103 protein-coding genes and 4 pseudogenes (1 of these 107 only partly in view) are annotated in these 114,293 nt (G+C 60.0%); 50 read left to right on the top strand and 57 right to left on the bottom strand.

What is annotated here, in order from left to right; all coding sequences use genetic code 11:
• Positions 1-39: 39 nt before the first annotated feature.
• Genes IMW75_RS02495 through IMW75_RS02460 form a run of 8 tightly spaced genes read right to left on the bottom strand, consistent with a single transcriptional unit; the run spans position 40 to position 9,051 of the window.
• Entirely contained in the window at positions 40-1,170 is a 1,131-nt protein-coding gene (locus IMW75_RS02495; RefSeq protein ID WP_205891777.1) for a glycosyltransferase family 4 protein, read from the bottom strand.
• Position 1,171: 1 nt separating this feature from the next.
• Entirely contained in the window at positions 1,172-2,302 is a 1,131-nt protein-coding gene (locus tag IMW75_RS02490; RefSeq protein ID WP_205891775.1) for a glycosyltransferase family 4 protein, read from the bottom strand.
• Positions 2,286-3,662, bottom strand: coding sequence for a glycosyltransferase family 4 protein (locus IMW75_RS02485; RefSeq protein WP_205891774.1), 1,377 nt, complete (start codon positions 3,660-3,662; stop codon positions 2,286-2,288). Before IMW75_RS02485 ends, IMW75_RS02490 begins: the two co-directional genes overlap by 17 nt.
• Positions 3,659-4,924: an ABC transporter ATP-binding protein gene (locus tag IMW75_RS02480; RefSeq protein WP_205891773.1), complete on the bottom strand. Its 1,266-nt coding sequence runs from the start codon at positions 4,922-4,924 to the stop codon at positions 3,659-3,661. Before IMW75_RS02480 ends, IMW75_RS02485 begins: the two co-directional genes overlap by 4 nt.
• Positions 4,924-5,721 (bottom strand): ABC transporter permease, encoded by a 798-nt coding sequence (locus IMW75_RS02475; RefSeq protein WP_045060863.1) that lies wholly within the window; start codon positions 5,719-5,721, stop codon positions 4,924-4,926. Before IMW75_RS02475 ends, IMW75_RS02480 begins: the two co-directional genes overlap by 1 nt.
• The gene (locus IMW75_RS02470) at positions 5,722-7,164 is read right to left on the bottom strand and encodes a mannose-1-phosphate guanylyltransferase/mannose-6-phosphate isomerase (RefSeq protein WP_205891772.1); all 1,443 of its coding nucleotides are present in this window, start codon (positions 7,162-7,164) and stop codon (positions 5,722-5,724) included.
• Positions 7,165-7,168: 4 nt separating this feature from the next.
• Positions 7,169-8,140 carry a GDP-mannose 4,6-dehydratase gene (gene gmd / locus IMW75_RS02465; RefSeq protein WP_205891771.1) on the bottom strand — a complete coding sequence of 324 codons (972 nt, stop codon included), beginning with the start codon at positions 8,138-8,140 and terminating at the stop codon, positions 7,169-7,171.
• Complete coding sequence (locus tag IMW75_RS02460) at positions 8,137-9,051, bottom strand: GDP-mannose 4,6-dehydratase (RefSeq protein WP_205891770.1); 915 nt, start codon at positions 9,049-9,051, stop codon at positions 8,137-8,139. Before IMW75_RS02460 ends, gmd begins: the two co-directional genes overlap by 4 nt.
• 406 nt (positions 9,052-9,457) lie before the next feature.
• On the opposite strand from IMW75_RS02460, the gene IMW75_RS02455 reads away from it, so the two are divergent.
• From IMW75_RS02455 to IMW75_RS02425, 7 genes are read left to right on the top strand one after another with little or no spacing between them, the layout of a single operon-like run.
• A complete protein-coding gene (locus IMW75_RS02455) occupies positions 9,458-11,071 on the top strand; it encodes a glycosyltransferase (protein ID WP_237142227.1) in 1,614 nt (537 codons plus the stop codon).
• Complete coding sequence (locus IMW75_RS02450) at positions 11,065-12,369, top strand: glycosyltransferase (RefSeq protein ID WP_205891769.1); 1,305 nt, start codon at positions 11,065-11,067, stop codon at positions 12,367-12,369. Before IMW75_RS02455 ends, IMW75_RS02450 begins: the two co-directional genes overlap by 7 nt.
• A complete protein-coding gene (locus IMW75_RS02445) occupies positions 12,366-13,253 on the top strand; it encodes a class I SAM-dependent methyltransferase (protein WP_205891768.1) in 888 nt (295 codons plus the stop codon). Before IMW75_RS02450 ends, IMW75_RS02445 begins: the two co-directional genes overlap by 4 nt.
• The gene (locus IMW75_RS02440; protein ID WP_205891767.1) at positions 13,246-14,403 is read left to right on the top strand and encodes an acyltransferase family protein; all 1,158 of its coding nucleotides are present in this window, start codon (positions 13,246-13,248) and stop codon (positions 14,401-14,403) included. The genes IMW75_RS02445 and IMW75_RS02440 overlap by 8 nt, the downstream gene beginning before the upstream one ends.
• Positions 14,397-15,233: a class I SAM-dependent methyltransferase gene (locus IMW75_RS02435; protein ID WP_205891766.1), complete on the top strand. Its 837-nt coding sequence runs from the start codon at positions 14,397-14,399 to the stop codon at positions 15,231-15,233. Before IMW75_RS02440 ends, IMW75_RS02435 begins: the two co-directional genes overlap by 7 nt.
• Before the next feature lie 53 nt (positions 15,234-15,286).
• On the top strand, positions 15,287-16,483 hold the full coding sequence (locus tag IMW75_RS02430; protein ID WP_205891836.1) for a DUF3142 domain-containing protein: 1,197 nt from the start codon (positions 15,287-15,289) through the stop codon (positions 16,481-16,483).
• Entirely contained in the window at positions 16,470-18,644 is a 2,175-nt protein-coding gene (locus IMW75_RS02425) for a hypothetical protein (RefSeq protein ID WP_205891765.1), read from the top strand. Before IMW75_RS02430 ends, IMW75_RS02425 begins: the two co-directional genes overlap by 14 nt.
• Here the strand turns inward: IMW75_RS02425 and IMW75_RS02420 are convergent.
• Positions 18,645-18,776 (bottom strand): annotated as a pseudogene (locus IMW75_RS02420) (LysE family translocator); the annotation flags it as partial.
• Between the two features lie 63 nt (positions 18,777-18,839).
• Here IMW75_RS02420 and IMW75_RS02415 point away from each other — a divergent pair.
• Positions 18,840-19,313, top strand: a complete 474-nt coding sequence (locus tag IMW75_RS02415; RefSeq protein WP_045060854.1) for an Lrp/AsnC family transcriptional regulator — start codon at positions 18,840-18,842, stop codon at positions 19,311-19,313.
• A gap of 6 nt (positions 19,314-19,319) precedes the next feature.
• Here the strand turns inward: IMW75_RS02415 and lpdA are convergent, their stop codons facing one another.
• A complete protein-coding gene (gene lpdA, locus IMW75_RS02410) occupies positions 19,320-20,720 on the bottom strand; it encodes a dihydrolipoyl dehydrogenase (protein WP_205891764.1) in 1,401 nt (466 codons plus the stop codon).
• Between the two features lie 264 nt (positions 20,721-20,984).
• Here lpdA and cfaB point away from each other — a divergent pair, with 264 nt between their 5' ends.
• A complete protein-coding gene (gene cfaB / locus IMW75_RS02405) occupies positions 20,985-22,172 on the top strand; it encodes a C17 cyclopropane fatty acid synthase CfaB (RefSeq protein WP_045060852.1) in 1,188 nt (395 codons plus the stop codon).
• On the opposite strand, the gene cls is transcribed toward cfaB, so the two are convergent.
• The gene (cls, locus tag IMW75_RS02400; protein ID WP_205891763.1) at positions 22,169-23,608 is read right to left on the bottom strand and encodes a cardiolipin synthase; all 1,440 of its coding nucleotides are present in this window, start codon (positions 23,606-23,608) and stop codon (positions 22,169-22,171) included. The genes cfaB and cls overlap by 4 nt on opposite strands.
• Positions 23,609-23,739: 131 nt before the next feature.
• On the opposite strand from cls, the gene IMW75_RS02395 reads away from it, so the two are divergent.
• Positions 23,740-24,261: a DUF3617 domain-containing protein gene (locus tag IMW75_RS02395; RefSeq protein ID WP_205891762.1), complete on the top strand. Its 522-nt coding sequence runs from the start codon at positions 23,740-23,742 to the stop codon at positions 24,259-24,261.
• Here the strand turns inward: IMW75_RS02395 and folE2 are convergent.
• Positions 24,228-25,148: a GTP cyclohydrolase FolE2 gene (gene folE2, locus IMW75_RS02390; RefSeq protein ID WP_205891761.1), complete on the bottom strand. Its 921-nt coding sequence runs from the start codon at positions 25,146-25,148 to the stop codon at positions 24,228-24,230. The two genes, IMW75_RS02395 and folE2, sit on opposite strands and share 34 nt — an antisense overlap.
• Before the next feature lie 105 nt (positions 25,149-25,253).
• Here folE2 and zigA point away from each other — a divergent pair, with 105 nt between their 5' ends.
• Entirely contained in the window at positions 25,254-26,459 is a 1,206-nt protein-coding gene (gene zigA, locus IMW75_RS02385) for a zinc metallochaperone GTPase ZigA (protein ID WP_045060848.1), read from the top strand.
• Positions 26,460-26,462: 3 nt separating this feature from the next.
• Here the strand turns inward: zigA and IMW75_RS02380 are convergent, their stop codons facing one another.
• A complete protein-coding gene (locus tag IMW75_RS02380; protein WP_205891760.1) occupies positions 26,463-26,819 on the bottom strand; it encodes an NADH:ubiquinone oxidoreductase in 357 nt (118 codons plus the stop codon).
• Between the two features lie 27 nt (positions 26,820-26,846).
• On the opposite strand from IMW75_RS02380, the gene IMW75_RS02375 reads away from it, so the two are divergent.
• Positions 26,847-27,809 (top strand): CobW family GTP-binding protein, encoded by a 963-nt coding sequence (locus IMW75_RS02375; protein ID WP_205891759.1) that lies wholly within the window; start codon positions 26,847-26,849, stop codon positions 27,807-27,809.
• On the opposite strand, the gene IMW75_RS02370 is transcribed toward IMW75_RS02375, so the two are convergent.
• Positions 27,806-28,219, bottom strand: a complete 414-nt coding sequence (locus IMW75_RS02370; RefSeq protein WP_045060845.1) for a DUF3301 domain-containing protein — start codon at positions 28,217-28,219, stop codon at positions 27,806-27,808. The two genes, IMW75_RS02375 and IMW75_RS02370, sit on opposite strands and share 4 nt — an antisense overlap.
• 115 nt (positions 28,220-28,334) lie before the next feature.
• Here IMW75_RS02370 and pdxY point away from each other — a divergent pair, with 115 nt between their 5' ends.
• Positions 28,335-29,207, top strand: a complete 873-nt coding sequence (gene pdxY, locus IMW75_RS02365; protein WP_045060844.1) for a pyridoxal kinase PdxY — start codon at positions 28,335-28,337, stop codon at positions 29,205-29,207.
• A gap of 133 nt (positions 29,208-29,340) precedes the next feature.
• Here the strand turns inward: pdxY and IMW75_RS02360 are convergent, their stop codons facing one another.
• Positions 29,341-29,823 carry an acyl-CoA thioesterase gene (locus IMW75_RS02360; protein ID WP_045060843.1) on the bottom strand — a complete coding sequence of 161 codons (483 nt, stop codon included), beginning with the start codon at positions 29,821-29,823 and terminating at the stop codon, positions 29,341-29,343.
• A gap of 202 nt (positions 29,824-30,025) precedes the next feature.
• Here IMW75_RS02360 and IMW75_RS02355 point away from each other — a divergent pair.
• Positions 30,026-31,788, top strand: a pseudogene (locus IMW75_RS02355) (cation:proton antiporter).
• A gap of 58 nt (positions 31,789-31,846) precedes the next feature.
• On the opposite strand, the gene IMW75_RS02350 reads toward IMW75_RS02355, so the two are convergent.
• The 3 genes from IMW75_RS02350 to uvrD all read right to left on the bottom strand — a co-directional run bounded on the left by IMW75_RS02350 (position 31,847) and on the right by uvrD (position 35,746).
• On the bottom strand, positions 31,847-32,254 hold the full coding sequence (locus IMW75_RS02350) for an SMI1/KNR4 family protein (protein WP_034149364.1): 408 nt from the start codon (positions 32,252-32,254) through the stop codon (positions 31,847-31,849).
• 136 nt (positions 32,255-32,390) lie between these two features.
• A complete protein-coding gene (locus tag IMW75_RS02345) occupies positions 32,391-33,263 on the bottom strand; it encodes a Tim44 domain-containing protein (RefSeq protein ID WP_205891758.1) in 873 nt (290 codons plus the stop codon).
• A gap of 299 nt (positions 33,264-33,562) precedes the next feature.
• Complete coding sequence (gene uvrD / locus IMW75_RS02340; RefSeq protein ID WP_122840952.1) at positions 33,563-35,746, bottom strand: DNA helicase II; 2,184 nt, start codon at positions 35,744-35,746, stop codon at positions 33,563-33,565.
• 258 nt (positions 35,747-36,004) lie between these two features.
• Here uvrD and IMW75_RS02335 point away from each other — a divergent pair, with 258 nt between their 5' ends.
• The 3 genes from IMW75_RS02335 to IMW75_RS02325 all read left to right on the top strand — a co-directional run bounded on the left by IMW75_RS02335 (position 36,005) and on the right by IMW75_RS02325 (position 40,278).
• Positions 36,005-38,872, top strand: coding sequence for an EAL domain-containing protein (locus IMW75_RS02335; RefSeq protein ID WP_205891757.1), 2,868 nt, complete (start codon positions 36,005-36,007; stop codon positions 38,870-38,872).
• A 153-nt stretch (positions 38,873-39,025) separates the two neighbouring features.
• Positions 39,026-39,892, top strand: coding sequence for a transcriptional regulator HexR (gene hexR, locus IMW75_RS02330; RefSeq protein WP_045060837.1), 867 nt, complete (start codon positions 39,026-39,028; stop codon positions 39,890-39,892).
• A 173-nt stretch (positions 39,893-40,065) separates the two neighbouring features.
• Positions 40,066-40,278, top strand: a complete 213-nt coding sequence (locus tag IMW75_RS02325; protein WP_045060836.1) for a PA3496 family putative envelope integrity protein — start codon at positions 40,066-40,068, stop codon at positions 40,276-40,278.
• Here the strand turns inward: IMW75_RS02325 and IMW75_RS02320 are convergent.
• Positions 40,220-41,182: a LysR family transcriptional regulator gene (locus tag IMW75_RS02320; RefSeq protein WP_045060868.1), complete on the bottom strand. Its 963-nt coding sequence runs from the start codon at positions 41,180-41,182 to the stop codon at positions 40,220-40,222. The two genes, IMW75_RS02325 and IMW75_RS02320, sit on opposite strands and share 59 nt — an antisense overlap.
• A gap of 188 nt (positions 41,183-41,370) precedes the next feature.
• Here IMW75_RS02320 and IMW75_RS02315 point away from each other — a divergent pair, with 188 nt between their 5' ends.
• From IMW75_RS02315 to IMW75_RS02300, 4 genes and pseudogenes are all read left to right on the top strand, one after another.
• Entirely contained in the window at positions 41,371-42,786 is a 1,416-nt protein-coding gene (locus IMW75_RS02315) for an acetyl-CoA carboxylase biotin carboxylase subunit (RefSeq protein WP_045060835.1), read from the top strand.
• Positions 42,787-42,797: 11 nt separating this feature from the next.
• Positions 42,798-44,606: a sodium-extruding oxaloacetate decarboxylase subunit alpha gene (gene oadA, locus IMW75_RS02310; RefSeq protein WP_045060834.1), complete on the top strand. Its 1,809-nt coding sequence runs from the start codon at positions 42,798-42,800 to the stop codon at positions 44,604-44,606.
• Positions 44,607-44,854: 248 nt separating this feature from the next.
• Positions 44,855-45,602 (top strand): annotated as a pseudogene (locus tag IMW75_RS02305) (HipA domain-containing protein).
• Positions 45,599-45,880, top strand: a complete 282-nt coding sequence (locus IMW75_RS02300; RefSeq protein ID WP_205891756.1) for a helix-turn-helix domain-containing protein — start codon at positions 45,599-45,601, stop codon at positions 45,878-45,880. The pseudogene IMW75_RS02305 and the gene IMW75_RS02300 overlap by 4 nt, the downstream one beginning before the upstream one ends.
• An 85-nt stretch (positions 45,881-45,965) precedes the next feature.
• On the opposite strand, the gene IMW75_RS02295 is transcribed toward IMW75_RS02300, so the two are convergent.
• Genes IMW75_RS02295 through IMW75_RS02285 form a run of 3 tightly spaced genes read right to left on the bottom strand, consistent with a single transcriptional unit; the run spans position 45,966 to position 47,734 of the window.
• Positions 45,966-46,637, bottom strand: a complete 672-nt coding sequence (locus IMW75_RS02295) for a GNAT family N-acetyltransferase (protein ID WP_205891755.1) — start codon at positions 46,635-46,637, stop codon at positions 45,966-45,968.
• A gap of 17 nt (positions 46,638-46,654) precedes the next feature.
• A complete protein-coding gene (locus tag IMW75_RS02290; protein WP_205891754.1) occupies positions 46,655-47,101 on the bottom strand; it encodes a GNAT family N-acetyltransferase in 447 nt (148 codons plus the stop codon).
• 9 nt (positions 47,102-47,110) lie between these two features.
• Positions 47,111-47,734, bottom strand: coding sequence for an FMN-binding negative transcriptional regulator (locus IMW75_RS02285; protein WP_205891753.1), 624 nt, complete (start codon positions 47,732-47,734; stop codon positions 47,111-47,113).
• A gap of 90 nt (positions 47,735-47,824) precedes the next feature.
• On the opposite strand from IMW75_RS02285, the gene pdxR reads away from it, so the two are divergent.
• On the top strand, positions 47,825-49,375 hold the full coding sequence (pdxR, locus tag IMW75_RS02280; RefSeq protein WP_205891752.1) for a MocR-like pyridoxine biosynthesis transcription factor PdxR: 1,551 nt from the start codon (positions 47,825-47,827) through the stop codon (positions 49,373-49,375).
• 110 nt (positions 49,376-49,485) lie between these two features.
• On the opposite strand, the gene IMW75_RS02275 is transcribed toward pdxR, so the two are convergent.
• From IMW75_RS02275 to aspA, 6 genes are all read right to left on the bottom strand, one after another.
• The gene (locus tag IMW75_RS02275; RefSeq protein WP_045057790.1) at positions 49,486-50,586 is read right to left on the bottom strand and encodes a polyamine ABC transporter substrate-binding protein; all 1,101 of its coding nucleotides are present in this window, start codon (positions 50,584-50,586) and stop codon (positions 49,486-49,488) included.
• A gap of 13 nt (positions 50,587-50,599) precedes the next feature.
• Positions 50,600-51,631 carry a histone deacetylase family protein gene (locus tag IMW75_RS02270; protein ID WP_045057791.1) on the bottom strand — a complete coding sequence of 344 codons (1,032 nt, stop codon included), beginning with the start codon at positions 51,629-51,631 and terminating at the stop codon, positions 50,600-50,602.
• Between the two features lie 134 nt (positions 51,632-51,765).
• Positions 51,766-52,758, bottom strand: coding sequence for an AraC family transcriptional regulator (locus tag IMW75_RS02265; protein WP_045057792.1), 993 nt, complete (start codon positions 52,756-52,758; stop codon positions 51,766-51,768).
• 154 nt (positions 52,759-52,912) lie between these two features.
• Positions 52,913-53,917, bottom strand: coding sequence for an asparaginase (locus tag IMW75_RS02260; RefSeq protein ID WP_205891751.1), 1,005 nt, complete (start codon positions 53,915-53,917; stop codon positions 52,913-52,915).
• Between the two features lie 165 nt (positions 53,918-54,082).
• Entirely contained in the window at positions 54,083-55,534 is a 1,452-nt protein-coding gene (locus IMW75_RS02255; RefSeq protein ID WP_045057794.1) for an alanine/glycine:cation symporter family protein, read from the bottom strand.
• A 412-nt stretch (positions 55,535-55,946) separates the two neighbouring features.
• Positions 55,947-57,371, bottom strand: coding sequence for an aspartate ammonia-lyase (gene aspA / locus IMW75_RS02250; RefSeq protein ID WP_045057795.1), 1,425 nt, complete (start codon positions 57,369-57,371; stop codon positions 55,947-55,949).
• 180 nt (positions 57,372-57,551) lie between these two features.
• Here aspA and IMW75_RS02245 point away from each other — a divergent pair, with 180 nt between their 5' ends.
• From IMW75_RS02245 to IMW75_RS02225, 5 genes are all read left to right on the top strand, one after another.
• Complete coding sequence (locus tag IMW75_RS02245) at positions 57,552-58,460, top strand: LysR substrate-binding domain-containing protein (protein WP_045057796.1); 909 nt, start codon at positions 57,552-57,554, stop codon at positions 58,458-58,460.
• 307 nt (positions 58,461-58,767) lie between these two features.
• Positions 58,768-59,259 carry a 5-(carboxyamino)imidazole ribonucleotide mutase gene (gene purE, locus IMW75_RS02240; RefSeq protein ID WP_017341565.1) on the top strand — a complete coding sequence of 164 codons (492 nt, stop codon included), beginning with the start codon at positions 58,768-58,770 and terminating at the stop codon, positions 59,257-59,259.
• An 11-nt stretch (positions 59,260-59,270) separates the two neighbouring features.
• Positions 59,271-60,353 (top strand): 5-(carboxyamino)imidazole ribonucleotide synthase, encoded by a 1,083-nt coding sequence (locus IMW75_RS02235; RefSeq protein ID WP_205891750.1) that lies wholly within the window; start codon positions 59,271-59,273, stop codon positions 60,351-60,353.
• Positions 60,354-60,459: 106 nt separating this feature from the next.
• Positions 60,460-60,705 (top strand): GlsB/YeaQ/YmgE family stress response membrane protein, encoded by a 246-nt coding sequence (locus IMW75_RS02230; protein ID WP_045057799.1) that lies wholly within the window; start codon positions 60,460-60,462, stop codon positions 60,703-60,705.
• 87 nt (positions 60,706-60,792) lie between these two features.
• Positions 60,793-61,329: a DUF3299 domain-containing protein gene (locus IMW75_RS02225; protein WP_205891749.1), complete on the top strand. Its 537-nt coding sequence runs from the start codon at positions 60,793-60,795 to the stop codon at positions 61,327-61,329.
• Positions 61,330-61,351: 22 nt separating this feature from the next.
• Here IMW75_RS02225 and IMW75_RS02220 read toward each other — a convergent pair whose 3' ends face one another.
• Positions 61,352-62,251 carry a D-hexose-6-phosphate mutarotase gene (locus IMW75_RS02220; RefSeq protein ID WP_205891748.1) on the bottom strand — a complete coding sequence of 300 codons (900 nt, stop codon included), beginning with the start codon at positions 62,249-62,251 and terminating at the stop codon, positions 61,352-61,354.
• Positions 62,252-62,321: 70 nt separating this feature from the next.
• Complete coding sequence (locus tag IMW75_RS02215; protein WP_003176975.1) at positions 62,322-62,726, bottom strand: acyl-CoA thioesterase; 405 nt, start codon at positions 62,724-62,726, stop codon at positions 62,322-62,324.
• 364 nt (positions 62,727-63,090) lie between these two features.
• Between IMW75_RS02215 and IMW75_RS02210 the strand changes: the two genes are divergently transcribed.
• The 8 genes from IMW75_RS02210 to IMW75_RS02175 all read left to right on the top strand — a co-directional run bounded on the left by IMW75_RS02210 (position 63,091) and on the right by IMW75_RS02175 (position 73,834).
• Positions 63,091-64,389 carry an MFS transporter gene (locus IMW75_RS02210; RefSeq protein ID WP_205891747.1) on the top strand — a complete coding sequence of 433 codons (1,299 nt, stop codon included), beginning with the start codon at positions 63,091-63,093 and terminating at the stop codon, positions 64,387-64,389.
• Between the two features lie 241 nt (positions 64,390-64,630).
• Positions 64,631-65,629 carry a phosphate ABC transporter substrate-binding protein PstS gene (locus IMW75_RS02205; RefSeq protein ID WP_205891746.1) on the top strand — a complete coding sequence of 333 codons (999 nt, stop codon included), beginning with the start codon at positions 64,631-64,633 and terminating at the stop codon, positions 65,627-65,629.
• 257 nt (positions 65,630-65,886) lie between these two features.
• Complete coding sequence (locus IMW75_RS02200; protein WP_205891745.1) at positions 65,887-68,169, top strand: ABC transporter permease subunit; 2,283 nt, start codon at positions 65,887-65,889, stop codon at positions 68,167-68,169.
• A gap of 15 nt (positions 68,170-68,184) precedes the next feature.
• Positions 68,185-69,855 (top strand): phosphate ABC transporter permease PstA, encoded by a 1,671-nt coding sequence (gene pstA, locus IMW75_RS02195; protein ID WP_045057805.1) that lies wholly within the window; start codon positions 68,185-68,187, stop codon positions 69,853-69,855.
• A 185-nt stretch (positions 69,856-70,040) separates the two neighbouring features.
• Positions 70,041-70,874, top strand: a complete 834-nt coding sequence (gene pstB, locus IMW75_RS02190; protein ID WP_045057806.1) for a phosphate ABC transporter ATP-binding protein PstB — start codon at positions 70,041-70,043, stop codon at positions 70,872-70,874.
• Positions 70,875-70,944: 70 nt separating this feature from the next.
• Positions 70,945-71,706: a phosphate signaling complex protein PhoU gene (phoU, locus tag IMW75_RS02185; RefSeq protein ID WP_045057807.1), complete on the top strand. Its 762-nt coding sequence runs from the start codon at positions 70,945-70,947 to the stop codon at positions 71,704-71,706.
• Positions 71,707-71,872: 166 nt separating this feature from the next.
• Positions 71,873-72,772: a response regulator gene (locus IMW75_RS02180; protein ID WP_045057808.1), complete on the top strand. Its 900-nt coding sequence runs from the start codon at positions 71,873-71,875 to the stop codon at positions 72,770-72,772.
• Positions 72,773-72,937: 165 nt separating this feature from the next.
• Positions 72,938-73,834: a peptidoglycan DD-metalloendopeptidase family protein gene (locus IMW75_RS02175; protein WP_045057809.1), complete on the top strand. Its 897-nt coding sequence runs from the start codon at positions 72,938-72,940 to the stop codon at positions 73,832-73,834.
• A 115-nt stretch (positions 73,835-73,949) separates the two neighbouring features.
• Here the strand turns inward: IMW75_RS02175 and IMW75_RS02170 are convergent, their stop codons facing one another.
• The 3 genes from IMW75_RS02170 to phoB form a co-directional block, all read right to left on the bottom strand.
• Entirely contained in the window at positions 73,950-75,290 is a 1,341-nt protein-coding gene (locus IMW75_RS02170; protein WP_045057810.1) for a hemolysin family protein, read from the bottom strand.
• A 123-nt stretch (positions 75,291-75,413) separates the two neighbouring features.
• Complete coding sequence (phoR, locus tag IMW75_RS02165; protein WP_045057811.1) at positions 75,414-76,736, bottom strand: phosphate regulon sensor histidine kinase PhoR; 1,323 nt, start codon at positions 76,734-76,736, stop codon at positions 75,414-75,416.
• A gap of 101 nt (positions 76,737-76,837) precedes the next feature.
• On the bottom strand, positions 76,838-77,527 hold the full coding sequence (gene phoB / locus IMW75_RS02160) for a phosphate regulon transcriptional regulator PhoB (protein ID WP_008150066.1): 690 nt from the start codon (positions 77,525-77,527) through the stop codon (positions 76,838-76,840).
• Positions 77,528-77,679: 152 nt separating this feature from the next.
• Here phoB and IMW75_RS02155 point away from each other — a divergent pair, with 152 nt between their 5' ends.
• On the top strand, positions 77,680-78,066 hold the full coding sequence (locus IMW75_RS02155) for a COG4315 family predicted lipoprotein (protein WP_045057812.1): 387 nt from the start codon (positions 77,680-77,682) through the stop codon (positions 78,064-78,066).
• 126 nt (positions 78,067-78,192) lie between these two features.
• Here the strand turns inward: IMW75_RS02155 and ubiA are convergent, their stop codons facing one another.
• A complete protein-coding gene (gene ubiA, locus IMW75_RS02150; protein ID WP_205891744.1) occupies positions 78,193-79,083 on the bottom strand; it encodes a 4-hydroxybenzoate octaprenyltransferase in 891 nt (296 codons plus the stop codon).
• The gene (locus tag IMW75_RS02145; protein ID WP_205891743.1) at positions 79,083-79,646 is read right to left on the bottom strand and encodes a chorismate lyase; all 564 of its coding nucleotides are present in this window, start codon (positions 79,644-79,646) and stop codon (positions 79,083-79,085) included. Before IMW75_RS02145 ends, ubiA begins: the two co-directional genes overlap by 1 nt.
• 200 nt (positions 79,647-79,846) lie before the next feature.
• Between IMW75_RS02145 and IMW75_RS02140 the strand changes: the two genes are divergently transcribed.
• From IMW75_RS02140 to IMW75_RS02125, 4 genes are all read left to right on the top strand, one after another.
• Positions 79,847-80,014 (top strand): rubredoxin, encoded by a 168-nt coding sequence (locus IMW75_RS02140; protein ID WP_007954349.1) that lies wholly within the window; start codon positions 79,847-79,849, stop codon positions 80,012-80,014.
• Between the two features lie 19 nt (positions 80,015-80,033).
• A complete protein-coding gene (locus IMW75_RS02135) occupies positions 80,034-81,182 on the top strand; it encodes an NAD(P)/FAD-dependent oxidoreductase (protein WP_205891742.1) in 1,149 nt (382 codons plus the stop codon).
• Between the two features lie 192 nt (positions 81,183-81,374).
• Positions 81,375-81,650 carry an HU family DNA-binding protein gene (locus tag IMW75_RS02130; RefSeq protein ID WP_003195589.1) on the top strand — a complete coding sequence of 92 codons (276 nt, stop codon included), beginning with the start codon at positions 81,375-81,377 and terminating at the stop codon, positions 81,648-81,650.
• A 329-nt stretch (positions 81,651-81,979) separates the two neighbouring features.
• Positions 81,980-82,363: a hypothetical protein gene (locus IMW75_RS02125; RefSeq protein WP_045057817.1), complete on the top strand. Its 384-nt coding sequence runs from the start codon at positions 81,980-81,982 to the stop codon at positions 82,361-82,363.
• Positions 82,364-82,518: 155 nt separating this feature from the next.
• Here the strand turns inward: IMW75_RS02125 and IMW75_RS02120 are convergent, their stop codons facing one another.
• From IMW75_RS02120 to exbB, 6 genes are all read right to left on the bottom strand, one after another.
• Positions 82,519-83,919 carry an aminoacyl-tRNA deacylase and HDOD domain-containing protein gene (locus IMW75_RS02120; RefSeq protein ID WP_205891741.1) on the bottom strand — a complete coding sequence of 467 codons (1,401 nt, stop codon included), beginning with the start codon at positions 83,917-83,919 and terminating at the stop codon, positions 82,519-82,521.
• A gap of 78 nt (positions 83,920-83,997) precedes the next feature.
• Positions 83,998-86,073: an ATP-dependent DNA helicase RecG gene (gene recG / locus IMW75_RS02115; protein WP_045057819.1), complete on the bottom strand. Its 2,076-nt coding sequence runs from the start codon at positions 86,071-86,073 to the stop codon at positions 83,998-84,000.
• 9 nt (positions 86,074-86,082) lie between these two features.
• Positions 86,083-87,012 carry a hydrogen peroxide-inducible genes activator gene (locus tag IMW75_RS02110; protein WP_045057820.1) on the bottom strand — a complete coding sequence of 310 codons (930 nt, stop codon included), beginning with the start codon at positions 87,010-87,012 and terminating at the stop codon, positions 86,083-86,085.
• A gap of 175 nt (positions 87,013-87,187) precedes the next feature.
• A complete protein-coding gene (locus tag IMW75_RS02105) occupies positions 87,188-87,937 on the bottom strand; it encodes an energy transducer TonB family protein (protein ID WP_045057821.1) in 750 nt (249 codons plus the stop codon).
• Entirely contained in the window at positions 87,934-88,362 is a 429-nt protein-coding gene (gene exbD, locus IMW75_RS02100) for a TonB system transport protein ExbD (RefSeq protein WP_045057822.1), read from the bottom strand. The genes IMW75_RS02105 and exbD overlap by 4 nt, the downstream gene beginning before the upstream one ends.
• A 6-nt stretch (positions 88,363-88,368) precedes the next feature.
• Positions 88,369-89,346 carry a tonB-system energizer ExbB gene (gene exbB / locus IMW75_RS02095; RefSeq protein WP_205891740.1) on the bottom strand — a complete coding sequence of 326 codons (978 nt, stop codon included), beginning with the start codon at positions 89,344-89,346 and terminating at the stop codon, positions 88,369-88,371.
• Positions 89,347-89,535: 189 nt separating this feature from the next.
• On the opposite strand from exbB, the gene IMW75_RS02090 reads away from it, so the two are divergent.
• Positions 89,536-90,393, top strand: coding sequence for an SDR family oxidoreductase (locus tag IMW75_RS02090; RefSeq protein WP_045059198.1), 858 nt, complete (start codon positions 89,536-89,538; stop codon positions 90,391-90,393).
• A gap of 106 nt (positions 90,394-90,499) precedes the next feature.
• Here IMW75_RS02090 and IMW75_RS02085 read toward each other — a convergent pair whose 3' ends face one another.
• From IMW75_RS02085 to IMW75_RS02060, 6 genes are all read right to left on the bottom strand, one after another.
• Positions 90,500-91,240, bottom strand: a complete 741-nt coding sequence (locus IMW75_RS02085) for a putative periplasmic lipoprotein (RefSeq protein ID WP_045059197.1) — start codon at positions 91,238-91,240, stop codon at positions 90,500-90,502.
• A 70-nt stretch (positions 91,241-91,310) separates the two neighbouring features.
• Positions 91,311-91,691 (bottom strand): RidA family protein, encoded by a 381-nt coding sequence (locus tag IMW75_RS02080; protein WP_205891739.1) that lies wholly within the window; start codon positions 91,689-91,691, stop codon positions 91,311-91,313.
• A 25-nt stretch (positions 91,692-91,716) separates the two neighbouring features.
• Positions 91,717-93,822: a bifunctional GTP diphosphokinase/guanosine-3',5'-bis pyrophosphate 3'-pyrophosphohydrolase gene (spoT, locus tag IMW75_RS02075; protein ID WP_045059196.1), complete on the bottom strand. Its 2,106-nt coding sequence runs from the start codon at positions 93,820-93,822 to the stop codon at positions 91,717-91,719.
• Between the two features lie 57 nt (positions 93,823-93,879).
• On the bottom strand, positions 93,880-94,143 hold the full coding sequence (gene rpoZ / locus IMW75_RS02070) for a DNA-directed RNA polymerase subunit omega (RefSeq protein ID WP_007894670.1): 264 nt from the start codon (positions 94,141-94,143) through the stop codon (positions 93,880-93,882).
• 167 nt (positions 94,144-94,310) lie between these two features.
• Positions 94,311-94,931 carry a guanylate kinase gene (gene gmk / locus IMW75_RS02065; RefSeq protein ID WP_045059195.1) on the bottom strand — a complete coding sequence of 207 codons (621 nt, stop codon included), beginning with the start codon at positions 94,929-94,931 and terminating at the stop codon, positions 94,311-94,313.
• A 13-nt stretch (positions 94,932-94,944) separates the two neighbouring features.
• A complete protein-coding gene (locus IMW75_RS02060) occupies positions 94,945-95,808 on the bottom strand; it encodes a YicC/YloC family endoribonuclease (RefSeq protein WP_045059194.1) in 864 nt (287 codons plus the stop codon).
• A 271-nt stretch (positions 95,809-96,079) separates the two neighbouring features.
• Between IMW75_RS02060 and rph the strand changes: the two genes are divergently transcribed.
• Positions 96,080-96,802, top strand: a complete 723-nt coding sequence (gene rph / locus IMW75_RS02055; protein WP_010465211.1) for a ribonuclease PH — start codon at positions 96,080-96,082, stop codon at positions 96,800-96,802.
• Positions 96,803-96,831: 29 nt separating this feature from the next.
• Positions 96,832-97,200, top strand: coding sequence for a DUF4870 domain-containing protein (locus tag IMW75_RS02050; protein ID WP_045059193.1), 369 nt, complete (start codon positions 96,832-96,834; stop codon positions 97,198-97,200).
• 86 nt (positions 97,201-97,286) lie between these two features.
• Here IMW75_RS02050 and IMW75_RS02045 read toward each other — a convergent pair whose 3' ends face one another.
• Complete coding sequence (locus IMW75_RS02045; RefSeq protein WP_007934608.1) at positions 97,287-98,066, bottom strand: exodeoxyribonuclease III; 780 nt, start codon at positions 98,064-98,066, stop codon at positions 97,287-97,289.
• A gap of 82 nt (positions 98,067-98,148) precedes the next feature.
• Between IMW75_RS02045 and pyrE the strand changes: the two genes are divergently transcribed.
• A complete protein-coding gene (pyrE, locus tag IMW75_RS02040) occupies positions 98,149-98,793 on the top strand; it encodes an orotate phosphoribosyltransferase (RefSeq protein ID WP_045059192.1) in 645 nt (214 codons plus the stop codon).
• 102 nt (positions 98,794-98,895) lie between these two features.
• Here pyrE and argB read toward each other — a convergent pair whose 3' ends face one another.
• The 4 genes and pseudogenes from argB to coaBC all read right to left on the bottom strand — a co-directional run bounded on the left by argB (position 98,896) and on the right by coaBC (position 103,201).
• Entirely contained in the window at positions 98,896-99,801 is a 906-nt protein-coding gene (argB, locus tag IMW75_RS02035; RefSeq protein ID WP_045059191.1) for an acetylglutamate kinase, read from the bottom strand.
• Between the two features lie 39 nt (positions 99,802-99,840).
• Positions 99,841-101,217: pseudogene (locus IMW75_RS02030) on the bottom strand (phosphomannomutase/phosphoglucomutase); the annotation flags it as partial.
• Between the two features lie 314 nt (positions 101,218-101,531).
• Positions 101,532-101,987: a dUTP diphosphatase gene (gene dut, locus IMW75_RS02025; protein WP_205891737.1), complete on the bottom strand. Its 456-nt coding sequence runs from the start codon at positions 101,985-101,987 to the stop codon at positions 101,532-101,534.
• A 5-nt stretch (positions 101,988-101,992) separates the two neighbouring features.
• Positions 101,993-103,201 carry a bifunctional phosphopantothenoylcysteine decarboxylase/phosphopantothenate--cysteine ligase CoaBC gene (coaBC, locus tag IMW75_RS02020; protein ID WP_205891736.1) on the bottom strand — a complete coding sequence of 403 codons (1,209 nt, stop codon included), beginning with the start codon at positions 103,199-103,201 and terminating at the stop codon, positions 101,993-101,995.
• 135 nt (positions 103,202-103,336) lie between these two features.
• Between coaBC and radC the strand changes: the two genes are divergently transcribed.
• Positions 103,337-104,011, top strand: a complete 675-nt coding sequence (radC, locus tag IMW75_RS02015; protein WP_045059187.1) for a RadC family protein — start codon at positions 103,337-103,339, stop codon at positions 104,009-104,011.
• A 120-nt stretch (positions 104,012-104,131) separates the two neighbouring features.
• On the opposite strand, the gene IMW75_RS02010 is transcribed toward radC, so the two are convergent.
• Positions 104,132-105,718 carry an ABC transporter substrate-binding protein gene (locus IMW75_RS02010; protein WP_205891735.1) on the bottom strand — a complete coding sequence of 529 codons (1,587 nt, stop codon included), beginning with the start codon at positions 105,716-105,718 and terminating at the stop codon, positions 104,132-104,134.
• Between the two features lie 445 nt (positions 105,719-106,163).
• Between IMW75_RS02010 and rpmB the strand changes: the two genes are divergently transcribed.
• Positions 106,164-106,397, top strand: a complete 234-nt coding sequence (rpmB, locus tag IMW75_RS02005) for a 50S ribosomal protein L28 (RefSeq protein WP_007894701.1) — start codon at positions 106,164-106,166, stop codon at positions 106,395-106,397.
• Positions 106,398-106,408: 11 nt separating this feature from the next.
• The gene (rpmG, locus tag IMW75_RS02000) at positions 106,409-106,564 is read left to right on the top strand and encodes a 50S ribosomal protein L33 (protein ID WP_045059185.1); all 156 of its coding nucleotides are present in this window, start codon (positions 106,409-106,411) and stop codon (positions 106,562-106,564) included.
• Between the two features lie 210 nt (positions 106,565-106,774).
• Here the strand turns inward: rpmG and IMW75_RS01995 are convergent, their stop codons facing one another.
• The gene (locus IMW75_RS01995) at positions 106,775-107,137 is read right to left on the bottom strand and encodes a cupin domain-containing protein (RefSeq protein WP_045059184.1); all 363 of its coding nucleotides are present in this window, start codon (positions 107,135-107,137) and stop codon (positions 106,775-106,777) included.
• 228 nt (positions 107,138-107,365) lie between these two features.
• Between IMW75_RS01995 and IMW75_RS01990 the strand changes: the two genes are divergently transcribed.
• Positions 107,366-108,859, top strand: coding sequence for an aldehyde dehydrogenase (locus IMW75_RS01990; protein WP_045059183.1), 1,494 nt, complete (start codon positions 107,366-107,368; stop codon positions 108,857-108,859).
• Positions 108,860-109,045: 186 nt separating this feature from the next.
• A complete protein-coding gene (locus IMW75_RS01985) occupies positions 109,046-110,188 on the top strand; it encodes an MFS transporter (RefSeq protein WP_205891734.1) in 1,143 nt (380 codons plus the stop codon).
• Positions 110,189-110,299: 111 nt separating this feature from the next.
• Here IMW75_RS01985 and IMW75_RS01980 read toward each other — a convergent pair whose 3' ends face one another.
• The gene (locus IMW75_RS01980; protein WP_205891733.1) at positions 110,300-111,868 is read right to left on the bottom strand and encodes a phospholipase D-like domain-containing protein; all 1,569 of its coding nucleotides are present in this window, start codon (positions 111,866-111,868) and stop codon (positions 110,300-110,302) included.
• A 60-nt stretch (positions 111,869-111,928) separates the two neighbouring features.
• Entirely contained in the window at positions 111,929-113,362 is a 1,434-nt protein-coding gene (locus tag IMW75_RS01975) for an aminotransferase-like domain-containing protein (protein ID WP_205891732.1), read from the bottom strand.
• 178 nt (positions 113,363-113,540) lie between these two features.
• Between IMW75_RS01975 and IMW75_RS01970 the strand changes: the two genes are divergently transcribed.
• Complete coding sequence (locus IMW75_RS01970; protein ID WP_205891731.1) at positions 113,541-113,786, top strand: DUF1127 domain-containing protein; 246 nt, start codon at positions 113,541-113,543, stop codon at positions 113,784-113,786.
• 136 nt (positions 113,787-113,922) lie between these two features.
• Here IMW75_RS01970 and IMW75_RS01965 read toward each other — a convergent pair whose 3' ends face one another.
• Positions 113,923-114,293, bottom strand: the 3' portion of a protein-coding gene (locus IMW75_RS01965) for an NAD(P)/FAD-dependent oxidoreductase (protein WP_205891730.1). 943 nt of this gene lie beyond the right edge of the window; the window shows 371 of its 1,314 coding nt (coding positions 944-1,314); its start codon lies off the right edge, out of view — the gene reads right to left on this strand; it ends in the stop codon at positions 113,923-113,925.

Genomic DNA, 114,293 nt, shown 5'->3' with positions numbered 1-114,293 from the left:
GCGGCCACAGGGCCATGAACAACACGACAATCAGCCAGGTCATGCGTAAGCCAACGATTTCTCGGCCAACAGCTCTTCATACAGAGCCGCCCACTTGCGCCCCATCTCGTCAGCGGTAAACAACTGCCGATACCGCGCCTGCGCGTTTGCCCCCATTTGCGCCGCCAGCGCCGGGTTTTCCCAAAGGGTGCGCATCGCCTCACGAAACGCCTGTGGATTACTGGGCGGCACGACCAGCCCGGTCTCATTGTGAATATTGATGTAGCTGGTGCCTGTGCCGATCTCGCTGGAGATCATCGGCTTGCCGTACATCGCGCCTTCAAGCAGCGAAATACCGAACGCTTCAGAGCGCAGGTGAGACGGGAAGACCACCGCGTAACTGAGCTCCAGCAGGGTGACCTTGTCCTCGTCGCCGAGGAAGCCGAGGAAGTGCAGGTTGCGCAGACCCAAGGCCTGCGCCTGGGCATGCAGCTCTTTTTCCAGAGGGCCGGCGCCCACGATCACCACCGGATAATTGAGCCCCTGCATGGCGTCCAGCAGGATATGCAGGCCCTTGTAATAACGCATTACTCCAACAAACAGGAAAAACTTGTCGCCCAGCTGCTGGCGCCAGCGTTCGGTACGCGCTGCGTCATGTTGTGGATAACCTGACTTGTCGAGCCCGTAGGTAATGACCCTGGTCTTCTCGCGGTAGTCCTTCAGCACATCGCTGGTGTGAAAATAGTTAGGCGAAGCCGCAACGATGCGGTCGGCACTGTCCAGGAATCGACGCATCAAGGGCCGATACAGCCTGAGCAGATGGCGCTGGCGAATGATGTCCGAGTGATAGCTGACCACGCAGGGTTTCTTGGTGGCCGTGCAGAAATGCACCAGATCCATGAAGGGCCAGGGGAAGTGATAATTGACCACGTCCGCTTCGGCTGCCAGCTCGCGAAACTGCTTGAAGACGCTGTAGGAAAAGCCCGTAGAGGCCAGCTGAAAATCCATCCTGGCCTGATGAACCTGATGTTCGCGGATCTGCAACACGCCTGGCGCCGGATTGTTGCTCAGCGTCAGCACCGTGCTCTCGACACCGTGACGGGCGCCGCTTTCGCTCATCTGGAAGATGACTTGTTCGATGCCACCCATGGAGTCGGGCAAGTAGGTTTTATAAAAGTGCAGAACTCGCATATCAATCTCCCATAGCCTGGCGGTAGGCGCGGGCCGTGACCTTCGCGCAACGCTCCCACGAAAAAAGCTTGGCTCGATGCAACCCCGCCGCACGGCAGGCCTGCCAATGCGTCGGGTCTTCGATCAGCCGGGCCATCGCATCACGCAAGGAGTCGGGATCGTCCGGCTGAATGTAATTGCCGGCGTCGGCGGCAACTTCGGGCATGGCCGATGCACTGGTGAGTATCACCGGGGTACCACTGGCCATGGCTTCCAGTACCGGCAGGCCAAACCCTTCGTACAGGGAAGGGAAGACCAGCGCCCGGGCGCCGGCCAGCAGTTGGGCCAGGTCCTCATCAGGCAGATACCCCAGCAGACACACATGACCGGCGGCAAGGGCTGAGCGCAACTCGTCGTTGAACTGTTCGCGCTGCCAGCCTGCCATGCCGGCGATCAGCAGCGGAAAACGCTGGCGCATGGCTTCGGGCAGTCGCGCATGGGCGCGCAGTGCCAGGGTCAGATTCTTGCGCGGTTCGAGGGTGCCGACGCACAGGAAATACTCCCGGGCGTCGACCCCGTGAGTTTTGAGCACTTTATCGATGGACTCGTCCGACCTGGGATGGAATCGCGCGGCCACACCGAGTGGCGCAACGACAAAACGCTCGGCTGGCAGTGCGAAATAGTCCTGTGCCTCGTCGGCAATGCATTGTGAGTCCGTCAGAATCAGGCGTGCCTGCTGTACGCCATCGGCCAGGCGCCGCTCGATCTCCCGCAAGCGTGCAGCCGGCTGGGTTTCGGGATAGTGCAGATGTGTCAGGTCGTGCAGGGTGATAACCGTCGGGCCATCGAACGACAACGGCCACAAGCTCGGCTCGTGATACAGATCGATACTCTTGGAATGCCGCTGGTCGAACCTCTTCTGCTCCAGCCAGCGCCTTGCCTGATAGGCCCCGGGGATTTGTCGCAACAATGGCGTCAGTCGCGAGTAACCGGGCATCGCGGCTTCGGGAAGTGCCGAACTCCAGCCCCAGCCGTGGAACAATGCCAAATCCACGTCCGGCTCCTGGGCGAGGGCGTTGACCAGTTCGGCGACGTAATGCCCGATACCGGTTCTCGGCGCCTGGAGAATGCGTGCGTTAAGGGCAATTCGCATGTTGGCTCTCAGGCACTTTTGCCACGTTGTGCAGGTTGCGCTCTATGCGCTCCACCAGTTGCGCGCTCGCTTCACGCCAGGACAGCCAGCGCCAGCCGTCAAGGTTCAGCGCTGCCGGGAACACGCCAGTGGTTTCCATGCCGATCACCAGGTCGGCCAGGCTCTGCGGCTTGGCAAGGTCGAAATAGGCCATGTAATCACCGCCAATTTCGCGAAACACCGGTATGTCGCTGGCCATAGCCGGCAGCCCGCGCTGCATGGCTTCCACCAGCGGCAAGCCAAACCCTTCGACGTAAGACGGGAAGACCAGCGAAGTGGCGTGGGAGTAAGCATGCTCCAGGCTTCTGTCCGACAGGTCGTTGAACATGAACAACCGTTTGTTCAATTCGGGATGGCGGCGGATACGCTCGACCAGGGCATCGCACTTCCAGCCAATCTTGCCGACGATGCACAACCGGGCCAGCGACCCAGCCGCCCAGGCGCGCTCGAACGCATCCAGCAGGTAGGCGTGGTTCTTGCGCGGTTCGATGGTGCTGACCATCAGAAACACCGGCTGCGGCTTTTTGAACATGTCCAGCAGGCCTTGATCGACGGATGAGCGGGCGTCGCTCAAGTCCAGTTCCGAGCCCAGGTGGAAATAGTCGAACCAGCGTTGTGCCACCTGTTCAGTGCCAACCCGGCGCACCATCTCCTGGCGGACCTGATCGCGAATAGTCGTAGAAATCGCCACGTAGCCATCGGCGGTGCGGGCGATCCAGTCGAACCACTCATTGAACACTTTCACCAGGCCCGCGTCGCAGAACTGCGGATGAGTCAGGGGAATCAGGTCATAGATCACCGACACAATGCCGACACCGTCACGCTTTAGCTGCTCGGCCAGGGGAAAGAAATTGGCGTGCCAGGACGAGTCCAGCAACACCAGTTGGTCTCCGGCCCGATGCTGCAACGGCACACAACGCTCAGGCACCTTCTGACCTTTGAGCACCCGGTCGAGCACGCGCATTGGCAGGCTCAGGCAGGCGAACGCGGCGAGGCGGCACCCCACGTAAAGTACGCGGCGGGCGAACTTCGACTCACTGAAAGGGCGACGTCGTTCCAGGGTGCGGTGGCGCAGCCAGAACAGGTTGGCCATCTGTTCGAGCTTCACCCGCAGGCTCATCAGGTCGAGTTTTGGCGTCTCCAGCGGCGCCAGGCTCTTCACCTCGAACAACGCGCCATTGACCATCACCACGGGAATGCATTCACGGGTGGAATTTGCCGCCGGTAGCTGCTGGATGACGTTGCGCACCACCCGCTGAATGCCTGAGTTGGCGTGAGGATGTTCAAAAACGTAGGTGCACTCCACCAGCAGTCGGGTCATCGCAATTCCTCTGGGGCGGCCGCTTCGATAGTGCTCTCGCTGGAGCGGGTAATGCTGGTTTGGGCCTCGAGCCACGAACAGCCGACGAAGTCTTCCCGACGGTTGTTGATCACGTGAAAGACCAGCCCATAGTCGCGCCACTCGAAGTTGCGGTCCAGGTGCGAGTCCAGGCGCGAGAGGCTCAGGGCCACCGAGTAATTACCCTTGCCCAGGCGCATGTCGAAAGCGAATCGGTAAGTGACCCGCTCGCCGGCGCTCAGGTCGGTGAGGGCCTTGTCGATGCGGTGGGTATTGATGCCGTACATGGGTTGGCCGAGGCGATCCTTGATCATGAACCCAAGGATCAGCCGCTCGATGTCCTGGCGAACTTCGACTTGCACTTCCAGCACCATCGCCTGCCCGACCTCGGCCACTTCCACCGAGCGGCCCTTTGGATCGAGCAGGCGCACGCTGAGAATGCCGGCCTCGCCCGTGCCGGAAATAGTCTGCACCTGGCCGTTGGCAAGCATCTCCTGGCGGACCGTCTGGCCTTCGCGCTGGGCGAGCATCGCGTTGTAGTAGTCCATCACCTCTTCAGGCTTGCCGCGCATGGCCATGCGCCCGTTTTCCAGGAGGATGGCGGTATCGCAGATCGACTGGATCGCCGATCGGTCGTGGGACACGATCAGCAGCGTGGTGCCGGCTTTGCGGAAGTTACGGATGCGGTCGAAGCTCTTGTGCTGGAAGTAGGCGTCACCCACGGACAATGCTTCATCGACGATCAGGATATCCGGACGGCGCGCCGTAGCAACGCTGAACGCCAGGCGCATCTGCATGCCGCTTGAATAGGTGCGGACCGGCTGGTCGATGGCCTCGCCAATTTCGGCAAAACTTTCGATTTCCGGCATCAGCGCCTCAATTTCCTCGACCTGCATGCCGAGCAGCTGGCCCGCCATGAAGGTGTTCTGGCGCCCGGTGAAGTCCGGGTGGAAACCCATGCCCAGCTCCAGCAGCGCGGCGACTCGACCTTGCAGCTTGATCTCGCCACAGGTGGCCTGGGTGGTGCCGGTGATCATCTTCAACAGGGTACTTTTGCCAGCGCCGTTGACCCCGACAATGCCAACGGCTTCGCCGGGCTGGATCTCGAAGTCGACACCCTGCAGCACCCAGTGCAAGTGATGGCGGGTAGGGGAGAACGGCACCAGCCATTCGAACAGCCGGCTCCAGCGATTCGGGTATTGCTTGTAGGCCTTGCCCAGGCCACTGACGTGTATATGTCCCATCAGAGCTCATCCACCATTTCACCAACACGCTGGCGGAAAAGCCGCAGCCCCATCACGCAGAACAACAGCCCGATCACCAGCAGCGGGAGCAGCGAGCTCCAGTTCGGCCATTGGTTATAGAGGAACAGGTTCTGGTAACTGTTCATCAACGCCGTCATCGGGTTCAGCTCGATAACGCGCTGGATGCCCGGCGGCAGGATCGACAGCGGGTACACGATCGGTGTCAGCCAGAACCAGAATTGCAGGCAGATGCCGAAAAATTGCCCGACGTCGCGGAAGAACACATTGAGCACCCCGAGGATCATCCCCAGTCCGGCGGCGAACATCACCTGCAGCATCAGCAGCGGTATCAGGGCCAGCAACGCCATGCCCGGAAGCCGTCCGCTGATCAGCAGGAAGCCGAGGAACAACCCCAGGATGATCGCGAAATTGATCCCGGCATTGAGCAGCACGATCACCGGCAGGCAGATGCGCGGGAAGCTGATTTTCTTCAGCAGGTTGGCGTTTTCCAGAAACATGCTCTGGCTGCGGGTGGTGATCTCGGCGAACAGGCCCCAGGTCAGCAGGCCGGCGCACAGGTATACGCTGTAGGCCAGGCCATCATCCACCCCCGGCAGGCGGGCGCGCATGATGGTGGAGAAGATGACCGTGTAGACCACGATCATCGACAGCGGGTTGAGCACGGTCCACAAGGCACCAAACAGCGAATTGCGATAACGCGCCTGAAACTCTCTTTTGACGCTGCCGAGGATAAAACCCCGGTAACTCCACAACGATTGGTAAAGATTACGCAGCATTCAAACCGTCCGGCCGTATTGATCTTCGAAGCGGACGATATCGTCCTCTCCCAGGTATTCGCCGCTCTGCACTTCGATAATCACCAGGTCGATCACCCCGGGATTTTCCAGGCGATGCTTGTGGCCGGCGGCAATGAAAGTCGATTCGTTCTTGGCCACCAGGTGAGTGCCGGTGCCATTATTGGTGACCTTGGCCATGCCTTCGACCACCACCCAGTGTTCATTGCGGTGGTGGTGCATCTGCAGGGACAACTTGGCACCAGGCTTGACCACGATGCGTTTGATCTTGAAGCGTGGACCTTCCTCGAGCACCGTGTACGTGCCCCATGGCCGGCTGACCGTGCGGTGCAGGCGATAGGCTTCGTGCTTCTTGTCCTTGAGTTGCCTGGCCACCTGGCGCACATCCTGGGCACGGTCGGCATGAGCCACCAGGACCGCGTCGGCGGTGTCGATGATGATCAGGTTTTCCACGCCAACGGTGGCCACCAGGCGATCTTCGCTCTGCACGAAGTTATGGTGACTGTCGATGAAGATGGCTTCGCCTGCCGCACGGTTGTGCTGCGCATCCGCGGGCACCAGGGCGGCGATTGCACCCCAGGAGCCGATGTCGCTCCAGTCGAAACGGGCGGGCACCACCACCACCTTGTCGGAGCGCTCCATCAACGCGTAGTCGATGGAAATGTCCATGATCTCGCCAAACAGCGCAGGCGATAGCTCCTGCTGCAGGCCGCCGGCGGTTTCCACTGCCGCACTGGCTGCCATGCAGGTCCTGGCCTGCTCCAGCAGTGTCGGGGCGTGGGTTTCCAGTTCCGCCAGGACAGTGGCTACCGAGAAGCAGAACATCCCGGAATTCCACAGGAAGTTGCCACTTTCAAGGTAATGAGTTGCGGTCTGCAGGTCGGGTTTTTCAACGAAACGCTGCACACGGGCGGCGCCATTTTCGTCCAGCGCTGCGCCGGTCTCGATGTAGCCAAACCCGGTTTCCGGAGCGGTCGGCACCACCCCGAAGGTCACCAGCTGGCCGGACCGGGCCAGGGTCACCGCATGTTCGACAGCCTGCTTCAGGGCCTCTTCGTTGACGATCAGGTGATCGGCGGGCATGACCAGCATGATCGCTTCGTCACCATGCAGTGCCTGCAGCGAGAGGGCGGCCGCCGCGATTGCCGGAGCGGTATTGCGCCCCGTCGGCTCCAGCAGAAAGTGCCCGCGATGCCTGCCCAGTTGTGCGTCCTGATAGTGATCCTTACTCTGGAAGTAGTAGTCGCGATTGGTCACCGTCACGATGTCGCCCCAGCCTTCCAGCAACGCGGCAGCACGCCGATAGGTCTTGCCCAGTAACGACTGGCCGTCCGGCAACATCATGAAGGGTTTCGGCTGGCCTTCTCGCGATACCGGCCACAACCGCGTACCAGCACCACCGGAAAGAATCACGGGAATCAGCATGGGCCTACTCCTTGGCGACGCGTTTCATGTCCGCATCCATCATCATGCGGATCAAGTTATCCAGGTCGGTTTTTGGTTTCCAGCCCAGCACTCGCTGAGCCTTCGCCGGGTTGCCGAGCAGCACCTCAACTTCGGCCGGGCGGAAGAACGCCGGGTCGATCTTCACGAAGTCACGGTAGTTCAGGTCGACGTGCTCGAAGGCGATCCGGCACATTTCGCGCACCGTGGTGGTTACCCCCGTGGCGACCACGAAGTCATCGGGTTTGTCCTGTTGCAACATCAGCCACATGGCTTCGACGTAGTCGCCGGCAAAACCCCAGTCGCGCTTGGCATCGATGTTGCCCAGGCGTAGTTCCTGCTGTTTGCCCTGCTTGATGCGAGCGGCTGCGTCGGTGACCTTGCGCGTCACGAATTCGATGCCGCGCAGCGGTGATTCGTGGTTGAACAGGATGCCGCTGCTGGCGTGCAGGTTGTAGCTCTCGCGATAGTTCACGGTGATCCAGTGGCCATAGAGCTTGGCCACGCCGTAAGGGCTGCGCGGGTAAAACGGCGTATTTTCGTCCTGCTGCTCCGCCTGGATCAGGCCAAACATTTCGCTGGTGGATGCTTGGTAGAAACGGGTATGCGGGCTGAACTGGTGGATCGCTTCAAGCAGGTGCGTGACGCCCAACCCGTCGACGATGCCGGTGGTTACCGGTTGCGACCAGGAGGCTGCAACAAAACTCTGTGCGGCCAGGTTGTAGACCTCGTCCGGCGCCGATTTGATCACTGCGCGCTGGATGGAACAGGCATCGGCCATGTCGCCGTCCAGGTAAACGATGTCGGCCTCGACCCCCATTTCGCGCAGTCGCCAGCGTGCGTCGCTGCTGCGCCGCGCAACCAGGCCGTGGACTCTATAGCCCTTGTCGAGCAACAGTTTGGCCAGATAAGCGCCGTCCTGTCCGGTGATCCCTGTGATCAGTGCACTTTTTGTCATTCTTGTCTTACCCGTATCTCCCAGTCGGACAGGATCGCCCGCAGGGTTTGTTGTGTAGTGATTTGCGGCGCCCAACCGGTGGTCTGGGCGAGCCTGGCATGACTGCCGCATACCCGGCGCTGATCCGCGCGGCGCAGTCGGGCAGGGTCTTGAACCAGTTGCAGGTCGACTTGCGCGAGGTCACCCAGCTGTTCGATCAGGCTGCGAATGCTTTGCTCGCGCCCCGAGCACACGTTGTAGACCTGGCCGGGTGTGCCTTTTTCCAGCAACGCCAGGTAAGCCGAGATCACGTCGCTCACGTCGAGGAAGTCGCGTGTGACGTCGATATCACCGACTTCCAGTTGCGGCGCTTGCAGGCCTTGTTTGATGCGATTGATCTGGCGGGCGGCGCTGGCGATGACAAAACTTTCTTTCTGGCCAGTGCCGATGTGGTTGAACGGGCGGGCGACCAGTACCGGCCAGCCTTCGCTCAAACCCCATTGCACACTCAGGAACTCCGCGGAGAGTTTGCTCACGGCATACGGATTGCGAGGGCAGGGCGGTTGCAGTTCGGTGATGGGCAAATGGTCTTCGCTGACCTGGCCGTAGACATCGCCGGAGCTGACGTACAGGAACGTGCCGGTGAAGCCGCGAGCCTTGAGGGCTTGCAGCAGGTTCAGCGTACCGAGCAGGTTGATGTTCAGTGTGCGTGCCGGATCACGGAACGCTTCGGGTACGAAGGTCTGGCCGGCCAGGTGGATGACCGCATCCGGCAGTTCCGGCCACAGGCCTTCAAGGCTCTGCGGGTCTGCGAGATCATAGCGGCCAGGGACGTTCAGTAGCTCCCACTGCGCGGCATCAGCCAGCAGGCGGGATTGGATGTGTTGTCCTACGAAACCGCTGAGACCCGTAACGAACAGACGCTTTTTCAAACAGCAGCCCCTTGGTCATACATTTTCGTCCATTCCCCACAGTTTGGTCGGAGATGTCTGGCAGACCCGGTGGATTACTGGGTCGAAAGACTGGCGAAACGATTTGTTGTAATTGTTTGGCTGCCAATCTGTGCCAATTGCGCGGTAATTTCAACAGGTCCAACCGTGACTGATCAGTTCTGGTCCGCGTAGCCCGATTTATTCTCGTCGGGCGGTTCACGAATCCTCAACGGATGTGTTTAGAATGGCCCTCGTCACGATTACCCAAGGTTCGGCAGCGTCGTTGTGAAACTGCGAGAAACTGACCATTAAAACAAGAACGAAGACGGGCACGAAGACGATGGACGAGGGCTAGCAAATGCTGCCCCGATCCGTGGCTTCTCCGTCACAGAGTGAGGTTGCCGGGATGGCGATTTCACCATGGGATGCCATGAATTTCATTCTCTACTCCGACGTCAACGACAGCTCCATCAGCCAGAGTCTCGGCCGTCCCGAGTACAGTTACTATTTTGTGCTCAAGGCGTATCGACCCTTGTTCGAAAGCCTTGGGCAGGTTCATGTCGTAGCCTCTAGCGCCGAAGTGGATCCGCTCTATCGGCAGTTGCAGCAAGCGGGGCAGGATAGCCTGTTCATTTCGTTTGCACCGCCGCACAAGACCCCGACCGATATTCAATGCCCAATGGTGTGTGTGGTTGCCTGGGAATTCGACACCATTCCTGCCGAGCATTGGGACAACGATCCACGCCAGGACTGGAGCCAGACACTGGCGCGCCTGGGCCGGGTGATCACCTTGTCCACCCATACAGCCGAAGCGATCCGCCGAACCCTGGGTGCCGATTTCCCTGTGCTCGTACTGCCGACGCCTTTGTGGGAACGCTTTGCCGAGGTGCGCCAGCACTATCCGGGCACCCCGGTAAATCCGGGCGCCACGCTGCAGATCAAAGGCTGCATCCTCGACAGCCATGTGATGGGCTTGTCCGCCGATGGCCTGCTTGGACCGCCGATTGAAGAGTCAGTGGCGCAGATCGAGCCTGAGCCGGAAGTAGTACCGGAGCCGCCACCGCCACCATTGACCATCCGCCGCCGTGCATTCATTACCCGGCATTACGTGCGCGAAGTCTACCGGGCACTCAAGCACAACCTGCTGCTGTGGTATCGCGAAGCCGCTCGCGATCTGGTGCCGGACGCCGTTCGCCCCTTGTTAACCAGGCTTCGCAAGCCGGCACTGCCAATGCAACCACTGCCAGTTGCTCCCGAGGTTGCCGAGCCGGTCGAGCTAGTCGAACCGGCGCCATCCGCTTTGCCCGATACCACCACGACAGTCTCCATCGATGTCAGTGGCGTGGTGTATGTCAGCGTGTTCAATCCCGACGACGGGCGCAAGAACTGGCACCATCTGATCACCGCGTTTTGCTGGGCAATGCGCGATGCACCAGACGCCACGCTCGTGCTGAAGATGACTCAGAATGACCTCTCCACCTATTACGTCGAACTCATGACCTTGCTCTCGCAACTGTCACCGTTCGCCTGTCGGGTGGTGGTCATGCACGGTTATCTGCAGGATGAAGAATTTGCGCAGTTGTACGGCGCCGCGAGTTTTTACGTCAACGCATCACGCTGCGAAGGCCTGTGCTTGCCGCTGATGGAATTCATGTCGTGTGCACGGCCCGTTATCGCCCCGGACCACACCGCAATGCGCGATTACATCGACGAACGCGTGGCCTTTGTCGTGAAGTCCAGTCGCGAGCCGACGATCTGGCCGGAAGACGCGCGCATCCTCTACCGGACCCTGCGCCATCGTCCGGATTGGGGCTCGTTGAAAACCGCTTATGCACAGAGTTACGCCATGGCCAAAGACCAGCCCCAGGCCTGGCATGCCATGGCCGACGCCGCCAGCGAGCGGATGCGCGACTACTGCAGTTTTATGCCAGTGCAGCAGCGCCTGGCGCAGTTCTTTGGGCAGGCCCCGGTCATCGCCGCTGCGCCAGCGGCCGCCAGGACAGGGACTGCAGCATGCTGATCATCATTCATTCGGAAACCAACAAGAGCAACATCCAGCAGAATCTGGGCCGGCCCGAGTACAGCTACTACTTCGTGCTCAAGGAGTTTCGTCCGGTTCTGGAACGCCTGGGCCAGGTGATCGAGGTCAGCGACCCTGACGAGTTGGTCGACCGCCTGTATTTCGATTGCCAGAGCAGGGGAGAGGACTGTGTGTTCCTGTCCTTCTCACCGCCGCACCGCACACCCATCAGCTATGCCTGCCCGACCATTGCAGTGTTCGCCTGGGAGTTCAGCACCATCCCCACTGAAAGCTGGCATGGGGAACCGCGGCATGACTGGCGGGTGGTACTGGCGGCCAGCGGCATGGCGATCACTCATTCCAGTTTCACCGTAAAAACCGTTCGCGATGTAATGGGGCCCGAGTATCCGATCAGCGCGATCCCGGCGCCAGTCTGGGATCGCTTTGCCGCGCGCGGCGAGCACTTGCTCAAGCGCCCGGTCGCTGAAGCGATTCGCCTGAATCTGCGCGGCCTGATGATCGACAGTCGTACCGCAGATTTGCGCCCCTACGGACCGGAGCGCTTGCGCGAAGGCACTCCGATCGAGTTCGATGGCCCGGTGCGCGATTGCGAGTTGCTGCTTGATGGCGTGGTCTACACCTCGGTCTTCAACCCCTACGACGGGCGCAAGAACTGGAAGGACATGATCAGTGCGTTCTGCAGCACCTTCCGCGAGTCGGCCGATGCGACCCTGGTGCTCAAGCTCACTCACCATGACATCGCCGATGCACTCAACGACATGCTGCACCACGTCTACAAGAATCAGACCTATCAGTGCCGCATCGTGCTGATCCATGGCTACCTCGCAGACCTTGACTACGAGCGCCTGGTAGAGGCCACCAGTTACGTCGTCAATTGCTCCTACGGCGAAGGCCAGTGCCTGCCGTTGATGGAATTCATGTCGTGCGGCAAGCCGGCGATTGCGCCGCTGAACACAGCGATGGCCGACTACGTGGACAGTGACAACGCGTTCATCGTCGACTCGACAGAAGAACTGACCGCCTGGCCGCACGATCCCCGGGCGGCATTTCGTACCCTGCGTTACACCACTGATTGGGACTCGCTGTGCGCCGCCTACCGGGCCAGCTACGACGTCGCCAAAAACGATGTCGGGCGGTATGAAAGGATGTCGGCCCATGCTGTCAGCCGACTTCAGGGTTTCTGTAGTCAGGCCAGCACCGAACAGCGCCTGCAGGCGTTTTTCGAACAGCTGCTGGAGCGGCGCAAAGCACTGACCTTGCAAGCGTCCAGCGCATGATTCGCCGTCTGTTGGCAAAGCTGTGGCCGGCACCGTCGGCGCCTTTGACCGTGCCCCTAAGCCCGGTATCGCCCAGAGACGTCGGCTTGCACGATGCAGTACTCGATGGCTGGTTCCTCGGCGAAACCGGCGAGTTGCTCAAGGGTTTTGCCATTAACGCCGACGACACGCTGCTGGATGTCGGATGCGGCGAAGGCGTGGCGACCTTGTTCGCGGTTCGACAGGGCGCCTCGGTGATCTTCACCGACAGCGAGCACGACAAGGTGCGTGACCTGGCCCGCCAAGTGGCCGCGCAATCGAACCAGGCCAGTCTGGGACTGGTGAGCAACAGCTTGCCGCTGCCGCTGGCCGACGGTTGCGCGAGCAAAATCGTATGCATGGAAGTGCTCGAACACATCGACCAACCTGAACCCTTCATGGCTGAACTGGTGCGCATGGGGCGTCCCGGGGCGCTGTATCTGCTGAGCGTTCCAGCACCGGTGGGCGAGCATTTGCAAAAGGGCATCGCTCCCGCCAGTTATTTCCAGACACCCAATCATGTGCAGATTTTCACCCCCGAACGGTTCGCCACCATGGTGGAGGAGGCGGGCCTGGTCATCGAGCATCGTCAGGCCAGCGGGTTTTTCTGGGTGATGGGCATGATCTTTTTCTGGGCGAGCGAGAGGGCTGCCGGACGTGACGTGGGTGGCGCGGTTCGCGACCGTATCCAGGCGCCGTATCCGCCGTTGATGGAGAGCTGGGCGAAAACCTGGCAGGACTTGCTGTCGCACCCCGACGGCCTGGCGATCAAGCAGATGCTTGACCGGTTCATGCCCAAGAGCCAGGTCATCATTGCCCGCAAACCGATGGATACCGGGGCACGTCCAGGAGGACACCATGAGTAGCAGCAAGCGCATCATGGATATCGAGTTGCTTCGCGGCATTGCGGTCCTGGGCGTTTTGTTTCACCACTTGCAGGACAGCCTGTTCGCGGCGAGTGTTCCGCTGCTGCAACGCATCACCCTGTACACGCAGCCGTGGTGGGGCGTTGATTTGTTCTTCGCCATCTCCGGCTTCGTCATCGCGCGCAGCCTGATCCCGGCGCTGCAAGGTTGCAGCACGCGGCAGGAATACTGGCAGGAAACCCGCAACTTCTGGCTGCGGCGGGCCTTTCGTTTGTTGCCGTCAGCCTGGTTATGGCTGGCGCTGATGTTGCTGGCGTGCCTGTTTCTCAACCGCTCCGGCGCGTTCGGCACCCTGCAGGCGAATCTGCAGGCAACCCTGGCGGGCATTGCCCAGTACGCCAACTTTCGCTTCGCCGACAGCTTTTACAATTACGAATATGGCACCAGTTTCGTGTACTGGAGTCTGTCGTTGGAGGAGCAGTTCTACCTGCTGTTCCCCTTGCTGATTTTGCTCTGTCGCAAATACCTGGTCTGGGCGCTAGTCCTGTTGGTGGCGGTGCAACTGTTCACTTTGCGCACGCCGATATTGATGGTGATCAGAACCGATGCGCTGGCCCTCGGCGTGCTGCTGGCCATCTGGAGCGCGCAGCCTTCCTACCGACGCTGGGAACCGACATTCCTGCGCCGTCCCTGGGCTGGTCTGGCTGCATTGCTCGCGGTGTCGCTGTTGCTGGGTTTCATCGCCACTGATCGCTTCACGTTCACTCATTACCGTATTGGCGTGATTGCACTGCTGTGTGCGTTGCTGGTCTGGATCGCTTCCTACAATCGTGACTACCTGATGCCCGGCTGTCTGTTCAAAAGCCTGATGACCTGGGTGGGCAGCCGTTCCTACGGGATTTACCTCATCCACATCCCGGCTTATCTGCTGGTGCGCGAAGGCATCTTTCGTTTGCAGGCAGCCAACTTGCCGAACCCTGGCGGGCACCCGATCCCTACATTGTTGATCGCCTTCGGGTTGATCGCGGTTTTAAGTGAACTCAACTATCGCTTTGTCGAAATGCCCATGCGCCGTCGTGGCGTATCGCTGGTGCAGCGCCTGAGCTTGCCCCCAAACGTCGTCCCATCCTCTGGAGCAACCTCATGCTGAGACTGTTGAAGAAACTCGCGGCGGGCACGCCTCCCGCGCAACCGATGCCGGAGCCGACACCGGTGGCCGCAGCACCCGACAAGGTCGATCCGTACATGCTCGGCCTGCATGACGCGATGCTCAGTGGCTGGTTCAACCAGCAAACCGGCGAGCTGTTCACCGGCTTCCCGGTCACCGCGCAAGACACCTTGCTGGATGTTGGCTGCGGTGACGGCGGTAACGTGCATTTCTGCGCAATGCGCGGGGCGAATATCATCATCGCCGATATCGAAGCGGCCAAGGTCGAGGCGACCCGGCAACGCCTGGCAGATACACCGGCTCGGAGCATTGAGTGCCACGTCACCGATTGCAACCCGTTGCCCATTGCTGACGAAACCGCGACTCGAGTGGTCTCCACTGAAGTAATCGAGCACGTCGATGACCCTGCGCAGTTTCTTGCCGAACTGGTACGGGTCGGCAAACCGGGAGCGCTATATCTGCTCAGCGTGCCGCATCCAAGTTCCGAAGACCTGCAAAAAGACATCGCCGCGCCCGAGTACTTTCAGAAGCCCAATCACATTCGCATCATCAGCGAAGAACAATTCAAGGCAATGGTCAGCGACGCGGGGCTGGAAGTGATCAGTCATAGCCAATACGGTTTTTACTGGTCGATGTGGATGCTTCTGTTCTGGGAAGCCAAAGTGGACTTCAGCAATGCGGACCATCCTTTACTCAATCACTGGGCCAATACCTGGCAGGCAATTCTCGCTTCGCCTCGGGGCGCACAGATCAAACAGGCCCTGGATGCGGTAGTGGCCAAGAGTCAGGTGATCATTGCGCGTAAGCCCTGATCCCACCGGATTCTGTGTACCCTGCAACCCTGTGTTGGATGGGATAGATGTTCATGGGGTTTTCAATCCGACGGTGGGCACTGCTCTTCCCGCTGCTGATGCTCGCCGGCTGCGGGCAACCCGAGGCGCCTGCGCTCGATCAGCAACTCTACATCTGGCAACGCCAGTGGCTGCCTGCTCATCAACACGCCTTGCGTGACAGCCGGGCTGATTTCTCTACGCTGCGTGTACTCGCTCTACAGTCATTTCCTCAAGCCGGCTGGAGTCGGGCGCAAGTTGACGCCCATCTGTTACGACAAGATGGTCGCCCGCTGATCGCGGTAATCCGGCTTGATGGTCAGTTGAAGTCTCTTGATTCGCATGAAGTCATTGCGCAGGTCCAACACTTGATCACTGATTGGCAAGGGCAGGGGTTGACATTGGCCGGGGTGGAAATCGACCACGATGCCGGTGTTGCTCGACTGCCGGCCTATCGAAATCTGCGGAGCGAATTGCGCCAGGTTCTACCGGCCTCCATGGCGCTGAGTATCACTGCATTACCCGCTTGGCTGAACAGCCCGGAGTTGCCGGCACTTTTATCCTCCGTCGATAGCAGCGTGTTGCAAGTGCACGCAGTCAGCGATCCAAGAACAGGTTTGTTCCACGTGGAACAAACAAAAAAATGGACCGCGGCTTGGTCACGCAAAACCTCGAAACCGTTTTACCTGGCACTGCCTGCATATGGCGTGGCGTTGTTGCCGGCGAGCAGTGGCGGGCCGATCGTAGAAAGCGAAGTACCCCTTGAGCGCGACGGTGACCGCAAGGAGTTAATGGCCGATCCCCAGCAACTTCGCAAGCTTGGCCTGGAACTGCGGGATAATCCCCCGGAGCACCTCGCAGGTCTAATCTGGTTCAGATTACCGCTGGCGAATGATCGCCGGGCCTGGAGCCTGACCATGCTGCGCGCTGTAGCACGCGGTGAGGCGCTCCGAAGCCAGGTGACGTTGCAACTTTCAGAGCATCAAGGCTTGTTCGAAATCAGCATCATCAACTCAGGCAATCTCGACAGCCCATGGCCCGAACGGGTGACGCTGGCGGCTAGCGCTTGTGAAGGTGCGGATGCGCTGGCCGGTTATTCAATGCAGCAGACTTCAAACAGCCTGACCTTCAGCCGTCTACGAGAGGGCCGAGTAGCGGCACAGGGGCAGCGCGCCATTGGTTGGGCACGCTGCGCAAAAATTGATCAAGGAGCGTCACATGTTGATCCGTAAGTGGCCACATCATCTGCTATGCCTGACCCTCAGCCTGCCCCTGGGGTCAGTGCTGGCCTGTGGCCCGGACTTCCCCATGCGGCTGTTGGACAACCGGGGGCAGACCCTGTCGGAGCTGCCGGAGGGCAACTTCAACTTCGAGGTCAGTCGCCTTGGAGGCTCGATTGCCGGGCTGAAGAACATCGCGCCCGCTACTGGCAGTCAAGATTACAGTTACGGCGAAGAAGCAGGCCAACCCAGCTCGCGGGATCTGGCAGAGCAGGTCGGTTTGTCTGTGGAACAACAGGCTCTGGTGAAGCAACTGCGCAGCGTGGCCGACGCGCGTCAAGTTGAAGTCGACGGCAAAGCACTGCCGCCCGAACTCATGTTCTACCTAGCGGGCGCGGCGGCCTTCAATGCAGCTGACTACGCGCTGGCTGTCGAGTACTTTCACAAAGTGTTGGCACTGCCGGCAGATCAGCGCCCGCTACGCAGCACCTGGGCCGCCTATTCCCTGGGACGGGCATTGTTCGCGATGAACTCGCAAGTGGATGCAGTGCCAAGCCTGTTGGCCCAGTCCCGGCTTGCTTTCGAGCAGACCCGTCAACTGAGCATTGACGGCTTCAGTGACCCCTTGGAGTTGGGAGTCGCCAGCCTCGGCGAAGAAGCCCGTGTGGTTCGCACAGCAGGTGACTGGAACCGCGCCATCGAGCTGTATGCCACGCAGAACCGGCACGGATCGCCAGTGGGCTACAGCTCCTTGAAGCAACTGGTGGCTGAATTGGCCGCGATGCCCGAAGCGTCTTTGGCGCAATTGCTCCAGGGAAAGCCAGTGCAGCAACTGGTGACGGCTTCCTTGATCAGCCGACTGGGCTGGTCATTCGGGGAACAACCGCCGAACGAACTAAAGCTGATCAAGCTGCTTCAAAACAGCACGCGCGGGACCCTGGAAAACGCCGATCGGCTGGCGGCGGTCAATTATCAACAAGGTGATTACGCCAGCGCGAAAGCCTTTCTTGAGCACGCCGGGGACGGCGGCCTGGCTTGGTGGCTACGGGCGAAGCTGGCGCTGCGCGATGGCGACAAAGTCGCGGCAACCGCAGCCTATGCCAAAGCTGCTCAGGCCTTCCCGCAGAACGAATCATGGGGTGAGCGCAGGACCCCGGATTTTGATTACGAGTCGCTGCAGCCCAAATGTCGGGTCGAGGGTGAGAGTGCAATTCTGGCGCTGCAGCGTGGGGATTACCTGCAAGCGTTTGATCAACTCTACCGCAGCCAGGACATCTACTGGTTGGACGCGGCGACCGTGGCCGAGCGCGTGCTGACTGTCGATGAGCTCAAGCATTACGTCGATACCAACGTGCAGGTGCCAACGCCCTTTAGCCAGCAGGATGTTGAGGCCTATGCGGCCAAAAAAGAAGCAGAAGGTGGCGACCAGGTTGCAGCCCCGCTAACGGTCGCGGCCAAACTACGCAACCTGCTCGGCCGCCGGTTGCTGCGCGAAGGACGCTACAACGAAGCGCCGGTTTACTTCGATAACCCCCGGTTGTTCGGCCTGGCGAAGTGGTACGGCGAGCTGCGCCACGATGCAGAATCAAAATGGTGGCCGACCAAAAGGGCATTTGCGTACTTCCATGCGGCCGACTTGAGCCGTCACTTCGGCATGGAGTTACTGGGCTATGAGATGTCCCCCGACTACGCGACTTTCGAAGGCAACTACAGCCTTCAAAGCACCGAATTGAAAGTGGGGCCACTGTTGGCGCAGGAAGAGTTCAGCCGTCAGCAAGCCAGCGCTGCACAGCCAGACCTGCGTTATCACTACCGCTATCTCGCCAACGACCTTGCCACTCGGGCCGCCGATAACTTGCCGCATACCAGCCAGGCATTTGCCGCTGTTTTGTGTGCGGCAACTGGCTGGAACGCGGATCCAGAGCAGAAACAGGTATTTTATCGGCGGTACGTGAACGAAGGGCCGTATGTCGATTGGGCTGTTCACTTCGGTGAGCGCTGCCCGTCCCCGGATTTTGGGAAGGCCGACCGACGTTACGTGACGCAGGCCATCAGCCCGGTCCGTAACGTCTTGCGGCCGTATAAAGCGTGGCTGCAACTGGGCGCGGTGGTGGCATTTACCGCCTTTGCGCTGCTGCTGATCAACCGGCACAAGCGGCGCAAGCAAGCCTGATCAAGCCTGCTGGACGAACGTTAAACGTATCGCAAAACCGATCAGCAGGCTGCCGAACAGCCATTGCTGCAAGCGCTGGGCCGAAGGGCTGTGTTGCAGCCAACGGCCCAGTGCGGCGCCGGTCACTGCGTAGAAACATGTGTGTGGCACAATCTACTGGTTTATTGCCTATCCACCATTGGAATCTGCCAACCTATGAAGCTCGACGCCTACGACCGCAAGATCCTTGCCGCCCTGCAACGGGATGGTCGCCTGAGCAACGTGCAACTGGCCGACGAGATCGGATTATCCGCCTCGCCGTGCTTGCGTCGGGTACGGATGCTGGAAGAGGCCGGAGTGATCAGGGGTTATCAGGCCAATCTGGACCGTGACGAGGTAGGCTTGGGGCTGACGGTGTTTGTCGGGGTCAAGGTGGAACGCCATAACGACGAACAGGCCGAGGCGTTTCGCCTGGCTGTAACCGCATTGCCGGAGGTGATTTCGGCATTCCTGGTATCGGGCGAATCGGATTTTCTGCTGCAGGTGGTAGTGCCGGACTTGCGCGGCTACGACCGTTTCCTCACGGGCCAGCTGTTGAAACTGCCCGGCGTGAGTGACATTCGCAGCAACTTTGCCATCAACACCGTAAAGGCTCCAGGCGCGTTGCCCCTGGAGCACCTGCCGCTCTAGCATGGGCTACATCTGCGTTGCCATCCCCTCCACATTCATCGCCGCCTGACGCAGAGCCTCGGAGCGGGTAGGGTGGGGATGGCAGGTCAGTGCAATGTCTTCGGCTGAAGCGCTGAACTCCATTGCCACGCAATATTCGCCGATCATCTCGCTGACACTGGGGCCCACAAGGTGCACGCCCAGAATTTCGTCGGTGCGCTCATCAGCCAGCACTTTGGCGAAACCCTCGGTTTCATGGTTGATCTTCGCGCGACTGTTGGCGGTAAAGGGAAACTTCCCGACCTTATACCCCCGACCTTCAGCCTTGAGCTGCTCTTCGGTCTTGCCGACGCTGGCCAGTTCCGGTCGGGTGTAGATCACGTTGGGGATCAGGTCGTAATTGACCTCGCCCGCTTTACCGGCGATTTGTTCCACGCAGGCCATGGCTTCGTCTTCGGCTTTATGCGCCAGCATCGGCCCGGAAGTCACGTCGCCAATCACCCAGACTCCAGCGGCTTCGGTGCGATGCCTTTTGTTGGCGAGCATCCCGCGCTTGTCCGTCGTCAGGCCCACGTTCTCCAGCCCCAGGCCCTCGGTGTAAGGCCGGCGGCCGATGGACACCAAGACGTAGTCGGCCTCCAGCAGCTCGGCGGTACCTCCCGCAGCGGGCTCAACGCTTAGCTGCACTCCGGTTGCGGACGAGGTGGCGCTGGTGACTTTAGAGCTCAACTTGAAGCTGATCCCCTGTTTGCTCAACGAACGCTGCAGTGTTTTACCTGCCTCTGCATCAACGCCTGGACAGATGCGGTCGAGAAATTCCACTACGGTGACCTGCGCTCCCAAGCGCCGCCATACCGAACCCAACTCCAGACCTATTACCCCAGCGCCGATCACCACCAGATGCTTGGGCACTTCAGCCAGTGACAGCGCGCCAGTGGAGTCGAGGATTCGTTGATTGTCGATGCTGACTCCGGGAAGGGGCGTGGGTTCGCTGCCGGTGGCGATGATGATGTCCTTGGCGCCGAGCTCGGTCTTGCCGCCTTCACTGTCGGTTACCGTGACTTTGCCCGGGCCATCGATGTGGCCCCAACCCTTGATCCAGTCGACCTTGTTCTTGCGAAACAGGAACTCGATGCCTTTGGTCAGGCCGCTAACGCTTTCGTCTTTCTGCTTCATCATCTGCGCCAGGTTCAGCACCGGTTTGACCTCGATGCCCAGGTTGGCAAATTCCCCCCCGATGGCCGCTTCGTAGAGCTCCGAGGCATGCAACAACGCTTTGGACGGCATGCAGCCAACGTTCAGGCAGGTGCCTCCCAGCGTGGTGCGACCTTCGACGCAGGCGGCCTTCAGGCCCAATTGGCCGGCCCGGATTGCTGCGTTGTAGCCGCCAGGGCCGCCGCCCAGTATCACGATGTCGTAGGTGCTCATGCTGTTCTCCTGGATGGAAGATCATCGGAAGTTAAAAGTAGTCCGGGGTTAATATTATGGACATAATATGTCTCATGCGCCCTCGGCAGGGCAATCATAATTTTCAGAACTCCAGCAGTTTCCGGGAGTCATCTGGGAGGAGGGTGCAGGTTCTGGTGTTTTTTTGACCGGAAGATCCCTGGAAAGCCCGTTAAATCGATAGCCAGCTATTTTTCCAGGATGGTCTAACCTCTCATCAGACGTCTGAAACAAGGGGGATTCTCCATGCTCGCGCGTATTCCACCGGCCTTACAGAATCTGCAGTTGCCGCTTCGCTTGAGACTTTGGGATGGCCATGAATTCAATCTGGGGCCGGCGCCTAGTGTCACTATTGTGGTCAAGGACCCACAGATGGTTTCCCAGTTCACCCATCCGAGTCTGGATGCGTTGGGAGCAGCGTACGTCGAAGGCAAACTTGAGCTGGAAGGTTCAATCACCGACGTCATTCGCGTCTGCGATCAATGGAGCCAGGCCTTGATGGATGAGGACGACGCCGGTCAATTTGTGCGCACCGTGCATGACAAGGAAACCGACGCCAAGGCCATTTCCTATCACTACGATCTTTCCAACGCCTTCTACCAGCTCTGGCTAGACAGTGACATGGCGTACTCCTGCGCCTATTTCGAGACCGGCAGCGAATCCCTGGAGCAGGCACAACAAGCAAAATTTCGTCACCTTTGCCGCAAGCTGCGACTGCAACCCGGTGACTATTTACTCGACGTGGGTTGCGGCTGGGGTGGGCTTGCGCGGTATGCCGCGCGGGAATTCGGCGCGAAAGTTTTCGGAATCACGCTCAGCAAGGAACAACTGGCGCTGGCCAGGGAGCGAGTCACCGCCGAGGGGCTGGACGACCTGGTAGAACTGCAACTGCTCGACTACCGCGACCTGCCTCAGGATGGTCGCTTCGATAAGGTGGTCAGTGTCGGCATGTTCGAACACGTCGGGCACGCTAATCTCCCGGAGTACTGCAAGACGCTTTTTGGCGCGGTAAAAGAGGGCGGCCTGGTGATGAACCATGGCATTACCGCTAAACATACCGATGGGCGTCCGGTTGGACGCGGGGCGGGTGACTTCATCGGCAAGTACGTGTTTCCCAATGGCGAGTTGCCGCACTTGTCCATGATCTCGGCCGAGATCAGTGAAGTGGGCCTTGAGATCGTCGACGTCGAGAGCTTGCGCCTGCACTATGCGCGCACGCTGGACCACTGGAGCGAGCGCCTGGAAGACAATCTGGAGGCTGCCGCGAAGCAGGTGCCGGAGCAGGCTTTGCGGATCTGGCGGCTGTATCTGGCCGGCTGTGCCTACGCATTTGCCAGGGGCTGGATCAACCTGCACCAGATACTTGCCGTCAAAGCCCATCCTGATGGCAGCCATGAACTGCCATGGACCCGCGACGACATCTATACGCCTTAAAGAATTGGCGAAATCAGCCGGGCTATCCGCATGCCGATCTGTTGCAGGCGATGGGTCTCCCGGCTTTCCTCCTTGGCTATTTCATGGGCCAGGGCGAAATCGGCGTTCAGCATCTGCTCCACCTCGCCGGCGAAAGCACTGTCGACTGTCAGCAGCATCACTTCGAAATTCAACCGGAACGAACGGTTGTCGAGGTTCGCGCTGCCGATCGCGCTGATCTCGCTATCTATCAGCACCACCTTCTGGTGCAGAAAACCAGGCTCGTAGCGGAACACCCGAACACCGGCCCGGACCGCTTCGAAAGCGTAGAGGCTGGACGCGGCATAGACGATGCGGTGGTCCGGGCGCGATGGCAACAGCAGGCGCACGTCCACTCCGCGCAACACAGCCAGACGCAGGGCGGCGAAAACAGCTTCGTCAGGAATGAAATAAGGGCTGGTGATCCAGACCCGCTGCGTGGCTGCGTGGATCGCCTCGACGAAGAACAGTGAGCAGGTTTCATAGGCATCTGCCGGGCCGCTGGCGAGCAACTGGCACAGCACTCCGTCATCCGGATAGACGTCAGGCAGTATCAGCGGGGGCAGCGAGCGCGCCGCCCAGAACCAATCTTCGGCAAACGATTCCTGCATGCAGGCAACGACTGGGCCGCGTACTTCAACGTGGGTATCACGCCAGGGTGCCAGCGGTGGTTTCTCGCCCATGTACTCGTCGCCGACATTGTGGCCACCGACAAAGCCCAGCACACCATCGACCACCACAATTTTTCGATGGTTGCGGAAGTTCACCTGAAAGCGATTTAGCCAACCGCTGCGAGTGGCGAACGCCTTGACCTCAACACCAGCATCGCGCAACGGCTGGACAAAACTGTGGGGCAGGGAGTGGCTGCCAATGCGGTCATACAACAGATAAACCGCCACCCCTTCGGCGGCTTTTTGCAGCAGCAGGCTTTGCAGACGTTGGCCGAGGCGGTCATCGTGAATGATAAAAAACTGGATCAGCACCGCTTCTTTGGCGGAGCTTATAGCCGCGAAAATAGCTTCGAAGGTGGCCTTCCCATTGATCAGCAGGCGCACTTCATTGTTCGCCAGGCACGGCATTCGTCCCAGTTTAGGCATCGCTCGCAGGGACGCGTAGGCGCTGGATGCGCGCGCGGCGAGCGCCTCTTCTACCCAGGGCCGCCAATTAAGCTCGGAGATCGCTTTGCGCATTTCCTCGTTGGCCTGCCGGCGAGCCTTGATATATCCATCAAACGTACTGCGGCCGAACACCAGGTAGGGGATGAGCGTGAAGTAGGGGATCAACACCAACGACAGGGCCCAGGCGATCGAGCCTTGGGCCGTCCTTACGGTGAGCACTGCATGAATGGCCGCGATCGAGCCGAGCGTATGGAGCAGTGCAATCATGTAGCCGAAAATGTGCGGTCCAAAGTAATCCATGGGGCAACCTTGCTCCTGAATATTCAATGCTTAACAGACCATGTTCCGTGCAGAATGTCGCTAATTAATTGGTCCATGAACCGATGCCCGTGGCTGACGTCTAACGGCCACTACTGATCAGGAGTTACACGATGAACGTTCGTCTGCTGGGTTTGGCCATGGCATTTGGTTTGGCACTTCCTGTGGCCGCTCAGGCGCAGATGCTTCAGCCAGGTTTGTGGGAATTGACCTCGAGCAACATGAAGGTCGACAACCAGGATCTCCCGGATCTGCAACTGATTCTCGGGCAGATCCAGAGCCAGATGACGCCTGAGCAACGCGCTCAACTGGAGAAGCAAGGCATCACCATGGGTGGCAAGGGTATTCGCGCCTGCCTGACTCCGGAACAGGTGAAGACCGACAATATCCCCCTGACGGATCCTCAGTCGGGCTGCAAGCAGGAAATCACCGAGCGTACCGGCAACCAGTGGAAATTCCGGTTCAGCTGTCCGAAGGCACAGGGTACCGGCGTGGCCACTTTCCTCAGCGATCGTGAGTTCACTACCAAGGTCAACGGTACATTCAATGCCACCGGTATTCAGCAGAAGGGTAGCCTCGATACTCGAGCCGTGTGGCAGGGTCAGGATTGCGGTACGGTCAAGCCTCGAGCCTGATCCCGATTCCATTCGCTCTGTGCCACAGCGTCGTGGGCATGCAGGCTCTCTGCATGCACCACGCGTAGTTGAAACCCGTCGATTTCATCGCAGTGTTTGAGGGCAAAGTGCAGACGTCGCGCGGCGTCTTCGCAGAACATCAGGTTCTGTCCATTTGCCAACGCGAAAGCTTGTTCGTCGGCGCGTTTAACCGCTGTTTGTACTGCGGTGCCTAACGCTGCTTCTGCCACATCTATTATTTTTACCAGTGGTAACTCCCACCCATTCGGAATTATCCGGGCTTGCAGTTGTGCGCTACTGCGCTGGCTGTGAGGTGTCGCAACAATTCCATTTGCGCCGCCCAACCACATAAGCACCTCGGTATGCCGCAAAGTCCTGTTGGCGAAATCATTCATGAATTGCTGCTGGATCAGTTGCCGCGAAAGGGCGGCTGAGCAGGGGCAGGTCGACGAGTAGATGACTTCGACATTTAGTTCCACGTGGAACATTCCATTTTCCAGGCGCGCTTGAACACTCACTGGGTATGACCGCCAGCCGGATAATTGGGTGATCAGTGCCGGTCTTTTTAACAGCAGCTCAAAGTGAATGTTGAGGTAGGCACTGTTTGAAAGTCCCTCATGACTCCGCAGAAAGCATTGCAGTACCTGGCTCAAGCGCGCAGGCGTCAGCTCCTGTTGCTCGAGCGATTCTAATGCCAGGTATAGGCGTGACATGTGGATGCCGCGTGCGTCGCCATCGTCCAGGCTGACCCCCGCATCGGCTTTTGCCGAGCATTGCTGGCCGTTGAGCACCACGGGAATGGCAATCCCGCGCATGCCGACCCAATCCAGCGGCAGAGTCTGGTGGGCGGCCTGGGTGGCGATATCCGGCAACGTCAGCGCGTTCATGAGGCAGTTCCATCGTAGAGGTAGATGTTCTATGTTATGTTATTACATATTGAATCTGCCACGCCTTTTCTCACAAGAGCGTGCAATGCCTACGAGGAATTTCGCATGCCCCACCGTCTACCCGTCACCGTGCTGTCTGGCTTTTTAGGCGCGGGCAAAAGCACGCTGCTCAACCATGTGCTGCGAAATCGCGAAAACCTGCGGGTGGCCGTGATCGTCAATGACATGAGCGAAATCAACATTGATGGCAGTGAGGTTCAGCGTGACGTCAGCCTGAACCGCGCTGAAGAGAAGCTCGTGGAAATGAGCAACGGCTGCATTTGCTGCACGCTGCGCGAAGATCTTCTGGAGGAGGTGAGCAAGCTCGCCAGGGACGGTCGCTTCGATTACCTGCTGATCGAGTCGACGGGAATATCCGAACCATTGCCGGTTGCTGAAACATTCACCTTCCGCGACGAACAAGGACAGAGCCTGGCCGATCTGGCGCGCCTCGATACCATGGTCACGGTAGTTGATGGGGTGAACTTTCTCCTCGACTACCAGGCCGCAGACAGCCTCGCATCAAGGGGTGAAACCCTGGGTGAGGGTGACGAGCGATCCATTACCGACTTGTTGATCGAGCAGATTGAGTTTGCCGACGTCATTCTGATCAGCAAGGTCGATCTGATCAGCAGCAGCGAACGCTTGGAGTTAATGGCGATTCTTGCGCGGCTTAACGCCCAGGCAGAGATCATTCCAATGGTCATGGGCGAAGTTGCCTTGGGCAGAATCCTTGATACGGGTCGTTTCGATTTCGACAAGGCCGCCCAGGCCCCTGGCTGGCTGCGAGAGCTGCGCGGTGAGCACCTGCCGGAGACCGAGGAGTATGGCATCGCTTCCACCGCCTATCGGGCGCTTAAACCTTTTCATCCCCGGCGTTTTTTCGATTTCATCAACGGCTCCTGGGAAAATGGCAAATTGCTGCGTTCCAAGGGGTTTTTCTGGCTCGCCAGCAAGCACATGGACGCGGGTAGCTGGTCTCAGGCGGGCGGCTTGATGCGCCATGGATATGCTGGGCGCTGGTGGCGTTTTGTGCCACAGGAGCAGTGGCCACAGGACGACGAAAGCATCGCTGCAATCCGAAAAAACTGGGCTGTCGACACCGGCGATTGCCGCCAGGAGCTGGTGTTCATCGGCCAGAATATCGACTTCGCAAAACTCACCGGCGAGCTGGACGACTGCTTGCTCACTGAAGCAGAAATGGCATTGGGTGTGTCGGGCTGGCAACAGCTGACGGACCCGTTCGGACCGTGGTACGAGGAAGTCGCCTGAGGCTCAAGGCTTGAGCCAGTTGCCCTGGCTTTGTGCCTCGCAATAGGGCTTGAGGTACGCCTGATCGGTCACCACACCGTAATAGTGAATATCCTGCCGGTACGGCATATTGGCGACCTGGGCGTTGCTGCAGACGCCAAACGCCCCGGCAGGGCATTCGTTCACATACTGCACGTCGACTTTCTGCCCGGGCAGGTTGGGCTGGCAAAAACCATCGGCGAAGAGTTTTTCCGGTATGTTGCGGTTCTGCTGGCACACTTTCACATCCAGTCGCTCGGCGGTACTGTGAACCACGCAGGCCTGCGCCAGTACCTCGTCTGAGGTCAGCGCCAGGAGCAACAACAATCCCGTCAACCGCATCTTCTACCCCCTTAGAATCCATCAATCATGTTGCAGAACATCCCGACCCACGTCATTGCCGGCCCCTTGGGTGCTGGCAAGACCAGCCTGATCAGGCAGTTGCTTGAGCAGCGGCCCCAGAACGAACGTTGGGCAGTGCTGATCAATGAGTTCGGCCAGATCGGCCTGGACGCAGCGCTATTAACCAGCGACGCCGATGGTATCGCACTGGGTGAAGTGGCCGGGGGATGTTTGTGCTGCGTAAACGGTGCGCCTTTTCAGATAGGGCTGGGACGTCTGCTGCGCAAGGCACGGCCCGATCGGCTGTTTATCGAGCCGTCCGGGTTGGGTCATCCGGCGCAATTGCTCAGGCAACTGAACGAGGGGCCGTGGCTGGGTGTACTGGCTGTACAGCCGTGTGTACTGGTGCTGGATGCCCAGGCGCTAGCCCTTGGCAAAACCTTGCCACAGGCGCAACAGGAGGCGCTGGGCAGCGCCGGCTTGTTGTTGCTGAACAAGTCGGAACAGCTCAATGAAGCAGATCGCCAGCGCATCGCCGCCAGCCTGCCAGCGCGCCCACTGCACTGGACCCGGCACGCAGCACTGCCGCTAAGCGCACTACCGGGGCTCGATGCTTGCGCTGTGGCCGCTGTGGATAACTTCATCGCGCCCAAGGGGCTGGGACAGCTGCCGGCACTATGGACTGACCCTGCAACGCCGATTTGTCTCTGTCAGGAACAGCAGGGCAGCTGGAGCGTTGGCTGGCGCTGGCACCCGAGCCAGACGTTCCAATTGGCCCACGTCAGTCGATGGCTTGAGGGCATGGTGTGGCGGCGGGCAAAGCTGGTTATTCACAGCGATGCAGGTTGGGTGTCCGCCAATGCGCTGGATAACTCGCCGTTGCAATGGCGGCCCAGTGAGTGGCGCCTGGATTCGCGCATCGAGTTGATCTTCGATGCCCCAGGGGATGTGGTGACGCTACAAGAGACGTTGGCTGATTGCCTGCTCTAAGGCCTCCACTTGTTGTGATCCTGGCGCCATTGGCTCAGCTCGATCACTTCAGCGCGGGGTTTGACGATGTCGACCACCGCCGGTGATTCATCGAATGGCATCGGGTAGGGCGCCAGTTCGATCTGCGCGCTGTGGGCGCCGAACTGGGTGATCGTGCCGTTATGACGGCTTTCGCCGGTTACGGTGAATTCAAAGTTATACACACGGGCCAGGCGCCGGCGGTCGTTGGCATCCTTCATGAAGCCAATTTTTTTCAGCGCGACATTACCGTCCAGCAGCTCGATACCCAGCTTGGCGCAGTGCTGCTTGACCCGCTCCAGTGCACGTTCGCGCAAACCATGGTTATGCCACAGCCACGCGCCAGCGGTGGCCAGCAGCATCAGCACGAAGATATTTCCGAGGGTCAGCATCAACAGGGTGCTCCAACAAGATAGTGTCAGCTTAACTGTGTCCCCGGTCTGTCGTACAGGCTGCGTTTAGTCGCATACTGCGCGGCTCGAATTTCGTTTGACGGAAACTCAGCGCATGAAACGTACACCCCATCTGCTCGCCATCCAGTCCCACGTGGTATTCGGCCATGCTGGCAATAGCGCCGCGGTTTTCCCGATGCAACGGGTCGGGGTAAACGTATGGCCGCTTAACACTGTGCAGTTCTCCAACCATACCCAGTACGGCCAATGGGCCGGGGAAGTCTTGTCGCCGCAACAGATTCCGGCGTTGGTGGAAGGCATCGCGGCGATCGGTGAGCTGGGCAATTGTGATGCGGTGCTCTCCGGGTACCTGGGCAGTGCGGCCCAGGGACGGGCGATCCTGACCGGTGTGGCGCGGATCAAGTCGATGAATCCCAAGGCGTTATACCTGTGCGACCCGGTGATGGGTCACCCGGAGAAGGGCTGCAGTGTGCCGCAGGAGGTCAGCGATTTCCTTCTGGAAGAAGCGGCGGCCGTGGCCGACTTCATGTGCCCGAACCAGTTGGAGCTGGACAGCTTTTCAGGGCGCCGCCCGCAATCGCTGTTCGACTGCCTGGCCATGGCGCGAGCACTGCTGGCCCGTGGCCCCAAGGCAGTGTTGGTCAAGCACCTGGACTATCCCGGGAAAGCGGCGGATGTGTTCGAAATGCTGCTGGTCACAGCCGAGAACAGCTGGCATTTGCGCCGTCCGCTGTTGGCGTTCCCGCGGCAGCCGGTGGGCGTGGGCGACCTGACTTCAGGGTTGTTCCTGGCGCGAGTGCTGTTGGGGGACAGCCTGGTGGCGGCGTTCGAATTCGCGGCGTCGGCGGTGCATGAAGTGCTGCTGGAGACCCAGGCGTGTGCCAGCTACGAGTTGGAACTGGTGCGGGCTCAGGACCGCATTGCGCATCCGCGGGTGCGGTTTGAGGCGACTGCGATCAGCCTCTGATTTTGCGTTGAACCCATTCGCGGGCAAGCCCGCTCCCACAGAGATTGTCAGTGGACACAATATTTGTGCACCCGGCAGATTTCCTGTGGGCGCGGGCTTGCCCGCGAAAGCTATCTAAGGTCGAAACCAGACCTCAGGCGTCGCCCTTGATCTCCTGATAACGCTTTTCCAGCTCTTGACGAATCTGCCGGCGTTGCTGGGCCTGCACATATCGGCGTTTGTCTTCGCTGTTCTGTGGTTGCAGCGGTGGAACGGAGGCCGGCTTGCGGTCGTCATCTACCGCCACCATGGTGAAAAAACAGCTGTTGGTATGCCGCACCGAGCGTTCACGAATGTTCTCGGTGACGACCTTGATCCCGACTTCCATCGACGTGTTGCCGGTGTAGTTCACCGAGGCCAGGAAGGTCACCAGCTCGCCGACGTGAATGGGTTCGCGAAAGATCACCTGGTCCACCGATAAGGTCACCACATAGCGGCCGGCATAACGGCTGGCGCAGGCATACGCGACTTCGTCGAGGTACTTGAGCAGAGTGCCGCCGTGAACATTGCCAGAGAAGTTGGCCATGTCGGGGGTCATCAATACCGTCATCGACAGTTGGGCGTTTCCGGGTTCCATAAAGTGCTCACGGTTCAAGGCAGGTTATTGGGGCGCACCTCTGCGGGTGCCTTGTCAGCTTTTTTCAAACCAACAGTTATCGGGACGCCGGGCGGGTGGCTGCCGTCACGCCCTGGCCGATCTGTTTCCATATATTGCACCGCCTTTCTGGCGGAAGTCGCGGTGTTACGCTCCAAAAGTCGACCCAAAGGAGCCCCACACCATGCATGCGATCAGTTTTATCCAGGATCTGGCAGTGATCATGTTGGTCGCCGGGGTGGTCACGGTGTTGTTCCACAGGCTTAAACAACCTGTGGTCCTGGGCTACATCGTTGCCGGCTTCATCATTGGCCCGCACACCCCGCCGTTCGGCCTTATCCACGATGAAGAAACCATCAAGACCCTGGCCGAACTCGGGGTGATCTTCCTGATGTTCTGCCTGGGCCTGGAGTTCAGCCTGCGCAAGCTGTTCAAGGTCGGCGCCACAGCGTTTATCGCAGCGTTCCTGGAAATCGTACTGATGATCTGGATCGGCTATGAAATCGGACGCTGGTTCGACTGGAACACCATGGATTCGCTGTTCCTTGGCGCGATCCTGGCGATTTCCTCGACCACTATCATCGTCAAGGCGCTGAACGACTTGAAGATGAAGAACGAGCGCTTTGCACAGTTGATCTTTGGCGTGTTGATCGTCGAGGACATCCTCGGCATCGGGATTATCGCCTTGCTGTCGAGCATCGCGGTGAGCGGTACCGTGAGCTCCGGCGAAGTCTTTTCTACGGTCGGCAAGCTGTCGCTGTTCATGATTGTCGCGTTGGTGATCGGCATTCTGCTGGTGCCGCGCCTGCTGGCTTACGTGGCCAGATTCGAAAGCAACGAAATGCTCTTGATCACCGTGCTGGGGCTTTGCTTCGGCTTCTGCCTGCTGGTGGTCAAGCTCGAGTACAGCATGGTACTGGGAGCGTTCCTGATTGGCGCGATCATGGCGGAATCGCGGCAACTGCTGAAGATTGAGCGTCTGATTGAACCGGTGCGTGATCTGTTCAGCGCAATATTTTTGTCGCCATCGGGCTGATGCTCGATCCGATGATCCTGCTGCAATATGCCTGGCCCATCGCGGTGATCACTGTTGCGGTGGTGCTGGGCAAGATGCTGTCCTGCGGCTTGGGCGCGTTTATCGCAGGCAATGACGGACGTACTTCACTGCGGGTTGGCATGGGGCTTTCGCAGATTGGCGAGTTCTCCTTCATCATTGCGGCGCTGGGCATGACGCTGCAGGTGACCAGTAATTTCCTGTATCCGGTGGCCGTTGCCGTGTCGGTCATCACCACGCTGCTGACGCCGTATCTGATCCGCGCGGCGGACCCCCTGTCGATCAAGCTGGCAGCGGTGATGCCTCAGCGACTGGGCCGGGTATTGGGCATGTATGGCGAATGGTTGCGCAGCATCCAGCCCCAAGGCGAGGGTGCGCTGTTGGCGTCGATGATCCGGCGGATTCTGTTGCAGGTCGGCGTCAACCTGGCGCTGGTGATTGCGATTTTCTTCTCGGGGGCATTTTTCGCCGAGCGCATGTCTGCCTACCTGCAGGACTGGATCAGTGATCCGAGCTGGCAGAAGGCGTTGATTTGGGGTGGGGCGTTGATCCTGTCGCTGCCATTTCTGATCGCCGCCTACCGCAAGCTCAAGGCGTTGTCGATGCTGCTGGCGGAAATGGGCGTCAAGCCGGAGATGGCGGGGCGTCACACGCAGCGGGTACGACGGGTGATCGCTGAAGTGATTCCGATCCTGTCGCTGCTGGTGATTTTCCTGCTGCTGGCGGCCTTGTCGGCGAGTATTTTGCCCACCAACAAGCTGCTGGTATTGATCGTCGTAGTGGCGGCCGCTGTGGCTGCCGTGTTGTGGCGCTGGTTCATTCGCGTTCACACGCGGATGCAGGTGGCCCTGCTGGAGACCCTGGACAATCACAAGGAATCGTCAGGCCATTGATTGAACCTGCAGCCCTCGGGCCGCTGCGCGGGCTGATGGCTGCAGAATACTGCGTGGCTCAGCTTTCCAGCCAGACGTCTCGGGCCCAGTGCCATACCGATTCCCAGGTTTCTTCGGCAATCAGCTCTTCTTCGGCTTGCCAAAGCACCACGGTGCCGTCTTCTTCGACGCAGTAGTAGTCGTCGCCGTCCTGGCAGATCGGGATCAGGCTGCGATCGACGCCCGCATCCCAGGCATTGGCCGCCACGTCCGGCAGGTAGGTGTGGGACTGCGGGTCGGTCACCGTCACCGGCTCCAGGCTGCCGTAGACCACGTCGCTGACGGTCAGCAAAAATTCTCTGAAGACGAATGGAATGTCGATGAACAGTTGCTCTTCGATCTCTACCAGCATGTCTTCGTCAGGCAGTTCCAAGGGGACTGGTACCGGTTCGTTGGCTTCACGCAGTTGTTCGATGATTTCTTCCACGTCCGGGATCCTCTTGCTGTTGGTGCGGTTTGGTTGGGGCGGTTTATACAGTAGCTTGCTATAGATGCAACCGCGAAATAGAAAACCCCAGCCGGGGCTGGGGTTTTTATTACAGCATTTTTAAAGCAGCGGGTGATCAGCCGTTCTGGCGGATACCGGCTACCAGCCAAGGCTGGTTCTCGCCCTGTGGACGTTCCATGTTCCAGCTTTCGCTGAACACTTCGCCCTGGTCGAAGCGCGAGGTCTTCGACAGACCGCTGAAGGTCAGGGTGGCGATGGTTTTGTCCGCACGGTCATCCACACCGTCCAGTTGCACATTGAGGTTATCAATGTAGGTGGACTGGAAGCTGTCGCCCAGATCAGCGCGCTCGCGCTTCAGGAACTCCAGCAGTTGCGGGGTCACGAACTCGGCGATCTTGTCCATTTCGTTAGCGTCCCAGTGCTGCTGCAGGGACTGGAAGTGGTTGCGAGCTGCTTCAATGAAGTTGTTTTCATTGAACCAGGCTGGCGCATTGATCACCGGACGTGCGGCAACCGGCGCTGCTGCACCGCCGAAGATCGAACCCATGCCAGCAGGCTTGTGCTCGAACACTTCACGCTGCATTGGCGCGCCGGCCGGGGCCAGGTGCTCCTGCTGCTTGCGGCGACGAGCGGCGATGAAGCGGAAGACCAGGAAGGCGATGACCGCCATGATCAGGATGTCGAAGATCTGCATCCCCTGGAAGCCGCCGCCCATGAACATGGAGGCCAGCAGGCCACCGGCAGCGATACCGGCCAGAGGGCCGAGCCAGCGCGATGCACCGCCGGCTTTGGCAGCGGCGCCAGCGGCACCGGCCGCGCCGGCAGTGGCAGCAGCGCCACCGGCAGCAGAAGAAGGAGCCATTTGGCTGGTCTGGTGAGTCGGCGCAGCGCCGGAGCTCTTGCCGCCACCAAAGCGCTTGGCGTTGGCGTCGAGGCTCATCGTCAGGCCGATGCACAACGCCATGGCGATGCTAAGAAAACGTTTCATAAAGGGAATTCCCATTTGTGGAAGGCACGCGCGCCATGTTGCACAGCTGAAGTGTTACTGGCTAGCGGCAGAGTGTTTCGGGCTTTTGCCTGACAGGTATGGTTCAGCTTCGTCGAGGCAATAAGGGTATGTACTTTTGTCTGTAGGAAAAAGGGATAGGTTCACAGAGAAATGAAACCCTGTAGGAGCGGGATTGCCCGCGAAAGCCGTTTAGTACCTGGCATGGATGCCAGCTGATACACGGTATTCACGAGCGAGCCGCACCGCCGCTCCCACCTGCAAGACCTGCTTGCAGGTCCCTAGACGGCTTCCAGCTTGGCGTAGCCGAGCATCAGCCATTTGCTGCCTTCGCTGAAGTTCACCTGCACCCGGGCCTGGGCGCCGGCGCCTTCGAAGTTGAGGATCACGCCGTCGCCAAAGATTGAGTGACGCACCGTCTGACCCAGGCTGAAGCCGGTTTCCGGAATTTCACTGCCACTGAACAGGTTGCTGCCACTCATCGACTGGTTGCCGCCGAAGGGCCGGCTGACGCTGTTCGACAAGCGTACTTCCTGGATAAGACCCTTCGGGATCTCACGTACGAAGCGCGACACCTTGTTGTAGGTCTCGCTGCCATACAGGCGGCGGGTTTCGGCGTAGGTCATTACCAGGTTCTGCATGGCCCGTGTGATGCCGACGTAGGCCAGGCGGCGTTCTTCTTCAAGGCGTCCGGGTTCTTCCAGGCTCATCTTGTGCGGGAACAGGCCTTCTTCCATGCCCACCAGGAACACATAAGGGAATTCCAGGCCCTTGGCGCTGTGCAACGTCATCAGCTGAATGCTGTCTTCGTGTTCGTCGGCCTGGGTATCCCCGGCCTCCAGCGAGGCGTGGCCGAGGAATGCGGCCAGCGGCGTGAGGTCCTCGTCTTCCTCGGTGTTTTCGAAGTTGCGGGCAGCGCTGACCAGTTCCTCAAGGTTTTCCACCCGTGCCTGGCCTTTTTCACCTTTTTCCGCTTCGTGGTAGGCAATCAGCCCGGACTGCTCGATAACAGTCTGGGTCATCAGGTGCAGCGGCATTTCCATGCATTTGGCGGCGAGGTTCTCGATCAGCTCGATAAAGCCTCCCAAGGCGCCGGCAGCACGTCCGGTAAGGCCCTTGTTGGCCACCAGCAGGCGCATGGCTTCCCACATCGAGACGTCGCTATGGCGCGCATGCTCGCGGATCGCTTCGACGGTTTTCTCACCGATGCCACGGGCGGGCACGTTGATCACCCGTTCCAGGGCGGCGTCGTTGCCTCGACCTTCCAGTAACCGCAGGTACGCCATGGCGTTCTTGATTTCTGCACGCTCGAAGAAGCGCTGGCCGCCATAGATGCGATACGGAATGCGTTCGCGCAGTAATGCTTCTTCCAGAACGCGAGATTGGGCGTTGGAGCGATACAGAATTGCGATATCGCTGCGTGCAAGGCCAGTTTTCAGCGCGCTTTCGATGGTTTCGACAACGTAACGCGCCTCATCGTGCTCGTTGAAAGCCGCGTACAGGTTGATCGCCTCGCCATCGCCGCCGTCCGTCCACAGTTCTTTGCCCAGGCGCCCGGTGTTGTTGGCGATCAGGGCATTGGCCGCTTTGAGGATGCCGGCCGTGGAGCGGTAGTTCTGCTCCAGGCGGATGGTTTGCGAATCCGGGAAGTCGGAGGAGTACTGATGAATGTTTTCGATTTTCGCGCCGCGCCAGCCGTAAATCGACTGGTCGTCATCGCCTACAACCATCAGGCTGTCGCCGCCCTTGCCCAGCAGGCGCAGCCAGGCGTACTGCACGGCGTTGGTATCCTGGAATTCGTCCACCAGAATGTGCCGGAAGCGTTTTTGATAATGCGCCAGCAGGCCTGGGTGATCACGCCACAGGTCGAGTGCGCGCAGCAGCAGTTCGGAGAAATCGATGACACCTGCGCGCAGGCAAGCGGCCTCATAGGCTTCGTAGATGCTGCGCATGGTCGCCAGGAACAGGTCGCCACTGGCCTGGATGTGTTGTGGCCGCAGGCCTTCGTCTTTCTGCCCGTTGATGAACCATTGCGCCTGGCGCGCTGGCCAGCGTTGTTCGTCCAGCCCCAGCTCGCGGATCACCCGCTTGACCAGCCGCTGCTGGTCGTCGCTGTCGAGAATCTGGAAGGTCTGGCTCAGGCCGGCTTCCTGCCAATGCGCCCGCAACAAGCGGTGCGCCAGGCCGTGGAAGGTGCCTACCCACATGCCGGCCGGGTTGATACCCATCAGCTGCTCGATGCGATGACGCATCTCGGCAGCGGCCTTGTTGGTAAAGGTCACCGACAGGATCGAGTGGGGTGAGGCGTTCTCGACCTGGATCAACCAGGCGATACGGTGCACCAGCACTCGGGTTTTACCGGAACCAGCACCGGCCAGGACCAACTGACGACCCACGGAGGCAGCTACGGCCTGGCGTTGGGCATCGTTGAGGGAGTTCAGCAGAAGGGAGAGATCATCGCGCATCGGGGCATTCTAGGGTGCGCCGTCACACCGGGCAAACCGAGCTTTGCATCAGCCGATGAAAGACGCACGGATGACGACCGGTCAGTCACTGCCTGCAAGCGCTGGCGGGGCTTGCTCTGCGGCTTTTCAGGGGGCAAGTGCAACCGCAGATTTCATGTTTTTTATAGTGGGCGGCGGTTTGGTCCAGCCACGTGCTTGTGTATGCTCCGTCGACGATTCGGGCACAAGCTCACCATTATAAGAACAAGAATATTGCCTATGACCCTCAGCATCGACCTGTCGGGCCCCTCCGTGGAGCCCCGGGTTATCCGCAGACAATACGCCATGGAAATGGCGGTGGAGCGCACGCGTCTGCTTTACCAGGGATCGCTGCTGCCTACTTTGTTCATGCTGATCAATGGCCTGGTCTGCGCCGGCCTGCTCTGGAGCCCGCAACGCTACTTTCTGGTCAGCATCTGGCTGGTGTGGTTGCTCTCACTGGTGGCGTTGCGGGTTATCCAGGTCGCGGCTTTCGATTCAGCGATCCCCAACCGTCAGGCGCATCCGGTCTGGCGCCGCATGTTCATGCTCGGCTCGGGTCTGACCGGCTTGACCCTGGCGGGTGCCGGTATCGCGCTGGTCCCGGCGGACACCTTCATCCAGCAAGCCTGGGTATTTGGCCTGATCGGGGCCGCTGCGCTGTCGGCGAGCGTGGCGTACGCCGTCAGCCTCCCCGCGTTTCTTTCCTTTACGTTGCCCTGTCTGTTGCCGGCTATCGCCTATCTGTTTTGGGGCGGCGATGAGCAAGGCCAGGGCTGGGGCTGGTTCGGCCTGATTTTGCTGGGGGCGTTGAGCGTGGTCGCCTGGCAGGTCAACCGGCTGATCGATCGCGGCTTGTTGCGTCGCTTCCAGAATCAGGCACTGATCGAGCACCTGCAGCAGGCTCAAACCAGCAGCGATCAACTGAATAAGAAGCTGGCCAGGGAGGTTGAGCAGCGTAATTGCGCTGAAGCTGAACTACGGGCCATTCAGGCCGGGCTGGAAGGCCGTGTTGCCCAGCGCAGCCTCGAACTCGACCTGGCCAACCAGGCCCTCAGTAAAAGCGAGGCGCGTCTGGCATTGGCGCTGAAAGCCAGTGAGCTCGGGTTGTGGGACTGGAACCTGCAGACGGACGAAGTCCACCACACGCAGCTTCAGGAATTGTTCGGCCTGGAGCCAGATTTAGTGACGGCCATGCTGCGCCATCTCAAGCCACGCCTGCACCCCGAGGACCTGCCGGCGCTCAAGCGCGCATTGGTTGAGCACCTGAAGGGTCGCAGCGAGGACTATCAGATCGAATACCGCGTGCGTCACGGTGACGGTCACTGGGTATGGATCGAGGACCGTGGACGGGCGGTGGAGCGCGGCGAAAATGGCCGGGTGGTGCGCATGGTCGGGACTCGACGCAACATCAGCGTCAGCAAGCACCACGAGACGCAACAGCAACTGGCTGCGACGGTCCTTGAAGCGGCCAGTGAAGGCATTGTGATTTTCGATCCCAATTACGCCCTGATCGCCGCTAATCAGGCCTTCTGCCGAGTGACCGGCTATGAGATCGAAGACCTGCTCGGACTGAGTGTGGTCGATCTGCCGTGCAGTCGTGACGCTCGCCGGCACTACAGCGCCATCCGCCAGGCACTGGAGCAGCATGGCAGCTGGCAGGGCGAACTGGTGGAGACGCGGAAAAATGGTGAGTTGTATCCGCAGTGGTTGCAGCTAAGTGCGGTGCGTGATAATCGGGGAAATGTAAGTCATCTTGTCGGCTTCTTCGCTGATCTTTCGGCCAGGCGCGAATCCGAAGAACGGATGCGGTTTCTCACCCATTACGACGAGTTGACGGGCCTGGCCAACCGCTCGCTGTTCCGCGAGCGCCTGCGCGAGGCTCATCAACGGATGCGTCAGGGCGGGCGCAGCCTGGCGTTGCTGCATATCAATCTGGACCGGTTCAAGTTGCTCAACGAGAGCCTGGGCCATGACATTGCCGACGAGCTATTGCAGAAAATCGCCCGCAGGTTGGTAAGTGCGCTGCCCGAGGCCGAAACTATTGCACGCTTGTCCGGCGACGAATTTGCCGTGCTGTTTGACAGCTACGCCAACCTCTCCAGTCTGGCCCGGGTGGCGACACGGGTGTCCGCCAAGTTGCGTTTGCCATTGAACATCGACGGACATGAGCTGGTAGTCAGTGCGTCGATGGGCATCAGTATGCTCCCGGACAACGCCCGGGAAATCTCAGCGCTGGTCAGCCAGTCGAACATGGCCATGCAGCATGCCAAACACTTGGGTGGCAATAATTTCCAGTTCTACACCGAGAGCCTGCAAGCCAGCACCCTGGAGCGATTGCAGCTGGAAAACCAGCTGCGCAAAGCGATCGATGAGAAGCAGCTCAAAGTGTTCTACCAACCCAAGCTCTGCCTCGCCACGGGACGCCTGAATGCCGCCGAAGCCTTGGTGCGCTGGGATCATCCCGACAGGGGCAGGGTGTCGCCTGCAGAGTTCATTGGCCTGGCCGAGGAAACCGGGTTGATCGGTCCGATCGGCGAGTTCGTGCTGCGTCAGGCCTGCTGGCAAGCGTGCGAGTGGCAGCGCCAGGGGCTCGAGCCGATTCGTGTGTCGGTCAATCTGTCTGTGCATCAGCTGCGTCAGGGCAAGTTGGTCAGCCTGGTTCGACAGGTGCTGGAAGAAACCGGGCTGGCGCCGCAATACCTTGAGCTTGAACTGACCGAAAGTCAGTTGCTGGACAGCGTCGAGCACATCATTTCGACGTTCCAGCAGCTACGGGACCTGGGGGTAAAACTGGCGATCGACGACTTTGGCACCGGCTATTCGTCTTTGAGCTACCTCAAGCGCATTCCGGTGGACTACGTGAAAATCGATCAGACGTTTATTCGCGGCCTGGGCGAGGGGCAGATGGATGCCGCGATCACCCGCGCGATCATCGCCATGGCCCATGGCTTGTCGTTGAAAGTGGTGGCTGAGGGAGTGGAGCGGCCCGAGCAACTTGAGTTCCTGCGAGGCGAACATTGTGATGAGGTGCAGGGCTACCTGATCAGCAAGCCCGTTGAGGCGCAACAGCTAGCGAGCCTTCTGCAGTTGCAGGGCTCGAAGTAAATCCGTGAAGGCGTGATTGGCGCTACATGGAGCCATGCTCTGCTGAAAACGAGGGATTCGGTTACGGATTGAGCAGGCAAAAAGCCAATTCATGTAGTATAACTACAAGCTCGCTACATCACGGCGCCTGCCAATAACAAAGAGTCCAGACCTTTGAATCTGTTGCAACACATCGCCCAGTCACGCCACCTCTTACGCAAGTCGGAGCTCAAGGTCGCCGACCACGTGCTGCTTGACCCGGCGGCGGTGATGCACAGTTCCATGGCAGACCTGGCCCACAGCGTGGGCATCAGCGAACCGACCATCGTGCGGTTTTGCCGGGCCATCGGCTGTTCCGGATTCCAGGACCTGAAACTCAAGCTGGCGCAGAGCCTGGCGGCGGGCGCGAGTTTTGGACAGTTCGCGATTCACGAAGACGATTCGGTCGCCGACTACAGTCTGAAAATCTTCGATACCACCCTGCATACCCTGATGGAAGTGCGCGAGCGGCTCGACCCGATCGAGTTGCAGCGCGCAGTGACACTGATGTCCCAGGCCCAGCGGGTAGAGTTCTACGGCTTTGGTGCGTCGGGCGCAGTGGCAGCAGATGCCCAGCACAAATTCTTTCGTTTGTTGCTGACGGCGGCGGCATATTCCGATCCGCACATGCAGGCCATGTCGGCGGTGACCCTAAAACCCACCGATGTAGCCATCTGCATTTCGCAATCCGGGCGCTCGAAGGATTTGCTGATCACGGCCAACCTGGTGCGTGAAAGCGGTGCTTCGCTGATCACCCTGTGCCCGAGCCAGACCCCGCTGGCCGAGTTGTCGACCGTCAACCTGGCGATCGATGTGCATGAAGACACCGAGATCTACACGCCGCTGACTTCACGTATTGCCCACCTGGTGGTGATCGATGTGTTGGCGATGGGCGTGGCCATGGCGCGCGGCCCGAGCCTGGTGAACCACCTCAAGAGCGTGAAGCGCAGCTTGCGCAGCTTGCGGTTGTCGCCCAAGTCGGTGAAGGCGCTGGACGATTAAGATCAAAGGATCGCAGCCTTCGGCAGCGGCTACGGGAATTCACGTACCCTGAGCTGCCGAAGGCTGCGATCTTTTGATCTGTAAATGTTCACACCCCTGTAACGCACATGCCGCCAAACCGTCATCCCCCGCGCCTATCTTGAAACTCCCGTAATCGCCTTGGGAGACTCGAAATGGCCCAGCCCTACGAAGAACGCAACAGCGCCGTCAGAACCCGTCGTCAGCAGGAAGACCAGCGCCGCATGGAGTTTCGCCGCGCCATCGAAGACCGCTGCGAGCGCCGCCAGCTGCTGGCTGAAATCGGCGGCTTTCCTGACGAGCTCGAACTCAACTACTGGCAGGCAGCGCCCGCAGCTTCCCGTCGAAACGCTCAACCAGGGCGCTGATCTGCACCCGCTCGCTGCGGATAAACGCAAGGAATGCGTGAGCCACCGGTGACAGGCGCTTCGCCTTGGCCTGCACCAGGCACCAGCTGCGGTACAGCGGTAACTCTTCCACCGGCAGCTCGATCAATCCGCCGGTCGCCAGTTCCAGGTTCAGGGCGTGACGCGTCAACAGCGCCACGCCCAAACCTGCCAGTACACACTCGCGCTGGGCTTCGGCCGACGAGACTTCCTGGGTCTGGTTGAAGTGCACGCGCTTTTCCTTGAAGTACTCCTCGCAGGCCAGGCGAGTGCCGGAGCCGGGTTCGCGCAGCAGCAAGGTATAAGGTTCCAGATCCTGCAAGCGCAGCGGTCCCAAATGGCACAGCGGATGGTCCGGCGGCGCCACCGCGACTATCGGGTTGTTCAGGAAAGGCAGGAATTCGAGCCCCATGTCCTGTGGCACCATGGACATGATCACCAGGTCATCGCGGTTATCCGACAGGCGCCGAATCACCTGCCCGCGATTGACCACCGTCAGCTGCAGATTGACCTCGGGGTGTTGGCGCTTGAAGGCGGCAAACAAGTGCGGCACGAAATACTTGGCGCTGGATTCCACTGCCAGCTTGAGCTGTCCCTGCAGCGATCCCTGCATGTCCGACAGCTGCATGTCGAGGTTTTCCAGGCGGCCGAAGATGTCCCGGCTGGCTCGCTGGAGTGCTTCGGCGGCCTCGGTCATGTAGAGTTTTTTGCCAACATAATCAAACAATGGCTGCCCGATCAGTTCTTCGATCTGCCGAATCTGCAGGCTGACAGCTGGCTGTGTCAGCGACATTTCCTCGGCTGCACGGCTGTAGGACCGTAGATCACACACCTCATTGAAGATCTGAAGTTGGCGTAATGTCATTCGCATCAAGGACTTACGCATTTTTTCTTCGCTCTGAACCATGGCCGGTAACGCAACTATAAGTCTTTACTTATGCCTGACCCAATAATTATTCATTTTTGTTAATCCCTCGTGAGCGCTAGTGTGGGTTCGCGACCAGATGGAAACATTTGGTCACGTCGACCTGGTCTAGCAGGTTGTGGGTACCACCGGCTCAAGGGAAATTCCAAGTGATAAAAAAGATCCTGATCGCCAACCGTGGTGAGATTGCCGTACGAATCGTACGTGCCTGCGCCGAGATGGGCATTCGCTCGGTCGCGATCTACTCCGACGCCGATCGGCACGCGTTGCACGTGAAGCGTGCAGACGAAGCCCACAGCATTGGTGCCGAACCTCTGGCCGGCTACCTGAATGCGCGCAAGCTGGTGAACCTGGCGGTAGAAACCGGCTGCGATGCACTGCACCCCGGCTACGGTTTCCTTTCGGAAAACGCCGAACTGGCAGACATCTGCGCCGAGCGCGGGATCAAGTTCATCGGTCCCTCGGCTGAAGTGATTCGGCGCATGGGCGACAAGACCGAAGCGCGCCGCAGCATGATCAAGGCCGGAGTACCGGTCACACCCGGCACGGAAGGCAACGTCGCGGATATCGCGGAAGCGCTTATCGAAGGCGACCGCATCGGTTATCCGGTGATGCTCAAGGCGACCTCCGGTGGCGGTGGCCGTGGTATCCGACGCTGCGACAGTCGGGACGAACTTGAACAGGCATTCCCGCGAGTGATTTCCGAGGCCACCAAGGCCTTTGGTTCGGCAGAAGTGTTCCTGGAAAAATGCATCGTCAACCCGAAGCACATCGAAGCGCAGATCCTCGGCGACAGTTTCGGCAATGTCGTGCACCTGTTCGAGCGCGACTGCTCGATCCAGCGACGCAACCAGAAGCTCATCGAGATTGCCCCGAGCCCGCAACTGACCCCGGAACAGCGCGCCTACATCGGTGACCTGTCCGTACGTGCGGCCAAAGCCGTGGGTTACGAAAACGCCGGTACCGTGGAGTTCCTGCTCGCCGAGGGCGAGGTGTACTTCATGGAAATGAACACCCGGGTGCAGGTGGAGCACACCATCACCGAAGAAATCACCGGCATCGACATCGTGCGTGAGCAGATCCGCATTGCGTCCGGCTTGCCGCTTTCGGTGAAACAGGAAGACATCCAGCACCGCGGTTTTGCCCTGCAGTTCCGGATCAACGCCGAAGACCCGAAAAACAATTTTCTGCCGAGCTTTGGCAAGATCACCCGTTACTACGCACCCGGCGGTCCCGGCGTGCGTACCGACACGGCAATCTATACCGGCTACACCATTCCACCGTTCTACGACTCCATGTGCCTCAAACTGGTGGTCTGGGCGTTGACCTGGGAAGAAGCGATGGACCGTGGCTTGCGTGCCCTCGACGACATGCGTCTGCAAGGGGTCAAGACCACCGCCGCGTACTACCAGGAAATCCTGCGTAACCCGGAATTCCGTAGTGGCCAGTTCAATACCAGCTTCGTTGAAAGCCACCCTGAACTGACCAACTACTCGATCAAGCGCAAACCCGAAGAGCTGGCCCTGGCCATCGCCGCCGCCATCGCCGCCCACGCAGGCCTGTGAGGAATATAACAATGAGCAAGAAAATCCACGTCACCGACACGATCCTGCGCGACGCCCACCAATCGCTGCTCGCGACCCGCATGCGCACCGAAGACATGCTGCCGATCTGCGACAAGCTCGACAAGGTCGGCTACTGGTCGCTGGAATGCTGGGGCGGTGCGACATTCGACGCCTGCGTACGCTTCCTGAAAGAAGACCCGTGGGAGCGCCTGCGCCAACTGCGCGCCGCGCTGCCTAACACTCGCCTGCAAATGCTCCTGCGTGGCCAGAACCTGTTGGGCTACCGCCACTACAGCGACGATGTGGTCAAAGCCTTCGTCGCCAAGGCTGCGGTCAATGGCATCGACGTCTTCCGCATCTTCGACGCGATGAACGACGTACGTAACCTGCGCACGGCCATCGAAGCCGTGAAGGCTGCCGGCAAGCATGCCCAGGGCACCATCGCCTACACCACCAGCCCTGTGCACACCATCGATGCGTTTGTGGCCCAGGCCAAGCAGATGGAGGCCATGGGTTGCGACTCGGTGGCGATCAAGGACATGGCCGGTCTGCTGACCCCTTATGCCACTGGCGAACTGGTCCGTGCGTTGAAAGCAGAGCAGTCCCTGCCGGTGTTCATCCACTCCCACGACACCGCGGGCCTGGCCACCATGTGCCAGCTCAAGGCGATCGAGAACGGTGCCGACCACATCGACACCGCGATCTCCAGCTTCGCCTCCGGCACCAGCCACCCGGGCACCGAGTCGATGGTCGCCGCCCTTAAAGGCAGCGAGTACGACACCGGCCTGAATCTGGAACTGCTGCAGGAAATCGGTCTGTACTTCTACGCCGTGCGCAAGAAGTACCACCAGTTCGAAAGCGAGTTCACCGCCGTCGACACCCGCGTGCAAGTCAACCAGGTGCCGGGCGGGATGATTTCCAACCTGGCCAACCAGTTGAAAGAGCAGGGCGCCCTCAACCGCATGGCCGAAGTGCTGGCCGAGATCCCGCGTGTTCGCGAGGACCTCGGTTTCCCGCCACTGGTGACCCCGACTTCGCAGATCGTCGGCACCCAGGCGTTCTTCAACGTGCTGGCCGGCGAGCGCTACAAGACCATCACCAATGAAGTGAAGCTCTACCTGCAAGGTGGCTATGGCAAGGCGCCGGGCACCGTTAATGAAAAACTGCGTCGCCAGGCGATCGGTAGCGAGGAAGTGATCGACGTGCGCCCGGCTGATCTGCTCAAGCCGGAAATGACCAAGCTGCGTGCTGAAATCGGCTCGGTGGCCAAGTCCGAAGAAGACGTGCTGACCTACGCCATGTTCCCGGACATCGGGCGCAAATTCCTCGAAGAGCGTGCCGCAGGCACCCTGACGCCTGAAGTGTTGCTGCCGATTCCAGAAGCCGGTGGCGTGACCTCGGCCGGTGGCGAAGGCGTGCCGACCGAGTTCGTGATCGACGTTCACGGTGAAACCTACCGAGTCGACATCACCGGTGTCGGCGTCAAGGCTGAAGGCAAGCGTCACTTCTACCTGTCCATCGACGGCATGCCGGAAGAAGTGGTGTTCGAACCGCTCAATGAATTCGTCAGCGGCGGCAGCAGCAAGCGCAAGCAAGCCACGGCGCCTGGCCATGTCAGCACCACCATGCCGGGCAACATTGTCGACGTGCTGGTCAAGGAAGGCGACGTGGTGAAAGCCGGGCAGGCCGTGCTGATCACCGAAGCGATGAAAATGGAAACCGAAGTCCAGGCCGCCATCGCCGGCAAAGTTACCGCCATTCACGTGGCCAAGGGCGACCGGGTGAACCCGGGCGAAATCCTGATCGAGATCGAAGGCTGATTAACAGCCTCGGTACACCGCTTTAAACCTCGGGGGGGCATGTGCTCCCCTTTTTTTTGGCTGTCGTTTGGGCGGTTGCCGACAAGCGTCTGGCATCTGCATTATTTTGCGTTTTTTATTAAAAGTTTTAACTTGATCTGCATTCTACTGCAGTTCGCAAGGGTGCTTCCCAGGTCTGAATGCACTATATTGCGTGTTGGCTTCGCAATTGACGTCAAAATGTGCATTTAAATGCAGGTGAAGATGGCATGTATAACCTCACCTTACAGGTCTACATCGACGCTACCTGGCGCGACGCCATGGTCTTGAGCTTTGACAGCCCTGAAAAAGGCTTTGAGAGCCGCTGCAGTTTCGGTTACGAACAGAGTTATCTGGCCGACAACTATGAATCCATCGGAACACCTTTCGCGAAAGCTGTGAGTGCCAGGCTTCCACTGGATTGGGATGGATGGCGCTCCAATGCCCCGGCGTTCGTGTATGACATTGCACCTGCAGGAGCGGCGAAAAGATTTCTAATGGCTCGCATCGGCCGAGACAAGCCTGCAAATTGAAATCCCTGATTTGCTCGCTGATTATCTGAGACGCGACTTGATCAATAAGATTCTCGGTAACTCAGACAACCATGGTCGCAACACCGCGATTATCCGTGGCACTGATTCGTTTCGACTGGCACCGATTTACGATCTGGCACCGATGGTGATGGACGATGAAGGTGTTACACGTACTACCAAGTGGCCAAAAGAACTGGAACGGGCAGGTGACGTGGATTGGCGTGGCGTGTGTAGCGCCGTGGCTGAACTGGCCGATCCGAATGACCCATTGGCCACACTCGGCGATGCATCGCAAATCTACGAGCGCCTGCGTGCGGATGCCCGACGCCTGGCTGCACTTCCCGACATTCTAAGTGCCAGTGGTTTGCCTGACGCGACGATGAATCACCCGCGAATTGCCTTGAAAAGCCTGGAGCACCGTTTGATAGAGTGGGACTTGAAATGAGCATGACGGTTGCAGAGCGCACAAGGCTCATTGAGAGCATCCGGGAGGCACTTGCCCAAGGCACTCTTGAAATCGGCGAGGCGGTTCGCCGTTTACGTGTGGAGGTCACGGGCCTGCACCAGACGCAGTTTGCGAAAATGTGCAAGATTTCGGTGCGCACGCTGGTACATATCGAGCATGGGGAGGGGAATCAGACGTTGAAATCCCTGAATGCAGTGTTCAGACCTTTTGGAATGAAAATGGGGGTGGTGCGGCTGCGGCGCGATAGTGAGCGTTGAACTACGCCGCGCCGCCAATCCGTAGGAGCCGGCTTGCCGGCGATTGCGATGGCTCACGCGCCACCGCCGGTAAGCCGATCAGTCCCTAAGCCCGGCACTCCGCCAGCGTCTTCAACTGACCCGACGTCGTCTGGTTTTCATCCGACAACCACTGTTCGAAGCCCGCGCCGATGGCCGGCCACTCCGAGTCCAGGATCGAATACCAGGCGGTGTCGCGGTTCTGGCCCTTGACCACCATGTGCTGGCGGAACACCCCTTCAAAGCTGAATCCCAGCCGCTCGGCCGCGTACTTGGAGCGAGCGTTGCCGTTGTTGCACTTCCACTCCAGGCGGCGGTAACCCAAGGCAAACGATTCCCTGGCCAGCAGATACACGGCCTCGGTGCTTTTCGGTGAGCGTTGCATGGGTGCGCCGAAGGTTACGTGGCCGATCTCGATGCGGCCCTGGGCCGCAACGATCGACATCAGGCTGAGGATGCCCTGCACCTCACCGCTGGCGCGGTCGATCACGCTGAAAAAATAGGGGTCGCTGTGGGCCGAATGATTGTTCAACCAATCGTCGAACACCCCGCGCTCTGGAAACGGACCATAAGGCAGGTAATCCCACAGCTTGGGATCGGCACCTGGACCTTGCAGGGCTTTGAACAAGCCATCGGCGTGACGGGCCGCATCGAGTTTCTCAAGGCGGATAAACCGACCTTCGATGGTTTGAACCGAGGGGGCCGGGACGCCTTTCCAGTCCGCGAGTGAAGTCGACATGCTGTTCTCCTTGAACCTTAAAGGGCTTTACGAAACTGGATGAGACCCGGCCGCTCGGCGATACGCTCGTAGAGCTGGATCGCGGTGGCGTTGGTCTCGTGAGTCAACCAGTGGACCTTGCAGCAGCCATCGTTTTTGGCGGTGGCGTAGACGAATTCGATCAACTGGCGGCCGACGCCCGTGCCGCGGGTGTGTGGTGCCACCAGCAGGTCCTGCAGGTAGCAGGAATTCTCGATGCTCCAGTTTGATCGATGGTAGATGAAATGCACCATGCCTACCGCTCGACCATCCGCCCAGGCCAGCGCGGCGTGGGTCGGCTCGCCTGGATCGAGGATGCGCTCCCAGGTGCTTCGGGTGACCGTTTCAGGCAGCTGGGTGTTGTAAAAATCCAGATAGGTTTGCCACAAGGGTAGCCAGGCGGCGTGATCGCCGGCGGTGACCTGGCGGATGTCGAGCTGACTCATGTTGGTTCCTTAACGCATCAAGTGAGCGAGAGCCTGATCATGCGCATCGGGGCTGGCGCCGAGCACCTCGCGCACGCCGGCATAATCGGCGGGGCTGCGGTTCTGGCCGAGTTTGCGTTTACCTTCCAGGCGCTGGATTGGCAGGGCAAAGCCGACGATGGCCTTGAGCATCCCGTCAATGTAGTCGGCCGGAGCGTCGCTCACTTTCCACGGCTGCGCGCGGGCCGCTTCATGACGATCGGTCAAGCCGCTGACCAGCTCCAGCAGACGCCCGGCATCGCTGAACACCTCGGCAGTGCCGTACGCGTGCACGGCGATGTAGTTCCAGGTGGGCACGACTTTGCCGTGCTCGGCTTTGCTGGGGTAAAACCCGGGGCTGACATAGGCATCGGCACCGGCAAATATCACCATCGCTTCAGCACCATTGTGCAGTTCCTTCCACTGTGGATTGGCCCTGGCGAAATGACCGTAGAGCGTGCCATTGGGACCTTCGTCGCCGCGCAGCAACAGGGGCAGGTGACTGGCTTGCAAGCCTTGTTCGCCATGGGTGACGACCAGGGCGAGACGGGTGGCGAGTATCTGCTGCTGCAGTTCGTCCAAATCGTGGATGGCAAAGCTGCTTGGGTTGTACATGGAAAAATTCCTTGGCGAATGCCTGCATCCTAGGCAGGCTATTGGTCTGTTGTAAGAGCCATTAACGACCAATTTCATAGGTCCATTACCATGAGCCAGTCGCTGCTTTCCCTGTCGTTCAATCCGGCTGGTATCGAACTCGATCGACGCCAGGGTCTGAGTCGACAGCTTTACCAGGCTTTACGACTGCGCGTGCTGGATGGACGGCTGGCCAGTGGCACCCGATTGCCTGCAACACGCGATCTGGCGTCAGCGCTGGCAATTTCCCGCAATAGCGTGGTGCGGGCGTACGATCAACTGTATGCCGAAGGGTTTATCGAGGGGCGAGTGGGAGACGGGACTTATGTCGCGCAATTGCCCCAGGCGGACTCGCTCGACAAAAAACTATCCACAAAAGTATCCACAGGGTTTTCAACAGGCTTGTCCACAGCCTTATCCACAAATTGGCTGGAATTACCTGTAATTTCATCCAGTAAAGTTATCCACAATGGTGCTCTGGAACGGGTCGAAAAGAACCATTTAGCGACACCACCCAGCGGGCCGCCTCGGGCATTTCGGGTGGGTGTGCCGGCGTTCGACCTGTTCCCTTTTGAGATATGGGCCAAGCTGAACGCGGCTTTCTGGCGTAAACCGGACTTGCAGCAGTTGTGCTACGGCGATCCGGCCGGCGATGCGCGATTGCGAGGGTTGATTGCCGCGTATTTGCGTAGTTCCCGGGGAATGCAGTGCACCGCTGAGCAAATAGTGATCACCAGTGGTGCGCAACAGGGAATTAGCCTTTGTGCACAGCTGCTGGTGGAGCCGGGGGACGGGGTGGCGCTGGAAAATCCGGGGTACCGGGCGGCGGGGCATGCGTTCGCGGTGGCCGGTGCGCGGTTGCATGGGGTGGCGGTGGACAATGAGGGTATTGATTGCAACCAGCTGGCCAGCCTTGACGATTGCCGCCTCGCCTACGTAACGCCTTCTCATCAATACCCCACAGGGGTGGTGATGAGCCTGGCGCGGCGACTGGAGTTGCTGGCCTGGGCTGAACGCAACGGAGGCTGGATCGTCGAGGATGACTATGACGGAGAATACCGTTACAGCGGCGCCCCCCTGGCACCGCTGGCGGCACTCGATCGCCACGGCCGGGTCTTGTACGTCGGCACTTTTGGCAAAGTCGCCTTTCCGGCGCTGCGCCTGGGATACCTGGTGTTGCCGCCAGCACTGGTGCAGGCGTTTTCCCAGCGTCGGGCGGTGGACGTGCGACATTCCGAGGTCAGCACCCAGGCGGTCATGGCCGAGTTCATGGCCGCCGGGCATTTCCAGCGGCACATCCGCCGCATGCGCCGCGCCGCTCTTAGCCGACGTAATACCCTCCTGGCTGGTTGGCCGCAGGCGATTGCCGGCATCGGCAGCCTGCCCGGCGTGGCCGCCGGGCTGCATCTGACGGTGGCGGTCGACTCGCCGCGCCGAGAGCAGGAGCTGGTCGAGCAGGCCGCCAGCGTCGATGTGGAGATCAATCCGCTGAGCAGCTATTGGTTGCCGGACTCTTCAACCCCCCTGGGCCAGCGGGCCGGACTGGTCCTGGGTTTCGCGGCGGTTCCAGAGCAAGCCATCCGCGCTGCACTGGGCCGCCTGGAAAAGGTTTGGCGCCGGTAGCCGCTACGAGGCGATATTTGCCAGCGGTTTCAGGTCCAGATAGGGCGTGCGCAGTGCCGGCTCATTGAGTGTGCGTAACAGTCCATCGACAGGCTCAGCTCAATGATTACTCAAGTGCCTGACTTGATTTTGGTCCAGGCACGGGTGCGTGCCCGTTCGGCATCGCGCGGCAGAGGTTGCAGGGTATAGAGCGTGCTCATCGCCGAGTCGGTCGGGTACAGGTTGGGGTTATTGCGAATCGCCGGGTCAACCAGTTCGGTAGCGTCCTTGTTCGGGTTGGGGTAACCGACGAAGTCGCTGACCGGCGCAATCACCTGCGGTTGCAGCAGATAATTGATGAAGGTGTAAGCGTCTTCGGTGTTCTTCGCACCCTTTGGAATAGCCAGCATATCGAACCAGATCGGTGCGCCTTCCCTGGGCAGGCGCATGTCGACGCTCACACCATTGTTGGCTTCCTTGGCGCGGTTGGCGGCCTGGGAGAAGCTGCCCGAGTAACCGACGGCAACGCAGATGTCACCGTTGGCGATGTCGGCCATGTACTTGGAGGAGTGGAAGTAGGTGACATAGGGCCGGATTTTCATCAGCAGAGCTTCAGCCTTGGCGTAGTCCGCAGGCTGCTTGCTGTTTGGGTCCAGGCCGAGGTATTGCAGGGCCAGTGGCAGGATCTCCGATGGCGAATCCAGCAGGGCGACTCCGCACTGCTTGAGCTTGCTGATGTTTTCTTCCTTGAAGATCAGGTCCCAACTGTCGACAGGCGCCTTGTCGCCCAGGGCGGCCTTGACCTTGTCCGGGTTGAAACCGATCAGGATTGTGCCGTACATGTAGGGCACCGCAAATTTGTTGCCCGGGTCGTTGGCTTCGATCAGCTTCATCAACTTGGGATCAAGGTGACTCCAATTCGGCAGTTTGCTGCGGTCCAGCGGCTGGAACACGCCTGCCTCGATCTGTTTGGCGAGGAACACGTTGGACGGCACCACCACATCGTAGCCGGAGTTACCGGTCAGCAACTTGGCTTCGAGCGCTTCATTGGTGTCGAAGATGTCGTAGACCAGTTTGGTCTGGGTGTTTTGTGCCTTGAAGTCTTCCAGGGCCTTGGGGGTGATGTAGTCGAACCAGTTGTAGACGCGCAAGGTTCGCTCTTCAGCCTGAGCTGCGCCGCCGAGCACCGTGGCGCACAACACTGGCGCGATAAGACGCTTGAGTCTGTTCATTGTTATTGTTTCCTCATTGAGCGCGTTCGAAACCTTCAAGAACGTTCACCGCATTGATGCCGATTTCCTCCACGGCATAGCCGCCTTCCATCACGAACAGGGTCGGCACCCCCAGCTTGGCGATGCGCTCGCCCATCGCCAGGTAATCCGGGCTGTCGAGCTTGAATTGAGAGATCGGGTCGTCCTTGAATGTATCGACACCCAAGGACACCACAACGATGTCGGCACCGTATGTTTCGATTTCTTTGCAGGCTTGTTCCAGCGCCGCGCTCCAGGCATCCCAGCCGCTGCCAGCGGGCAATGGGTAGTTGAAGTTGAAGCCTTCGCCTGCGCCTTCACCCAGCTCATCATCGTAGCCGAGAAAGAACGGAAACTCGGCTTCCGGATGGCCGTGGATCGAGGTGAACAGTACGTCGTTGCGCTCGTAGAAAATCGATTGGGTGCCGTTGCCGTGGTGGTAGTCGACGTCGAGGATTGCGACTTTCCCATGGCCTTGGTCGAGGAAGGCTTGAGCGGCAATGGCGGCGTTGTTGAGGTAGCAGTACCCACCCATCAAGTCGCTGGCCGCGTGGTGTCCCGGTGGGCGGCAAAGGGCAAAGGCACTGTGGGCGCCGGCCTGGATCTGGGCCTGTGCGGTGAGTGCAACTTGCGCTGCGCTGTAGGCCGCCTGCCAGGTGCCGGCGGTAATCGGGGCGCCGCCGTCGAAGCTGTAGTAGCCGAGTTGGCCGTGCAGACTGGTGGGTTTGATTGCACGCAAGGTCCGCGCCGGCCAGGTGTACGGCAGCAAGTCGCCGTCAGTATTAAATTCAGTCCAGCGTGTCCAGGCGCCCTTGAAGAAGTCCAGGTAGTCGCGGCTGTGGATACGGGCGATGGGGTCGAGGCCGAAATCTTTCGGTGCATGCACGGGGCCGAGGTTCTGGTTCTGCACGCGTTGCAGCACGTGGTCTGCACGCGAGGGCATTTCAAAGCAGGGCTTGAGTTGCCCGTCTATCAATTCGCAGCGGCCGTGGTGCAGGTGATGGTCGTCAGAGTAGATGGTCAGCATTTCTTGTTCTCCGCAGGCTGATTCGGTTGAACACAGTCTTGCTCGCGCAGGGCAATTCGGAGAACGGCAGGAAAGGCCAAAAGGGGATCAATATGGCCAAAAAATGTGACCGAAATTCGCCCCTAAACGATTTTTCAGGGGCGGAACTGGCTTGGCGCTACGCCACTCCAGCGCACGAATGCATGTCGAAAACTGGCGGTCTCGCTGAAGCCCAGCGCTTCAGCAATCCGGTAGATCGGCATCTGGTCTTCGCACAACATGTGTTTGGCCTGTTCGAAGCGCAACTCGTCGAGCAGTTCCTGATAGCTGCACCCCAACTCCTTGAGATGGCGACGTAACGTGCGCGCGGAGCAATTCATCTGCTGCGCCAAGCCTTCGAGGCCCGGTGCGGCATTGAGCTGTGCGCGCAGCAACTGCCGGATCCGCCCCAGCCATGCCTGCCGTCCAGTGAATTCGAGATTCTGCTTGCGGCAGCGCTCGGCCATGGCTTGATGGGTGATGGTGTCGGCCAGTGGCAGGGGGTGGTCCAGCCAGCGCTTGTCGAAGGCGAACGCGTTGTCCCGCGCGTCGAAGTGCAGGGCGCAGTCGAAGTGCTCGGCGTAGATCGCCTGATAGTCAGGCGCCGGGTGTTCCAGGCGCGCCGCCAGCAACGGCAGGGGGTGCCCGAGGAGGTCGTCGCAGATGACTTTCAAAGACACCAGGCAGAACTCGGCGTTGAACACCGCCAGTGCCGGGTTCTCCCGGTAATCGGCGGCGACGAACCAGATGCGCTCATCGTCCTCTTCCAGGCTCAACTCGAAAAGTGTTCCCAACAGCGCCGGATAGCGCATCGCCAGGCGCAAAGCGTCACCGAAGGTGGCACTGGTTAGCAGGGCATAACCGAGCATGCCGTAGGATGAAACGTGCATTCTCCGGCCCAGTTCCAGGCCGATATCACGCTTGAGCGCGACCGCGTTGGCGCAGACCTGCATCTCCTGGTTGGTCGTGATGCGCGTGTCCGCCCGGTTCAGATCCGCCGCACTGATACCGCTGCCGGCGAGCAGGGCGTCGCTGGACAGGCCTTTGGCCTTGAAGGCGTCAAGCACGAGGGAAACGGCGTTGAGGGTGGTGAGGTGGGAGTGGAGCATGGGCGGCTTCCAGCCTGGGGATGGCTGGAACGCAGCAAGTTATGTGCCCAATGATCAACCTGTGGGAGCGGGCTTGCCCGCGATGCGGCGGCACATTCAACATTGATGTGACTGACGTCCGCTATCGCGAGCAAGCTCCCACAGGTTTTGTATGTCAGCTGAGCTCGCCGCACAGGTCCAGCTCGACCAGCCGCTGTACCTCAGCGGAGTCCAGACCGGCACCCAGTAACGCATGCAACTTGCCGAACGCCGCTTCACGGGTCATGCCGCCGCCGGAAAGCACGCCAACGCCGCGCAATCGGCTGCCAGCTTCGTACACGTCCAGCTCTACGCCACCTTCATGGCACTGGGTTACCGCGACCACCACCACACCTTTATCCCGGGCCCGCGACAGCGCGGCGAGAAACTCGGGGTTGTCGCTCGGCCCGGTGCCGCTGCCGTAGCACTCCAGCACCAGGCCTTGAATGCCGCTGTTGAGCACGCCGTCCAGTTGCTCGGCGCCAATCCCTGGGAATAGCGGCATCACTGCCACTTTCGCCAGCTGCCTGTGTTGCTGGTAGCCAAGCTGCATCGGCACAGCAGACGCTTTCGCACCACCACCCTGACGCTCCAGACGCTTGAACGGGTGCCGACCGAAACCGCGTACTTTCGCGCAACGAGTCGGGTCCAGCAGTTCGCCATGGAAATACAAATGCACACCTGGGGCCACGCCATGCCCAAGCGCCACCAATGCTCCGCCGAGATTTTCCCAGGCATCGCTGTCAGCGACGCCGGCCGGCAGCATCGAACCGGTGAAACATACCCGGGCCTGCAGGCCGAGCAACTGAAAGCTCATGGCCGCCGCGCTGTAGGCGAGCGTGTCGGTGCCATGCAGGATCAACACGCTGTCGCAGCCCTGGACATCGACGGCGTCAACCACCGCTTCACGCAGTTGCTGCCAATACGTCGGGCTCATGTTGGCGCTGTCGATCAGCGGCGACATCTCGCGAAAACGCCACTGGGGCACCACCAGCTCAGGCTGGCTGTGCAGGTATTCGCGCATTCGTGCTTCGAAACCGGACGCCGGGGCCAGGCCGTTGGCACTGGCCTGCATGCCGATGGTGCCGCCGGTGTAGAGCACCATGACGTGCTGGGCGGCAGGGTAGGAACTGGGAACCATGGGCAAATCTCCACAAGACATGACGTGTGGGAGTGAGCCTGCTCGCGATAGCGCACTGGCAGCCGACATTGCAGTGTCTGTCGTAGCGCTATCGCGAGCAGGCTTGCTCTCACAGGTTTTACATTTTAACTGACGAGCGCAGGGGATGCGCCCGTCATTCACCGATCAGCGTTGCGCTGCGGGTACGCCTTGCGCTTCAGCTTCAGCCTGGGTGGCTGCGGCTGGTGGCTTGGCTGGCCAGGCGTTCAGGTCGAGGTCCAGGTCCGGGAACTTGCTCGAATCGAACACCGGCGTCTTGATGCCGGCAGCGCGCTGGTCGTCGTAGTCACGCAGGATGCGCATGCCGACGTTAAACAGCAGGAACAGCGCGATCAGGTTGACGAAGGCCAGCATGGTCATGGTGATGTCGGCGAATGCGAACACCGTGCCCAGGTTTTCGATCGCGCCCCAGAAGATCAGCACCAATACCAACGCGCGGTAACCCATCAGCGCCTTGCGATTTTCACCGATCAGGAAGCGCAGGTTGCTCTCGCCCAGGTAGTAGTTGTAGAGAATCGAAGTGAACACAAACAGGGCCAGCGCCACGGAAATGAACATCCGGCCCCACTCGCCCACTACGGCTGCCAGCGAGTTCTGGGTCAGGGCAATGCCATCGCCTTCGAAACCAGGGGTATAGAAACCCGAGAGCAGGATCAGCAGAGCGGTACAGGTGCAGATCACGAAAGTATCCAGGAACACACTGAACGCCTGCACCACGCCTTGTGCCACCGGGTGCTCGACCGAAGCCACCGCCGCCACGTTAGGCGCACTGCCCAGGCCTGCTTCGTTGGCGAACACGCCGCGCTTCACGCCCATGATGATCGCGCTGCCGATCAGGCCGCCGAACGCCTGGTCGAGACCGAAAGCGCTTTTGACGATGGTCATCAACATGCCTGGCACTTGATCGAACTGCAGCACGATCACGTAGATGGTCACGCCGATGTACACCAGGGTTTTTACGGGAACCAGCAGGTCGGCGACCTTGGCGATACGCTTGATACCACCAATGAACACCAGGCCCAGCAGCACTGCCAGACCGATACCGGTGTAAGTGGTGTCGAGCCCGAAGGCGTTGTTCAGCGAGTGGGTCACGGCGTGGGACTGCAAGCCGTTGAAGGCGAAGCCGAAGGTGATCAGCAGCAGGAATGCCATGATCATGCCCAGCCAGCGTTTCTGCAGGCCGTGCTGGATGTAGTAGGACGGGCCGCCACGGTACTGGCCTTCGGAATCGCAGCGCTTGTAGAGCTGGCCGAGGGAACATTCGAAGAAGCTGCTGGACATGCCGACCAGTGCAGTTACCCACATCCAGAACACAGCGCCCGGGCCACCCAGGGTCACGGCGATGCCGACCCCGGCGATGTTGCCTGCACCGACGCGGCCGGCGAGGCTGAGCATCAGGGCCTGGAACGAACTCAATTGCCCGGCGCTGCTTTTGAGGCTGTCACGGAACACCGCGAACATGTGGAAGAAGTGGCGCAGTTGTACGAAACGCGAGCGGATCGTGAAGTAGCTACCGAGCCCGACAATGAGCACGATCAGTACTTTTCCTGAGAGGAAGTCGTTAATGACTTCGAGCATGGATTATTCCTCGCTGTTTTTTTGTGTAGGCAAATGCTGGGCGGGGCAGAAACATCGCGTTACACCGATTTGCGCACGGCAAAACAGGCGAGGCGAAGTTTTCGTCCCGGTTCCAAATCGCGGGTTTGTTATTAGTTCGGGTTTCGCATGGGTTTGGGCCTCGTTACCGACGACCGCTCACGCGAAGAGGGGCGGCACTATACCCATGCTTTTGTGTGGGAGCGAGCCTGCTCGCGAAAGCGGTTTATCAGGCCCATCTAATCCAGGTTTGCCACCGCCATCGCGAGCAGGCTCGCTCCCACGGGTTTTTCGGTAAAAAAAAGGGCCTGGGGAGCAAGTCCCCAAGCCCTCAAAAGGTGAGAGGTGTCTAGTCCCTCGACCTGGTGAGCGGTACTGCAAACAACGTGTCGGCTCAGGCTTTAAGCGGGACCAGACGCGGAGCAATCATGTTTTCCGGGCGCAGGATGTCGGCGAGCATTTCGTCGTCGAGCAAGCCTTCTTCACGTACCAGCTCCAGCACGCCACGGCCGCTTTCCAGGGCAATACGGGCGATGCGGGTGGCGTTTTCATAGCCGATGTACGGGTTCAGTGCGGTGACCAGGCCGATCGAGTGCTCGACCAGTTCACGGCAGCGTTCTTCGTTGGCGGTGATGCCGACGATGCAGTGCTCGCGCAGCATGTCCATGGCGCGTTGCAGCAGGCGGATCGAGTCGAAGATCTTGAACGCGATCAGCGGCTCCATCACGTTCAGCTGCAGCTGGCCGCCTTCGGCCGCAATGGTCAGGGCCAGGTCGTTGCCGATGATCTGGAACGCCACCTGGTTCACTGCTTCCGGGATTACCGGGTTGACCTTGCCGGGCATGATCGAGCTGCCTGGCTGACGTGCCGGCAGGTTGATTTCGTTGATGCCGGTGCGCGGGCCGCTGGACAGCAGTCGCAGGTCGTTGCAGATCTTCGACAGTTTGACTGCTGTACGCTTGAGCATGCCGGAGAACAGCACGAAGGCGCCCATGTCCGAGGTGGCTTCGATCAGGTCGGCAGCCGGTACCAGCGGTTGTCCGCTGATCAACGCCAGGCGCTGAACGGCCAGGTGCTGGTAGCGCGGGTCGGCGTTGATGCCGGTACCGATGGCTGTGCCGCCCAGGTTCACTTCAGTCAGCAACTCGGGAGCCAGTGTCTTCAGGCGTGCCAGGTCTTCACTCAGGGTGGTGGCGAAGGCGCGGAATTCCTGGCCGAGGGTCATCGGCACGGCGTCTTGCAGCTGGGTACGCCCCATCTTCAACACGTGGCTGAATTCTTCACCCTTGGCGGCGAACGCCTGGATCAGGCTGTCGAGGCTGGCCAGCAGTGCGTCGTGACCCAGCAGCAGACCCAGGCGGATCGCAGTCGGGTAGGCGTCGTTGGTCGACTGCGCCATGTTCACGTCGTTGTTCGGGTGCAGGTATTGGTATTCGCCTTTCTGGTGACCCATGGCCTCCAGTGCGATGTTGGCGATGACTTCGTTGGCATTCATGTTGGTCGAAGTGCCAGCGCCGCCTTGAATCATGTCCACCACGAACTCTTCGTGGAAATCACCGCGGATCAATCGTGCACAGGCTTCGCTGATGGCAGCGTGCTTGGCTTCGCTCAGGTGACCCAGCTCGCGGTTGGCGTCAGCGGCGGCCTGTTTGACCATTGCCAAGCCGACGACCAGCTTCGGGTAATGCGAAATCGGAACGCCGGAGAGACGGAAATTATTCACCGCTCGCAGGGTCTGGATGCCGTAATACGCTTGAGCAGGTACTTCAAGTACGCCAAGCAGGTCTTTTTCTGTGCGGAAAGATGCAGCGGAGGACATGATAGAAATCATCTCAATATGGACCCGGGCTGTGCCGGAACACTGCAAATGCTAGGCTTGTAGAGAGTTTTCGGCCAATGCTGTTAAACACTGACCTATGCAAATTCGGCATAATGGGAATGTGACGTCGTGTTGGTAAAGAGCGTGTGACCTAATTTGGTGCGTGTCCGGGAGGACTTGATGAATCTGGAAAGTAAATGGCTAGAGGACTTCAGTGCCCTGGCCGCTACCCGAAGTTTCTCCCAGGCCGCCGAACGCCGTTTCGTGACGCAGCCTGCCTTCAGCCGGCGCATCCGCAGCCTGGAAACGGCGCTGGGTCTGCAGCTGGTCAACCGCTCGCGCACGCCGATTGAACTGACGGCGGCGGGACAGTTGTTTCTGGTCACCGCGCGAACGGTGGTCGAGCAACTCGGTGAAGTGCTGCGCCACCTGCATCACCTGGAAGGCGGGCAGGGTGAGGTCATGCAAGTCGCTGCGGCGCACTCGTTGGCCCTGGGCTTTTTTCCGCGCTGGATTGCGCAGTTGCGCAACGAAGGCCTGAACATCGCCACTCGACTGGTCGCCACTAACGTGGGTGACGCGGTGCATGCATTGCGCGAAGGCGGCTGCGATCTGATGCTCGCGTTCTATGACCCTGACGCTGCGATGCAGATGGACCCCGAGATTTTCCCGTCTCTACACTTGGGCCAGACCGAAATGCTCCCGGTGTGCGCCGCCGATGCCGATGGCAAGCCACTGTTCGATCTCGAAGGCGAAGGCAGTGTGCCGCTGCTGGCCTACAGCGCCGGTGCATTCCTGGGGCGTTCGGTCAATATGCTGCTGCGCCAGCGGGCACTGCGCTTCACCACCATTTATGAGACGGCGATGGCCGACAGCCTCAAGAGCATGGCGCTCGAAGGCCTGGGGATAGCGTGGGTGCCGCAACTGAGTGTGCGTGCCGAGCTGGCGCGCGGGGAGCTGGTGGTATGCGGCGGCCCGCAATGGCATGTGCCGCTGGAAATTCGTCTGTATCGCTGTGCGCTGGTTCGCAAGGCGAACGTGCGGTTGTTGTGGCGCAAGCTGGAAGGCGGTGCGGCGCAGGGTTCATAAACTGCGCTGTGTTTACGGACGCCAAGATCGCAGCCTTCAGCAGCTCCTGAAGAGATCGGCGCAGGAGCTGCCGAAGGCTGCGATCTTTTGATCTTGTTGGCTGACCTTCAGGTCAATAAAACCGGCACTTTGCGCCGTAGGACAGATGGTCGTTTCGGGGGCTGTTTATCTGCTTCATTACGGTATACTGCGCGGCCTTTGGCCGGTTCGACCGGCCTGAATTCGTACAACAAGCCACGCCGGATTTCCCGCGTGGCTTGTTGTTTTTTGACGCGCCTGCGGGCGCCCAGAGAGAAGAGGCACGACGATGAGTGCACTGGTTGGCGTGATCATGGGCTCCAAGTCCGATTGGTCCACCCTTAGCCACACCGCCGATATGCTGGAAAAGCTCGGCATTCCTTACGAGGTGAAAGTGGTCTCTGCCCACCGTACCCCGGACCTGCTGTTCCAGTATGCCGAAGAGGCCGAGGCGCGTGGCATCGAGGTGATTATCGCCGGTGCCGGCGGCGCGGCGCACCTGCCAGGCATGTGTGCGGCCAAGACCCACCTGCCAGTGCTGGGCGTGCCGGTGCAGTCGTCCATGCTTTCGGGCGTCGACTCGCTGCTGTCCATCGTGCAGATGCCTGCGGGCATTCCGGTCGCCACGCTAGCCATCGGCAAGGCCGGTGCAATCAACGCAGCCTTGCTCTCGGCAAGCATCCTGGGCGCCAAGCACCCGCAGTTCCACGCGGTGCTGAAAACATTCCGCGCTGAGCAGACAGACAGCGTCCTGGAAAATCCAGACCCACGCATCGCCTGAGGTTGTTGACGATGAAGATCGGTGTAATCGGTGGCGGCCAGTTGGGTCGCATGTTGGCGTTGGCGGGCACCCCGCTGGGTATGAACTTCGCTTTCCTGGACCCTGCGCCGGATGCTTGCGCAGCCGCGTTGGGCGAGCATCTGCAGGCCGATTATGGCGATCAGGATCACCTGCGCCAGCTGGCAGATGAAGTCGATCTGGTGACTTTCGAATTCGAGAGCGTACCGGCGGAAACCGTCGCATTTCTCTCACAGTTCGTTCCGGTGTACCCGAGCGCCGAAGCCCTGCGAATCGCGCGTGATCGCTGGTTCGAGAAGAGCATGTTCAAGGACCTGGAGATACCGACGCCAGCGTTCGCCGACATCCAGTCGCAAGCCGACCTGGACGCCGCAGTGGCGTCTATCGGCCTGCCTGCCGTGTTGAAAACCCGTACCCTGGGTTACGACGGCAAGGGTCAGAAAGTCCTGCGCAAACCCGAAGATGTAGCAGGTACGTTTGCCGAACTGGGCAGCGTGGCCTGCCTGCTGGAAGGCTTTGTACCTTTTACCGGGGAAGTTTCGCTGATTGCCGTGCGCGCTCGCGATGGCGAAACCAGGTTCTACCCGCTGGTGCACAACACTCATGACAGCGGCATCTTGAAGCTGTCCGTGGCCAGTACCGATCACCCCCTGCAGGGCCTGGCCGAAGATTACTCAAGCCGCGTGCTCAAACACCTGGATTATGTGGGCGTGATGGCGTTCGAGTTCTTCGAGGTTGACGGTGGTCTCAAGGCCAACGAAATCGCCCCTCGCGTTCACAACTCCGGACACTGGACGACGGAAGGCGCCGAGTGCAGCCAGTTCGAGAACCATCTGCGCGCCGTTGCCGGCTTGCCGCTGGGCTCGACGGCCAAGGTCGGTGAGAGCGCCATGCTCAACTTCATCGGCGTCGTGCCGCCGGTAGAGAGAGTGATCGCCATCGCCGATTGCCACCTGCATCACTATGGCAAGGCGTTCAAGGCTGGTCGCAAGGTCGGTCATGCCAACCTGCGCTGCGCCGACAAGGCCACGCTGGAGCAGCAGATCATCAAGGTCGAAGCGCTCATCGCCGAATAGTTTCACCTGACAGCGGCGGAACCATTCAAGGCCCGCCGTTCTCTGATGGCAGTATGCGAAAGTCTGACTAGTCTTCTGCATAGCCATTCAATCAGAGGGAAATGTCATGGGAATTATTGGAACCATCTTTATCGGCTTGATCGTCGGCCTGCTGGCGCGTTTCCTGAAACCGGGCGATGACAGCATGGGCTGGATCATGACCATCTTGCTCGGTATCGGCGGTTCGCTGGCGGCCACTTATGGCGGCCAGGCGTTGGGCTTCTACCAGGCCGGCGAAGGCGCAGGTTTCCTGGGCGCGCTGGTCGGTGCCGTGATTTTGCTGGTGATCTACGGCTTGATCAAAAAGAACTGATTCAAGCGACAAAGCCCTCTCTGCGCGGCGTGCAGAGAGGGCTAGAATGCTCGGCGTTCCAACATTCCCCCAAACCCGAGCACCTCCATGCGCCGCATTCTGTTGACCGTACTTTTATTGGGCGCCGGCCTCGTCCATGGCAGTGAGCTGCCGGAAACCGACTGGCTGCAATTGATGCCCAAGTCCGACCAGAAGGCCCTCGAGGCCATGCCGGAAATCGATCACGACTCTCCCGAAGGCGATGGCACCTTTACCGAAAAAGGTGGCATGAAGCAGAGCAAGGGCTTGCCCGCAGTGATGTATTCGACCAAAACCGTAGCGTCGATGAACGACAAAAAGATTCGTATCGGTGGTTATCCGGTGCCGCTGGAGAGCGACGCCAAGGGTCGCAGCACGCTGTTCTTCCTGGTGCCCTATCCAGGCGCCTGCATCCACGTGCCACCACCGCCGCCCAATCAGCTGGTGCTGGTGCGTTACCCAAAAGGCTTGAAACTGGATGATATCTACACGCCGCTGTGGGTCGCCGGCACGCTGAAAGTCGAGCAGGTCACTAACGACCTGGCTGATGCGGCGTATGCCCTGGATGCGGCCACGGTGCGGGTGGTGCAGGAGTCGGATTTGTAGGTGTCCGGTAAAAGCGATGCTTTTAAAGCGGCTTGCTGGCGATGCTCACACCAAGCGTGTGACTCGACCCCGGCGCCAGCACCACCACATCGTCCATCACATTCGCCGTCTCGATGCACAGCATGCGCTGCCAGCCATCGTCAGCCATGTCGCTGAACGCTGCCGCGCGCTCAACCCACGGATTCCAGATCACCGCCGAGCGCGAACCGCTGCTGCGCAGCTCGATCCGCCGTTCCCACGCCGGGTCAACAATGCTCAGCGTTTGGGGCGTATCGAGATAGATGCGATCAGTCTCGTCGGTGAACTGCAGGTCACCGATCTGCTTCACGGTTTTCCAGTCATCCAGCGTCTCGATGTAGTTCAAGCCATCCAGGCCCTCGATATGCACAGTGCGCACATCGCTGACCGCGAAATAGCTGTGCAATGCCTGGCTGATCGTGACGCTTGAGTTGCCGCGGTTATGACTGGTCAGGCCGATGTGCAGCTGCTCATCCAGGCGAATGCTCAGCTTCAGATCCACTTCATGCCGCCAGCCTGGAAAGCCGCCATCGGGGTAGGGCAGGGCGAACTCGACCTTCAGGGTTTCACCCTCGGTCTCGATGCCGGCCAGCTCCCAGTCCATCGCCCGGACAAACCCGTGGGCCGTCGCCGGCTCCTGGCTGGAACGCATGGCCTGAACGCTTTGCGGGTTGCGCGCCAGATTGCCGAACCATGGCCAGCAGACGGGCACACCGGCACGAATGCTCTTGCCGGTGTTGAACACTGCCTCGTCGTTGAGCCAGATCAGCGGCGGTTGGCCGGCCAACTGATAGCTGAGGATTTGCGCGCCTTGCTGGGCGACCAGCAATTCGGCCTGACCGTGGCGGATGCGCCAGCAGTTCAGGTCATCCAGTTTCATGGCTTCTACGTTGGGCGTGCTCATGGGGCGACTCTCAATCTGGAACAGGGCTGCAATGGACCGCAAAACGCTCCCGGCGTTTGACGCTTTAGGGCTATCGAGCTCTGGACGGAACCGAACGGGTACGCCCACTGCCGTCGATGGCAACGAACACGAACACCGCTTCGGTGACCTTGCGCCATTCGCTGGACAGCGGATCGTCGCTCCACACCTCAACCATCATCTGGATCGAGCTACGGCCGATTTCCAGGGCCTGGGTATAGAAGGAGAGCTGGGCGCCTACCGCTACAGGTACCAGGAACGCCATGCGATCGATCGCCACGGTAGCTACGCGACCGCCCGCGACCTTGCTGGCCATCGCAGTGCCAGCCAAATCCATCTGCGCCACCAGCCAACCGCCGAAAATATCGCCGAAGCCGTTGGTTTCGCGCGGCAATGCAGTGATTTGCAGGGCCAGGTCGCCTTGCGGAATTGGATCTTCTTGTTCGAGCTCTATCATGCCGGGGGTGCCTCTGACCCGTGAGTCTTCATTGGTACTTCAGGTGAATAGCCGTCCTAAGAAAAAACGATTCAGCCCCGAACATACTACGTTCGTCACGTTTTTCGAAAGGCGCCTAAAGGGAAACTCTGCGAAATCGCCTATGTACCCCGGCAGGCGTTTTCGCACAGCAACCCAGTCAAATCCTTGCAGGATTGCGAGTATATCGGTCGGTAGACTCCGAGACGACCGTCGGGTTCTCATTTTGACCGTCAAATATGCACATCCATGTGCTTTTTCGAACAATTTGCTATCGTGCCGGACCTGCCCAAGCCTCGGCCAGAGCTGTTGAGGTTGCAGATTCGACTATAAGAGAAACCTTGCCATGACCACAGCGCCCTCGAGCGTCGCGCAGCCAACACAACCCGCACGTCCGCTGACTCGGAATGACTACAAGACCCTGTCGCTGTCCGCCCTCGGTGGTGCGCTGGAATTCTACGACTTCATCATCTTCGTATTTTTCGCCACGGTGGTGGGCAAACTGTTCTTCCCGGCCGACATGCCCGAGTGGCTGCGGCTGATGCAGACCTTCGGCATCTTCGCTGCCGGTTACCTGGCGCGCCCGTTGGGCGGCATTGTCATGGCGCACTTCGGCGACCTGCTGGGCCGCAAGAAAATGTTTACCTTGAGCATTTTCATGATGGCGGTGCCGACCCTGATCATGGGTCTGCTGCCAACCTACGCGCAGATCGGCATGTGGGCACCGATTTTGTTGCTGCTGATGCGGGTCATCCAGGGCGCGGCTATCGGCGGGGAAGTGCCCGGCGCGTGGGTTTTCGTTTCCGAGCATGTGCCCCAGCGTCACATCGGCTACGCCTGCGGCACCCTGACCAGCGGCCTGACCGCCGGCATCCTCCTGGGCTCATTGGTCGCCACCGCGATCAACAGCCTTTACACCCCCACCGATGTCGCTGATTACGCCTGGCGTATCCCGTTCCTGCTGGGGGGTGTGTTTGGCCTGTTCTCGGTTTACCTGCGTCGCTGGCTGCACGAGACCCCGGTATTTGCCGAGCTGCAACTGCGCAAAGCGCTGGCCGAAGAAGTGCCGCTCAAGGCCGTGTTGCGTGACCATCGTGGCGCTATCCTGATTTCCATGCTGCTGACCTGGTTGCTGTCTGCCGGCATCATCGTCGTCATTCTCATGACCCCGACCGTGCTGCAGACCGTCTACCATTTCGCGCCAACCGTCGCCTTGCAGGCCAACAGCCTCGCCATCGTCTTCCTGAGCCTGGGGTGTGTTGCGTCCGGCGCACTAGCAGACCGCTTTGGCGCAGGTCGGGTATTCGTGTTCGGCAGCGCCGCGTTGCTGATCAGCTCGTGGACCTTCTATCACAGCCTGTTCAACCACCCCGACTGGCTGTTCCCGATGTATGCCCTGACCGGCTTGCTGGTAGGCACCATCGGTGCGGTGCCCTACGTGATGGTCAAGGCCTTCCCGGCGGTGGTGCGCTTCAGCGGGCTGTCGTTTTCCTACAACCTGGCCTACGCCATCTTCGGCGGCCTGACGCCGATGGTGGTGACCCTGCTGCTCAAGGAAAGCCCGATGGGCCCGGCCTACTATGTCGCGATCATTTGTGGCGTCGGGATAGTGGTGGGTGGGTACCTCTGGAAGAAGGGGCGCTAGCGCGCAATCTTCTTCAATCTTGCCGACCCCGTCGCGAGCAGGCTCGCTCCCACACTGACTCTGTAATCACGTCAGAACCGCTGTGGGAGTGAGCCTGCTCGCGATGCGGGCAACGCGGGTCTCCCTTCCGGCATCGAATGGTGGCCTTTCATCCAATTGTCATATTTCAGCCATAGAGTGTTCACACGGCCTGCTAATACTTGGCCCCGACTTAACACACCCTATCTGCTAGGAGTAAGGCATGAAACTGAAGCGTTTGATGGCGGCAATGACTTTTGTCGCTGCTGGCGTTGCGACTGCCAACGCGGTTGCCGCTGTTGACCCTGCTATCCCGAGCTACACCAAGACCACTGGTGTGTCGGGCAACCTGTCCAGCGTCGGCTCCGATACTCTGGCCAACCTCATGACCTTGTGGGCCGAGAACTACAAAAAAGAATACCCGAACGTAAACATCCAGATTCAGGCCGCTGGTTCCTCCACCGCGCCACCTGCGCTGACTGAAGGCACCGCCAACCTGGGCCCGATGAGCCGCAAGATGAAGGACAACGAGCTGCAGGCCTTTGAAACCAAGTACGGCTACAAGCCAACCGCCATCCCGGTTGCCGTGGACGCCTTGGCTGTGTTCGTGCACAAGGACAACCCAATCCAGCACATGACCATGGAACAAGTCGACGCGGTGTTCTCGTCGACTCGTCTGTGCGGTGGTAAAGCCGACGTTAAAACCTGGGGCGACCTGGGTGTGACCGGCGACCTGGCGAACAAGCCGGTTCAGTTGTTCGGTCGTAACTCGGTATCGGGCACCTACGGCTACTTCAAGGAAGAAGCCCTGTGTAAAGGCGACTACAAGCCGAATGTCAACGAACAACCTGGTTCGGCTTCGGTCGTGCAGTCCATCAGCTCCTCGCTGAACGGCATCGGTTACTCGGGCATCGGCTACAAGACTGCCAGCGTGAAGACCGTGGCACTGGCCAAGAAAGGCAGCACCGACTTCATCGAAGACACCGAAGAAAACGCCTTGAACGGCAAATACCCGCTGTCGCGCTTCCTCTACGTGTACGTCAACAAGGCGCCGAACAAGCCTCTGGCCCCGCTGGAAGCCGAGTTCGTGAAGCTGGTTCTGTCCAAGCAAGGCCAGGAAGTTGTAGTGAAAGACGGCTACATCCCACTGCCAGCCAAAGTTGCTGCAAAAGCACTGGCTGACCTGGGTCTGCAGGAAGGCGCTGAAGTCGCAAAAAAGTAAAACCCTGAGTCCGGGGTAGCCCCGGGCTCCGTGTGCAGGAGCTGTGTAGGAGCTGTCGAGTGCAACGAGGCTGCGATCTTTGGATCTGGCTTTTATCAGCAAGATCAAAAGATCGCAGCCTCGTTGCACTCGACAGCTCCTACAGGGTTTCCCACACGCCTCCAATTCCCGCTCCGCTGCCAGTTTCCACAGGCGGCGGATTTGTCGCGTCACTGCACTGTCATCTTTCTGTCATACAGGATCGCTAGGGTGTGCGAATGAATGATCTGGCCAATTCCACAATGACTACAAATCCCCCCAAGCGAATTGATTTCAATACGCCTGAGTTGCAACGCAAGCGCCGTATGCGCGCGCTCAAAGACCGCCTGACGCGTTGGTACGTCCTCATTGGCGGCCTTGCCGTGCTTGGGGCGATCACGCTGATTTTCTTCTTCCTGGGCTACGTTGTCGCGCCGCTGTTCCAGGGCGCCGACCTGACGGCCAAGGACTCGATCACGCCCGCCTGGATGCAGGACGCCGGCAAGCCGCTGATGATCTCCCTGGAAGAACAGAACAAGGTGGCCATGCGGGTTTCGGACAAGGGCCAGGCGTTGTTTTTCGACATCGACAGCGGCGCAGAGCTGCGTCGTGTCGACCTGCCGGTCCCGGCCGGTAGCCAGGTCACTTCCATCGGTGAAGACCAGCCGGGTTCCCCATTGGTTGCGGTCGGCTTTTCCAACGGCCAGGCTTTGGTGTTCCGCCACACTTACAAAGTGACCTATCCCGACGGCAATAAGACCATCTCGCCAGCCATTGAATACCCGTATGGCGAGACCCCGATCGCGTTGAACGAAGCGGGCGGGGCGCTGGAGCATATCAGCCTCAACGCCACAGATTCGACCCTGTTGCTGGTGGGCTCCACGGGCGCGCAGCTCAACGTGTTGTCGCTGACCCGCGAAGAAAACATGATGACCGGCGAAGTCACCAGCGAGCAGAAGCGTATCGATCTGCCGCAGATGACCGAGACGGTGAAAAACATCTTCGTCGACCCGCGCCAGCAGTGGTTGTACGTAATCAATGGGCGTGCCCAGGCCGACGTGTTCAGCCTGCGCGACAAGAGCCTCAACGGTCGTTACAAGCTGCTTGAAGATGGCGAGGCGCAGATCACCGCCAGCACTCAGCTGGTGGGCGGTATCTCGCTGATCCTCGGCGATTCCAAGGGTGGCCTGGCCCAGTGGTTCATGGCTCGCGACCCGGATGGCGAACAGCGCCTGAAACAGATTCGCACCTTCCAGATGGGCACCACGCCCATCGTTGAGATCACTGCCGAAGAGCGTCGCAAAGGCTTCATCGCCCTGGATGCATCCGGCAAGCTCGGCGTGTTCCACAGCACCGCACACCGCACCCTGCTGGTGGATCAGGTCGTCGACGGCCAGGGCATTTTTGGCCTGTCACCACGGGCTAACCGCGTGATCGTCGAGGCCGGCGGCAAGATTCAACCGCTGCTGCTCGATAACCCGCACCCGGAAGTTTCCTGGAGCGCACTGTGGAGCAAGGTCTGGTACGAGAACTACGACGAGCCTAAATACGTCTGGCAATCGACCGCCGCCAACACCGATTTTGAACCCAAGCTGAGCCTGTCCCCGCTAACGTTCGGTACCCTCAAAGCCGCCTTCTACGCCATGCTGCTGGCCGCGCCACTCGCCGTAGCGGCCGCGATCTACACCGCCTACTTCATGGCGCCGAGCCTGCGCCGCAAGGTCAAGCCGGTGATCGAGCTGATGGAAGCAATGCCGACGGTGATCCTCGGCTTCTTCGCCGGCCTGTTCCTGGCGCCCTACGTGGAAGGACACTTGCCGGGCATTTTCAGCCTGTTGATGCTCCTGCCGATCGGCATTCTGGTGGCGGGTTTCGTCTTCAGTCGCCTGCCTGAATCCGTGCGCCTGAAAGTGCCGGACGGTTGGGAAAGCGCGATTCTGATCCCGGTGATCCTGTTCGTGGGCTGGCTGTCTTTGTACATGAGCCCGTACATGGAAAACTGGTTCTTCGGCGGCGACATGCGCATGTGGATCTCCCACGACCTGGGCATCACCTACGACCAGCGCAACGCCCTGGTGGTTGGCCTGGCCATGGGTTTCGCGGTCATCCCGAACATCTATTCCATCGCCGAAGACGCCGTGTTCAGCGTGCCTCGCGGCCTGACCCTCGGTTCCCTGGCCCTCGGCGCCACGCCTTGGCAAACCATGACTCGTGTGGTGATCCTCACCGCCAGCCCGGGGATTTTCTCGGCGCTGATGATCGGCATGGGGCGTGCGGTCGGTGAAACGATGATCGTGCTGATGGCCACCGGTAACACCCCGGTCATGGAAATGAACCTGTTCGAAGGCCTGCGCACACTGGCCGCCAACGTTGCGGTGGAAATGCCCGAATCGGAAGTTGGCGGCAGCCACTACCGCGTGCTGTTCCTCTCGGCCTTGGTGCTGCTGCTGTTCACCTTCGTTATGAACACCCTCGCGGAACTGATTCGTCAGCGTCTGCGCAAGAAATACTCGTCGCTTTAAGAAAGGTAGAAGTCTGTGAAACAGAACTCCCTGAACGGATGGTTCAAGAGCGGCGCCCCGGGCGTCTGGATCAGCGGTGGCGCGGTGTCCATCGCGGTCATCATGACGATCGGCTTGCTGGCCGTGATCGCCGTGCGCGGCCTGGGCCACTTCTGGCCGGCGGACTTGATCCACGCCAGCTACGACGTGCCTGGCCAGGCCAATCACCTGGTCATCGGCGAAGTGGTGCAGAAAGAAGAAGTGCCCCGTGAGCGCCTAAAAAGCGCTGGCCTGCCGGTGCCCGAGCAGGGTCCGGAGTTCATGACTCGTGAGCTGATCAAGGTCGGCAACCGTGACTTGAACGGCAATGACTTCACCTGGGTCGTCGGCGAGTGGCTGACTAACCAGAAGACGCCGCCGGAGCTGATGGCGATCGAACGCCGCGAGTGGGGCAACTTCTACGGCTACCTGGTCAACGTTAAGCAGGATGGCAAAGTCATCGCCGAAGGCGAGGCGGCGTGGCCTGAGTTGCAGGCCCGTGTCGAGCGCGTGAACAGGCTGGCGAGCGAGCTCAAGACCCTGGAGAAGTCCGACATTGGCGCGATCAACGCCGGACTGGAACGCATTCGCCTGCATGGCCGCAAACTGGAACTGGACGGCAAGCTGGACGCTACCGCGCAAGCGGACATGGAGTCCGAGCGCGCCGAGCTCAATGCCCGTTATCAGGACATCGAAGCGCGCCTGGCCGACCTGCATGCCCAGTTCAATCGCGACAGCCTGACGGCCCGCGATGCCAACGGCAAGGAGATCGAAATCGGCATCGGCAAAGTGGTTCACGCCTACCAGCCGAACGCCATGGGCACCATGACCAAGATCGGCTTCTACTTCAGCAAGGTCTGGGAATTCCTGAGCGACGATCCGCGTGAAGCGAACACCGAAGGCGGGATTTTCCCGGCGATTTTCGGCACCGTGATGATGACGTTGATCATGGCGATGATCGTCACGCCGTTTGGCGTACTGGCTGCGGTGTACCTGCGTGAATACGCCAAGCAGAACACCATGACCCGGCTGATCCGCATCGCGGTGAACAACCTGGCCGGTGTACCGGCCATCGTGTACGGCGTATTCGGCCTGGGCTTCTTCGTTTATGTCCTGGGTGGCTCGGTTGACCGGTTGTTTTTCCCTGAAGCCCTGCCGGCGCCGACTTTCGGTACTCCGGGGTTGCTCTGGGCATCCCTGACCCTGGCGCTGCTGGCGGTGCCGGTGGTGATTGTGGCCACTGAAGAAGGCCTGGCGCGGATTCCTCGCACCGTGCGCGAAGGCTCGCTGGCCCTCGGCGCGACCAAGGCGGAAACCCTGTGGAAGATCGTACTGCCGATGGCCAGCCCGGCGATGATGACCGGCATGATCCTCGCCGTTGCCCGTGCCGCGGGTGAAGTGGCGCCGCTGATGCTGGTGGGTGTGGTGAAACTGGCGCCGTCGCTGCCGCTGGACGGTAACTACCCGTACCTTCACCTCGATCAGAAAATCATGCACCTGGGCTTCCATATCTACGACGTCGGCTTCCAGAGCCCGAACGTCGAAGCTGCACGCCCACTGGTCTACGCCACGGCGTTGCTGCTGGTGCTGGTGATTGCGACCTTGAACCTGTCGGCGGTCTATATCCGTAACCACCTGCGCGAAAAATACAAAGCTTTAGATAGCTAAGACAAACCCTGTGGGAGCTGGCTTGCCAGCGATGGCATTACTGCGGTGTAACTTGAAACACCGCACCGCCTGCATCGCTGGCAAGCCAGCTCCCCCAGGGATCGGCACAAGCCACAGATTTTCAGTAACCCATTGGCAAGGCCAGTGGCTCAACGAACCGAATTTGTTAGCACAGGGAGCCTCCCATGCAACACGAAACACATACCCACGGCATCAACATGTCGGCCCTGGGTCGCGACAAACAGAGCCTGAACCTCGAGCAGGAAACCGTGGCTATCGAAGTGCCTGGCCTGAGCCTGTTCTACGGTGACAAGCAGGCGTTGTTCGACGTCAGCATGAACATCCCGAAACAGCGCGTCACAGCCTTTATCGGCCCGTCTGGCTGCGGCAAATCCACGCTGCTGCGTACTTTCAATCGCATGAACGACCTGGTCGACGGTTGCCGTGTGGAAGGCGCCATCAACCTGTACGGCAACAACATCTACCGTAAAGGCGAAGACGTTGCAGAGCTGCGTCGACGCGTGGGCATGGTGTTCCAGAAGCCGAACCCGTTCCCCAAGACCATCTACGAAAACGTGGTCTACGGCTTGCGCATCCAGGGCATCAACAAGAAGCGTGTGCTTGATGAAGCCGTGGAGTGGGCGCTCAAGGGCGCGGCTTTGTGGGACGAGGTAAAAGATCGCCTGCACGAATCCGCACTGGGCCTTTCCGGTGGTCAGCAGCAGCGTCTGGTGATTGCCCGTACCATCGCCGTGGAGCCGGAAGTGCTGCTGCTCGACGAACCCTGTTCGGCTCTGGACCCGATCTCCACGCTGAAGGTTGAAGAGCTGATCTACGAGCTGAAATCGAAGTTCACCATCGTCATCGTGACCCACAACATGCAACAGGCCGCGCGGGTCTCCGACTACACAGCGTTCATGTACATGGGCAAATTGGTGGAATTCGGCGACACCGATACCCTGTTCACCAATCCGGCGAAGAAGCAGACCGAAGATTACATTACCGGTCGTTATGGCTAGCAATAGTGGTTGTTCACTGAACTGACGCTGCGGTCCACCGCACCTTACCGGACGCTCCAAGGACGCCAACATGATTAGTAAAGAAGGCCTTACCCATCACATCTCCGCGCAGTTCAACGCCGAGCTAGAGGAGGTGCGCAGCCACCTCCTGGCCATGGGCGGACTGGTCGAGAAGCAGGTCAATGACGCGGTTACCGCGCTGATCGAAGCCGATTCCGGTCTGGCCCAGCAGGTTCGCGAAATCGATGACCAGATCAACCAGATGGAACGCAACATCGACGAAGAATGCCTGCGCATCCTGGCCCGTCGTCAACCTGCGGCGTCCGACCTGCGTTTGATCATCAGCATTTCCAAGTCGGTGATCGACCTGGAGCGCATCGGTGACGAAGCGACCAAGATCGCCCGCCGGGCCATTCAGTTGTGCGAAGAAGGTGAAGCGCCGCGCGGTTATGTCGAAGTGCGTCACATCGGCGACCAGGTGCGCAATATGGTCCGTGACGCACTGGACGCTTTTGCCCGCTTCGATGCCGACCTGGCATTGTCGGTAGCCCAGTACGACAAGATCATCGATCGCGAATACAAGACCGCCCTGCGTGAACTGGCGACCTACATGATGGAAGACCCGCGCTCTATCTCGCGGGTCTTGAGCATCATCTGGGTGCTGCGTTCCCTGGAGCGAATCGGCGATCACGCGCGCAACATTTCCGAGCTGGTGATCTATCTGGTGCGCGGCACCGATGTGCGTCACCTGGGCTTGAAGCGCATGAAGGAAGAAGTTGAAGGCACAAGTGGCGAAACCGCTAATGTTCCGGGTGTAGCTGACGATAAGTAAGTTTGCCCAAGAGAAACGCCCGGCCTTTTGGTCGGGCGTTTTTGTTTGTGGCTTACGAATTCGAAGCAGCACCCCGCGAACGAAAAGTCCCGGCGTGACTGAGAGTTTATGGCAGTGTGCCATCAGCAAAGCGCTAAGCTTGCCGGGGTTTTGGAAGGGGTGATGGATGAGTAAGGTCAGTGTTTTGGTCGTGGACGATGCGTCATTCATTCGTGACCTGGTGAAAAAATGCCTGCGCAATTACTTTCCGGGCATTCGGATCGAGGACGCCGTCAACGGCAGGAAGGCCCAGGTCTTGCTGGCCAGGGAAACATTCGACCTGGTCCTGTGTGACTGGGAGATGCCGGAAATGTCCGGCCTGGAACTGTTGACCTGGTGCCGCGAGCAGGACCGTCTCAAGACCATGCCGTTCGTGATGGTGACCAGCCGTGGCGACAAGGAGAACGTTGTCCAGGCGATCCAGGCAGGCGTTTCCGGCTACGTCAGCAAGCCCTTCAACAACGAGCAGTTACTGACCAAGGTCAAGCAGGCCCTGAACAAGGTCGGCAAGCTCGACGCGTTGATGAGCAGCGCGCCGGTGAAGATGAGCTCCGCCTTCGGCAACGACTCCCTCAACGCCTTGACCGGTGGCCAGGCGACCGTGGTTGCTGCGCCTGCGATTCCGACGCCGTCACGTGGCCTGATCAGCAACTCGCCACCCAAGGCCGCTGCTGCACCGTCTGCGTCTGCAGGCCGCGGCCATGGGCAGTTGCGCCTGTCCAGTGGTAACCAGCAGTGCGTGATCAAGGCCTTGAGCCTCAAGGAAGCCTTGTTGGTGGTGAAGCGTACTGACACGTTGCCGCAGGTGCTCGACAGTGCCGTGCTCGACCTGGAGCAGGGCGACAATGCCGAGATCGCGCGTCTCAACGGCTACCTGCATGCCATCGTCGCCTATGAACCGAGGCCTGACAGCGAGTGGTTGCAGCTGACCTTCCGGTTCGTGGACCAGGATGCTCAGAAGCTCGATTACATATCGCGATTGATAGCACGTGGTACGGTACAGAAGCATTTTGTGCCGGGTGCTTAAATCCTTGGTTGCCTGAAAGCCGCCATCGCGAGCCTGCTCGCGATGGCGTCATCCGATTCACCACACATCCATTGATCTGCCGATTTTGAAACATCTGCCGCCTACCCAGGTCCATTGCAGCTGCTAGGCTCCCTCCCAGGACTCTCCTCGACAGAACCTCTGCCCATGCTCGCGCGCTTGCTGTTTTTCTGTGGTCTTTTCCTGGCCTCCACCTCGGTTGTGGCCATGACTATCTACAAGTCCAAGGACGCCAACGGCGTGGTCTCCTACAGCGACCGCCCCTCGAAAGGCGCCAAGGTGTTCGTTTTCCGCGATCGCATGGTCGAGCGCCTTGAAGGCCAGGTGTACCTCGACATCAAGAAACAGCAGGGCGCTGATAGCGTATTTGTGCGCAATGACCTGTACGCGCCGGTCGAAATCGAATTGAGTTTTGCCGGTCTGAAGAACGTCAGCGGTGCGCCGAGCCGCCCGATCCGTCGGGTGCTGCCGGCACGCAGCAACCTGCGCCTGGCGCTGCTCACGGCCACCCGGGCGGGAAAGCCGCTGGTGTATACCCCGGCGTTCAAATATTCCCTGGGCGACCCTGCAGGGGCTGCCCTGGCTTATCGCTACCCATTGCCCTGGCGGGGTGGGCCGTTTCGGCTGAGCCAGGGTGCCAACGGCCAATACAGTCACTTCGGCGCGAAAAATCGCTACGCCATGGACATTGCCATGCCTGAAGGCACGCCGATCATTGCGGCGCGAGGCGGGATGGTGGTGAAGACCGAGAATAACCAGGCCGGCCAGGGGACCGACCCATCAGGCAACTTCGTACGGGTGCTGCACGACGACGGGACCATGGGCGTGTACCTGCACCTGATGCAAGGTTCGGTCAGCGTCCGGGAAGGTCAGCGGGTTGGGGTGGGCACTGCGTTGGCGCTGTCGGGCAATACCGGCAACAGCAGCGGGCCGCATCTGCACTTTGTGGTACAGCGCAACACCGGGATGGGGCTGGTGTCGATACCGTACCAGTTCAATCAGCCGGTGGGTGCGTTGCCCAACTTTGCGTTGGGCAAGCAATAGGTTCTGAAAGCAAAAGATCGCAGCCTGCGGCAGCTCCTACATGGGATTGCGATTCCCTGTAGGAGCTGCCGCAGGCTGCGATCTTTTGGGGTCAATGCGGTTCCCCGCATTGCAATTAATCGAGCATCAACACCTTGGCCAACACAATCTTCGGCCCTTTCATCTTCTTGATGATGATCCGCAGGCCTTCGACTTCCAGGACCTCCTCCTCTTCCGGCACCCGCTTCAGGCTGTCATACACCAGCCCGGCAAGGGTTTCGGCTTCAACGTGGTCCAGGTCAATGCCCAGCAGTCGTTCCACCTTGAACAGCGGTGTATCGCCGCGTACCAGCAGCTTGCCCGGTTGATACGCGAGGATTCCGCGTTCGGCCTTGCGGTGTTCGTCCTGAATGTCGCCCACCAGCACTTCCAGCACGTCTTCCATGGTCAGGTAGCCAATGATGTTGCCGTCGGCCTCCTCAACCAGTGCGAAGTGCGAGCCACCCTTGCGGAACTGCTCCAGCAGCTGCGACAGCGGCATATGGCGCGATACGCGTTCCAGGGGGCGGGTCAGCTCAGCAAGGTTGAACGACTCGGGAATATGGTCCAGTGCCGCCAGTTCCAGCAGCAGGTCCTTGATGTGCAGCAGTCCGACGAACTCCTGTGTATCACTGTCGTACACCGGATAACGGCTGAACTTGTGGCGACGGAACATCGCCAGGATTTCCTTGAGCGGCGCATTGAACTCCAGCGTCACCAGGTCTTCCCGGGAATTGGCCCAGTCGACCACTTCCAGCTCGCCCATTTCCACCGCCGAAGCCAGCACGCGCATGCCCTGGTCGCTTGGGTCCTGACCGCGGCTGGAGTGCAGGATCAGCTTCAGTTCTTCGCGGCTGTAATGGTGGTCGTGATGAGGGCCGGGTTCACCCTGGCCAGCGATGCGCAGGATGGCGTTGGCGCTGGCGTTCAGCAGGTAGATGGCCGGGTACATGGCCCAGTAGAACAGGTACAGCGGCACCGCAGTCCACAACGACAGCAGCTCGGGTTTGCGGATGGCCCAGGATTTTGGAGCCAGCTCGCCGACCACGATGTGCAGGTAGGAGATGATGAAGAACGCGGTGAAGAACGACACGCCCTTGACCACTTCGGCGGACTCGACGCCTACGGCACTCAGGACCGGTTCGAGGATATGCGCGAACGCCGGCTCACCGACCCAGCCGAGGCCGAGGGATGCCAGGGTGATACCCAGTTGGCAGGCCGACAGGTACGCGTCGAGCTGACTGTGAACGGTGCGCAGGATATGTCCGCGCCAGCCGTTCTTTTCTGCAATGGCTTCGACCCGGGTCGAGCGCAATTTGACCATGGCGAATTCCGCTGCAACGAAAAAACCGTTGAGCAAAACCAGGATCAGAGCAAAAAGAATCATGCCGAAATCGGCGAAGAGTGTCGCGAGGGTCAAGCCAGGGGATGGGTCCATGATGGAGTTTTGCGGGTTCCGTGTATTCGAAAGAGGGGACAGCTGTGCACCTGAAGGGCAGGCACAAGTCAGCCAATGTAGCGGCTGACTGGGCGATTGCCTAGTGGCGCGTGCTGGCCGGTATCAGTCGGCGGCGTTGATGGTCAGGGATTTGCTGACCTGAGCCGGGGCGAAATGACAGGTAAACGTGCTGCCGTGCCCGGGTACGCTACTGATTTCCATCCGTGCACGGTGGCGCAACAGCACGTGTTTGACGATGGCGAGCCCAAGGCCTGTGCCGCCTGTATTGGAGTTGCGGCTGGAATCGACCCGGTAAAAGCGCTCTGTCAGGCGCGGCAGGTGCTTGCTGTCGATACCGATGCCCGAATCCTGGACGCTCAAGTGCGCGCCCTGTTCGTCGCCCCACCAGCGAACGCGGATATTGCCTTCGGCCGGGGTGTATTTGACGGCGTTGAACACCAGGTTCGAAAACGCACTGCGCAATTCCGCCTCGCTGCCCTTGAGCAGGATCTGCGGGTCCGCTTCGAGGGTGATGTGCTGGTTTTTCTGGCCGGACAATTGCTGTGCGTCACTTTTGATCGATTGCAGCAAAGTGTCGATAGCCACCGGTGCATTGTCCGACGGGTAATCGGTGGCTTCCAGTTTGGCCAATAACAGCAGGTCATTGAGCAGCGTCTGCATGCGCCCCCCTTGCTGTTGCATCTGCTGCAAGGCACGGGACCAGCGCGGGTTTACGTCTTCGACGTTATCCAGCAGCGTCTCCAGGTAACCGCAGATCACTGTCAGCGGTGTGCGCAGTTCGTGGGAGACGTTGGCGATGAAGTCTTTGCGCATCTGCTCCAGCTGATGAATGCGCGTGACGTCGCGCACCAGCATCAGGTGCTCGTTATTGCCGTAGCGGGTTATGTACAGCTGGATACGTACCCGATCATTGGTGGGCGACGGGATTTCCAGCGGCTCGGAGTAACTGTCCTGCTCGAAATACTCCTTGAAGCGCGGATGGCGCACCAGGTTGGTGACGGGCTGGCCGCTGTCTTGCGGGGTCTTGAGGCCCAGCAGGGTTTCGGCGGCGCGGTTCCACCATTCCAGGTTGCCGTCGGTGTCGAGCATGATCACCGCGTCCTTGAGGGCCGCCGTGGATTCCTGAACCCGGTCGATCACCGCTTGCAGGCGCCCCCGCACGCGCTGGTCGCGGCGTTGCAGGTGGTAGATGCTGTCGAACACTTCGCCCCACAGGCCGTAGCCGTCGGGTGGTGCTTCATCGGGTTTGTGCAGGCGCAGCCACTCGTGCAGGCGCAGCAACTGCTTGAGGGTCCAGGCCAGGTACAGGGCCAGGCCTGCAGCCAGGCTCCAGCCGTAGTAGCCGGTAATCAGGCCGATCACCAGGCAGGCGGTGACCAGCAAAAGCATGTGGCGAATCAGGGTGCCATGCCAGTTTTGATTCACGGAGCGTCCTTAGCGCAGCTCAAGTTTCAAGCTGCAAGCTTCAAGTAGGGGATCGGCTGTGCTTCTGCTGGCCGCTTGTAGCTTAATGCCTGCCGCTGCTTTTATGCCTTCGTGGAAAACCGGTAACCGGTGCCACGCACGGTTTGTACCAGATTTTCGTAGGCATCGCCGAGGGCTTTGCGCAGGCGACGGATGTGCACGTCGACAGTGCGTTCCTCGACATAAACGTTGCCGCCCCAGACCTGATCCAGCAACTGGCCGCGGGTGTAGGCGCGTTCCTGGTGAGTCATGAAGAATTGCAGCAGACGGTACTCAGTGGGGCCCATCTCGGCGGGCTTGCCGTCGATGGTCACGCGGTGGCTGATGGGGTCCAGCAGCAGGCCACCGACTTCGATCGGCGTCTCGCCATCGGTCGGGCCGGCGCGGCGCAGCACGGCTTTGAGCCGCGCTACCAGCTCGCGTGGGGAGAACGGTTTGGTGATGTAGTCGTCGGCCCCGACCTCCAGCCCCTGGATCTTGTTGTCCTCTTCGCCCTTGGCGGTGAGCATGATGATCGGGATGTCCCCGGTCAGCTCGTCGCGCTTGAGGCGGCGGGCCAATTCAATGCCGGATGTACCCGGCAGCATCCAGTCGAGCAGGATCAAGTCCGGCTTGCGGTCGACGATGATGGCGTGGGCCTGCTGGGAGTTCTCAGCCTCCAGGCAGTCATAGCCGGCCATTTCCAACGCAACGGCGATCATTTCGCGAATGGGCGCTTCGTCGTCGACGATCAGAATGCTCCTGCCAACCATGCGTATATCCTCTTGTCATTTAACTGTCTTGCGCCGCATTAGATAACGGAATTATTGCAGTCGTGTGACAGTATTTTAGTCGCCCGGCGATCGCAGGGATCCTGGACTAAGCTCTAAGTCCGAATCCTGACAACCACAAAAGGAAGGTTTCCATGAAGCACATCGCGCAATCCTGGAAGGCACTATTGGTTAGCGCAGCGCTATCGCTGCCGACAATGGCCTTCGCGGCAGACCCGGGCATGGTCAAGGACGGCATGTTGGTCGACCATAAGGGTATGACGTTGTACACCTTCGATAACGACACGGGTGGCAAATCGGCCTGTACCGGTAAGTGCGCAGAAAACTGGCCGCCGCTCAAAGCGACCGAATCCGATAAGCCCGAAGGAAAATGGACCGTTATCAGCCGTGACGACGGCACGATGCAGTGGGCCTTTGACGGCAAACCGCTGTACTACTTCGTTCAAGACAAGAAGCCAGGAGACATGACTGGCGACAAGAAAATGGACAAGTGGCACGTCCTCCAAGGGCCGAAGATGTAAGCCATCTTCCGTAGGAGCGAGCTTACTCGCGAAAAACTTGACCGATGACGCGGTGTTCTCCCGGGTTCACGCGTCGATCTCGGGTTCATCGCGAGCAAGCTCGGTCCTGCAAGGGGCGTGTGTTCGTTAGCGCAACGCATAATCCAGGACGATGCCGATAAAAATCGCCAACCCGGCCCAATGGTTGTGCAGGAACGCCTTGAAGCAACGCATGCGGTCCTTGCTGCGGGTGTACCAGAACTCCCAGGCAAAACAGCCCGCCGCCGCCAGCAATCCCAAGTGGAACCAGCCGCCCAGCTCGAATTTTGACCCGGCCAGAAGCAGGCAGCCCAGCGCCAGGCCCTGCAGCGTCAGGATGATCACCCGGTCCGCCTCGCCGAACAGGATGGCAGTGGATTTCACGCCGATCTTCAGGTCGTCATCACGATCGGTCATGGCGTAGTACGTGTCGTATCCCACGGTCCACAGCAGGTTGGCGATCCACAGTAGCCAGGCCGCAGCTGGCAACTCACCGGTCTCGGCGGTGAACGCCATCGGCATCCCCCAGGAAAATGCCGCGCCCAGCACCACTTGCGGGTAGTAGGTGTAACGCTTCATGAACGGGTAGGTAAAAGCCAGCGCCAGGCCACCCAACGATAGCCAGATCGTCGGCGCGTTGGTGCACAGCACCAGCAGAAAACTCAAACCCATCAGCAGCGCAAAGAATACCAGCGCCTCTTTTGAGCTGATTCTGCCGGCGGCCAGAGGGCGTTGTGCGGTGCGTTTGACGTGGCCATCGACCTTGCGGTCCGCCCAGTCGTTGATCACGCAACCACCCGCACGCGTCAGCACTACTCCGAGGACAAAAATCACGATGTTGGCCAGCGACGGCGAACCTTTGCCGGCAATCCATAACGCCCACAGCGTCGGCCACAGCAGCAGGTAGATGCCGATGGGCTTATCCATGCGGGTCAGCTGAATGAAATCCCAGGCCCTTGGATTCAGGCGGTTCAGGGACTTGAGCAGGCTCTGGTACATCAGCAGTTCTCCGGATGAGCGCGGGCGGCGGTCCACAAGGTTGGCAGAAAGACTTCGGCCACCAGCACACTCAGGGCCCCCCGGTCGAAGCGCGAGCGGCGGCCCCACAGTTGTGGTGCCCGGCACTCTTCAGGTAGCCATTGCTCAGGATAGTGACAAACCTCGATGGCACGGCGCTGAAACGCCTGGTCGCAAAACAGCAGCTCACCCAGGGAGCGGCTGCCCAGTTCGTCCATGTGCAATCCATCGCCCTGCAGCGCGTTGCGCGACGCCACGCTGCGGGCAAACACCCAGGCCTCGCCGTGACCGCGCAGGTACACCTCGCGCACCCAGCCTTCGCTGCCTTCGGCCAGGTCCAGCGCGGCGCATTCATCGGCGCGCAGCGCTTGCCAGCCTTCCAACAGCGGCGTGACGCTGAAAGCGTCATTCGACAAACGGGTCAGGCGCCGGGTCAACGATCCTTCGTCGAACAGCCAGTCGAGGGAAAATGCGTCGGGGAGGGGAGCGAGCTGGCCTTGAGGGAGCCAGGGCGGGGCCGTTCGGGGGATAATTGAGTGCGGCACGGTGAGTCATTATTGGCAGCAAATGAGGCGCCGAGCTTACCATGTCGTTCGGCGATTTTGATTGATCGGGCATGGCGCTGCGTCGAACAGGCTTGCATCTGTCGGGCTCGATCAGTACAAAACGCCCTGAGCCGGACGGCAGTGCTGCAACTATCGACCGTTCGTGCCGGCAAAAGCCTGAAACCTGAGGAAATACCTGAATGAAAAAGTGGCAATGTGTGGTCTGCGGCCTGATCTACAACGAAGCCGACGGCTGGCCGGACGACGGCATTGCGCCGGGCACCCTGTGGCAGGACGTGCCGGAAGACTGGCTGTGCCCCGACTGCGGCGTGGGCAAGATGGATTTCGAAATGATCGAAATCAACTAAGACATTAGGGGAGTAGAGAATGAACGCACCTGTCGTGATCGTAGGCACCGGGCTGGCTGGTTACAACCTGGCCCGGGAGTTTCGCAAACTCGATGGCGAAACCCCGCTGCTGCTGATTACCGCAGATGACGGACGTTCCTACTCCAAGCCGATGCTCTCCACCGGCTTCGGTAAAAACAAGGACGCCGATGGCCTGAGCATGTCTGAGCCAGGCGCCATGGCCGAGCAGTTGAAGGCCGAGGTGCGCACCCACACGCGCATCAGCGGCATCGACCCGGGCCACAAGCGTCTGTGGGTCGGCGAAGAGTCGGTGATTTATCGCGACCTGGTGCTGGCCTGGGGCGCAGAAACCGTGCGTGTGCCCATCGAAGGGGATGCCGCAGACTGCGTGTTCCCGATCAATGACCTGGAAGACTACGCGCGCTTTCGTGCAGCCGCTGTCGGCAAGCGCCGGGTATTGCTGCTGGGCGCCGGGCTGATCGGCTGCGAATTTGCCAACGACCTGATACTCGGTGGCTACGAGGTGCAACTGGTCGCCCCGTGCGAACAGGTCATGCCCACTTTGCTGCATCCCGCCGCCGCTGCTGCGGTTCAAGCCGGCCTGGAAAGCCTCGGTGCACGCTTCCATCTCGGCCCTGTGCTTAACCGCCTGCAACGCGTGACGGACGGGCTGGAAGCGCACCTGTCCGATGGCCAGGTGATTCCCTGCGACCTGGTGGTCTCGGCCATCGGCTTGCGCCCGCGCATCGACCTGGCCGCAGCGGCTGGCGTGCAGGTCAATCGTGGCGTAGTCGTCGACCGCCACCTGCAGACCTCCCACGCCAACATCTACGCCCTGGGCGACTGCGCCGAGGTCGATGGGCTGAACCTGCTGTACGTAATGCCCCTCATGAGCTGCGCCAGAGCACTGGCCCAGACCTTGTCCGGCAATCCCACGACCGTCAACTATGGCGCGATGCCGATCACTGTCAAAACCCCCGTCTGCCCCTTGGTCGTATCCCCGCCACCGCGCGGTGTGGAAGGCTTCTGGACCGTCGAAGGGCAGGGCGCAGACATCAAGGCACTGTGCCGCGATGCCAGCGGAAAACTGCTCGGTTATGCCCTCACAGGCGCGGCAGTCATGGAAAAACTGGCACTGAACAAAGAGCTTCCGGCACTGCTGGCGTAAATACTGGTCGTTCTGTCGGAATCACCCCGCTTTTGCCCCCACAAACGTCGCGCCGAGACTGGCGCAGCACCCCGCTGCGTGCCATTCTCACTCCCGTCTGCCGCAGAGTAGAGCACCTGCGGCGCTTTTGGCGCTGTTCCAACGAGAACAGCACGGACATAACAACAAAAAACCGTCAAAGGGGCTTCACTAATGCGTAAACCAGACCTCGCCGCCGCAATTGCTGAAAAAGCAGATCTCACCAAAGAGCAGGCCAACCGCGTCCTCAACGCCGTTCTCGAAGAAATCACCGGCGCTCTGCACCGCAAGGACAGCGTGACGCTGGTGGGCTTCGGCACCTTCCTGCAACGCCACCGCGGCGCCCGCACCGGCAAAAACCCGCAAACCGGTGAGCCAGTCAAAATCAAGGCCAGCAATACTGTTGCGTTCAAGCCAGGCAAGTCGTTGAAGGACAGCGTTAATCCGTAATTGCGACGAACTCCTTGGGTGAACCGGGAGGGGCGTTGGAAAAAGGGCATGCCGATTAGATCGGGTGCCCTTTTTTTATGGGGCGCGGGTGAGTGGTGGTGGGCATGGCGGTCTGTGTTTCAGAGATCGAAAAAGCCCAAAGAGTTGTGGGGCTTAAGATCAAAGGATCGCAGCCTTCGGCAGCTCCTACAGGGGGTTTTCGTTGGTGACTTGGTAGTCATTGGCGTCAAAAATAGGGTCATCTTCCGCTAAAGTTACGCGATGGTGGCGTTCCTGGGTGAAGCCGCTACACTGCGCCGGCCGTTCATTTTTCTCTTGAGGCTGTGCGCATGAAATTTCGTTTTCTTCTGTGGATGCTGGGTTTGTTGATGGCCAAGGCCAGTAGGAAAAATCCTGCGTTCCAACAGCAGTTGGGGGACAAGGATCTGGTCTTTCAGCTGCAGACCCTGGACGGCAAAGTGGCCCGGCACTTTCGCGTGAAGGATCAGCGCATTACCAGCAAGTCCGGTGTGTACTCCGAGCCGGCGTTTGCGATTGCATTTAAAGACGCTGCCTATGGCTTCGCGACAATGCAGGCGAAGAACAAGCAATTGGCGTTCATGACGGGGATTCAGGACAAGTCGATCCAGATCAAGGGCAACCCGGCGCTGGTGATCTGGTTCCAGGGTTTGACCAAGTACCTGAAGCCGCGTAAAGCCAAAGCGAAGGTTTGAGACGTATTGATAGCTCGGCAGAGTAAAAACACTCCAGACCGGGTTGAGGCCATCGCGGGCAAGCCTTGCTCCCACAGGATTGGGATCACTTTTGTGGGTGCTCCCACAGGATTGAGATCACCCTCTGTGGGAGCAAAGCTTGCTCGCGATCGCTTTCAGGGCTGGCCGAATTGCGAAGCCAGTTCACGCAACAACACTTCCGCATCCAGCACTTTACTGGTCACATCATTGGCCTTCTCGCGGCTGAGGCCCAGACGTTCCAGCAGGGCGTCGGGGATTTCCTCGACCGGACCCGAGCCGATGCCGCGGCTGCGCAGCAGGCGCACGGCCAGGCACACCAGGTTCGGGTACTCCGCGTAGACGCCGTCGTAGCTTGGGTCATGCTGGAAGCGCAGGGCGGTGGCCAGTTCGTCGGGCATGTCCCAGTAGCGCATCAGCCAGGCGCCGATTTGCTCGCGGGTGATGCCCAGCAGGTGTTGCTCGATGTAGCTGTGGGACAGATGCGGGTTGACTTCCAGGTGGCGGCAGATCAGCGAGAAGTGCGGCGGGAATACGTGCGCCAGCAGCAGATAGCCGAAGTTGTGCAGCAGGCCGGCCAGGTAGGTGAGGCCGGCTTCCGGGCGCTGTGCGCGGGGCATGGCTCGGGTCAGGCCTTCGATGACGGCGGCGGTGTAGATCGACTGTTGCCAATAAGGTGTTGCTTGTTGCGGGTGATCCTTTGGCAGGCTCATGGTTTTGCCCAGGGCCAGGCCCAGCGCCAGGTTGATCACCAGGTCGAAACCCAGCACCCGCACTATCGCGTCTTCCACTGAACGAATCTTGCCCGGCGAGGCATAGTACGGCGACGCTGCCCAACTGACGACTTGCGCGGCCAGGGCCGGGTCGGTCTCTACGACGCTGGTGATGTCGTCGATGGTGGCGTTGGGGTCGACCCGCAGCTTGATGATTTTTTGTGCCGTCGAAGCCAGCGGCGGGATCTCGATGGTGGCTTCCAGTCGTTGCTGAATGCGTCGCGCCGTGAAGGCCTGGACGGCCTGGGTGATTTCCTCGCGGTCGTCGTCGGGGCGGTCGAGGTTCGGACGGATGCTGGTTAGTGCCTCACCGAAGCGGGCGGCGCTGGCCTTGCTCAGCAGGGTCTTGAAATCGTCGCAGGCGATTTCCAGCAGCAAGCCCGGCACGCCCGAATTGATCAGCAACTTGGGTTCGCGCAGCAAGCTGTCTTCGTAAAGGCACGGTGCCGCAGTGAGCGAAGGCAGGCCGGGCAACAGGCCCAGGTTGTGCTTACCGAGCAGGCGCTCCAGGCGCTCAGGCGAAACCGCAGTGAGGCGGCGGCCGGTGAGCTCGGCGAGGCGATTGAGGTCCAGCAGCTGGCTTTGCGGGAACAGCACCATGAGCGAGCCGACGGCATCGTCCAGCAGCACTGCCTGCACTTTGCGCGCAGCATTCAGGCCGTGGTGGTCGAGGACTTCATCAAAGGCTATGTCCAGCTTGCCCAGCAGCAGCCGAACTGCAGACGTAGCGTGCGGGGTTTCGGGAGCGAGGGCAGCGTCGATCATGGTTTGGATCCGTTCTCAAACAGTTGCAAGAGTATAACCATCATGTTTAACACGGTGGTCCGGAAACTGCGACGGTGCTCACACTTGGCCGTATTGCTGCCCATGACGCAACCAGCGATCCAGCAACGGGCTGACGTGATCCGGCCACCGCTCAAGCAGGGCCTGCGCCGCGTCGCGCACGGCGGGAAGCAGGTCGGCATCGCGCATCAAATCGGCGACCTTGAACTGCAGCAGGCCGGTCTGGCGGGTGCCGAGCATTTCGCCGGGGCCGCGTAGCTCAAGGTCTTTTTCGGCGATGACAAAGCCATCGTTGGTTTCGCGCATGATGCCCAGGCGCTGGCGGCCGATCTGCGACAGCGGCGGGTGATACAGCAGCACGCAGTGGCTGGCGGCGCTGCCCCGGCCGACTCGACCGCGCAACTGATGAAGTTGCGCGAGCCCCAGGCGCTCGGGGTTTTCAATGATCATCAGGCTGGCGTTCGGTACGTCGACGCCCACTTCAATTACCGTGGTCGCCACCAGCAACTGCAGGTTGCCGGCCTTGAATTCGGCCATGACTGCGGCTTTTTCCACAGGCTTCATGCGCCCGTGAATCAACCCGACCTTGAGCTCGCCGAGGGCGGCGGTGAGGTCTTCGTAAGTGGTTTCGGCGGCCTGGCAGGTCAACTCTTCCGATTCTTCGATCAGGGTGCAGACCCAGTAGGCCTGCCGGCCTTCGGCGCAGGCGCCACGAACCCGCTCGATCACTTCCACGCGCCGGGTGTCAGTGATCAACACAGTGTTTACCGGAGTGCGCCCGGGAGGCAGTTCGTCGAGGATCGATGTGTCGAGGTCGGCGTAGGCGCTCATGGCCAATGTACGCGGAATCGGCGTGGCGGTCATGATCAGCTGGTGCGGGCACATGCGTCCCCCTACGCCTTTCTGTCGCAGTGCCAGGCGTTGCTGCACACCAAATCGATGCTGTTCGTCGATGATCACCAGCGCCAGGTTCTTGAACTGCACTTCGTCCTGGAACAGTGCGTGGGTGCCCACCACCATTGGGGTGCCGCTGGCGATCTGCTCCAGCGCAGCCACGCGATTTTTGCCCTTGAGCTTGCCGGCCAGCCACGCGACTTCGATGCCCAGCGGTTCGAGCCAGCGCTTGAAGGTGATGAAATGCTGCTCGGCGAGGATCTCGGTGGGCGCCATCAGCGCGACCTGATAGCCAGCTTCCAGTGCCTGCAAGGCGGCCAGGGCGGCAACTACGGTTTTGCCCGCGCCAACGTCACCCTGGATCAGTCGCAGCATGGGCTCGGGCTGGCTGAGGTCGTAGGCGATTTCATTGCCAACTCGTTGCTGGGCCCCGGTCGGCGCGAAGCCGAGATTGGCCAGGTACCTGGCCGGCAGCTTTGTCGCCTTGGGCATCGCCGGTGCGCGCAGCGAGCGCATGCTTTCGCGCAGGCGCTGCTGGGACAGTTGATGGGTCAGCAATTCTTCGAAGGCCAGCCGGTGCTGGGCCCAGTGATGCCCTAGCGCGAGTTCGTCGACATCGGCATCGGCGGGCGGGTGATGCAGGTAGCGGATCGCGTCGGCCAGCGGGGCAAGTTGATAGTCCCGGGCCAGTTCGGTCGGCAGCCAGTCGGGCAGGCTGCTGGGTCCCAGCAGCGTCAGGGTCTGCATGCACAGTTGGCGCAAACGCTGCTGGGTCAGGCCTTCGGTGAGCGGGTAGACCGGGGTCAGGGTTTCATCGACCGGCGGCGGCTCGTCACCGGTGATGGCGCGATACTCCGGGTGGTAGATCTCCAGCCCCGAGGCACCAGGCCGCGCTTCGCCGTAACAGCGAATCCGTGTGCCACGCTTGAGACCTTCTTTCTGGGCGTTGCTGAAATGGTAGAAGCGCAGGCTGAGTCCACCCGTTCCATCCTGCAGCCGAACGACCAGGCTGCGGCGGCGGCCCATGACCACATCGGCACCGCTGACGGTACCTTCGATCACGGCGTCCTGGCCAGGGCGCAAGTGGCCGATCGGGACTACGCGAGTGCGGTCCTGATAACGCAATGGCAGGTGAAACAGCACGTCCTGGAGGTTCTCCAGGCCGACCTTGGCGAGCTTCTCGGCCATGGCTTCCCCAACGCCCTTGAGTGCCGTCACCGACACTTGCGACAACTCCGTCATGGCAGCGGCTTAGCCGGCAACGACCGGCGCTGGCGGCTTGGCGACCGAGCACAGGCGAATCGAGTCAGCGAGGATCTCAATCGCTTTGGGACGTGGAAAGCTGGCGCGCCAGGCGATGGCTACCGTGCGGAAAGGCACCGGTGGCGTCAGTGGGCGCACTTCGAGCACGCCGGGAGCGTAGTGGTGACTGTCCACGGCCGAGAGCGGCAGGATCGAAATGCCCAGGCCGGAGGCGACCATATGGCGGATGGTTTCCAGGGAGCTGGATTCGACGGTGGTGTGTTTGGCGCCGTCCTTGCCATTGGCCAGGGTCGGGCAGGCTTCCAGCACCTGGTCGCGGAAGCAATGACCTTCGCCAAGCAGCAGCAGGCTCTTGTCGTTGAGCAGGGCGGCGTCGATGGATTCTTTTTGCGTCCATGGGTGCTGAGCCGGCATCAGGACGTAGAACGGCTCGTCGTAGAGCTGCAGGGTCAGCACGTCGGCTTCGTTGAACGGCAGGGCGATGATGATCGCGTCGAGCTCACCGTTGCGCAGTTTGTCTCGCAGGATGTGGGTGAAGTTTTCTTCGATGTACAACGGCATCTGCGGGGCGACCCGGTGCAGTTGTGGAATCAGGTGCGGAAACAGGTAGGGCCCGACGGTGTAGATGGCGCCGACTTTTAGTGGGGCCGTCAGCTGGTTCTTGCCGGCCTGGGCCAGTTCACGGATGCCTTGTGCCTGCTCCAGCACTTTCTGCGCCTGGGCGACAATGCCTTCGCCGACTGGCGTGAGGCGCACGGCACTTTTGCTGCGCTCGAAAATCAGCACACCGAGTTCGTCTTCAAGCTTTTTCACGCCCACCGACAAGGTCGGTTGACTGACGTGGCAACGCTCGGCGGCATGGCCGAAGTGCTGCTCTTGGGCGAGAGTAACGATGTAGCGTAATTCTGTGAGGGTCATAGCAGGCGTCCATGAAGTTGCGCGCCAAGCATACCGGCTGCAATCGATAGACGCACGTTATGTAGGAGCGAGCTTGCTCGCGAAAAACCTGAGACCGCTGTGGCGTGTCAGTCTTCAAGCGTTATCGTTCGATTCCATCGCGAGCAAGCTCGCTCCTACAGGGTTTCAGGGTTGCTTAGCGGCGACCCTTTTCCAGCGAGTAGACGAAAGGTGCATAGAGTTCAATCGGGCCGTTTTTCACCATGTCCGCAGGTGGCTTGGGCAGCGGTTGGGCGCGGCGGATCATTTCCAGAGTAGCGCGATCCAGATCGGCATTGCCGGATGCACCCACCAGTTCGAATGACAACACGTTGCCTTCAGCATCTACCACGAACCGCAGGCGGTTAACGCCGGTCTTGCCCCTGGCCTGAGCGCTGGCCGGGTACTTTTTGTACTTGGCCAGGTGAGCGAGCAGGGTGTTTTGCCAGCTGGCCTTGGCCGCTTGCTGCGCCGGTGATGGTCCAGGTGCCGGTTGTGCGGATTTTTCCGTGGGTGCCTGGGTCGGTTGAGCGTCAGCTGGTTTTTCCTCGGAAGGCTTCTCCTTCGGCGGTTCCGGTTTCTTCTCCACAGGTTTTGGCGGTTGCGGCTTGGGCTTGGGTTTTACCGGCTTGGGTACGGTGATCTCGGCCTTAGGCGCTTCAGCCAGTTTCGGGATCGGCAGTTCTTCCACCGGTGCCGGTGGTTGTGGCGGCGTTATCACCTTCGGCGGGGCCGGTGGTGGCGGGGCCGGCACTGGCGCCAGCTCGACCATCATTGCCTGGGGCGGCAATGGGATCGGCTGGCGCGAGGTCCAGTTCAGTGCCAGCGCGATGGCCAGCGCGTGCACGCCCAGCACCACGGCCAGGCTCCCGCTGTAACGCGTCAGCTTATGGCGCGTCGTGATCATTTTTTGGCTGCCGTCTCAAGACCCACCAGGCCAACCTTCAGGTAACCGGCGGCGCGCAGGGCGTCCATCACGCTCATCAGGTCGCCGTAGTCCACGCCCTTGTCGGCCTGGAAGAAGATGGTCGTGTCTTTTTTGCCTTTGGTCCGGGCGTCCAGAGTGGCACCCAGCGCTTCGGCCTTCACTTCGTCTTCGCCCAGGAACAGGCGTTGATCAGCCTTCACGCTGAGGAACACCGGTTTTTCCGGCCTCGGTGCCGGTTTTGCGCTGGAGGCTGGCAGGTCGACCTTGATGTCCACGGTAGCCAGGGGAGCGGCCACCATGAAGATGATCAGCAGCACCAGCATCACGTCGATAAACGGCGTGACGTTGATTTCATGGTTCTCGGCCAGATCGTCGTCTGCGCCTTCTTTCAAATGCAAGCCCATGGCTGATTACCCTACTTTGACCACGTGGGGTTGCGCGGAGCGCTCGGTGGTCGGCAGGTGATCGAGGTCGCGGCTAACCAGCAGCAGGACTTCAGCCGAGGCATCCGAGACTTGTGCCTTGTAACCGGCGATGGAGCGGGCGAAGACGTTGTAGATCACCACCGCCGGAATCGCTGCCACCAGGCCCAATGCCGTGGCCAGCAGGGCTTCAGCGATGCCGGGTGCCACTACTGCAAGGTTGGTGGTCTGGGTTTTGGCGATGCCGATGAAGCTGTTCATGATGCCCCACACGGTGCCGAACAGGCCGACGAATGGCGCGGTGGAACCGATGGTGGCAAGCACGCCGGTGCCGCTGCTCATGTTGCGACCGCAGGCCGCGACCAGGCGCTCAAGGCGAAACGCGACGCGCTCCTTGATACCTTCTTTTTCGCGGCTGTTGACCGACAGGCGCATCTCTTCCAGGGCGTCATGCACCAGTACATTGGCGAGCGTGCCTGGCTTGGTCGCCGTGGCGCTGGCTTCCTTGAGTGTGGTGGCCTTTTTCAGGTGGGCGATTTCACTGCGCAGACGACGCTTGGCGCCCATCAGCTCGAAACCCTTGGCGATCCAGATGGTCCAGGTGATGATCGACGCGATGGCCAGGCCTATCATCACGATTTTCACGATGATGTCGGCGTTCTGGTACATGCCCCATGGCGACAGGTCGTGGGCCATGCCCAGGGTGTTGTCGGCTTCAAGTACTTCCGGAGCGTCTGCGGCGGTGGCGTCTACTGCCTGGGCCGGGTCGGTGACAACCGGTGTGGTGGCCGGGACAGCGGGGGCCGGCGCGGCGGCAGGTGCCTCGGCGGCTGCCGGGGTTGCAGGCGCCTGGGCGTCGGCGTAAGCAGCAGTCGGGACCAGCATTACGCTGAGCAACAGTGCAGCCATTGCGCTCCAGGCGCGAGGTCGTTTGGTTGGCGAAGCGGGAGATTGATTGCGTGTCATGCTGGCCGGACCTGAGAGAGAAAGAGGGTAAATGTTCTTCCAGGCCTCGCGAGGCCGAGAACAAAAGTGGCGGGCATTATTGCAAGTAATTCTTGTTAACAAAAGTAATAGAGTATCTTTTTTTCCTGCATTACTAGCCGCTCGTCCTTTGCCGACGCTAGTCTGTGCCTTTGCCAGAGGAGTTTTCTGATGTCCGCGCCTTCTGTTTTGATTGCCGGTTGCGGCGATGTAGGTAGCCGCCTGGCCACGCAATTGCTGGCTCGCGGCTGGGAAGTTCATGGTCTGCGCCGGGATGTTTCGCGTTTGCCTGAGGGCGTGATTGGCGTGGCCGGTGACTTGTTTAACGAAGACTGCCCGGCGACCTGGCCGATCGGTGCGGTGGATTACCTGGTGTATTGCGCCGCGGCCACCGATCACGATGAGGCGGGCTACCGCGCTGCTTACGTGCAGGGTTTGCAGAATGTGCTGAGCTGGCTGGACGACTATGGGCAGGTGCCTGATCGACTGCTGTTCGTTTCCAGCAGCAGTGTTTATGGCCAGCAGGACGGGGACTGGGTCGACGAAACGTCACCCACCGTGGCTGGCGGTTATTCCGGCCGGCTGATGCTGGAGGCGGAGCAAGTAGCGCTCCAGAGCGGCATTCCCGCGAGTGTCGTGCGCCTGACCGGTATTTATGGTCCGGGCCGTGAGTGGCTGCTGACTCAGGTTCGTCGCGGCTATCGCGTAGCGATTGACCCGCCGTTGTATGGCAACCGGATCCACGCCGACGATGCGGCGGGGTTGCTGGCGTTTCTGCTGGAACAGGATCAGCAGGGTGTGGGGCTCGATGATATCTATATCGGTGTCGATGACTCACCGGCGCCGCTTGCCGAGGTGGTGGGCTGGTTGCGCGAGTATCTGGGTGTGACCGAATGGGCCGACGATGCGAGCGTGCGTCGGGCGGGGAGCAAGCGGTGCAGTAATGCGCGAGCGAAAGCTCTGGGCTGGGAGCCGAAGTACCCGAGTTATCGTGAGGGGTATGCGGCGATTCTTGAGGGTCGCTGCTGACTTTGTGGGAGCTGGCTTGCTGGCGAATGCGCTGGATCAGGCAATGGGTTCATTGGCTGGACGGACGCTATCGCCAGCAAGCCGGCTCCTGCAAGGTTTCGCGGTGTTACTGCTTTTCGAGCAACCACTTGCGCTCGCCCGGTGTGAACTGGGGCATCTCGTCTTCCCTGGCAGTGTTGGTGGCCTGGAAAATCTCCATTTCCTTGCCCTTGCGCGCAAAAATCCAGGTGTTGCCCTGGCCATTCTGTTGCAGCCACATGTTGTCGTTGCCGCCGCTCATCGACGCGCAATCACCCGCCAGGCAAAGGGCGTAGCGATCAGCGCCGGGCAGGCCGGCCACTTGGCCATCGGCCTGGAACTGCACGGTATTGCCTTCCCCTGGGCCACTGACGACTTGCCAGCTGCCACCCATGTAGGCGGTATACAGCGCTCGCTCGAAACTGGCGCCCAGCGGTGCGCCTTCCGGCACGGGGATCACCGCGCGGTCAAAGACCTGCTCGGGTTCATTGTCGCTGGCGGCCTGGCTCAGTTGCTTGCCGTCACGCTTGAGCTCGCTGGCAGAGCTGCCATAAAAATCGACTTTCCAGGCGCCGGACTCTTCGCCGAGCAACTTGCCGTCGACGTTCTCAAAACCGTTGGTGTAGCGAGCCTGTGCGGCCCTGGTGTTAACGTCCCATTCCAGATTCGGGCCATAAGCCTGGAGCGCTTCACGTAATGGGCTGCCTTTGGCGGCTGCATCGATGGCCACCTGATTGATCCAGGTGCCGCTGATGTCACGATCGGCAGGGTTGCTGGCACATCCGCCCAGGAACAGGGCGACCAGCGAGAGGGCTAGCGCATGGCGCATGGTGGAATCCTTTCAGAACGCTATCTTTACGACATCAGCGGCGCAGCCTTGGGAGGCTGCGCCAGATGCATTACTCGATGACCAGAATGGCATCCATTTCAACCTGCGAACCCTTTGGCAGGGCGGCCACGCCAATGGCGGCGCGGGCAGGGTAAGGCTGCTCGAAGTACTTGACCATGATCTCGTTGACCTTGGCAAAGTGGCTCAGGTCGGTCAGGAAGATGTTCAGCTTGACGATGTCCTTGAACGAACCGCCCGCTGCTTCAGCGACAGACTTCAGGTTCTCGAATACCTGGATGGTCTGGGCTTCGAAGCCTTCAACCAGTTCCATGGTCTTTGGGTCCAGCGGAATTTGACCCGACATGTAGACGGTGTTGCCAGCCTTGATCGCCTGGGAGTATGTGCCGATGGCAGCCGGGGCCTTGTCGCTGGTGATAACAGTCTTGGTCATGAATGACTCCTTGTAATAGGTGGGCTTAGGCGCGCATGCGGGTGATGCGAATCACCCCGGTCAGTGCGCGCAGTTTCTTGATCACACGGGCCAGGTGCACGCGGTCGTGCACGCTGACCACCAGTTGGACCACGCTGATGCGACCATCGCGTTCGTCCATGCTGATTTTCTCGATATTGCCGTCGGCCGCGTTGACGCTGCTGGCCAGCAGCGCGATCAGGCCGCGCTGGTGTTCCAGCTCGACGCGCAGCTCGACGTTGAATTCCCCGGTGACATCCTTGGCCCACGAAAGCTGGATGCATTTTTCCGGGTTATGGCGGATTTCGCTGATGTTGCGGCAGTTGTCCAGGTGCACGACCATGCCTTTGCCCGCCGAAAGGTGACCGACAATCGGGTCGCCCGGGATCGGCGTGCAGCACTTGGCATAGCTGAGTACCAGGCCTTCGGTGCCGCGAATCGCCAGCGGGCCTTCCGGGCTTGGCAATTGCTCGCCTTCGCCTAGCAGGCGTCGGGCGACTACGTAAGCCATGCGATTGCCCAGGCCGATGTCTTCGAGCAGGTCTTCGATCAGTTCGAGACGGTACTCGGTGAGCATCGCCTTGACCCGTTCGGCCGGGACTTTTTCCAGCGAGCTGTCGAAGCCGTTGAGTACCTTGTTCAGCAGGCGTTCGCCCAGGCTGATGGATTCGGAGCGGCGTTGCAGTTTCAGCGCATGGCGGATGTGCGTTCGCGCCTTGCCGGTGACCACGAAATTGAGCCACGCCGGATTCGGCCGAGCGCCGGGAGCACTGACGATCTCGACCGTGGAGCCGCTTTGCAGCGGTTCGGACAGCGGTGCGAGACGACGATTGATCCGGCAGGCAATGCAGCTGTTACCCACGTCGGTGTGCACCGCGTAGGCGAAGTCGACCGCCGTGGAGCCTTTGGGCAACTCCATGATCCGGCCTTTGGGCGTGAACACGTAGACCTCGTCCGGGAACAGGTCGATCTTCACGCTCTCGATGAATTCCAGCGAGTTGCCGGCGCGTTGCTGCATCTCCAGCACGCCCTTGACCCACTGCCGCGCGCGGGCGTGAGTGCCTTTTGGCTGCTCGTCGCCGCTGGATTTGTACAGCCAATGGGCAGCGATGCCGTTGTTGGCCATCTCTTCCATTTCGCGGGTGCGGATCTGGATCTCGATTGGTACGCCATGCATGCCGAACAGCGTCGTGTGCAGCGACTGATAACCGTTGGCCTTGGGAATCGCGATGTAGTCCTTGAAGCGTCCAGGCAGCGGTTTGTACAAATTATGAACAGCCCCCAGCACGCGGTAGCAGGTATCCACCTTGTCGACGATGATCCGGAACGCATACACGTCCATGATCTCGTTGAAGGCCCGACGCTTGCCGCGCATTTTCTTGTAGATGCCATAAAGGTGTTTCTGGCGGCCGCTGACTTCGCCCTGAATCTCGTCGATCGCCAGGCAATGGCTCAGCGACTCTTCGATCTTGTTGACGATTTCCTTGCGATTGCCCCGGGCGCGCTTGACCGCCTGGTAGATCCGCGCAGAACGCATCGGGTGCATGGCCTTGAAGCCGAGGTCTTCGAATTCTATGCGGATGGCGTGCATGCCCAGCCGATTGGCAATGGGTGCATAGATTTCCAGGGTTTCCTTGGCGATGCGCCGGCGTTTTTCCCCGGACAGCACTTCCAGCGTGCGCATGTTGTGCAGGCGGTCGGCCAGCTTGACCAGGATGACGCGGATGTCCCGAGCCATGGCCATGGCCATCTTCTGGAAGTTTTCCGCCTGGGCTTCAGCTTTGGTCTCGAAGTTCATCTGGGTCAGTTTGCTGACCCCATCGACCAGTTCGGCCACGGTTTCGCCGAACTGCGCTTGCAGCGCTTCCTTGGCAATACCGGTGTCTTCGATCACGTCATGCAGCATGGCCGCCATCAGGCTCTGATGGTCCATATGCATGTCGGCAAGAATATTCGCCACCGCGAGGGGGTGCGTGACGTACGCCTCGCCACTGCGTCGGCGTTGGCCGTCGTGGGCTTGTTCGGCGTAAAAATACGCTCGGCGGACCAGGTTGACCTGGTCCTTGCCGAGATAGGTCGATAAGCGATCGGCGAGGGCGTCTATGCTCGGCATGATGACTCCTGCCGTTCGCTGTGACCCTGCGCCGTGCTACGTCGACCAGGCATAGGCTTAGACGGCCTCGTTGGACTCGTCCTCGAACGCTGCGAACAGCGGTTCGTCTTCGACGATTTCAGCGTTGGCAATGAACTCGTAGCTCATCAGGCCTTCCGCGATTTCACGCAGGGCTACAACGGTAGGCTTGTCGTTTTCCCACTGGACCAGAGGCTCTTTGCCGCCGGTGGCCAGTTGACGGGCACGCTTGGTGGACAGCATGACCAGCTCAAAGCGGTTTTCCACGTGGTTCAGGCAGTCTTCAACGGTTACGCGGGCCATGGTATTCCTCGGAGCGAATGCAATATGCGCGCTGCCCGGTTGGGCGAGCGGACTCAACAGTTTAAAAAATCACCAGCGTTTAGGGAAGCGCTGATTTTTTGACCAAGCTCTTCAACGCGCTGCAAGTGCCAATGTAAAGCCCCCGCAGCGGTTTTGGGAAGAGCTGTTTAGCCGAGCAATTCGGCCAAAAGTTTTCCATTGCGCTGCTGCTGACGCTTCTGATGCAGCTGGTTGGCACGGAAAATCGCTTTCAAATCGTCCAGCGCATGGGCGAAATTGTCGTTAATGATGAGGTAGTCATATTCCACGTAGTGGCTCATCTCGCTGACGGCTTCACGCATCCGCCCATCAATGATCTCGTCACTGTCCTGGCCGCGATTGGTCAGGCGCTGGTGCAAGGCCTCCAGGGAGGGCGGCAGGATGAAGATCGAGCGCGCCTGGGGCATCAATTTGCGCACTTGTTCGGCGCCTTGCCAGTCGATCTCCAGAATCAGGTCGTGACCTGCGTCCAGGGTTTGCTGCAGATGGCTCTGCGAGGTGCCATAGAGATTGCCGAACACTTCGGCGCGCTCCAGGAAGTCACCATGTTCACCCATCTTCACGAATGCTTCGCGCGAGACGAAGTGATAGTTCACGCCGTCCACTTCACCCGGGCGCATGGCGCGGGTGGTGTGGGAGACGGAGACGCGGATAGCCTGGTCGGCGTCGGTGAGGGCCTTGACCAGGCTGCTCTTGCCCGCGCCCGAAGGGGCGGAAATGATGTACAGGGTGCCGGTGCTGTGGGTCATGTCAGGGGTAGCCTTACTCAATATTCTGCACTTGTTCGCGCATCTGCTCGATCAACACTTTGAGGTTGACCGCAGCCTGCGTGCTGCGCGGGTCGAAGGCCTTGGAGCCTAATGTGTTGGCCTCGCGGTTGAGTTCCTGCATCAGGAAGTCCAGGCGCCGACCGGCCGCGCCACCGGATTTGAGCACCCGGCGAACTTCGATGATGTGAGTGCTCAAGCGGTCCAGTTCTTCGGCCACGTCGCTCTTTTGAGCGAGCATGACCATTTCCTGCTCCAGGCGCTGAGGGTCCATCTCGGCTTTCATGTCGGCGAAGCGATCGAGGACTTTCTGGCGCTGGGTGGCGAGCATCTGCGGGACCAGTTCGCGCAGGGTCACGACGTCGCCTTCAATCGCGCTCAGGCGTTCGTTGATCAAGCGTGCCAATTCCGCGCCTTCGCGCTCACGGCCAGCCTTGAGTTCCTTGAGGCCTTCGTTGAACAGCGCCAGTGCCTCGGCGTTCAACGCTTGCGGGTCGTTCGCGTTGCCCACCAGCACGCCGGGCCAGGCCAGCACTTCCAGCGGGTTCAGCGCCGCCGGATTCTTGATCAGGCCGGCGATGGTCTCGGCGGCGGCAACCAGTTGGGCGGCGCGCTCGCGATCCACTTGCAGGGGTTTATCGGTGTTTTCTTCGGTGAAGCGCAGGGTGCACTCCAGCTTGCCCCGGGACAGGCCCTGTCGCAGCGACTCGCGGACCGAACCTTCGAGGTCGCGGAACGACTCCGGCAGGCGCAGATGCGGTTCCAGGTAGCGGCTGTTGACCGAGCGCAGCTCCCAGCTCAGGGTACCCTGGGTGCCGGCTTTTTCGACGCGGGCGAAAGCGGTCATGCTGTGCACCATGGAGGTACCTCGCAATGCAGATCCCAGCGTTACCCAGGACCCGCTATCTATGAATTTAAGCCGACAGGCAGCAAAGGCGCAGGATTGTAGCGCAGTGGGGCGTATGCGCCCAAACACACCGCGTGACAAAGAGCTGCAGGCCGTCGGTAAAGCACTGTTCTAAGCTTGAGTCAGTGCCTCAATCGTCGGGCGGATTTTTTAGAAGTGCCCACGCCCGGCGCACGGCTCTATAATGCTCGGCAGTTTTCCGTCCCCAGTACAGGTATTCCCTATGAAACGTCCAAGTGGTCGCGCTGCCGATCAGCTCCGCTCGATCCGCATTACCCGCAACTACACCAAACACGCCGAGGGTTCTGTGCTGGTCGAGTTTGGTGATACCAAGGTCATCTGCACGGTCAGCGTCGAAAACGGCGTGCCGCGCTTCCTCAAGGGTCAGGGCCAAGGCTGGCTGACCGCCGAATACGGCATGCTGCCACGGGCCACTGGCGAACGTAACCAGCGTGAAGCGAGCCGCGGCAAACAAGGCGGTCGCACCCTGGAGATCCAGCGTCTGATCGGTCGCTCGCTGCGCGCTTCGCTGGACATGTCCAAGCTGGGCGACGTGACCCTGTACGTCGATTGCGACGTCATCCAGGCCGACGGTGGCACTCGCACCGCCTCCATCACCGGCGCTATGGTCGCGCTGGTCGATGCCCTGAAAGTCATCAAGAAACGCGGCGGCCTCAAGGGTGGCGACCCGCTCAAGCAGATGATCGCTGCCGTTTCGGTTGGCATGTACCAGGGCGAGCCTGTGCTCGACCTCGACTACCTGGAAGACTCGGCTGCCGAGACCGACCTGAACGTGGTAATGACCAGCACCGGTGGCTTCATCGAGGTGCAGGGCACTGCTGAAGGCGCGCCATTCCAGCCAGAAGAGTTGAACGCTATGCTGGAACTGGCGAAGAAAGGCATGACCGAAATTTTCGAACTGCAGAAAGCTGCACTGGCCGACTGATCGGACCCGTTCCCAGCAAGGAGGACGTCATGAGTGACGAACAACAGCTGCTTCCCGTCCCGAGCAAGGAAGTTCGGCAATGGGCGATGTTTTGTCACCTGTCCGCCCTGCTGGGGATATGGATTCCATTTGGCACGCTCATCGGCCCGCTGATTCTTTGGCAGATGAAGCGTGAAATGGACCCGTTCGTCGATGCGCAGGGCAAGGAGGCGCTGAACTTCCAGATCACCGTCGCCATTGCATCGGCTATCTGTTTCCTGTTGATGGTGGTGATTGTCGGGTTCTTCCTGTTGGGGCTGGTGGCAATCGGTGCCTTGGTGCTGACGATCATTGCTGGCGTCAAAGCCAATGAAGGGCTGCCTTACCGGTATCCGTTTACCTGGCGCTTGATCAAATAACGATCAACACAGCTCCCACATTGAAAATCATTGCGCACAAAAAAGCCGACATCGCTGTCGGCTTTTTTGTGTCTGCGAAACGACGCCTAGATAGTCAGCGTCCAGTCGTAGTCCACGATCAGCGGTGCGTGCTGCGAGAACCGTGGCTGACGCGGCAGGCGTGCGCTGCGTACGAAGCGGCGTAGGCCCGGGGTCAGCAGTTGGTAGTCGAAACGCCAGCCGAGGTTGAGCATTTCAGCTTGTTCGTTGTCCGGCCACCAGCTGTACTGGTCGCCTTCGCGGCTGACTTCGCGCAGGGCGTCGACATAACCCATGTTACCGACAATCTCGTCCATCCAGGCACGCTCAGGCGCCAGGAAACCCGGGGATTGCTGGCTGTCGCGCCAGTTCTTGATATCCAGCTTTTGTTGCGCCACGTACAGCGAGCCACAATAAATGTACTCGCGACGTTTGCGCCGCTGTTTATCCAGATAACGGGCGAAATCGTCCATTAGCTTGAACTTCTGGTTCAAGTCTTCATCGCCGTTCTGCCCCGAAGGGAGCAGCAAGGTCGCGATGCTGACCTTGTCGAAATCGGCTTGCAGGTAGCGCCCGTAGCGGTCGGCTGTCTCGAAACCGAGACCGCTGATGACTGCCTTCGGCTGCAACCGCGAATACAAAGCCACGCCACCCTGGGCGGGAACTTCGGCTTCGCAGGCATAAAGGAAGTAGCCATCCAGTTGGAAGGCTGGATCGTCCAGTTCAAAGGCGGAGGCGCGGGTGTCCTGCAGGCAGATGACGTCGGCATTCTGTGCTTGCAGCCAACTGAGCAACCCTCGCTCCACTGCAGCCTGAATACCATTGACGTTCACACTGATGATCCGCATAAATGGCCCCAAAAATCGCGTGCGTGTATGATACACGGCGTCAACCTAATTAGCTAAATCCGTGGTATTTGGGGTTTTTTTCATGCAAGCGTATCAGCGCGATTTCATTCGTTTTGCCATCGATCGCGGCGTTTTGCGCTTCGGCGAGTTCACCCTGAAGTCCGGGCGCACCAGTCCTTACTTCTTCAATGCCGGCCTGTTCAATTCGGGTTCGGCCCTGGCGCAGCTGGGTCGTTTCTATGCGGCGGCCATCATCGAGAGCGGCATTTCGTTCGACGTGCTGTTCGGTCCGGCCTACAAGGGCATCCCTTTGGCGGCCACGACTGCCGTGGCCCTGGCCGAGCACCATGACCGTGACCTGCCATGGTGCTTTAACCGCAAGGAAGCCAAGGCTCACGGCGAAGGCGGTAGCCTGGTCGGCGCGCCATTGACGGGCGAAGTGCTGATCATCGACGACGTGATCACCGCAGGCACCGCGATCCGCGAAGTGATGCAGATCATCGCTTCCCAGGACGGTGCCAAGGCGGCCGGCGTATTGATTGCGCTGAACCGTCAGGAGCGGGGCAATGGTGAGTTGTCAGCGATTCAGGAAGTTGAGCGTGACTTCGGTATTGCGGTGATCAGCATCGTTTCGCTGAACCAGGTGCTGGAGTTTTTGGCGGACGACCCGCAGCTCAAGCAGCATTTGCCAGCCGTTGAAGCGTACCGCGCCCAATTCGGCGTATAGCGCAGTTCCTACAGAGGGTTCGACAAATTCCAGCAGGGATTGCAGGCAAAAAAAGACCCCGCTCAGCCAGGCCGAGCGGGGTCTTTTTGTGTGTGCTATCGCTTACGGACGCTTGCGATTACTGATCAGAGTGCCCACGCCAGTATCGGTGAAGATCTCCAGCAGGATGGCATTCGGCACCCGGCCGTCGATGATCAGCGAACTGCCGACCCCGCCCTGGACTGCTTCCAGCGCACAGCGAATCTTCGGCAGCATGCCACCGTAGATCGTGCCGTCCGCGATCAGCTCGTCGACCTGTTGGGTTGTCAGGCCGGTGAGGACCGTGCCCGATTTATCCATCAGGCCCGCGATGTTGGTCAGCAGCATCAGCTTCTCGGCCTTCAGCGCTTCGGCCACCTTGCCGGCCACCAGGTCAGCGTTGATGTTGTAAGACTCGCCGTTGGCACCGACGCCGATAGGGGCGATCACCGGGATGAAATCGCCTTTGACCAGCAGGTTCAGCAAGTCGGTGTTGATCCCGACGACTTCGCCTACCTGGCCGATATCGATGATTTCCGGTTGGGTCATTTCCGGCGTCTGGCGGGTGACGGTGAGTTTCTTCGCACGAATCAGCTCGGCGTCTTTACCGGTCAGGCCGATAGCGCTGCCGCCATGACGGTTGATCAGATTGACGATGTCCTTGTTGACCTGCCCGCCGAGGACCATCTCCACTACGTCCATGGTTTGCGCGTCGGTCACGCGCATGCCATCGATGAAGTGGCTCTCGATCGACAGACGCTTGAGCAGATCGCCGATTTGCGGGCCGCCGCCATGCACGACCACCGGGTTGATACCTACGGCTTTCATCAGCACGATGTCGCGGGCGAAGCCGGTTTTCAGCTCCTCGCTCTCCATCGCGTTGCCGCCGTATTTGATCACCAGCGTCTTGCCGACATAGCGGCGGATGTAAGGCAGCGCTTCGGACAGGACCTTGGCGGTATTGGCGGCGGCTTCGCGTTCGAGGGTCATTCAGGGCTCCGGCACTTCGATAAATGGCGCTTCAATAAATCAAAACGGTAGTTGGAGATCAGGTGCAACACGCTTCAGTTGGACTTTGAATACGTCCTTGATGCGCTGCAGTTCAGCCTCGTCATCGGCCTCGAAGCGCAGCACCAGCACCGGTGTGGTATTGGATGCGCGCACCAGGCCCCAGCCTTTGGCGTAGTCGACTCGCACGCCGTCGATGGTGGTCAGGTCGGCGCCTTCACCCCACTTCGCGTCGTGCAATGCATCAATGATGCTGAATTTGCTCTCTTCGGTCACATGGATATTGATTTCAGGCGTGGAAATATCGTTCGGGAAGGTCGCGAAAAGCTCTTCCGCCGTGGATTTTTCCTTGCTGAGGATCTCCAGCAGACGCGCGGCGCTGTAGATGCCGTCGTCAAAGCCGAACCAGCGCTCCTTGAAGAAGATGTGCCCGCTCATTTCACCGGCCAACAGGGCGCCGGTTTGTTTCATTTTCTTTTTGATCAGCGAATGACCGGTCTTCCACATTAACGGACGACCGCCATATTCCTTGATCAGCGGCGTCAGGCGCCGGGTGCATTTGACGTCGAAGATGATCTCGGCGTCCGGGTTGCGCTCCAGCACGTCGCGGGCAAACAGCATCAGCAGGCGGTCCGGATAGACGATGCTGCCGGTGTTGGTCACTACGCCAACGCGGTCGCCATCGCCATCGAAAGCCAGGCCCAGGTCGGCGTTGGTTTCCTTGACCTTGGCGATCAGGTCTACGAGGTTTTCAGGCTTGCCCGGGTCCGGGTGGTGGTTCGGGAAATTGCCGTCTACTTCGCAGAACAGCGGGATCACTTCGCAGTTCAACGCTTCGATCAGTTGCGGGGCGATCACGCCAGCGGCGCCATTACCGCAGTCCACAACAACTTTCAGACGGCGGGCCAGCTTGATGTCCCGGACGATTTCGGTGTTGTAGCGATCGAGAATTTCGACCTGGGTGATGCTGCCTTTGCCGCTGGTCAGATTGTTCGTCTTGAGGCGGTCATGCAGGGCCTGGATTTGCTCGTTGGCCAGGGTATCGCCGGCGATGACGATCTTGAAGCCGTTGTAGTTCGACGGGTTATGGCTACCCGTCAGCATTACCCCGGATTTGCCAGCCAGTACGTTGGCTGCGTAGTACAGCGCAGGCGTCGGTACCAGGCCTACGTCGCTGACGTGGCAGCCGCTGTCAGCCAGGCCCTTGATCAATTGTTCGACCAACTCCGGGCCCGACAGGCGCCCATCACGGCCGACCGAAACATTGGGCTCGTTTTGCGCCAGGCTCTGGGCTCCGATGGCGCGACCGAGCCAATAAGCGGTCTCAGCGTTGAGAAATTCCGGGACAGTGCCGCGAATGTCGTAGGCGCGGAAAATGCTGTCGGGGAATTTCGGTGCGACTTGGGCTGGGGTGCTCATCTGTAGGAATGCTCCATCTCGAAAGTGGCTGGACTGGCCTGCGAAATATTCGTTGGCCGGTTCAAACTGAAGGGTATGACGGCGTTTTCCACAGAGAGTTCGTGGTGCGAAAAGGCCATGCCAGCGATTTCAGTGAGCTTTTGGCCGTCCATTGCCTTGGTTTTCTGAGCGATCTGTTGCGCCGATACTGGCGTCAGAACGCTGTACCGTAGGAGCTACCGCAGGCTGCGTGGTCCTTGAGATCAAGAGATCGCAGCCTGGGGCAGCTCCTACGGGGATGTGGCGTCATTCGATCAACGGATACCGGTATGGCCAAATCCGCCAGCGCCGCGTTCGGTTTCCACGAATTCTTCAACCATTTCGAAGTGCGCCTGAACCACGGGCACCAGAACCAACTGGGCCAGGCGTTCGCCGACCACCATGTTGAAATCGGTCTGGCCGCGGTTCCAGCAGGACACCATCAGGGGGCCCTGGTAGTCGGAGTCGATCAGACCGACCAGATTGCCGAGCACGATGCCGTGCTTATGGCCCAGGCCGGAGCGCGGCAGAATCAGTGCCGCGAGGCCCGGATCGCCGATATAGACGGACAGGCCAGTAGGGATCAGGAGGGTTTCGCCCGGCTTGATGACGGTGTCCTGTTCCAGCATGGCGCGCAGGTCCAGGCCGGCGGAGCCTGGTGTGGCGTACTGCGGCAGCGGAAATTCGGTACCGATGCGGGGGTCGAGGATCTTGGCTTGCAAAGCGTGCATGTAAATTAAACCTGGTTCAGACGTTCGGCGATAAAAGTGATCAGCTGACGAGCAATCTTGCTCTTGCTGGTCTGGGCGAAAAGTGTGGCGTGGAGCTCGCGATCGATCACGCTGCAGGCGTTTTCTTCGCTGTTGAAACCGATGCTCGGGTTCGCAACGTCGTTGGCGACGATCAAATCGAGGTTCTTGTCCTTGAGTTTGCGCGCTGCGTAATCGAGCAGGTGTTCGGTCTCGGCGGCGAAACCGACACTGAAAGGTCGATCGGGGCGGGTGGCAATCGAGGCCAGAATGTCTGGGTTGCGCACCATTTGTAGTAACAAACCGTCGCCGCTCGTAGGATCTTTCTTAAGTTTTTGTGGTGCGACGACCTCGGGTCGGTAGTCCGCTACTGCTGCCGAGGCGATGAACAGGTCGCAGGGGATCGCCGCTTCACAGGCCGCGAGCATGTCGCGGGCGCTGACCACATCGATTCGGGTCACGCGATCGGGGGTTGGCAGGTGCACCGGGCCGGTGATCAGGGTCACCCGCGCCCCCGCTTCGACGGCCGCTTCAGCCAGTGCAAAGCCCATTTTGCCCGAGCTGTGGTTGGTGATGTAGCGCACCGGGTCGATGTTTTCCTGAGTCGGGCCAGCGGTAATCAGCACGTGCTTGCCGGTCAATGCCTGGCGCTGGAAGCAGTCCGCCGCGCACTGTACGAGGTCGTTGGCTTCGAGCATCCGTCCCATGCCGACGTCGCCACAGGCCTGGCTGCCCGAGGCGGGGCCGAAGACTTTCAGGTCGCGGCTTTCCAGAAGTCGCAGGTTGCTCTGGGTCGCAGGGTCACGCCACATGGCCTGGTTCATGGCCGGGGCAACGGCCACCACAGCGTCGGTGGCCAGCACCAGTGTGGTCAGCAAATCATCGGCAATGCCCTGGGCCAGGCGCGCGATCAGGTCCGCCGTGGCGGGGGCGATCAGCACCAGGTCGGCCCATTTGGCCAGTTCGATGTGGCCCATCGCCGCTTCGGCTGCGGGGTCCAGCAGATCCAGGTGCACCGGATGGCCGGACAGGGCCTGCATGGTCAACGGTGTGATGAACTCACTGCCACCACGGGTCATGACCACGCGCACTTCGGCGCCCTGGTCGATCAGTCGGCGAACCAGTTCGGCGCTCTTGTAGGCAGCGATGCCGCCGCCGACGCCCAGAACAATGCGTTTCCGATACAGCCGCTGCATAGGTCAGCCTTTCAATTCGTTGGTGACTGCATGGCGAAACCCCCTCCCCAGGGATGAATTCGCCCGCAAAAAAGATGGGCTAAGATATCACAGCGACCGCTATGGAACAGCGGCGCCCACAGACAGGGAGGTGCTATGAGTATTCGTGATTGGCCGGCGGCCGAGCGACCCCGGGAAAAGCTGCTTGAGCAGGGCTCGGCGAGCCTTTCGGATGCAGAGTTGCTGGCCATATTTTTGAGAACAGGTGCAGCGGGCAAAAGCGCCGTGGACCTGGCGCGTCACCTGTTGGGCAAGTTTGGCAGCCTGCGGGCGTTACTGGAGGCCGATCAGCCGGCGTTCAGTGCGGAATTGGGGCTGGGGCCGGCAAAATTTGCGCAACTGCAGGCGGTGCAGGAAATGAACCGGCGGCATCTGGCGGAACGGTTGCGTGTGCGTTCGGCGCTGGAAAACCCCCAGGCCGTTCGCGATTATCTGAAATCGATGCTGCGCCACGAGCAACAGGAAGTGTTCGGTTGCCTGTTTTTGGACTCGCGGCATCAGGTACTGGCCTTCGAGGCGTTGTTTCGCGGCTCCATCGACAGTACCGCCGTCCATCCCCGTGAGGTGGTCAAGCGCGCACTGGCCAACAATGCCGCCGCGCTCATCCTGTGCCACAACCATCCCTCGGGCAACGCCGCCCCCAGCCAGGCGGACCGCCAGCTGACCAAGCGGCTGCAGGAGGCCCTGCAGCTGATTGATGTGCGCATACTCGATCATTTCATCGTGGGCGATGGGGATCCGTTGTCGATGGCCGAGTACGGGTGGATGTAGTGGCGCTAAAGCCAGTGGGAGCTGGCTTGCCAGCGATAGCGTCAGTTCAGTCAGCGAATTCATGCCTGATCCACCGCCATCGCTGGCAAGCCAGCTCCCAGAGGGTGTGCGGTGGTGCGGTTACTTCACGCTTACCTTCGAATAATCCTGGCGACCAAACGGGCTCACCGAATACCCCTCGACGTTCTTGCGCAGCAAGGCAAAGGCGGTGGGGTGCGCCAGTGGCAGCCAGAGGGCCTGTTGCTGGATTTGCGCCTGGGCCTGCTCATACAGCTTGGTGCGCACACCCTGCTCGGACGTGGTCTTGCCAGCGCTGATCAGTTTGTCCAGGTCCTGGTTGCAGTAACGGGCGAAGTTGGTGCCGGACTTGACCGCCGCGCAGGAAAACTGCGGCGTCAGGAAGTTGTCCGGATCGCCGTTGTCACCCGCCCAACCCATGAACAGCAGGTCATGCTCGCCCGCCTTGGCGCGGCGGATGACCTCGCCCCACTCGATCACGCGAATCTCGGCCTGGATGCCAATTTCCGCCAGGTCCGACTGCAGCATCTGCGCGCCGAGACTTGGGTTGGGGTTCAGCAGGCTGCCGGAAGGGCGGGTCCAGATGGTGGTCTGGAAGCCGTCCTTGAGCCCGGCCTTGGCCATCAATGCCTTGGCCTTCGCAATGTCGTGGGCGTAGCCCGGCAAGCCTTTGGCGTAACTCCAGGTATTAGGCGGGTAGGGCCCGGCGGCGGGTTCGGCCGTGTCTTCGAACACCGCCTTGACGTAATTGGCCTTATCGAAGGCGAGGTTGATCGCCTGGCGCACTTCAACCTTGTCCAGCGGCGGATGCTGGCTGTTGATGGCGACGAATGCCGTCATGAAGGCGTCGGTCTTTTCCACTTTAACGTCCGGCTCTTTCAGCGCGGCCTGTACGTCCAGCGGTTTGGGTGACAGGGCGATCTGGCACTCGTTGCGGCGCAGCTTCTGCAGGCGAACGTTGGCGTCCGGGGTGATGGCAAATATCAGCGGATCAACCGAGGGCTTGCCACGGAAGTAATCCGGGTTGGCCTTGTAGCGAATCGAGGCGTCTTTCTGGAAGCGCGTGAAGACGAACGGGCCGCTGCCGATAGGCTGACTGTTGAGCTTCTCCGGCGTGCCGGCTTTCATCAGCCTGTCCGCGTACTCGGCGGAATAGATCGAAGCGAAGCCCATGCTCAGGGTCGGCAGGAAGGTCGAATCCGGGTGGTCGAGGGTGAAGCGCACTGTAAGCGGGTCCAGCGCATCGATCTTCTTGATCAGCGCCGGCAGTTGCATCGACTGTGCATGCGGGAAGCCGCTCTGCGCCACTTTGTGCCAAGGGTTTGCCGGGTCCAGCATGCGATCGAAACTGAACTTCACATCTTCGGCAGTCAGCCCGCGGGTGGGCGTGAAATAGTCGGTGCGGTGGAATTTGACCTGAGGATGCAATTTGAACACGTAGCTCAGGCCGTCCGCAGAAACTTCCCAGCTGTCGGCAAGGCCCGCAACCACTTTGCCGCTGGCCGTATCGAAGTCCACCAGGCGATTCATCAGCACATCGGCTGATGCATTGGTGGTGGTCAGCGAGTTGTATTGCACCACGTCGAACCCTTCAGGGCTGGCCTCGGTGCAGACGCTCAGGGCCGCAGCCATGGCGTGCGGGCTCAGCAGGAGAGGGGCGAGCAACAGCGGTAGGGCAGCGAGGCGCATGGTCGGTTTCCTTTACAGATCGAAGGCCCATCTGCAAGTGCAGTCTGGAAAAGGCTTACCCTAGATGGCTCCTTTGCAAATGACTATCCCCATTTTCATTTTAGGGGGACTATGTGCGATTGATTTCCGTGTGCGGCGATCTGTGAAACCGCGAAACGGGCTGTCGGTTGATTCTCTGCGACGAGCGGTCAATATCCCCCACAGCCTTTATCCAAGGCGCTCAAAGCCTGAAAAACACGGTTTTTATCGACTCCACGCACACAGAATGTTGTTGCTCTGCGGTCTTTCTGGTATAAAGCAGCGCTCTTTTCTAGGGGCCCGGTTCCTTCACTGTAGGTGTAGCCGGTAAGACCTCTAAAGAAACGCGGCGCCTGGCGCCAAATGACTGAGAGATTAAGCGGCCAACCCATGCCGGGTTGGGCATGTGGTTTTAGAGGGCTGAGGCATGTCGAGAGTATGTCAAGTTACCGGTAAGGGTCCGGTGACTGGGAATAACATTTCCCACGCAAACAACAAAACCCGTCGTCGTTTCCTGCCGAACCTGCAGCATCATCGCTTCTGGGTTGAAGAAGAGAAACGTTTCGTGCGTCTGCGCGTATCTGCTAAAGGCATGCGTATCATCGACAAGCGTGGCATCACTGTCGTGCTGGCCGAAATCCGCAAAGCTGGCAAGATCTAAGGAGCTAAATCATGCGTGAAAAAATTCGAATGATTTCCAGCGCCGGTACTGGTTACTTCAAAACTACCGACAAAAACAAGCGTACTACTCCGGACAAGCTCGAGCTGATGATGTTCGATCCGCGCGTTCGCAAGCACGTTATGTTTAAAGAAGGTAAAATCAAGTAATTGATTTTTCCTACTTACGAAAAAGGCCCGGATCGCGAGATACGGGCCTTTTTTGTTGCCTGTCGATTTTGCGTTGCCTGCCAGGGCCCCTTTAGTGAGCAGGCCCGCGCCTACATTTGATGTTCAGTGAGCACACAATTTGTGCCCGACGATGATCCAGTGTGGGAGCGGGCTTGCTCGCGAAGAGGCCGGCCGAGCCAACCACAATCCTCAGGCCTTCTGTTCGAACGCTACGTAGATCTTGCGGCACGGCTCCAGCACCTCCCAGGTGCCTTTGAAGCCTGCCGGAATGACAAAACGATCTCCCGCGCGTACGGTTTTGCTGTTGCCGTCATTGTCGCGCAGCACTGAAACGCCTTGAACGATTTCGCAGTACTCGTGTTCGGTGAAATTCACCAGCCACTGGCCAACTGCACCCTCCCACACACCTGCACTCAGCTGGCCGCAAGGGCTGTTGTAGTGGTTGTACACTGCTTGTTCGGGATCGCCCTTGAGGATTCTGGCGTCGTCCGGCCGATAGCGATCGGGCTGGATGTCGGCCTGGCTGAAATCGGCGATGTCCTGGATGTTCATTGTTGTAATCCCCAGTGATTGCGTTGGAAAGCCCGAAGTCTATGTTTATTAAAATGAACATCGCAAGGCCGTTTGCTGGCCTTATGTCAAATATATTGAAACTTCACCTGCCGCTGGTTTAGGGTGGCGGTTGCCTTGGGCCGAACATGCGGGATGGCCGGGCGGAATTCCTGAGAACGTCCGCGAAGAACGCAGGGCGCTCGTATTCAACAAGAGGAGGACACTCGTATGACCACCCTGACTCGTGCCGATTGGGAACAACGGGCTCGCGATCTGAAGATCGAAGGCCGTGCCTACATCAATGGTGAATACACCGATGCGGTCTCTGCCGAGACCTTCGAGTGCATCAGCCCGGTAGATGGCCGCCTGCTGGGCAAGATCGCCAGCTGTGACGCCGCCGATGCCCAGCGCGCTGTTGAAAACGCTCGCGCCACTTTCAATTCCGGTGTGTGGTCGCGCCTGGCGCCGACCAAACGCAAAGCCACCATGATTCGTTTTGCCGGCTTGCTTAAACAGCACGCCGAAGAGTTGGCCCTGCTTGAAACCCTGGACATGGGCAAGCCGATCAGCGATTCCCTGCACATCGACGTTCCTGGCGCGGCCCAAGCCCTGAGCTGGAGCGGTGAAGCCATCGACAAGATCTACGACGAAGTCGCTGCCACTCCGCACGATCAGCTGGGCCTGGTCACCCGTGAACCGGTTGGCGTTGTCGGCGCCATCGTGCCGTGGAACTTCCCCCTGATGATGGCCTGCTGGAAGCTCGGCCCGGCGTTGTCCACCGGTAACTCGGTGATTCTCAAGCCGTCCGAAAAATCGCCGCTGACTGCCATCCGCATCGCGGCGCTGGCCGTTGAGGCCGGTATTCCCAAAGGCGTGCTGAACGTCCTCCCGGGCTACGGTCATACCGTCGGCAAGGCGCTGGCCCTGCACAACGATGTCGACACGCTGGTGTTCACCGGTTCGACCAAGATTGCCAAGCAGCTGCTGATCTACTCGGGCGAGTCGAACATGAAGCGCGTGTGGCTGGAAGCGGGCGGCAAGAGCCCCAACATCGTTTTCGCCGATGCGCCGGACCTGCAAGCCGCTGCCGAGTCGGCGGCTGGCGCCATCGCTTTCAACCAGGGCGAAGTCTGCACCGCCGGTTCGCGCCTGCTGGTCGAGCGTTCGATCAAGGACAAGTTCCTGCCGCTGGTGATCGAGGCGCTGAAGACCTGGAAGCCGGGCAACCCGCTGGACCCTGCGACCAACGTCGGTGCGCTGGTAGATACCCAGCAAATGAACACCGTGCTGTCCTACATCGAATCTGGTCATGCCGACGGCGCCAAGCTAGTGGCGGGCGGCAAGCGAATCCTTCAGGAAACCGGTGGTACTTACGTTGAACCGACGATTTTCGACGGCGTGAGCAATGCGATGAAAATCGCCCAGGAAGAGATCTTCGGCCCAGTGCTGTCGGTCATCACCTTCGACAGCGCCGAGGAAGCGGTGCAAATCGCCAACGACACGCCGTATGGCCTGGCTGCAGCGGTATGGACTGCGGACATCTCCAAGGCACACCTGACCGCCAAGGCGTTGCGTGCCGGTAGCGTCTGGGTCAACCAATATGACGGCGGCGACATGACCGCGCCATTCGGCGGCTTCAAGCAATCGGGTAATGGTCGCGACAAATCGCTGCATGCGTTCGACAAGTACACCGAGCTGAAGGCGACCTGGATCAAGCTGTAAGTCTGTGTGGAGCCTGATTACATATCGGGCTCCTGAACGACTCTGATCCCCGGTGGGAGCGGGCTTGCCCGCGATAGCAATCTGACAGCCAACCCATGTTGAATGTTAGGGCGCCATCGCGGGCAAGCCCGTTCCCACAGTGTTTTGTGTTGTTTGTTAAAAATAATATCCACAGGAGCGTGGACCATGCGTTGGGCGACGTATTTCGCCGTGTTGGCGTCTGTCTTGAGTGTTGGCCTGGCCCTGGGCGTCAGCATGCCGCTGGTGTCGTTTCGCCTGGAAAGCTGGGGGTATGGCTCCTTTGCTATCGGTGTGATGGCGGCGATGCCGGCGATCGGCGTGTTGCTGGGGGCGAAGATTTCCAGTCACTTGGCAGCGCGCCTCGGCACGGCCAACCTGATGCGCCTTTGCCTGTGGGCGGGGGCGCTGTCCATTGGCTTGCTGGCATTGTTGCCGAGTTATCCGGTGTGGCTGGCGTTGCGGCTGATGATCGGGGTGATCCTGACCCTGGTGTTTATCCTCGGTGAAAGCTGGATCAATCAGTTGGTGATCGAGCAATGGCGCGGACGCTTGGTCGCTCTGTACGGCAGCGCCTATGCGTTGAGCCAACTTGCCGGCCCGTTGCTGCTGGGGGCCGTTGGCACCGATCATGATTACGGATTCTGGGTCGGTGTCGCCCTGCTGATGATTGCGCCGTTGTTGTTGCTGGGCCGTAGCGGGGCACCGAGCAGCGAAGCGTGCAGTGTGACTTTCAGGGACTTGTTGGGTTTTTGCCGTGGTTTGCCGGCGATCGCCTGGGCGGTGTCGCTGTTCGCAGCGTTTGAAGCGATGATTTTGACCTCGCTACCGGTTTATTGCCTGCGTCAGGGCTTCACCACGGAAATCGCCCTGGCGATGGTCAGTACGGTGGTGGTGGGGGATGCACTGCTGCAGTTGCCGATCGGTGCACTGGCGGATCGCTTGTCCAGGCGCACGTTGTTTACCGGGTGTGCGGTGATTCTGCTGGTGTCGAGCCTGGCGATTCCGTTCCTGATCGACACCCTGCTGATCTGGCCATTGTGGGTGCTGTTTGGCGCGAGCGCGGGCGGCTTGTTCACCTTGTCGCTGATCCTCATTGGCGAGCGCTATCGGGACGATGCGCTGGTGCGCGCCAATGCGCATATTGCCCAATTGTGGGGGATCGGCTGTCTGGTCGGGCCACTGGTTGCCGGTGCCGGCAGCCAGTGGATCAGTGGCCATGCGTTGCCGCTGTTGATGGCAGCAGGGGCGTTGGGCTTGGTGATCCTGCTGTCGCGGCAGGGGGCGTTTGGTGCCGTGCAACCGGCTTAGATCAAAAGATCGTCCGAACGCGGCCCGAGCCTTCGGCAGCTCAGGAAATTGCATTTTCAATTGTAGGAGCTGCCGAAGGCTCGGGCCGCGTTCGGACGATTTTTTGCCCTTCTACAACATCCGCTCCAGGCCTACGGCCGTGCTGAACCATGCATTGAAGCGACGCCACCAGCTGCCAGGTTCTTTGGTCAGCACGTGCATCTTGCCGTCATCTTCGGTCACCCAGATGATCTGATCGTCCTGCAGTTTCACCTGGTAACTCAAGGCCGGCGCCATGCCCTCCAGCGCCGATTTGCGCACATGCGCAGCGAGTTCAGGGCTGTCGACCAGTACGCCGACTTCGGTATTCCACAGGACCGAGCGCGGGTCGAAGTTGAAGGAGCCGATGAACGACTTCTGCTGATCGAAAATGATCGCCTTGCTGTGCAGGCTGGAGTCGGAGCCGCGGTAGGACTTGCTGGAGAAAATGTGTGGGCCGCTACCGCCGCCTTCGCCCGGCTGACGGCGTAACTCGAACAACTTCACGCCGTGTTCAAGCAACGCTCGGCGGTAAGGCGCGTAGCCGCCGTGCACCGCCGGCACATCGGTGGCCTCCAGTGAGTTGGTGAGCAAGGTCACCGAGACGCCGGCATCGGCGCGGCCGGTCAGGTACACCAGGCCCGGCTGTCCCGGCACGAAATAAGCCGAGATGAGGATCAGCTCCTTGCTCACCCCGTTCAATTCCGGCGCCAACTGAGTGGTCAGCAGCAGCTGCGGATCGGGTTCACCTTTTGCCAGCACCTTGCTTGGCGCATCCCAAAGCGCCTGGTTCCAGGCCCAAATCAGCTCCCGGCGCCAGATGTCCATGCGCGGATTTGTGTTGTAGGTCGTCAAATGCTGGTAGAGCGCGTGATTCTGCTTGCGGGTTTCTTCCAGGGATTGCTCAAGCCGGGTGCGGGTGTCTTGCAAGTCTTTGTGCGTCGGCCGGCTCGACAGGAACTGGTCGATCGGTTTGCTTAGCGCGCTGTTCCAGTACTGATCGAAGCTGTGCCCCAGCTGTTCGGCCACCGGGCCGACGCTGAGCATGTCGATGTCGGTGAAATTCAGGTTGGGCTCGGCGTCGAAGTATTCATCGCCCAGATTGCGCCCGCCGACGATGGCCACGCTATTGTCCGCCAGCCACAGCTTGTTGTGCATGCGTCGGTGCTGTTGCGACAGGTTGAACAGGCGGCCCATGTTGCGCGTCACGCCCGTGGAGCGGCCCAGGTGCAGCGGGTTGAACAGGCGGATCTGAATGTGCTCGTGCGCCGCCAGGGTCGCGATCACCCAGTCCAGACCATCACTGGTGGTGTCGTCGAGAAGGATTCTGACCCGCACACCACGGTCGGCCGCCTTGAGCAGTTCTTCGATCAGCATTCGCGTGCTGATACCGTCGTGGACGATGTAGTACTGCAGGTCGAGGCTGCTCTGGGCATTGCGGATCAGCTCTGCGCGCGCCATGAACGCTTCACTGCTGTTGGACAGCAGGCGAAAACCTGACCTGCCCTCATGAGGTGCTGCCTGGGCCTGGATCGACCGGCCGAACGCCGAATCGCTCGCAGGCAGGGCCTGGCTGGGTTCGCGTGTCACATCCAGGCTGGCGCAGCCTCCCAGGAGCGAGGCGAGGAGCACAAGAGCGAGCAGGGGGTGTCTGACTCTCACGTAGGATCGTTCCGATTGGCGGCTGGGGACGGCATATGGACGCTGGTTTAGGCAGAAAGGTCAGTCGTGGATGTGATCAGTTTCCGCCAGCAGCCTGATCGCTGCCGCGCCGACCTTTCGCACCGCTTCTTCGATGAGCGGTGTTGGTTTGGCAGCGTAGTTCATCCGCAGGCAATTACGGTATTTGCCGGAGGCGGAGAAAATGCTGCCCACGGCAATCTGTACGCCCTGATCGTGCAAGGCACGATTCAGTTTCAGGGTGTCGAAGCCGTCCGGTAACTCGACCCACAGCATGAAACTGCCTTGGGGCCGGCTGGCGCGAGTGCCCGCAGGGAAGTAGCGCGTAACCCAGTCGATCATCAGGTCGCGGTTGCGTTGGTATTGGCTGCGCATGCGTCGCAGATGCGGCTCGAAATGCCCGGACTTGAGAAATTCCGCGATGGCGATCTGTGGCTGCGGCGCCGTAGAACCGGTGCTGATGTATTTCATGTGCAGCACCCTTTCCAGATACCGTCCGGGCGCTACCCAGCCAATGCGCAGACCCGGCGCCAGGGTCTTGGAAAATGAACTGCACAGCAGGACGCGGCCGTCTTCATCGAAGGATTTGATGGTGCGCGGTCGCGGGTAGGTGTAGGAAAGTTCGCCATAGACATCGTCCTCGACAATCGCCACGTCGAAACGCTGGGCGAGCGTCAACAATGCGCGTTTACGCGACTCCGGCATGATGTAGCCCAGCGGGTTATTGCAGTTGGGGGTCAACTGTATGACCTTGACTGGCCACTGTTCCAGTGCCAGTTCCAGCGCATCCAGGCTGATGCCGGTGATGGGGTCAGTCGGTATTTCCAGAGCCTTCATGCCCAGGCCCTTGAGGGTTTGCATGGCACCATGAAAACTCGGCGAATCCACCGCCACGATGTCTCCCGGCTCGCAAATCGCCCGGATACTGGTGGATAACGCTTCATGGCAGCCAGTGGTGACGACCAGATCGCTGGCGCTTAGCTGACAGCCGGAATCGAGCATCAGCCGCGCAATCTGTTCGCGCAGTTCGAGTGTGCCGTGGATGTTGTCGTAATACAGGCCGGGCATGTCCTGGCGCCGGCTGATGCGCGCAAGGTTGCGCAGTAACGGTTTCATGGTCGGTGTGGTGATGTCGGGCATGCCACGCCCCAGTTGCACCACATCCTTGCGCGGTACTGCGCGAATCAGCTCCAGCACTTGGTCCCACTGGGAAATATCCACCGGCCGCTGCGCCGGCCGGCCTACCGCTGGCAGCTCCGGAAGCTCGCGGCTGGCGGGCACAAAGTAGCCCGACTTGGGCTTGGGCATCGCCAGGCCACTGTCCTCAAGGACGCGATAAGCCTGTTGAACCGTGCTCGGGCTCACCCCGTGCTCGACACTCAGCGCCCGCACCGAAGGCAGCCGATCGCCGGGGCGATAGAAGCCCTGTTCAATACGCGTGCCTAGCAAGTCGGCAAGGTTGACGTAGAGGGTCATGGCGCAGTCTCGCTATGGATTGTTCGGTCGACCAGTACAGATCAGCTGAAATTCGACAATTCAGAGCCAATTCGCCCAATCTGTATGGATTTAATACGCAAAGTTTGGATCTGTCACGGTTTTGCTCGTCCGCGCATCATCAAACCTCTTGCTACCCAAGTAAACAGGAGTCAACACGATGAACGGCTTGAGCGATGTGCGGCTGACGTTACACAGTCAGGAACTGGCGAAAGGGCAGGAAAGCGGCACGCGTGAGGCGAACATGCGCAACGCGCCGTCCGGCCTGAGTCGCTGGGAACTGTTCTGGCATCGTCTGCACACGCGCAAGGCGTTGCTGGGACTTTCGGCGGAGCAGCTTCGGGATATCGGGCTGAGTCCGGAGCAGGCGCGGGAGGAGGGGCTCAAACCGTTTTGGCGGATCTGAGATGTGCACTGTTCTCATCGGCCTCATCGCGGGCAAGCTTTGCTCCCACAGGTATGGAGTCAATCACATAATTGTCGCCGAACCTGTGGGAGCAAAGCTTGCCCGCGATGAGGGCCGAAAGTACACAGACAAATGATCAGATCAACTCTTTGAGCCGATGCCACAACATTCCCAACGCCAGCAACGGCGAACGCAAATGCTTGCCGCCAGGGAATGTGATGTGCGGCACCTTGGCAAACAGATCGAACCCACCCCCCTGCTGGCCGCTGATGGCCTCGGCGAGCAGTTTGCCCGCCAGGTGGGTCGCGTTCACCCCATGACCCGAATAGGCCTGGGCGTAATACACGTTCGGCTGATCCTTGAGCCGGCCTATTTGTGGCAGGCGGTTGGCACCGATGCCAATCATGCCGCCCCATTGATAATCGATCTTCACGCTCCCCAACTGTGGGAAGACCTCGAGCATCTTCGGCCGCATGTAAGCTGCGATGTCGCTTGGATCGCGCCCCG

Source organism: Pseudomonas gregormendelii (genome assembly GCF_017114825.1).
Classification (GTDB): Bacteria; Pseudomonadota; Gammaproteobacteria; order Pseudomonadales; family Pseudomonadaceae; genus Aquipseudomonas; species Aquipseudomonas gregormendelii.
Note: the sequence above shows the minus strand (reverse complement) of the source record. Positions and strands in the feature narration are given on the sequence as shown.

Coding starts and splice junctions, on each gene's coding strand:
- pyrE (WP_045059192.1), top strand. CDS start 98,149: ATGCAAGCGTATCAGCGCGATTTCATTCGTTTTGCCATCGATCGCGGC.
- pstB (WP_045057806.1), top strand. CDS start 70,041: ATGCAACACGAAACACATACCCACGGCATCAACATGTCGGCCCTGGGT.
- IMW75_RS02060 (WP_045059194.1), bottom strand. CDS start 95,808: ATGGTGCACAGCATGACCGCTTTCGCCCGCGTCGAAAAAGCCGGCACC.
- IMW75_RS02080 (WP_205891739.1), bottom strand. CDS start 91,691: ATGACCAAGACTGTTATCACCAGCGACAAGGCCCCGGCTGCCATCGGC.
- coaBC (WP_205891736.1), bottom strand. CDS start 103,201: ATGCAGCGGCTGTATCGGAAACGCATTGTTCTGGGCGTCGGCGGCGGC.
- IMW75_RS02485 (WP_205891774.1), bottom strand. CDS start 3,662: ATGACCCGACTGCTGGTGGAGTGCACCTACGTTTTTGAACATCCTCAC.
- IMW75_RS02335 (WP_205891757.1), top strand. CDS start 36,005: ATGACCCTCAGCATCGACCTGTCGGGCCCCTCCGTGGAGCCCCGGGTT.
- IMW75_RS02010 (WP_205891735.1), bottom strand. CDS start 105,718: ATGCGCCTCGCTGCCCTACCGCTGTTGCTCGCCCCTCTCCTGCTGAGC.
- IMW75_RS02085 (WP_045059197.1), bottom strand. CDS start 91,240: ATGCGCCATGCGCTAGCCCTCTCGCTGGTCGCCCTGTTCCTGGGCGGA.
- IMW75_RS02210 (WP_205891747.1), top strand. CDS start 63,091: ATGACCACAGCGCCCTCGAGCGTCGCGCAGCCAACACAACCCGCACGT.
- ubiA (WP_205891744.1), bottom strand. CDS start 79,083: ATGTACCAGAGCCTGCTCAAGTCCCTGAACCGCCTGAATCCAAGGGCC.
- radC (WP_045059187.1), top strand. CDS start 103,337: ATGAGTATTCGTGATTGGCCGGCGGCCGAGCGACCCCGGGAAAAGCTG.
- IMW75_RS02220 (WP_205891748.1), bottom strand. CDS start 62,251: ATGAGCACGCCCAACGTAGAAGCCATGAAACTGGATGACCTGAACTGC.
- rpmB (WP_007894701.1), top strand. CDS start 106,164: ATGTCGAGAGTATGTCAAGTTACCGGTAAGGGTCCGGTGACTGGGAAT.
- rph (WP_010465211.1), top strand. CDS start 96,080: ATGAAACGTCCAAGTGGTCGCGCTGCCGATCAGCTCCGCTCGATCCGC.
- gmd (WP_205891771.1), bottom strand. CDS start 8,140: ATGACAAAAAGTGCACTGATCACAGGGATCACCGGACAGGACGGCGCT.
- IMW75_RS02265 (WP_045057792.1), bottom strand. CDS start 52,758: ATGCTCCACTCCCACCTCACCACCCTCAACGCCGTTTCCCTCGTGCTT.
- cls (WP_205891763.1), bottom strand. CDS start 23,608: ATGGATTACTTTGGACCGCACATTTTCGGCTACATGATTGCACTGCTC.
- IMW75_RS02270 (WP_045057791.1), bottom strand. CDS start 51,631: ATGCTGACCATCTACTCTGACGACCATCACCTGCACCACGGCCGCTGC.
- IMW75_RS02140 (WP_007954349.1), top strand. CDS start 79,847: ATGAAAAAGTGGCAATGTGTGGTCTGCGGCCTGATCTACAACGAAGCC.
- IMW75_RS02455 (WP_237142227.1), top strand. CDS start 9,458: ATGGCGATTTCACCATGGGATGCCATGAATTTCATTCTCTACTCCGAC.
- IMW75_RS02495 (WP_205891777.1), bottom strand. CDS start 1,170: ATGCGAGTTCTGCACTTTTATAAAACCTACTTGCCCGACTCCATGGGT.
- purE (WP_017341565.1), top strand. CDS start 58,768: ATGAGTGCACTGGTTGGCGTGATCATGGGCTCCAAGTCCGATTGGTCC.
- IMW75_RS02155 (WP_045057812.1), top strand. CDS start 77,680: ATGAAGCACATCGCGCAATCCTGGAAGGCACTATTGGTTAGCGCAGCG.
- IMW75_RS02235 (WP_205891750.1), top strand. CDS start 59,271: ATGAAGATCGGTGTAATCGGTGGCGGCCAGTTGGGTCGCATGTTGGCG.
- IMW75_RS02170 (WP_045057810.1), bottom strand. CDS start 75,290: ATGGACCCATCCCCTGGCTTGACCCTCGCGACACTCTTCGCCGATTTC.
- IMW75_RS02180 (WP_045057808.1), top strand. CDS start 71,873: ATGAGTAAGGTCAGTGTTTTGGTCGTGGACGATGCGTCATTCATTCGT.
- IMW75_RS02130 (WP_003195589.1), top strand. CDS start 81,375: ATGCGTAAACCAGACCTCGCCGCCGCAATTGCTGAAAAAGCAGATCTC.
- IMW75_RS02285 (WP_205891753.1), bottom strand. CDS start 47,734: ATGTACAACCCAAGCAGCTTTGCCATCCACGATTTGGACGAACTGCAG.
- IMW75_RS01990 (WP_045059183.1), top strand. CDS start 107,366: ATGACCACCCTGACTCGTGCCGATTGGGAACAACGGGCTCGCGATCTG.
- IMW75_RS02110 (WP_045057820.1), bottom strand. CDS start 87,012: ATGACCCTCACAGAATTACGCTACATCGTTACTCTCGCCCAAGAGCAG.
- IMW75_RS02470 (WP_205891772.1), bottom strand. CDS start 7,164: ATGCTGATTCCCGTGATTCTTTCCGGTGGTGCTGGTACGCGGTTGTGG.
- IMW75_RS02290 (WP_205891754.1), bottom strand. CDS start 47,101: ATGAGTCAGCTCGACATCCGCCAGGTCACCGCCGGCGATCACGCCGCC.
- phoU (WP_045057807.1), top strand. CDS start 70,945: ATGATTAGTAAAGAAGGCCTTACCCATCACATCTCCGCGCAGTTCAAC.
- IMW75_RS02375 (WP_205891759.1), top strand. CDS start 26,847: ATGTTGCAGAACATCCCGACCCACGTCATTGCCGGCCCCTTGGGTGCT.
- oadA (WP_045060834.1), top strand. CDS start 42,798: ATGAGCAAGAAAATCCACGTCACCGACACGATCCTGCGCGACGCCCAC.
- IMW75_RS02445 (WP_205891768.1), top strand. CDS start 12,366: ATGATTCGCCGTCTGTTGGCAAAGCTGTGGCCGGCACCGTCGGCGCCT.
- argB (WP_045059191.1), bottom strand. CDS start 99,801: ATGACCCTCGAACGCGAAGCCGCCGCCAATACCGCCAAGGTCCTGTCC.
- lpdA (WP_205891764.1), bottom strand. CDS start 20,720: ATGAGCACCTACGACATCGTGATACTGGGCGGCGGCCCTGGCGGCTAC.
- aspA (WP_045057795.1), bottom strand. CDS start 57,371: ATGTCCTCCGCTGCATCTTTCCGCACAGAAAAAGACCTGCTTGGCGTA.
- pdxR (WP_205891752.1), top strand. CDS start 47,825: ATGAGCCAGTCGCTGCTTTCCCTGTCGTTCAATCCGGCTGGTATCGAA.
- IMW75_RS02090 (WP_045059198.1), top strand. CDS start 89,536: ATGTCCGCGCCTTCTGTTTTGATTGCCGGTTGCGGCGATGTAGGTAGC.
- IMW75_RS02360 (WP_045060843.1), bottom strand. CDS start 29,823: ATGGAACCCGGAAACGCCCAACTGTCGATGACGGTATTGATGACCCCC.
- IMW75_RS02120 (WP_205891741.1), bottom strand. CDS start 83,919: ATGATCGACGCTGCCCTCGCTCCCGAAACCCCGCACGCTACGTCTGCA.
- IMW75_RS02215 (WP_003176975.1), bottom strand. CDS start 62,726: ATGATAGAGCTCGAACAAGAAGATCCAATTCCGCAAGGCGACCTGGCC.
- IMW75_RS02380 (WP_205891760.1), bottom strand. CDS start 26,819: ATGCGGTTGACGGGATTGTTGTTGCTCCTGGCGCTGACCTCAGACGAG.
- dut (WP_205891737.1), bottom strand. CDS start 101,987: ATGCACGCTTTGCAAGCCAAGATCCTCGACCCCCGCATCGGTACCGAA.
- IMW75_RS02045 (WP_007934608.1), bottom strand. CDS start 98,066: ATGCGGATCATCAGTGTGAACGTCAATGGTATTCAGGCTGCAGTGGAG.
- IMW75_RS02440 (WP_205891767.1), top strand. CDS start 13,246: ATGAGTAGCAGCAAGCGCATCATGGATATCGAGTTGCTTCGCGGCATT.
- IMW75_RS02320 (WP_045060868.1), bottom strand. CDS start 41,182: ATGCGTAAGTCCTTGATGCGAATGACATTACGCCAACTTCAGATCTTC.
- IMW75_RS02255 (WP_045057794.1), bottom strand. CDS start 55,534: ATGCTCGAAGTCATTAACGACTTCCTCTCAGGAAAAGTACTGATCGTG.
- IMW75_RS02430 (WP_205891836.1), top strand. CDS start 15,287: ATGGGGTTTTCAATCCGACGGTGGGCACTGCTCTTCCCGCTGCTGATG.
- IMW75_RS02475 (WP_045060863.1), bottom strand. CDS start 5,721: ATGCTGCGTAATCTTTACCAATCGTTGTGGAGTTACCGGGGTTTTATC.
- IMW75_RS02175 (WP_045057809.1), top strand. CDS start 72,938: ATGCTCGCGCGCTTGCTGTTTTTCTGTGGTCTTTTCCTGGCCTCCACC.
- recG (WP_045057819.1), bottom strand. CDS start 86,073: ATGACGGAGTTGTCGCAAGTGTCGGTGACGGCACTCAAGGGCGTTGGG.
- IMW75_RS02225 (WP_205891749.1), top strand. CDS start 60,793: ATGCGCCGCATTCTGTTGACCGTACTTTTATTGGGCGCCGGCCTCGTC.
- phoB (WP_008150066.1), bottom strand. CDS start 77,527: ATGGTTGGCAGGAGCATTCTGATCGTCGACGACGAAGCGCCCATTCGC.
- IMW75_RS02450 (WP_205891769.1), top strand. CDS start 11,065: ATGCTGATCATCATTCATTCGGAAACCAACAAGAGCAACATCCAGCAG.
- IMW75_RS02205 (WP_205891746.1), top strand. CDS start 64,631: ATGAAACTGAAGCGTTTGATGGCGGCAATGACTTTTGTCGCTGCTGGC.
- IMW75_RS01975 (WP_205891732.1), bottom strand. CDS start 113,362: ATGACCCTCTACGTCAACCTTGCCGACTTGCTAGGCACGCGTATTGAA.
- IMW75_RS02295 (WP_205891755.1), bottom strand. CDS start 46,637: ATGTCGACTTCACTCGCGGACTGGAAAGGCGTCCCGGCCCCCTCGGTT.
- IMW75_RS02480 (WP_205891773.1), bottom strand. CDS start 4,924: ATGGGACATATACACGTCAGTGGCCTGGGCAAGGCCTACAAGCAATAC.
- IMW75_RS02325 (WP_045060836.1), top strand. CDS start 40,066: ATGGCCCAGCCCTACGAAGAACGCAACAGCGCCGTCAGAACCCGTCGT.
- IMW75_RS02260 (WP_205891751.1), bottom strand. CDS start 53,917: ATGGTTCCCAGTTCCTACCCTGCCGCCCAGCACGTCATGGTGCTCTAC.
- zigA (WP_045060848.1), top strand. CDS start 25,254: ATGCCCCACCGTCTACCCGTCACCGTGCTGTCTGGCTTTTTAGGCGCG.
- IMW75_RS02125 (WP_045057817.1), top strand. CDS start 81,980: ATGAAATTTCGTTTTCTTCTGTGGATGCTGGGTTTGTTGATGGCCAAG.
- IMW75_RS01995 (WP_045059184.1), bottom strand. CDS start 107,137: ATGAACATCCAGGACATCGCCGATTTCAGCCAGGCCGACATCCAGCCC.
- IMW75_RS02230 (WP_045057799.1), top strand. CDS start 60,460: ATGGGAATTATTGGAACCATCTTTATCGGCTTGATCGTCGGCCTGCTG.
- IMW75_RS02370 (WP_045060845.1), bottom strand. CDS start 28,219: ATGCTGACCCTCGGAAATATCTTCGTGCTGATGCTGCTGGCCACCGCT.
- IMW75_RS02300 (WP_205891756.1), top strand. CDS start 45,599: ATGAGCATGACGGTTGCAGAGCGCACAAGGCTCATTGAGAGCATCCGG.
- pdxY (WP_045060844.1), top strand. CDS start 28,335: ATGAAACGTACACCCCATCTGCTCGCCATCCAGTCCCACGTGGTATTC.
- exbB (WP_205891740.1), bottom strand. CDS start 89,346: ATGACACGCAATCAATCTCCCGCTTCGCCAACCAAACGACCTCGCGCC.
- IMW75_RS02050 (WP_045059193.1), top strand. CDS start 96,832: ATGAGTGACGAACAACAGCTGCTTCCCGTCCCGAGCAAGGAAGTTCGG.
- cfaB (WP_045060852.1), top strand. CDS start 20,985: ATGCTCGCGCGTATTCCACCGGCCTTACAGAATCTGCAGTTGCCGCTT.
- uvrD (WP_122840952.1), bottom strand. CDS start 35,746: ATGCGCGATGATCTCTCCCTTCTGCTGAACTCCCTCAACGATGCCCAA.
- rpoZ (WP_007894670.1), bottom strand. CDS start 94,143: ATGGCCCGCGTAACCGTTGAAGACTGCCTGAACCACGTGGAAAACCGC.
- IMW75_RS02200 (WP_205891745.1), top strand. CDS start 65,887: ATGAATGATCTGGCCAATTCCACAATGACTACAAATCCCCCCAAGCGA.
- gmk (WP_045059195.1), bottom strand. CDS start 94,931: ATGACCCACAGCACCGGCACCCTGTACATCATTTCCGCCCCTTCGGGC.
- IMW75_RS02275 (WP_045057790.1), bottom strand. CDS start 50,586: ATGAACAGACTCAAGCGTCTTATCGCGCCAGTGTTGTGCGCCACGGTG.
- spoT (WP_045059196.1), bottom strand. CDS start 93,822: ATGCCGAGCATAGACGCCCTCGCCGATCGCTTATCGACCTATCTCGGC.
- IMW75_RS02435 (WP_205891766.1), top strand. CDS start 14,397: ATGCTGAGACTGTTGAAGAAACTCGCGGCGGGCACGCCTCCCGCGCAA.
- rpmG (WP_045059185.1), top strand. CDS start 106,409: ATGCGTGAAAAAATTCGAATGATTTCCAGCGCCGGTACTGGTTACTTC.
- IMW75_RS02425 (WP_205891765.1), top strand. CDS start 16,470: ATGTTGATCCGTAAGTGGCCACATCATCTGCTATGCCTGACCCTCAGC.
- IMW75_RS02345 (WP_205891758.1), bottom strand. CDS start 33,263: ATGAAACGTTTTCTTAGCATCGCCATGGCGTTGTGCATCGGCCTGACG.
- IMW75_RS02395 (WP_205891762.1), top strand. CDS start 23,740: ATGAACGTTCGTCTGCTGGGTTTGGCCATGGCATTTGGTTTGGCACTT.
- exbD (WP_045057822.1), bottom strand. CDS start 88,362: ATGGGCTTGCATTTGAAAGAAGGCGCAGACGACGATCTGGCCGAGAAC.
- IMW75_RS02105 (WP_045057821.1), bottom strand. CDS start 87,937: ATGATCACGACGCGCCATAAGCTGACGCGTTACAGCGGGAGCCTGGCC.
- IMW75_RS02415 (WP_045060854.1), top strand. CDS start 18,840: ATGAAGCTCGACGCCTACGACCGCAAGATCCTTGCCGCCCTGCAACGG.
- IMW75_RS01985 (WP_205891734.1), top strand. CDS start 109,046: ATGCGTTGGGCGACGTATTTCGCCGTGTTGGCGTCTGTCTTGAGTGTT.
- folE2 (WP_205891761.1), bottom strand. CDS start 25,148: ATGAACGCGCTGACGTTGCCGGATATCGCCACCCAGGCCGCCCACCAG.
- IMW75_RS01970 (WP_205891731.1), top strand. CDS start 113,541: ATGAACGGCTTGAGCGATGTGCGGCTGACGTTACACAGTCAGGAACTG.
- IMW75_RS02490 (WP_205891775.1), bottom strand. CDS start 2,302: ATGCGAATTGCCCTTAACGCACGCATTCTCCAGGCGCCGAGAACCGGT.
- IMW75_RS02245 (WP_045057796.1), top strand. CDS start 57,552: ATGAATCTGGAAAGTAAATGGCTAGAGGACTTCAGTGCCCTGGCCGCT.
- IMW75_RS02135 (WP_205891742.1), top strand. CDS start 80,034: ATGAACGCACCTGTCGTGATCGTAGGCACCGGGCTGGCTGGTTACAAC.